General features: G+C 71.4%; 85 protein-coding genes and 1 pseudogene. 28 read left to right on the plus strand and 58 right to left on the minus strand.

Annotation, left to right across the window (positions count from 1 at the left end):
* Positions 1-59: 59 nt before the first annotated feature.
* From ilvC to ACFWYW_RS18555, 5 genes are all read right to left on the minus strand, one after another.
* Positions 60-1043, minus strand: coding sequence for a ketol-acid reductoisomerase (gene ilvC / locus ACFWYW_RS18535; RefSeq protein ID WP_379612253.1), 984 nt, complete (start codon positions 1041-1043; stop codon positions 60-62).
* Positions 1044-1066: 23 nt separating this feature from the next.
* Positions 1067-1591, minus strand: a complete 525-nt coding sequence (ilvN, locus tag ACFWYW_RS18540) for an acetolactate synthase small subunit (protein ID WP_184960445.1) — start codon at positions 1589-1591, stop codon at positions 1067-1069.
* Positions 1591-3324 (minus strand): acetolactate synthase large subunit, encoded by a 1734-nt coding sequence (locus ACFWYW_RS18545; RefSeq protein WP_379612017.1) that lies wholly within the window; start codon positions 3322-3324, stop codon positions 1591-1593. Before ACFWYW_RS18545 ends, ilvN begins: the two co-directional genes overlap by 1 nt.
* 215 nt (positions 3325-3539) lie before the next feature.
* A complete protein-coding gene (locus ACFWYW_RS18550) occupies positions 3540-6173 on the minus strand; it encodes a putative bifunctional diguanylate cyclase/phosphodiesterase (protein ID WP_379612018.1) in 2634 nt (877 codons plus the stop codon).
* Positions 6174-6351: 178 nt separating this feature from the next.
* Positions 6352-7260, minus strand: coding sequence for a 2-hydroxyacid dehydrogenase (locus tag ACFWYW_RS18555; RefSeq protein ID WP_379612019.1), 909 nt, complete (start codon positions 7258-7260; stop codon positions 6352-6354).
* 38 nt (positions 7261-7298) lie between these two features.
* Between ACFWYW_RS18555 and ACFWYW_RS18560 the strand changes: the two genes are divergently transcribed.
* A complete protein-coding gene (locus ACFWYW_RS18560; protein ID WP_379612020.1) occupies positions 7299-8324 on the plus strand; it encodes a PQQ-dependent sugar dehydrogenase in 1026 nt (341 codons plus the stop codon).
* Here the strand turns inward: ACFWYW_RS18560 and ACFWYW_RS18565 are convergent.
* From ACFWYW_RS18565 to ACFWYW_RS18575, 3 genes are all read right to left on the minus strand, one after another.
* Positions 8305-10275, minus strand: a complete 1971-nt coding sequence (locus ACFWYW_RS18565; RefSeq protein WP_379612021.1) for a VanW family protein — start codon at positions 10273-10275, stop codon at positions 8305-8307. The two genes, ACFWYW_RS18560 and ACFWYW_RS18565, sit on opposite strands and share 20 nt — an antisense overlap.
* Before the next feature lie 90 nt (positions 10276-10365).
* Positions 10366-11016: a response regulator gene (locus ACFWYW_RS18570; RefSeq protein ID WP_379612022.1), complete on the minus strand. Its 651-nt coding sequence runs from the start codon at positions 11014-11016 to the stop codon at positions 10366-10368.
* A complete protein-coding gene (locus ACFWYW_RS18575) occupies positions 11013-12572 on the minus strand; it encodes an ATP-binding protein (RefSeq protein ID WP_379612024.1) in 1560 nt (519 codons plus the stop codon). The genes ACFWYW_RS18570 and ACFWYW_RS18575 overlap by 4 nt, the downstream gene beginning before the upstream one ends.
* 136 nt (positions 12573-12708) lie before the next feature.
* Here ACFWYW_RS18575 and ACFWYW_RS18580 point away from each other — a divergent pair, with 136 nt between their 5' ends.
* The 3 genes from ACFWYW_RS18580 to ACFWYW_RS18590 are packed head-to-tail and all read left to right on the plus strand — an operon-like array spanning position 12709 to position 15716.
* Complete coding sequence (locus ACFWYW_RS18580) at positions 12709-13683, plus strand: Bug family tripartite tricarboxylate transporter substrate binding protein (RefSeq protein WP_379612025.1); 975 nt, start codon at positions 12709-12711, stop codon at positions 13681-13683.
* A complete protein-coding gene (locus tag ACFWYW_RS18585) occupies positions 13683-14189 on the plus strand; it encodes a tripartite tricarboxylate transporter TctB family protein (protein WP_379612026.1) in 507 nt (168 codons plus the stop codon). The genes ACFWYW_RS18580 and ACFWYW_RS18585 overlap by 1 nt, the downstream gene beginning before the upstream one ends.
* Positions 14190-14192: 3 nt before the next feature.
* Positions 14193-15716, plus strand: coding sequence for a tripartite tricarboxylate transporter permease (locus ACFWYW_RS18590; RefSeq protein ID WP_379612027.1), 1524 nt, complete (start codon positions 14193-14195; stop codon positions 15714-15716).
* A 366-nt stretch (positions 15717-16082) separates the two neighbouring features.
* Here ACFWYW_RS18590 and ACFWYW_RS18595 read toward each other — a convergent pair whose 3' ends face one another.
* The 12 genes from ACFWYW_RS18595 to ACFWYW_RS18650 all read right to left on the minus strand — a co-directional run bounded on the left by ACFWYW_RS18595 (position 16083) and on the right by ACFWYW_RS18650 (position 32400).
* Positions 16083-16400: a type II toxin-antitoxin system PemK/MazF family toxin gene (locus ACFWYW_RS18595; RefSeq protein WP_379612028.1), complete on the minus strand. Its 318-nt coding sequence runs from the start codon at positions 16398-16400 to the stop codon at positions 16083-16085.
* Positions 16397-16690 (minus strand): hypothetical protein, encoded by a 294-nt coding sequence (locus ACFWYW_RS18600; protein WP_379612029.1) that lies wholly within the window; start codon positions 16688-16690, stop codon positions 16397-16399. The genes ACFWYW_RS18595 and ACFWYW_RS18600 overlap by 4 nt, the downstream gene beginning before the upstream one ends.
* A gap of 562 nt (positions 16691-17252) precedes the next feature.
* Positions 17253-18581, minus strand: a complete 1329-nt coding sequence (locus ACFWYW_RS18605) for an MFS transporter (RefSeq protein ID WP_379612030.1) — start codon at positions 18579-18581, stop codon at positions 17253-17255.
* A gap of 149 nt (positions 18582-18730) precedes the next feature.
* Complete coding sequence (gatB, locus tag ACFWYW_RS18610; protein ID WP_379641022.1) at positions 18731-20218, minus strand: Asp-tRNA(Asn)/Glu-tRNA(Gln) amidotransferase subunit GatB; 1488 nt, start codon at positions 20216-20218, stop codon at positions 18731-18733.
* A gap of 5 nt (positions 20219-20223) precedes the next feature.
* Positions 20224-21714, minus strand: a complete 1491-nt coding sequence (gatA, locus tag ACFWYW_RS18615; RefSeq protein ID WP_379612031.1) for an Asp-tRNA(Asn)/Glu-tRNA(Gln) amidotransferase subunit GatA — start codon at positions 21712-21714, stop codon at positions 20224-20226.
* Positions 21711-22010 (minus strand): Asp-tRNA(Asn)/Glu-tRNA(Gln) amidotransferase subunit GatC, encoded by a 300-nt coding sequence (gatC, locus tag ACFWYW_RS18620; RefSeq protein WP_184960458.1) that lies wholly within the window; start codon positions 22008-22010, stop codon positions 21711-21713. Before gatC ends, gatA begins: the two co-directional genes overlap by 4 nt.
* Before the next feature lie 123 nt (positions 22011-22133).
* Positions 22134-24209: a putative bifunctional diguanylate cyclase/phosphodiesterase gene (locus ACFWYW_RS18625; RefSeq protein WP_379612032.1), complete on the minus strand. Its 2076-nt coding sequence runs from the start codon at positions 24207-24209 to the stop codon at positions 22134-22136.
* A 197-nt stretch (positions 24210-24406) separates the two neighbouring features.
* Entirely contained in the window at positions 24407-26581 is a 2175-nt protein-coding gene (ligA, locus tag ACFWYW_RS18630) for an NAD-dependent DNA ligase LigA (RefSeq protein WP_379612033.1), read from the minus strand.
* Positions 26582-26636: 55 nt separating this feature from the next.
* Complete coding sequence (locus tag ACFWYW_RS18635) at positions 26637-26975, minus strand: hypothetical protein (RefSeq protein WP_379612034.1); 339 nt, start codon at positions 26973-26975, stop codon at positions 26637-26639.
* 12 nt (positions 26976-26987) lie between these two features.
* Positions 26988-30893 carry a hypothetical protein gene (locus ACFWYW_RS18640; RefSeq protein WP_379612035.1) on the minus strand — a complete coding sequence of 1302 codons (3906 nt, stop codon included), beginning with the start codon at positions 30891-30893 and terminating at the stop codon, positions 26988-26990.
* 80 nt (positions 30894-30973) lie between these two features.
* The gene (locus ACFWYW_RS18645; protein WP_379612036.1) at positions 30974-31393 is read right to left on the minus strand and encodes a hypothetical protein; all 420 of its coding nucleotides are present in this window, start codon (positions 31391-31393) and stop codon (positions 30974-30976) included.
* Between the two features lie 14 nt (positions 31394-31407).
* Positions 31408-32400: a methionine synthase gene (locus ACFWYW_RS18650; RefSeq protein ID WP_379612037.1), complete on the minus strand. Its 993-nt coding sequence runs from the start codon at positions 32398-32400 to the stop codon at positions 31408-31410.
* Between the two features lie 28 nt (positions 32401-32428).
* Here ACFWYW_RS18650 and ACFWYW_RS18655 point away from each other — a divergent pair, with 28 nt between their 5' ends.
* Positions 32429-33061 carry an MBL fold metallo-hydrolase gene (locus ACFWYW_RS18655; protein ID WP_379612038.1) on the plus strand — a complete coding sequence of 211 codons (633 nt, stop codon included), beginning with the start codon at positions 32429-32431 and terminating at the stop codon, positions 33059-33061.
* 235 nt (positions 33062-33296) lie between these two features.
* Here the strand turns inward: ACFWYW_RS18655 and mnmA are convergent, their stop codons facing one another.
* A complete protein-coding gene (gene mnmA, locus ACFWYW_RS18660) occupies positions 33297-34355 on the minus strand; it encodes a tRNA 2-thiouridine(34) synthase MnmA (RefSeq protein ID WP_379612039.1) in 1059 nt (352 codons plus the stop codon).
* Between the two features lie 608 nt (positions 34356-34963).
* On the opposite strand from mnmA, the gene ACFWYW_RS18665 reads away from it, so the two are divergent.
* Complete coding sequence (locus tag ACFWYW_RS18665; RefSeq protein ID WP_379612040.1) at positions 34964-36019, plus strand: DUF695 domain-containing protein; 1056 nt, start codon at positions 34964-34966, stop codon at positions 36017-36019.
* Here the strand turns inward: ACFWYW_RS18665 and ACFWYW_RS18670 are convergent.
* Complete coding sequence (locus ACFWYW_RS18670; RefSeq protein ID WP_379612042.1) at positions 35934-37745, minus strand: sensor histidine kinase; 1812 nt, start codon at positions 37743-37745, stop codon at positions 35934-35936. The genes ACFWYW_RS18665 and ACFWYW_RS18670 overlap by 86 nt on opposite strands.
* Entirely contained in the window at positions 37732-38415 is a 684-nt protein-coding gene (locus ACFWYW_RS18675) for a response regulator (protein WP_379612043.1), read from the minus strand. Before ACFWYW_RS18675 ends, ACFWYW_RS18670 begins: the two co-directional genes overlap by 14 nt.
* Positions 38416-38495: 80 nt before the next feature.
* Here ACFWYW_RS18675 and ACFWYW_RS18680 point away from each other — a divergent pair, with 80 nt between their 5' ends.
* Positions 38496-39029 (plus strand): hypothetical protein, encoded by a 534-nt coding sequence (locus tag ACFWYW_RS18680; RefSeq protein WP_379612044.1) that lies wholly within the window; start codon positions 38496-38498, stop codon positions 39027-39029.
* Here ACFWYW_RS18680 and ACFWYW_RS18685 read toward each other — a convergent pair.
* Entirely contained in the window at positions 39026-40150 is a 1125-nt protein-coding gene (locus tag ACFWYW_RS18685; protein ID WP_379612045.1) for an MFS transporter, read from the minus strand. The two genes, ACFWYW_RS18680 and ACFWYW_RS18685, sit on opposite strands and share 4 nt — an antisense overlap.
* A 150-nt stretch (positions 40151-40300) precedes the next feature.
* Positions 40301-40801 carry a TetR/AcrR family transcriptional regulator gene (locus tag ACFWYW_RS18690; RefSeq protein ID WP_379612047.1) on the minus strand — a complete coding sequence of 167 codons (501 nt, stop codon included), beginning with the start codon at positions 40799-40801 and terminating at the stop codon, positions 40301-40303.
* A gap of 54 nt (positions 40802-40855) precedes the next feature.
* On the opposite strand from ACFWYW_RS18690, the gene ACFWYW_RS18695 reads away from it, so the two are divergent.
* Both ACFWYW_RS18695 and ACFWYW_RS18700 read left to right on the plus strand, forming a co-directional pair.
* Positions 40856-42019: a cysteine desulfurase family protein gene (locus ACFWYW_RS18695; RefSeq protein ID WP_379612048.1), complete on the plus strand. Its 1164-nt coding sequence runs from the start codon at positions 40856-40858 to the stop codon at positions 42017-42019.
* Positions 42016-42507 (plus strand): HIT family protein, encoded by a 492-nt coding sequence (locus tag ACFWYW_RS18700; protein ID WP_379612049.1) that lies wholly within the window; start codon positions 42016-42018, stop codon positions 42505-42507. Before ACFWYW_RS18695 ends, ACFWYW_RS18700 begins: the two co-directional genes overlap by 4 nt.
* 48 nt (positions 42508-42555) lie before the next feature.
* On the opposite strand, the gene ACFWYW_RS18705 is transcribed toward ACFWYW_RS18700, so the two are convergent.
* From ACFWYW_RS18705 to ACFWYW_RS18760, 12 genes are all read right to left on the minus strand, one after another.
* Positions 42556-43509, minus strand: a complete 954-nt coding sequence (locus ACFWYW_RS18705) for an electron transfer flavoprotein subunit alpha/FixB family protein (protein WP_379612050.1) — start codon at positions 43507-43509, stop codon at positions 42556-42558.
* A 19-nt stretch (positions 43510-43528) separates the two neighbouring features.
* A complete protein-coding gene (locus tag ACFWYW_RS18710) occupies positions 43529-44308 on the minus strand; it encodes an electron transfer flavoprotein subunit beta/FixA family protein (RefSeq protein WP_379612051.1) in 780 nt (259 codons plus the stop codon).
* Positions 44309-44507: 199 nt separating this feature from the next.
* Positions 44508-45731, minus strand: coding sequence for a serine/threonine-protein kinase (locus ACFWYW_RS18715; RefSeq protein WP_379612053.1), 1224 nt, complete (start codon positions 45729-45731; stop codon positions 44508-44510).
* A 35-nt stretch (positions 45732-45766) separates the two neighbouring features.
* Complete coding sequence (locus tag ACFWYW_RS18720; protein WP_379612054.1) at positions 45767-47542, minus strand: serine/threonine-protein kinase; 1776 nt, start codon at positions 47540-47542, stop codon at positions 45767-45769.
* 16 nt (positions 47543-47558) lie between these two features.
* The gene (locus ACFWYW_RS18725) at positions 47559-49658 is read right to left on the minus strand and encodes a protein kinase (protein WP_379612055.1); all 2100 of its coding nucleotides are present in this window, start codon (positions 49656-49658) and stop codon (positions 47559-47561) included.
* Positions 49659-49764: 106 nt separating this feature from the next.
* Positions 49765-50289 (minus strand): YbaK/EbsC family protein, encoded by a 525-nt coding sequence (locus tag ACFWYW_RS18730; protein ID WP_379612056.1) that lies wholly within the window; start codon positions 50287-50289, stop codon positions 49765-49767.
* Between the two features lie 25 nt (positions 50290-50314).
* Complete coding sequence (locus ACFWYW_RS18735; protein ID WP_379612057.1) at positions 50315-51859, minus strand: flavin monoamine oxidase family protein; 1545 nt, start codon at positions 51857-51859, stop codon at positions 50315-50317.
* The gene (locus ACFWYW_RS18740) at positions 51856-52707 is read right to left on the minus strand and encodes a M55 family metallopeptidase (protein WP_379612058.1); all 852 of its coding nucleotides are present in this window, start codon (positions 52705-52707) and stop codon (positions 51856-51858) included. The genes ACFWYW_RS18735 and ACFWYW_RS18740 overlap by 4 nt, the downstream gene beginning before the upstream one ends.
* Positions 52695-53900, minus strand: coding sequence for a DUF6395 domain-containing protein (locus ACFWYW_RS18745; RefSeq protein ID WP_379612059.1), 1206 nt, complete (start codon positions 53898-53900; stop codon positions 52695-52697). Before ACFWYW_RS18745 ends, ACFWYW_RS18740 begins: the two co-directional genes overlap by 13 nt.
* Positions 53897-54184, minus strand: a complete 288-nt coding sequence (locus ACFWYW_RS18750) for a hypothetical protein (protein ID WP_184972723.1) — start codon at positions 54182-54184, stop codon at positions 53897-53899. Before ACFWYW_RS18750 ends, ACFWYW_RS18745 begins: the two co-directional genes overlap by 4 nt.
* 20 nt (positions 54185-54204) lie before the next feature.
* Positions 54205-54828 carry a class I SAM-dependent methyltransferase gene (locus ACFWYW_RS18755; protein ID WP_379612060.1) on the minus strand — a complete coding sequence of 208 codons (624 nt, stop codon included), beginning with the start codon at positions 54826-54828 and terminating at the stop codon, positions 54205-54207.
* Positions 54829-54842: 14 nt separating this feature from the next.
* Complete coding sequence (locus ACFWYW_RS18760; RefSeq protein WP_379612061.1) at positions 54843-55412, minus strand: TetR/AcrR family transcriptional regulator; 570 nt, start codon at positions 55410-55412, stop codon at positions 54843-54845.
* A gap of 68 nt (positions 55413-55480) precedes the next feature.
* Here ACFWYW_RS18760 and ACFWYW_RS18765 point away from each other — a divergent pair, with 68 nt between their 5' ends.
* Both ACFWYW_RS18765 and ACFWYW_RS18770 read left to right on the plus strand, forming a co-directional pair.
* Positions 55481-56305, plus strand: a complete 825-nt coding sequence (locus ACFWYW_RS18765; RefSeq protein WP_379612063.1) for an alpha/beta fold hydrolase — start codon at positions 55481-55483, stop codon at positions 56303-56305.
* A gap of 72 nt (positions 56306-56377) precedes the next feature.
* Positions 56378-56830, plus strand: a complete 453-nt coding sequence (locus ACFWYW_RS18770) for a hypothetical protein (RefSeq protein ID WP_379612064.1) — start codon at positions 56378-56380, stop codon at positions 56828-56830.
* A 1-nt stretch (position 56831) separates the two neighbouring features.
* Here the strand turns inward: ACFWYW_RS18770 and ACFWYW_RS18775 are convergent, their stop codons facing one another.
* Positions 56832-57428 carry a TetR/AcrR family transcriptional regulator gene (locus tag ACFWYW_RS18775; protein ID WP_379612065.1) on the minus strand — a complete coding sequence of 199 codons (597 nt, stop codon included), beginning with the start codon at positions 57426-57428 and terminating at the stop codon, positions 56832-56834.
* Positions 57429-57521: 93 nt separating this feature from the next.
* On the opposite strand from ACFWYW_RS18775, the gene ACFWYW_RS18780 reads away from it, so the two are divergent.
* The gene (locus ACFWYW_RS18780) at positions 57522-58715 is read left to right on the plus strand and encodes a glycoside hydrolase family 1 protein (protein ID WP_379612066.1); all 1194 of its coding nucleotides are present in this window, start codon (positions 57522-57524) and stop codon (positions 58713-58715) included.
* 102 nt (positions 58716-58817) lie between these two features.
* Here ACFWYW_RS18780 and ACFWYW_RS18785 read toward each other — a convergent pair whose 3' ends face one another.
* Genes ACFWYW_RS18785 through ACFWYW_RS18795 form a run of 3 tightly spaced genes read right to left on the minus strand, consistent with a single transcriptional unit; the run spans position 58818 to position 62552 of the window.
* The gene (locus ACFWYW_RS18785; protein ID WP_379612067.1) at positions 58818-61094 is read right to left on the minus strand and encodes a xanthine dehydrogenase family protein molybdopterin-binding subunit; all 2277 of its coding nucleotides are present in this window, start codon (positions 61092-61094) and stop codon (positions 58818-58820) included.
* A gap of 5 nt (positions 61095-61099) precedes the next feature.
* Positions 61100-62092, minus strand: coding sequence for an FAD binding domain-containing protein (locus ACFWYW_RS18790; protein WP_379612068.1), 993 nt, complete (start codon positions 62090-62092; stop codon positions 61100-61102).
* A complete protein-coding gene (locus ACFWYW_RS18795; RefSeq protein WP_379612069.1) occupies positions 62079-62552 on the minus strand; it encodes a (2Fe-2S)-binding protein in 474 nt (157 codons plus the stop codon). Before ACFWYW_RS18795 ends, ACFWYW_RS18790 begins: the two co-directional genes overlap by 14 nt.
* A 237-nt stretch (positions 62553-62789) precedes the next feature.
* Here ACFWYW_RS18795 and ACFWYW_RS18800 point away from each other — a divergent pair, with 237 nt between their 5' ends.
* The gene (locus tag ACFWYW_RS18800; RefSeq protein WP_379612070.1) at positions 62790-63386 is read left to right on the plus strand and encodes a class I SAM-dependent methyltransferase; all 597 of its coding nucleotides are present in this window, start codon (positions 62790-62792) and stop codon (positions 63384-63386) included.
* On the opposite strand, the gene ACFWYW_RS18805 is transcribed toward ACFWYW_RS18800, so the two are convergent.
* The 6 genes from ACFWYW_RS18805 to ACFWYW_RS18830 are packed head-to-tail and all read right to left on the minus strand — an operon-like array spanning position 63383 to position 70002.
* Positions 63383-64156 (minus strand): enoyl-CoA hydratase/isomerase family protein, encoded by a 774-nt coding sequence (locus tag ACFWYW_RS18805; protein WP_379612071.1) that lies wholly within the window; start codon positions 64154-64156, stop codon positions 63383-63385. The genes ACFWYW_RS18800 and ACFWYW_RS18805 overlap by 4 nt on opposite strands.
* A 19-nt stretch (positions 64157-64175) precedes the next feature.
* Positions 64176-65189, minus strand: coding sequence for an ABC transporter ATP-binding protein (locus ACFWYW_RS18810; protein ID WP_379612072.1), 1014 nt, complete (start codon positions 65187-65189; stop codon positions 64176-64178).
* The gene (locus tag ACFWYW_RS18815; protein WP_379612073.1) at positions 65186-66676 is read right to left on the minus strand and encodes an ABC transporter permease; all 1491 of its coding nucleotides are present in this window, start codon (positions 66674-66676) and stop codon (positions 65186-65188) included. Before ACFWYW_RS18815 ends, ACFWYW_RS18810 begins: the two co-directional genes overlap by 4 nt.
* Positions 66676-67674, minus strand: coding sequence for an iron ABC transporter substrate-binding protein (locus ACFWYW_RS18820; RefSeq protein WP_379612074.1), 999 nt, complete (start codon positions 67672-67674; stop codon positions 66676-66678). Before ACFWYW_RS18820 ends, ACFWYW_RS18815 begins: the two co-directional genes overlap by 1 nt.
* Positions 67661-68971, minus strand: coding sequence for a hypothetical protein (locus ACFWYW_RS18825; protein WP_379612075.1), 1311 nt, complete (start codon positions 68969-68971; stop codon positions 67661-67663). The genes ACFWYW_RS18820 and ACFWYW_RS18825 overlap by 14 nt, the downstream gene beginning before the upstream one ends.
* Positions 68972-69000: 29 nt before the next feature.
* Positions 69001-70002, minus strand: a complete 1002-nt coding sequence (locus tag ACFWYW_RS18830) for an NAD-dependent epimerase/dehydratase family protein (protein WP_379612076.1) — start codon at positions 70000-70002, stop codon at positions 69001-69003.
* A 79-nt stretch (positions 70003-70081) separates the two neighbouring features.
* Between ACFWYW_RS18830 and ACFWYW_RS18835 the strand changes: the two genes are divergently transcribed.
* The gene (locus tag ACFWYW_RS18835) at positions 70082-71665 is read left to right on the plus strand and encodes a lysylphosphatidylglycerol synthase domain-containing protein (RefSeq protein WP_379612077.1); all 1584 of its coding nucleotides are present in this window, start codon (positions 70082-70084) and stop codon (positions 71663-71665) included.
* 25 nt (positions 71666-71690) lie between these two features.
* Positions 71691-73586 (plus strand): histidine kinase, encoded by a 1896-nt coding sequence (locus tag ACFWYW_RS18840; RefSeq protein ID WP_379612078.1) that lies wholly within the window; start codon positions 71691-71693, stop codon positions 73584-73586.
* Here ACFWYW_RS18840 and ACFWYW_RS18845 read toward each other — a convergent pair.
* Positions 73512-74117: a DNA-binding response regulator gene (locus ACFWYW_RS18845; RefSeq protein ID WP_379612079.1), complete on the minus strand. Its 606-nt coding sequence runs from the start codon at positions 74115-74117 to the stop codon at positions 73512-73514. The genes ACFWYW_RS18840 and ACFWYW_RS18845 overlap by 75 nt on opposite strands.
* Positions 74118-74207: 90 nt before the next feature.
* On the opposite strand from ACFWYW_RS18845, the gene ACFWYW_RS18850 reads away from it, so the two are divergent.
* Positions 74208-74645 (plus strand): VOC family protein, encoded by a 438-nt coding sequence (locus tag ACFWYW_RS18850; protein WP_379612080.1) that lies wholly within the window; start codon positions 74208-74210, stop codon positions 74643-74645.
* On the opposite strand, the gene ACFWYW_RS18855 is transcribed toward ACFWYW_RS18850, so the two are convergent.
* Positions 74646-76013: an FAD-dependent oxidoreductase gene (locus ACFWYW_RS18855; protein ID WP_379612081.1), complete on the minus strand. Its 1368-nt coding sequence runs from the start codon at positions 76011-76013 to the stop codon at positions 74646-74648. It abuts the gene before it with no gap.
* A gap of 118 nt (positions 76014-76131) precedes the next feature.
* Between ACFWYW_RS18855 and ACFWYW_RS18860 the strand changes: the two genes are divergently transcribed.
* The gene (locus tag ACFWYW_RS18860) at positions 76132-78039 is read left to right on the plus strand and encodes an N-acetylmuramoyl-L-alanine amidase (protein ID WP_379612082.1); all 1908 of its coding nucleotides are present in this window, start codon (positions 76132-76134) and stop codon (positions 78037-78039) included.
* Positions 78040-78072: 33 nt separating this feature from the next.
* Here the strand turns inward: ACFWYW_RS18860 and ACFWYW_RS18865 are convergent, their stop codons facing one another.
* On the minus strand, positions 78073-79152 hold the full coding sequence (locus ACFWYW_RS18865) for an alkene reductase (RefSeq protein WP_379638311.1): 1080 nt from the start codon (positions 79150-79152) through the stop codon (positions 78073-78075).
* A 102-nt stretch (positions 79153-79254) separates the two neighbouring features.
* On the opposite strand from ACFWYW_RS18865, the gene ACFWYW_RS18870 reads away from it, so the two are divergent.
* Positions 79255-82125, plus strand: a complete 2871-nt coding sequence (locus ACFWYW_RS18870) for an AAA family ATPase (protein WP_379612083.1) — start codon at positions 79255-79257, stop codon at positions 82123-82125.
* Here ACFWYW_RS18870 and ACFWYW_RS18875 read toward each other — a convergent pair.
* Both ACFWYW_RS18875 and glgP read right to left on the minus strand, forming a co-directional pair.
* Entirely contained in the window at positions 82122-82997 is an 876-nt protein-coding gene (locus tag ACFWYW_RS18875; RefSeq protein ID WP_312896764.1) for a MurR/RpiR family transcriptional regulator, read from the minus strand. The genes ACFWYW_RS18870 and ACFWYW_RS18875 overlap by 4 nt on opposite strands.
* A 22-nt stretch (positions 82998-83019) precedes the next feature.
* Positions 83020-85590: an alpha-glucan family phosphorylase gene (gene glgP / locus ACFWYW_RS18880; RefSeq protein ID WP_379612085.1), complete on the minus strand. Its 2571-nt coding sequence runs from the start codon at positions 85588-85590 to the stop codon at positions 83020-83022.
* A 248-nt stretch (positions 85591-85838) separates the two neighbouring features.
* On the opposite strand from glgP, the gene ACFWYW_RS18885 reads away from it, so the two are divergent.
* Genes ACFWYW_RS18885 through ACFWYW_RS18895 form a run of 3 tightly spaced genes read left to right on the plus strand, consistent with a single transcriptional unit; the run spans position 85839 to position 91066 of the window.
* On the plus strand, positions 85839-87986 hold the full coding sequence (locus ACFWYW_RS18885; protein WP_379612086.1) for an alpha-1,4-glucan--maltose-1-phosphate maltosyltransferase: 2148 nt from the start codon (positions 85839-85841) through the stop codon (positions 87984-87986).
* 23 nt (positions 87987-88009) lie between these two features.
* Positions 88010-89722, plus strand: coding sequence for a maltose alpha-D-glucosyltransferase (gene treS, locus ACFWYW_RS18890; protein ID WP_379612088.1), 1713 nt, complete (start codon positions 88010-88012; stop codon positions 89720-89722).
* Positions 89723-89725: 3 nt separating this feature from the next.
* Positions 89726-91066: a phosphotransferase gene (locus tag ACFWYW_RS18895; RefSeq protein WP_379612089.1), complete on the plus strand. Its 1341-nt coding sequence runs from the start codon at positions 89726-89728 to the stop codon at positions 91064-91066.
* Here ACFWYW_RS18895 and ACFWYW_RS18900 read toward each other — a convergent pair.
* Positions 91063-91923 carry an NAD(P)-dependent oxidoreductase gene (locus ACFWYW_RS18900; RefSeq protein ID WP_379612090.1) on the minus strand — a complete coding sequence of 287 codons (861 nt, stop codon included), beginning with the start codon at positions 91921-91923 and terminating at the stop codon, positions 91063-91065. The two genes, ACFWYW_RS18895 and ACFWYW_RS18900, sit on opposite strands and share 4 nt — an antisense overlap.
* 58 nt (positions 91924-91981) lie before the next feature.
* On the opposite strand from ACFWYW_RS18900, the gene ACFWYW_RS18905 reads away from it, so the two are divergent.
* A complete protein-coding gene (locus tag ACFWYW_RS18905) occupies positions 91982-95098 on the plus strand; it encodes a BTAD domain-containing putative transcriptional regulator (RefSeq protein WP_379641018.1) in 3117 nt (1038 codons plus the stop codon).
* On the opposite strand, the pseudogene ACFWYW_RS18910 reads toward ACFWYW_RS18905, so the two are convergent.
* A pseudogene (locus ACFWYW_RS18910) lies at positions 95083-96470 on the minus strand (MFS transporter). The gene ACFWYW_RS18905 and the pseudogene ACFWYW_RS18910 overlap by 16 nt on opposite strands.
* 124 nt (positions 96471-96594) lie before the next feature.
* Between ACFWYW_RS18910 and ACFWYW_RS18915 the strand changes: the two are divergent.
* Positions 96595-97248: a hypothetical protein gene (locus ACFWYW_RS18915; protein ID WP_379612092.1), complete on the plus strand. Its 654-nt coding sequence runs from the start codon at positions 96595-96597 to the stop codon at positions 97246-97248.
* Between the two features lies 1 nt (position 97249).
* A complete protein-coding gene (locus ACFWYW_RS18920) occupies positions 97250-98401 on the plus strand; it encodes a copper amine oxidase (protein ID WP_379612093.1) in 1152 nt (383 codons plus the stop codon).
* Here ACFWYW_RS18920 and ACFWYW_RS18925 read toward each other — a convergent pair.
* Entirely contained in the window at positions 98364-99044 is a 681-nt protein-coding gene (locus ACFWYW_RS18925) for a DUF4328 domain-containing protein (RefSeq protein ID WP_379612094.1), read from the minus strand. The two genes, ACFWYW_RS18920 and ACFWYW_RS18925, sit on opposite strands and share 38 nt — an antisense overlap.
* Before the next feature lie 205 nt (positions 99045-99249).
* Here ACFWYW_RS18925 and glgB point away from each other — a divergent pair, with 205 nt between their 5' ends.
* From glgB to sppA, 4 genes are all read left to right on the plus strand, one after another.
* Positions 99250-101421 (plus strand): 1,4-alpha-glucan branching protein GlgB, encoded by a 2172-nt coding sequence (glgB, locus tag ACFWYW_RS18930; protein ID WP_379612095.1) that lies wholly within the window; start codon positions 99250-99252, stop codon positions 101419-101421.
* Positions 101422-101627: 206 nt separating this feature from the next.
* The gene (locus tag ACFWYW_RS18935) at positions 101628-103475 is read left to right on the plus strand and encodes a S8 family serine peptidase (protein ID WP_379612096.1); all 1848 of its coding nucleotides are present in this window, start codon (positions 101628-101630) and stop codon (positions 103473-103475) included.
* A 254-nt stretch (positions 103476-103729) separates the two neighbouring features.
* On the plus strand, positions 103730-105667 hold the full coding sequence (locus ACFWYW_RS18940; RefSeq protein WP_379612097.1) for a S8 family serine peptidase: 1938 nt from the start codon (positions 103730-103732) through the stop codon (positions 105665-105667).
* A 70-nt stretch (positions 105668-105737) separates the two neighbouring features.
* Positions 105738-107438, plus strand: coding sequence for a signal peptide peptidase SppA (gene sppA, locus ACFWYW_RS18945; protein WP_379612098.1), 1701 nt, complete (start codon positions 105738-105740; stop codon positions 107436-107438).
* A 91-nt stretch (positions 107439-107529) separates the two neighbouring features.
* On the opposite strand, the gene ACFWYW_RS18950 is transcribed toward sppA, so the two are convergent.
* From ACFWYW_RS18950 to ACFWYW_RS18960, 3 genes are all read right to left on the minus strand, one after another.
* Complete coding sequence (locus tag ACFWYW_RS18950; RefSeq protein ID WP_379612099.1) at positions 107530-108900, minus strand: sensor histidine kinase; 1371 nt, start codon at positions 108898-108900, stop codon at positions 107530-107532.
* 148 nt (positions 108901-109048) lie between these two features.
* Positions 109049-109828 (minus strand): alpha/beta fold hydrolase, encoded by a 780-nt coding sequence (locus tag ACFWYW_RS18955; protein WP_379612100.1) that lies wholly within the window; start codon positions 109826-109828, stop codon positions 109049-109051.
* Between the two features lie 124 nt (positions 109829-109952).
* Complete coding sequence (locus tag ACFWYW_RS18960; protein ID WP_379641020.1) at positions 109953-110435, minus strand: flavin reductase family protein; 483 nt, start codon at positions 110433-110435, stop codon at positions 109953-109955.
* Positions 110436-110474: the final 39 nt, after the last annotated feature.

A 110474-nucleotide genomic window follows, 5' to 3' on the forward strand; every position in this document is an offset into this window, starting at 1 on the left:
TCCTTTTCCGCCGCTTGGGGGGGGCCCCCCCCGCGCCCCCACCCCTCAGGAAAGCGCGATCAGGCCTTCAGCCAGCTCATCATCGGCCGCAGCTGAGCGCCCGTCTTCTCGATCGGGTGCTCGGCCAGCTCCTCGCGGTGGCGGGTGAACTCCTTCTGGCCGCTCTCGAACTCCTCGACCAGCTGCCGCGCGAAGGTGCCGTTCTGGACCTCTTCGAGGATGCGCTTCATCTCCTTCTTGGTCTCCTCGGTCACCACGCGCGAGCCGCGGGTGTAGCCGCCGTACTCGGCGGTGTCGGAGACCGACCAGTACATCTTGGAGATGCCGCCCTCGTACATGAGGTCGACGATCAGCTTCATCTCGTGCAGGCACTCGAAGTAGGCGACCTCGGGCTGGTAGCCGGCCTCGATGAGCGTCTCGAAGCCCGCCTTGATCAGCTCGGAGACGCCGCCGCACAGCACGGCCTGCTCGCCGAACAGGTCGGTCTCGGTCTCCTCGGTGAAGGTGGTCTTCAGGGCGCCCGCGCGCGTGCCGCCGATGCCCTTGGCGTACGACAGGGCGAGGTCGAAGGCCTTGCCCGAGGCGTCCTTCTCGACCGCGACGAGACACGGCACACCGCGGCCGGCCTGGTACTGGCGGCGCACGAGGTGGCCGGGGCCCTTCGGGGCGACCATGGCGACGTCGACGCCCTCGGGCGCCTCGATGAGGCCGTAGCGGATGTTGAGGCCGTGGCCGAAGAAGAGCGCGTCGCCCTCCTGCAGGTTCGGCTGGATGTCGTTCTCGTAGATGCCGCGCTGCAGGTGGTCCGGCGCGAGGATCATGATGAGGTCGGCCTCGGCAGCGGCCTCGGCCGGGGTGACGACGCGCAGGCCCTCGGCCTGGGCCAGCTCACGGCTCTTGGAGGTCTCGGGCAGCCCGACGCGGACGTCCACGCCGGAGTCGCGCAGGGACAGGGCGTGCGCGTGGCCCTGGGAGCCGTACCCGATGACGGCCACGACCCTGCCCTGGATGATGGACAGATCGGCGTGGTCGTCGTAGAAGATCTCGGTCACTTGCTGAAAACCTTTCAGGCGGTACGGTCCAGTGCCCTGAGGGACCGGTCGGTGATGGAACGGGCGCCGCGGCCGATGGCCACCATGCCCGACTGAACGAGCTCTTTGATGCCGAACGGCTCAAGCACCTTCACGAAGGCCTCGAGCTTGTCCGGCGTGCCGGTGACCTCGATGGTCACCGCGTCGGCCGCCACGTCGACGCAGCGGGCGCGGAAGAGCTGGACGAGTTCGAGCACGTGCGAGCGGCTGTCGGCGTCGGCCTTGACCTTGATGAGCATGAGCTCGCGCTGCACGGACAGCGAGGTGTCCAGCTCGACGATCTTCAGGACGTTCACCAGCTTGTTGAGCTGCTTGGTGACCTGCTCCAGCGGGAGTTCTTCCACGCTGACCACGATGGTCATCCGGGAGATGTCGTCGTGCTCGGTGGGCCCGACGGCAAGTGAGTCGATGTTGAAGCCTCGCCTGCTGAACAGCGAGGAGACGCGTGCCAGCACGCCGGGCTTGTTCTCCACCAGCACGGAGAGCGTGTGTCTGCTCATCAGTCCTCGCTGTCCCAGACCGGGGCCATGTCCCGGGCGATCTTGATGTCGTCGTTGCTGGTGCCCGCGGCCACCATCGGCCAGACCATCGCGTCCTGGTGGACCACGAAGTCGACCACGACGGGCACGTCGTTGATCTCCATGGCCTTCTTGATGGTCGCGTCCACGTCCTCGGGCCGCTCGCACCGCAGGCCGACACAACCATAGGCCTCGGCGAGCTTCACGAAGTCGGGGATCCGGCGGGTGGTCTGCAGGTCGGTGTTGGAGTAACGCTTGTCATAGAACAGGGTCTGCCACTGGCGGACCATGCCGAGGTTACCGTTGTTGATGACCGCGATCTTGATCGGCACACCCTCGATGGCGCAGGTGGCCAGCTCCTGGTTGGTCATCTGGAAGCAGCCGTCGCCGTCGATCGCCCACACGGTCGCCTCGGGCCGGCCCATCTTGGCGCCCATCGCGGCCGGGACGGCGAAGCCCATCGTGCCGAGCCCGCCGGAGTTGATGAACGTGCCCGGGTTCTCGTAGTCGATGAACTGCGACGCCCACATCTGGTGCTGCCCGACCCCGGCCACGTAGTACGTCTCCGGCCCGGCGATGGCGCTGAGCCGCTTCATCACGTACTGCGGGGCCAGCGAGCCGTCCTCGAACTCGTCGTAGCCCAGCGGGTAGGTCTCCTTGTAGCCGTTGAGCAGCGTCCACCATTCGGCGTAGTCGCCCTTGCCCGCGGTCCCGACGGCGCCGATGAGGTCGGTGATGACCTCCTTGCAGTCGCCCACGATCGGGACGTCCGCGTGGCGGTTCTTGGAGATCTCGGCCGGGTCGATGTCCGCGTGCACGATCTTGGCGTACGGCGCGAACGTGGACAGCTGGCCGGTCACCCGGTCGTCGAAGCGGACGCCGAGGCCGACGATCAGGTCGGCCTTCTGCAGCGCGCCGACCGCAGAGACGCTGCCGTGCATGCCGGGCATGCCCATGTGCTGGGGATGGCCGTCGGGGAAGGTGCCGCGCGCCATCAGCGTGGTGATGACCGGGATCTCGGTCAGCTCGGCCAGTTGCAGCAGCTCGGCGGAGGCGCCCGCCTTGTGCACGCCGCCGCCCACGTAGAGGACGGGGCGCCGCGACTCGGCGATGAGCTTGGCCGCCTCGCGGATCTGCTTGGAGTGCGGCCGCGTCACCGGGCGGTAGCCCGGCAGCTGCATCGTCGGCGGCCAGTGGAACTCGGTCTGGGCCTGCAGCGCGTCCTTGGAGATGTCCACCAGGACCGGACCGGGACGGCCGGTGGAGGCGATGTGGAAGGCCTCCATGATCGTGCGCGGGATCTCCGCGGGATCGGTCACCAGGAAGTTGTGCTTGGTGATCGGCATGGTGATGCCGGAGATGTCGGCTTCCTGGAAGGCGTCCGTGCCGATGGCCGCGCTCGCCACCTGGCCGGTGATGGCCACGATCGGCACCGAGTCCATGTAGGCGTCGGCGATCGGGGTCACCAGGTTGGTCGCGCCGGGGCCGCTGGTGGCCATGCACACGCCGACCTTGCCGGTCGCCTGCGCGTATCCCTCGGCCGCGTGGCCGGCGCCCTGCTCGTGGCGTACGAGCACGTGCCGGACCTTGACCGAGTCGTAGAGGGGATCGTAGGCGGGGAGGATCGCTCCGCCGGGAATCCCGAACACGGTGTCGACTCCCACGTGCTCCAAGGCCCTGACCAGGGCCTGTGCACCTGTCATCCGTTCGGTCATCGGCTCGTTCCTTAAAGGCCAGACACTTAAGGACATAAAAAAGGCCCCTCCCCACCGGGGGGTGGGACTGGGGCGGCGCGCAGGTCGTAGTGCTTCGCTATCGGCCCGCGCGCCGGCGAAGTACTACGAGAATCTCACTGCGAAGCATGCTGCCACCTTAGCCGCTCAATGGCCCACAGTGTCAACTTGCTGGACAGCTATCTCATTATTTGGGATCAGAGGGCGGACTGGAGGCTGGTACGCATCAGGGTGTCGACCCCGCGCGCCGCCATCGGCCGCGCCACCAGGAAGCCCTGGCCTCGCGTGCAGCCCATCTCCCGCAGCTTCTCCAGCTGCTCGGGACGCTCGATGCCCTCGGCCACCACGATCAGGCCCAGGTCGTGTCCCAGGCGGACGATCGTCCTGGTCAGCAGCGTCAGCGTCTCGTCGCGGCCCAGGCCGGAGACGAAGCTGGGGTCGATCTTGATCATGTCGACCGGGAGCTGCCGCAGGAACGCCAGCGAGGCGTAGCCGGTGCCGAAGTCGTCGATGGCCAGCCGTACCCCCAGAGCGCGCAGCTCCGACAGCCGGGAGATCGTCTCCTCGGCGTCCTCCACCAGCATCTCCTCGATCACCTCAAGGGTCAGCGCGGAGGCCGGCAGGCCGCTCTCCTCCAGGGCCTGTGAGACCGTCTCGACGAAGCGCGGCGCGGTGATCTGCCGGGCCGAGAGGTTGAGCGACAGGCCGATGTCCCAGGAGGACGCCCGCCAGGCGGCCACCTCGCGGCAGGCCTCGCGCAGGATCCACTCGCTCAGCGGCACGATCAGCCCGGTGTCCTCGGCGGGGCCGAGGAACTGCTCGGGCGGCACGAACGTCGAGCCGCGCCACCAGCGCACCAGCGCCTCCACCGCGGTCACCCGCGAGGTCGCCAGGTCCACCACGGGCTGGTACTCGATCGCGAACTGGTTCTCGATCAGTGCCCGCTGCAGGTCGGCGGCGAGTTCGAGGCGGCGCACGGCGTCGGCGTGCATCTGCGCGGCGAACACCTCCACCCGCCGGCCGCCCAGGTCCTTCGCCCTGGCCATGGCCACGTCGGCGTTGCGCAGCAGGTCGCCGGCGGGCATCTCCTCCTCGGCGAAGGCCACGCCCACGGACGCGGTCAGCGCCACGTCGCGGTCGGCCACGCGGAAGGGCTCCTGGGAGACCGCGCGCAGCAGGCGCTCGGCCACGTCCACCGCGAGCTGGGCCTCGCCGCCGGTCTCCACCAGCACCGCGAACTCGTCGCCGCCCCAGCGGGCGAGCGTGTCCTCGGGGCGTACGACGCCGCGCAGCCGCCTGGCCGCCTGGCCGAGCAGGGTGTCGCCGCTGGCGTGGCCCACCGAGTCGTTGACCGAGGTGAAGCCGTCGAGGTCGAGGAAGATCGCGGCCTGCCCGTAGACGCGTCCGGCCACCACCTCGCGGGTGCGCTCCTCGAAGTAGGAGCGGTTGGGCAGCCCGGTGACGCCGTCGTGGAAGGTCAGGTGGACGACCTGGTTGCGCAGGGCCTCCTCGTCGCTGATGTCGCGGGTGGTGATCAGCAGCACGTCCTCGCCGCCCACGTGGCGGGTGGCCACCGACTCGGTGGGCCGCCAGGTGCCGTCGGCGGCGCGCACCCGGCAGGCGATCAGGCAGGCGCCGGGTTCCGCCGAGTCCTCGTCGAGGCCCATGGCGCGCAGCGCGATCTGGATGCCGGGCAGGTCCTCGGGGTGGATGTAGTCGAAGATCGAGCCGCCGACGATCTCCTCGGGGCGGTAGCCGTAGGTGACCTCGACGCCCGCGCCGATCTCGCGCACGGTGCCGTCGTAGTCGCACAGCAGCACCACGTCGCCCGAACTCTCGGCCAGCTCGCGCAGCTGCCGGTCGCCGAGCGCGACCAGCCCGCGCAGGCGGGCGTGCGAGGTGGCCAGCACGAACAGGCGCAGCACGAGGATCAGCACCACCGAGGCGGCGACCACCACGACGCCCGTGACCGGGCGGTCGCGGCTGCCGGCCAGGTGGGCGGCGAGCACGACGACCGAGACGGCCACCAGGGCGAGCGGGACCAGCGCGAGCAGGTCGGCCACGGCGGGACCGCTCGCGGGCCGCTCGTCGCCGCCACGGCGCACGCCCCAGGGCGCCGCCGCCAGCAGCAGGAACGCCACCGGCGCCAGCACGAGGCTCCAGGTGGGCGGGGTGCCCTCGCCGAGCCTGGCCACGGCGGAGGCGGTCTCGGCGATCGTGGTCGTGGCCAGGACGCCGATCCCGGCCAGGCCGAGCGGCAGGCCGGAGAGGGTCCCCTTGACCACGACGGGGATGGTCGCGCAGGTCACCAGCAGGCAGACCATGGCCGGCAGCAGCATGAAGGTGAAGCCGGGCGAGCTTTCCGCGTAGACCTGGCGCAGCGCGACGACCCAGCCGATGAGGAAGAGCGCGGCCGTGCACAGATAGGCGTCGATCAGGTAGCGCAGCGCCGCCTTGGCGGTGGTCCTGCGCCCCGAGGCGATGATCGCGCCGCCCGCCATGAGGACGGCGCCGAGCAGCACGAGCAGGTCGGCGAAGCTGAGGATGAAGCCGGAGGCTATCGGCCGCACGCCGACGCCGGCCGACCACACCACCGCGCCCGCGCCCAGCCAGCGCGCCCCGGCCGCGTGCCGTGGGTCGCCCGACCTGAACGCGCTCACCAGCAGGGATACCGCCGCCAGCAGCGCCGCGGTCACTCCCGCGATCGCACCGGTCGCCGGCGCCGGCCCGCCCACCGCCAGCGCCATGGCGAAACCGGCCGCGCCTATGGCGGCGGCGGCCGTAATCGGCGCCCGTGGGTCACGCCAGCGGATCACAGTCCTTGCCCTCACATCGACAGTGTGTGCGGTGCCGGGTACGCGAGTGGTGACAACGCCGATGTCGTCACCGATCTGATAACCACACAGACCGAATTGCTCCCGAGCCCTCCTTGACTGGGAGTCAAGAGGGCCCAGTAGACGACAACCGTACGCACCGAAGGTCACGGACCAGCCACGTTCCGGATTCCTCTCAATACGTGTCGGAAATGACGTTGTTCAACGGCTCGCCGGCCAGATAGCGCAGCAGTTGGGAGCGCACCAGGCGCAGCATGCGCCGGCCGGAGGCGGGGGTGCTGCCGGCGACGTGCGGGGTGATGAGCAGGCCCGGAGCCGACCAGAGCGGGTGCCCATCGGGCAGCGGCTCGGGTGCGGTGACGTCCACGGCCGCCTTGAGCCGGCCGGACTTCAGCTCGGCCACCAGGGCGTCGGTGTCGACCACGCCGCCCCTGGCCGCGTTGACGAGCAGCGCGCCGTCCTTCATCCGGGCCAGGAACGCCGCGTCGACCATGCCCGCGGTGTCGGCGGTGGCCGGCACGAGCAGCACGACCACGTCGGCGAGCGGCAGCAGCTCGGGCAGTTCGTCCATGCCGTGCACGCCCTCGCGCGCGGTGCGTGCCACGCGGACGACGTCCACCTCGAACCCGTCGAGCCGCCGCTCCAGCGCGCCGCCGATGGACCCGTAGCCGACGATCAGCACCGTGGAGTCGGCGAGCACCCCGGTGTGGTGGTAGGTCCAGGCGCCCCTGCGCTGCGCGTCCACGAACTCGGGGAACTCGCGCAGCACCGCGATCATCGCGCCGACCGCCCACTCGGCGGTGCCCGCGTCGTGGACGCCGCGCGCGTTGCAGAGCACCGCGCCCTCGGGCATGTTCGGCCGGTACGGTTCCACCCCCGCCGTGACCGTCTGCACGAGGCGCAGCGAGGGCATCTTGGCCAGCGTCCCCTTGACGTCGGGCGGCGTGATCAGCGGCGGCACCCAGACCTCGACGTCCTCGATCCCGTCCGGCAATCCCCCCTTCCCGTCATAGACCACGCATTGAACGCGAGGCAGGTCGGAAAGGACGTCAATCATGGCTTCTGACGGCACCCAGATCTTCATGCCGAGAACCTTACGACCCGGGGGTCAGTATGGAAGGCATGAGGAAGCTCTGGTTGATCGTCCTGCTCGCGCTGGCCGGGTGTTCCACCGGCGGCGCGGTGACGCCCGCCGCCAACGTGCCCGCCGCCCCGCCGCCGGACGAGCCACGGGTCGTGGCCTCCGGCCTGAGCGTGCCGTGGGGCATCGCGTTCCTGCCCGGCGGAGACGCCCTGGTCACCGAGCGCGACAGCGCGCGGCTGCTGCGCGTGACGCCGCATGGCAAGGTCACCGAGGTGGCGAAGATCTCCGAGGTCAGTCCCGGCGGCGAGGGCGGGCTCATGGGCGTCGCGGTCAAGGACGACTTCGTCTTCCTGTACTACACCGCGGCCGAGGACAACAGGATCGTCCGCTACCGCCTGAACGGTGACACGATCGCGCAGCCGAAGGTCCTGGTCGACGGCATCCCGAAGGCCGGCATCCACAACGGCGGCCGCCTCGCGTTCGGCCCCGACGGCTTCCTGTACGCCTCGACCGGCGAGGCCGGCGAGCGCCCCCTGGCCCAGGACCCGGACTCGCTGGGCGGCAAGATCCTGCGCATGGGCGTGGACGGCGACGCCCGGATCCACACGCTCGGCCATCGCAACGTCCAGGGCATGGCCTGGGACGAGAAGGGCCGCATGTACGCCTCCGAGTTCGGCGCCAGTTCCTTCGACGAGGTCAACCAGATCGTCGAGGGCCGCAACTACGGCTGGCCGCAGGAGGAGGGCCAGGGCGAGGACTCCGCCTTCGCCGACCCGATCGTCACCTGGGGCACCGGCGAGGCCTCGCCGTCCGGCATGGCCTACGCGGCGGGCTCCCTGTGGGTGGGCGCGCTGCGCGGCGCCCGGCTGTGGCAGGTCCCGCTGGACGCCGAGGGCCGGCCGGGCAAGCCGGTCGCCCACTTCGAGGAGACCTACGGCAGGCTGCGCGCGGTCGCCGTGGCCCCCGACGGCTCGCTGTGGGTGGGCACGAGCAACAAGGACGGCAGAGGCTCACCCGCCCAGGACGACGACAGGATCCTCGCCGTCACTCCACGCCGTTCCTAGCGGCGCAGGTGACCTGCGCCTGCGGGCGGTACTCGGTGGTCACCTTCTTGTCCCGCTTGACTTCCTTGCCGTTGTCGTAGAAGACGCGGGTGACGTCTACGGTGAAACCCTGCTGGCCGGCGGTCGGCAGGCAGCCGGCCTCGCTGCTGCTCTGGCGGCGGAACGGGGTGACCTCGCGGCGGTCGGAGACGACGGCCTCGACCTTGTCGTAGCGCCGGGTGCTCCACAGCGTGACCGTGACCGAGGTGGGTGAGAAGGCGGTCTTGATCAGCACGCCGTACTGGGAGTTGTTGACCCAGGTGAAGTCGCGGCGGGGGTAGAGGACGGCCACGTCGCGGCCCTCGGGGTAGCGGGGGGCGTGGTAGTCCATGGGCGTGTGCTCGCCGTTCTCGAAGCCGCCGAGGAAGACCGCGTTGTAGAGCGTGGTGGCGAACTGCGAGCCGCCGCCGCCGACGACGTTGACCATCCGGCCGCCGACGACCTGCGGAGCTTCGAGGTAACCGGCCTCGGCGGTCGGCTGGCCCATGACCTCGTTGAAGGAGAAGGTCTTGCGCGGCAGCACCATCGTGCCGTCGAGCTGCTGGGCCATCTTCTGGATGTTGGTCGCGCGCGCCTGGCAGCAGTCGAACAGCGTGGTGAAGGTCGCGACGCTCTCCTTGATCCCGAGGCCGCTGACCGCCCCGGTGCTGAGCCGCGGCTTGACCGCGCCGAGCGAGACCGCCAGCGTGCGGCCGCCGCCCTGCGTCAGCACGCGGTTCATGTCCTCGGCCAGCTTGCCGGCGTCCACTCCCCTGCCCTGGCGGGCCGGGACGAGCACGGGCCTGTTGTCGATGATCTGGTACGTGGCGTCCGCCGGCCGCTGGGCCAGGTCGACCAGCTTGCCCTCGATGGGCTCCAGTGCCTTCTCCGCGTCGAACTGCGGCTTCAGCGCGCCCTTGCCGTCGGGGACGAAGGTGAGGTGGGCGGCGATGGCGGCGGGGGTGAGCTCGGCCTGCTTGCCGTCCTTGGTCAGGGTGACCGGGGCGGCGACCGCCCGCTTGGCGCGGGCCGCGGCCTGCCGTACCGCTTCCTCGGTGGTTTCGGGCTTGGCCGGGACCATGTTGAGCGCCACGTCGCCCTGGGAGCGCAGGAACGCGGTGCTGATGGCGCGCACGGCGGCGTCGCGGTCGAGGAGCAGGCCGTCCTGCGGCGGTACGGCGCGCGGACGCAGGCCGGAGAAGACGACGCGGCCCTCCTTGGGCGCCTTGTCCACGGATTCGGCGAGGCCCTCGACGGTCCTGGCGAGCTGGGCGGCGTCGATGGAGATCTTCGGCTGGAGGTCGGTGGTGCCGGTCAGGGCCCGCCAGACCTCGGCGGGGGTGGGGAAGCCGCTGGGGGCCTCGCCGATGGTGGCGACCACGTCGAGTTCGAGCCCGGCCTCGTCGGGCTGGATGCTCTCCTCGCGCCCGCCCATGCTGACGGTGACGGGCCGGTCGAGCCGGGCGGCGAGCTCGGCGCGGAGCTTGTCGGCGGCCTGGGTGACGGTCAGCCCGCCGATGTCGATGCCGGCGACGCGGGTGCCACGCAGCACCGAGCCGGACATGACGACCGCGGGCACGAGGTAGGCCAGCAGGCCCAGGACCACGAGGACGAGCAGGAGCGTGGGAAGGATACGGCGGCGGTGCGGCTCGGGGTCGTAGCCGGGCGGCCGGGGCGGCGGCTCGGCGGGCCGGAAGGAGGCGGACGGCTGGGGTTCCTGCATCGGCCAGGGCGTGGGCGGCGGGGCCACGGGCGGCAGTCCGCCGCCGGCGGCCGGTTCCGGCTTGGGTTCGGGCTGGCCGGTGGCGCCGAAAATATCCCGTGAGACGCCAGGCGGCAGTCCTTCGACCTTCGGTGGCTTCTTGCCGGGCATGGGCAAGGGCACCGAGGCGAACGGGTCGGTCGGTGAATCGATCGGTCCGGCGCGCCGCACGCCTCTATCTCCTCCTGCTCCGCAGCCTCTCCTCAGGCAACAGTAAGGCACGGGTATCCCGGTATGTCACGGGAAATGGGTTATCTCGGGTCAACCAATCCAGCGGTAGCGGTGTTCTGGGCGGCCGGCGGTGCCGTACCTCGGACGGAGTTCCGCTTTGCCCACCGCGCACAGGTGCTCCAGGTACCTGCGGGCGGAGACCCGCGACAGGCCGGCCAGAGCGGCCGCCTCGGCGGCCGACAGGTCGCCGGCCGCGGCGCGCAGCGTGTCGGCGACCAGCTCGCACGTGGCCGACGACAGGCCCTTGGGCAGCGGCGTCTTCAGCGCGCCGAACAGCCGGTCGACCTCGTCCTGGCCGACCTCGGGGCCGAGCGCGGTCAGCCGCTTCCTGCTCGCGGCGTACTGCCGCAGGCGGTCGGCCAGCGCGGCGGCGGTGAACGGCTTGATCAGGTAGTTGACCGCGCCGCTGCGCATCGCCTCCCTGACCGTGGGCAGGTCGCGGGCGGCGCTGATCATGAGCACGTCCACGTCGTTGAGCGCCTTGAGCACGTCGAGGCCGGACAGATCGGGGAGATAGATGTCGAGCAGCACCAGGTCCGGACGGAAGCGGCGGACGGCCTCCAGCGCGTCGTTGCCGGTGTGGGCAGCGGCCACGACCTCGAAGCCCGGCATCCGCGCGACGTAGCCGCTGTGGATCCTGGCCACCATGAAGTCGTCGTCGACGACCAGCACCTTGATCATGGCAGCAGCGCGGTGAAGACCGCTCCCCCCTCGTTGCGTACGTTCACCCAGCCGCCCCTCCGCAAACACGCCTGCCTGGTCAGCGCCAGCCCGAGCCCGCGCTGGCCGGCGCGCGCCGCCTTGGTGGTGAAGCCCTCCCTGAAGACCTCCTCGACCAGGCCGGGGGTGATGCCGGGGCCGGAGTCGCCGACGCGCACGTGCAGGCCGTCGGCGGTGGTCCTGACCGACACCTCGATCGTGCCGGGTGCTCCGTCGAGCGCGTCGATGGCGTTGGCCACCAGGTTGCCGACGACCAGAACGGCGTCCTGCGGGTCGCCGAGCACGCCCTCGGGCACCGCGGAGTCCTCGGCCAGCTCAAGCGTCGCGCCGCGCTCGGCGGCCTCGGCCGACTTGGCCAGCAGCAGGGCGGCCAGCGTGGGGTCCTGGACGCGTTCGCGGATGCCGACGGCGTAGGTGCTGCGGGTGGTTCTGGTGATGAAGGAGACCGCCGCCTCCTGCTCGCCCAGTTCGAGCAGGCCGACCACGGTGTGCATGCGGTTGGCGAACTCGTGGGCCTGCGCCCGGAGGGCCTCGGTGGCGCTGCTGGCGTCGTCGAGGTCGCGGGCCAGCCGTACCAGCTCGGTCCTGTCGCGCAGGGTGACCACCCAGCCGCGGTGCTGGCCGCGCACCGAGACCGGGGTGCGGTTGAGCACCAGCACACGCTCGCCGTGCAGGACGATGCGGTCCTCGCCCGGGTCGGCGCCGCCGAGCACGTCGCGCATGCGGTCGGAGACCGGCATCGCGGTGAGGTCCTCGCCGACCTCGCCGAGCAGTTCGCGGGCGGCGTCGTTGACGAGCGTGACGCGTCCGGTGAGATCGAGGGCGAGCACGCCCTCCTTCACGCCGTGCAGCACACCCTCGCGCTGCTCCAGCAGCGCGGCGATCTCGCGCGGCTCCAGGCCGAAGGTCTGCCTGCGTACGCGCGCGGTGATCAGGGCGGCGGCGGCGGAACCGGCGAACAGGACGGCGAGCGCCGTCCACAACAACGGCGGCAGGGTGTCGAACAACTGCTCGCTGACCGTGGCCTCGAGCACGCCGACCGAGGTCAGGCCGATCACGGTGCCGTACTCGTCGAAGACGGGCGCCTTGCCCCTGACGGTGGTGCCGATGGTGCCGGTCTCGGTGCCGACCCAGGTGCGGCCGGTCTCGATGACGCCGCTGCCGTCGGTGGACAGCTTCCGGCCGATCAGGGTGGCGTTGGGGTGCGCGTAGCGGGTCTGCTCGCGGTTGGCGATCACGACGTAGTCGGCTCCGGTGGCCTGTTGGACGCTGACGGCGAGCGGCTGCAACACCTTTTCCGGATTTTTCGCGTTAAAGGCCTCGCGGACCTGCGGCATGCCCGCCACCGACTGGGCGATGGCCAGGGCGCGCTGCTGGTAGCGCGAGTTCAGCTGGGTACGCGTGTGCCCGGCCCACACGACGGCCGTACCACCGACGGCGAGCAAAACGATCACCATCTGGAGCACGAACAGCTGAGTGCCGAGCGAGGCGTTTGTGACCCTCCTCACGCGCTTCATGGAAACAGGCCCAGGTCACAGGCGGGTAGCGACCAATACGAACAAAAAGACGGCAAGTGCGTAAAGGCTCGACCGGGAGGGGTTCTCGGCTCACGATCGCAGTTCACCGAACGTGAGAACCCCCCTTGGAGTGATCATGCGCTTGCGCATATTCGCCGCGCTCGCGGCCCTTTCCGTGGCCGCCCTGTCGGCCTGCGGCAACAGCGGCGGCACGAGCGCCTCCGGCAGCGGCACGCTGAAGATCATGGCGCCCGCCAACGCCGGCGGCGGCTGGGACCAGACCTCGCGCACCGCCGAGCAGGCGATCAAGCAGGCCGACCCCTCACGCAAGGTCGAGGTCTACAACGTGCCCGGCGCCGGCGGCACCATCGGCCTGGCCCAGCTGGCCGGCGAGAAGGGCAACGGCAACCTGCTCATGACGATGGGCCTGGTCATGGTCGGCGCCATCGAGCAGAACAAGTCCAAGGTCACGCTGGCGGACACCACGCCGATCGCCAAGCTGACCGAGGAGTACGAGATCATCGTCGTACCCGCCGAGTCCAAGCTCAAGACCGTCGCCGACCTGGTCGCGGCGTGGAAGGCCGACCCGAAGACCGTCTCGATCGCGGGCGGCTCGGCCGGCGGCACCGACCACATCCTGGCCGGGCTCATGGCCAAGGCCGCGGGCGTCGACCCCAAGCAGATCAACTACGTCGCCAACTCCGGCGGCGGCGAGGCACTCAACCTCCTGCTGGGCAACAAGGCCACGATCGGCATCTCGGGCGTCGGCGAGTTCGCCGAGCAGGTGAAGGCCGGCAAGCTGCGCGCCCTGGCCGTCAGCTCCCCGCAGCGCCTGCCCGACCTCGACGCGCCCACGATCAAGGAGGGCGGCCTGGACGTCGAGATCGCCAACTGGCGCGGCATGGTCGCCCCCGGCGGCCTGTCCGACGCCGACAAGAAGGCGCTGACCGACCTGGTCACCAAGATGCACGCCTCGCAGGCGTGGAAGGACGCGGTCGCCAAGAACGGCTGGATCGACTCGTTCCAGACCGGTGACCAGTTCGCCTCGTACCTCAACGCCGAGCAGACCCGGGTCAAGGCCATCATCGCCGAGATGGGCCTCGTCTCCTGATGGAGCCCACCCAGAGCAAGAAGCGGGGCTGGTGGCGACCCGAACTCGGGTTGGCGCTGGCCCTGCTGGCCGTCGGCGTCTACGTGATCGTCGGCACCCTGAACGTGGAGGCGGCGACCTCCGTCGTCGGCCTGGGCCCGAGGTTCTTCCCCATGCTGGTCGGCGGCGCCATCACCGTCGTGGGCGTGTTCTACGTGATCGACGTCGTGCGCGGCGGCCGCGGCGACCCCGAGGAGAGCGAGGACATCGACGCCGACGCCCCCGCCGACCTCAAGCAGGTCGGGCTGGTCGGCGGCGTCTTCCTCGCCTTCACCGCGCTGCTCGACACGCTCGGCTGGGTCATCGCGGGCAGCCTGCTGTTCTTCGGCCTGTCGCTGGCCCTCGGCGCCGAGCACCGCGTCCGCGCGGCGATCATCGGCGTGGTCCTGGGCCTCGGCACCTACCTCGCCTTCGTCAAGGGCCTCGGCGTGAACCTGCCCGCCGGCCTCCTGGAAGGGGTGATCTGAGCCATGGACTCCCTCCAGCTCCTGCTCGACGGCTTCGCCTCCGCGCTGACGCCGGTCAACCTGCTCTACGCGCTCGTCGGCGTCACCCTCGGCACACTCGTCGGCGTCCTGCCCGGCATCGGCCCGGCCATGACCGTCGCGCTGCTGCTGCCGGTGACGTTCACCGTGCCGCCGGCCAGCGCGTTCATCATGTTCGCCGGCATCTACTACGGCGGCATGTACGGCGGCTCCACCACCTCCATCCTCCTCAACACCCCCGGCGAGTCCTCCTCCATGATCACCGCGCTGGAGGGCAACAAGATGGCCAAGCGGGGCCGCGCCGCCCAAGCGCTGGCCACGGCGGCCATCGGCTCGTTCGTCGCGGGCACCCTGGCCACCGGCCTGCTCGTGGTGGCCGCCCCGGCCGTGGTCGCGTTCGCGATCGCCTTCGGCCCGGAGGACTACTTCGCCCTGGCCATCCTGGCCTTCACCGCCGTCTCCTCGGTGCTGTCCCGTTCGGTCGTACGCGGCCTGGCCTCGCTCGGCTTCGGCCTGGCGATCGGGCTCGTCGGCATCGACCAGCAGACCGGGCAGGCCAGGCTCACGCTGGGCATCCCGCAGTTGTTCGACGGCATCGACGTGGTGATCGTCGCGGTGGGCCTGTTCGCGCTGGGCGAGGCCCTTTACGTGGCCTCCCGGCTACGGCACGTGCCGCCGGAGGTCATCCCCGTCGGCCGCGCGTACCTGGGCCGGGCCGACTGGGCGCGCTCCTGGAAACCGTGGCTGCGCGGCACCGCGCTGGGCTTCCCGTTCGGCGCGCTGCCGGGCGGCGGCGCCGAGATCCCCACCTTCCTGTCGTACGCGACCGAGAAGAAGCTGGCCCGCGGCGTGGCCCGCGAGGAATACGGCAAGGGCGCCATCGAGGGCGTAGCCGGCCCGGAAGCGGCCAACAACGCCTCGGCGGCCGGCACCCTGGTCCCCCTGCTCAGCCTGGGCCTGCCCACCTCGGCCACCGCCGCGATCCTCCTGGCCGCCTTCCAGCAGTACGGCCTGCAACCCGGGCCCCAGCTCTTCGACCACAACCCGGCCCTGGTCTGGGGCATGATCGCATCCCTGTTCGTGGGCAACGCGATGCTGCTGGTGCTCAACCTGCCGCTGGCGCCGCTCTGGGCGAAGGTGCTGCATGTGCCGCGGCCGTACCTTTACGCGGGGATCGTGATGTTCGCCGCGCTGGGCGTCTACGCCCTGAACGCCTCGGCCGTGGACCTGATCGTGCTCTTCATCCTCGGCCTGCTGGGCTGGGCGATGCGGCGCTTCGGCCTGCCGGTGGCGCCCGCGGTGATCGGCATGATCCTGGGCCCGATGGCCGAGATCCAGCTCCGCCGCGCTTTGGCCATCGGGGCGGGCGAGGTGACCGTACTGGTCAAGAGCCCGATCGCGGTGGTGCTGCTCGTGTTGTCGGCGCTAGCGCTGCTGACCCCGCTCTTCAGAAAGCTGATGGCACGGAGGCGCGACAGAGCGGTCACACCTGAGTCACGCCCCGAGTAGGGGAAGGCGAAACGGGGCATCACCCGAGTGGTTCCTGGGGAAAGACGTTGTGGCCCCGCCGGCCTTGTCCACCGGCGGCGCCACAAACACGGTCTTCCACCCTGGCGCGCTCCGCGTGTGCGGCTTCCAGGCGCTTCTCCAGTCGAGCTGAGGCTCGACCCCTGCCGGACCTCGCTGCGCTCGGGCGTTTCACTTTGTGCGCGCCTTCGGCAGGCGGCTTGCGCGCGTGTGGGGCAGGAAAGACCGGGGTGCCTGGTGCACCACGTTCGGTCCATCCCGAGCACCCTGGCGCAGACGCGCTACACGATCACCCGGCGCGACGACGACATCCTGCACCAGCGGCGCAGCACGCCGGTGCGCTGTCCATCAGAGCGCCAGGGCGCGTGCCAGGCCCTTGCCGACTTCAATCATGGTCGCCAGGCTGAGCGCACCCATGTCGCGCTGGATCTCGTCACGGAACATGGCGCTCAGATCGTCGCAGACGACGAATCCGGCCAGCGGGTCGTTGGGCCCGAGAGGAATCCACGACGGAAGGTCTCTTCGCGTGGTCGTGATCCGGGCGACGAGGACGTCGTCGATCGCCTTGTTGCGGGCGTTGTTGGACACCACCAGCCATGGCTTGCGACCTTGCCCGAGATCGGCTTCATAGACACGCCCACGGAGAGGAATGATCAAGTCGTTCACTGGCCGCGATCCCGCCTGCGGTTGCGCATGGCGGCGCGGTAGTCCAGGTCTTCCTCGCTCATGTCGTCCGCCCAAGCCGTGTAGCCGGTGATGGCGACCTTCTCCTCCACTGCGGCGCGTCCCGCGGCAAGCAGCGCGGAGAGCAGTGCGGCCTCCGAGGCGCCTTCGACGAACTCCCGACCGGACAGCTTGCCCAGCGTCGCGCGGTAGGCGTCGCTGTCGCGCAGGTGGGACAAGAACTTGATGTCTTCTGCATCCAGGGGCACGGTCTGGCGCTTGGTGCTCATCATGCATCAGATTCTACATCACATTCTGATGCAGATAGTATGGCGCTTGCTCGTGCACGCCTTGCGTGGAGCCTCCGGCCGCCCACCGACCCACCGCTCGCGGCGACCGGTCCAACCGGCTCACGGGGCGGCGACCGTACCCCAGACCAACCCAACCCCCGCCCGCACGGGTCGCCCTTCACAGAACGCGAGCCGAAGGCGAGGTGCACGGCACGCGACACCCGCTGCGTGGGTCGGTGCGGTGCCTGGCACACGAATCGCCGCACGGCCCGTGCAGCGCGATGCGGCGCACCAGGCAGGGGCACGCGAGTCGGGGCGCGGTCTATGGAGCGAGGCACGCAGCGCACAGCACGCGGCCTGGGGCGCGACCCGCGCTGCTCGACACCCAGCGCGACACCAGCCGCGCGCTGCGCAGCGTGGGTCACACTGCTCGGCGCACGGCACATGGTGCATAGATCGGGATGGCCGGGGGCGGGTGGGCTGGGGCGGGGGGCGAGCTGGGGCGGGGGCGGGACGTGGAGGAGCCGGGCGCCTGGGTGGGCGTCCGGCTCTGGGCTGGGAGGGGTTATGCGGCGGTGGTCACCGCGGTCTTCTGGTGGCCCGGGGTGGTCACGCCGAAGCGGGGGGCCACCCACACGCCTGCCAGCACCATCACCAGCGTCGCCGCGAACACGGTCCAGTAGCCCGAGGCCGCGGCCGTGAACAGGGCGCTGGTGACCGCGACCGCCACCACCGAGAAGACCGCCTCGCCCACCTGCAGCGACGAGCTGTTGGCCCCCTGCTCTCCAGGCGAGGACAGTTCGAGGGTCAGCACCGAGAGGGTCGGGTACACCAGCCCCATCCCGAAGCCCGCGATGATCCACGACGGGTACGCCAGCCAGATCGGCACCGGCTCGAAGGTGACCGCGCCCATCAGCAGGATGCCCAGGGCGATCAGGGCGGTGCCGCCGCGCAGGTTCGTCATCCGGCTGAAGACCTCGCGGCCCTGCAGCCACGAGGCGAGCGACCAGGTCAGGGCGCCGCCGGTCAGGGCGATGCCGGCGACGAAGGTCGACAGTCCGCGCTGGCTGATCAGCATCAGCGGGATGATCACTTCGGCGGCGAAGAAGGCGCCGGTGGCCAGGCCGCGCAGGGCCACGACCGAGGGCAGGCCCCTGGCCGCGCGCAGCGTGCCGGCGGGCAGCAGCCTCGGCAGTGCCAGCGCCAGGACGACCAGGCCGGCGACGAGGAGGAGTACCTGGCCCTGGCTGCCGTACTGCATGAGGCCGGCGCCGACGGCGGTCACCGCGGCCCAGCCGAGCTTGCCGACCATGCCGGGCGCGGTGTCGGCCTGCCCGCCGGAGACCGGCTGGCCCACCAGACCACGGAACAGGACCAGTGCCGCGATCGCGGTCAGGATCGGCACGCCCAGGAAGACCCAGCGCCATCCGGCCGTCTCCACGACGACTCCGACGATCGCCGGCCCCACCATGGACGGCACCACCCATGCCGTCGCGAACAACGAGAAGATCTTCGGGTGCATCGCCTCGGGGTAGGTCCTGGCGACCACGACGTACAGGGCGACCTGGACCAGCGCCCCGCCGAAACCCTGCACGAGGCGTCCGGCGATCAGCATCTCCATGTTCTGCGCGAACCCGGCCAGCCCCAGACCGCCGGCGAACGTCACCGCTCCCACCCAAAGCGGCGCCAGCGGCCCGCGGAGGTCGGCCCATCGGCCGCCCAGGACCGTCCCGATCACACCGGCGGCCATGGCACCGCTGAAGGCCAGGCCGTACAGCTCAAGTCCGCCCAGTTCGCGGGCGACGACGGGCATGGCGACCGCGACCGCCATGTACTCGAAGGCGACGAGCGACACCATCGCCACCAGGCCAATTGTCAATGCTCTGCGCTTCATGCCCATGAAAGTACGGCGACGCCCGGGATCGCACATCGTGCCGTGGTCCTAGGTCCACATGGGCCCATAGTCCTAGAGCTTCTATATCCAGAATGACTGGAATTACTCTCGGAGCAAGGGCCCCGCCGCGACGGCAGGGCCCTTGGGAACTACTCGGAGACGCCCAGCTTCTCCAGGATCAGCTGCCGGGCGCGGCCGGCGTCGGCCTTGCCTCGGCTGGCCTTCATGACGCCGCCGACCAGCGCGCCCACCGCGGCGATCTTGCCGGAGCGGACCTTGTCGGCCACGTCGGCGTTGCCGGCCAGGACCTCGTCGATGATGGCCGACAGCTCGCCCTCGTCGTTGACGACCTCCAGGCCGCGCGCGGCCACGACCGCGTCGGGCGTGCCCTCGCCGGCCAGGACGCCCTCAAGCACCTGGCGGGCCAGCTTGTCGTTGAGCGAGCCCGAGGCGACCAGCACTGTCACGCGGGCGATGTCGGCCGGGGTGATGGGCAGGTCGGCCAGGGTGGTGCCGCTCTCGTTGGCGCGGCGGGCCAGTTCGCCCATCCACCACTTGCGCGCGTCGGCCGCCGGGGCGCCCGCCGCGACCGTCGCCTCGACCAGGTCGATGGCGTCGGCGTTGTGCATGGCCTGCATGTCGAGGTCGGACACGCCCCACTCGGCCTGCAGCCGCCTGCGCTTGACCAGCGGCAGCTCGGGCAGCTCCGCCTTCAGCCTGGCCACCCACGCCGCGTCGGGCGCGATGGGGACCAGGTCGGGCTCGGGGAAGTAGCGGTAGTCCTGCGCCTCTTCCTTGGAACGGCCGGGCGTGGTGGTGCCGGTGTCCTCGTGGAAGTGCCTGGTCTCCTGGATGATCTTGCCACCCTCGGCCAGGATGTGGGCCTGCCGTTCGATCTCGGAACGGACCGCCCGCTCGACGCTGCGCAGCGAGTTGACGTTCTTGGTCTCGGTGCGGGTGCCCCACTCGGAGGAGCCGCGCGGCATCAGCGAGACGTTCACGTCGCAGCGCATGGAGCCTTCCTCCATGCGTACGTCGGAGACGCCCAGCGACCGCATGATCTCGCGCAGCTCGGTGGCGTAGGCCTTGGCCACCTCGGGCGCCATCCGGTCGGTGCCCGGGATCGGCTTGGTGACGATCTCGACCAGCGGAATGCCGGCGCGGTTGTAGTCGACGATCGAGTAGTCGGCGCCCTGGATGCGGCCGGTGGCGCCGCCCACGTGGGTGGACTTGCCGGTGTCCTCCTCCAGGTGCACACGCTCGATCTCGACGCGCACGGTCGCGCCGTCGACCTCGACGTCGAGGTAGCCGTCGAAGCAGAGCGGCTCGTCGTACTGCGAGATCTGGTAGTTCTTCGGCATGTCCGGATAGAAGTAGTTCTTCCGGGCGAAGCGGCACCACTCGGCGATGGAGCAGTTGAGCGCCAGGCCGATGCGGATCGTGGACTCGATCGCCGCCTCGTTGGCCACCGGCAGCGCGCCGGGGAAGGCCAGGCAGGTCGGGCAGGTCTGCGTGTTGGGCGCGGCGCCGAACGTGGTCTTGCAGCCGCAGAACATCTTGGAGGCGGTACCGAGCTCGACATGGGTCTCCAGGCCGAGAACGGGCTCGAACCGGCCCAGCGCCTCGTCGAAAGCCATCACGGTCATAGCGCGGGCGCCTCCTTCAGCAGCGGGCCGCCCCAGCGGCTCTCCAGGGCCTTCTCGACCGCGGCGGCGACCCGGTAGCAGCGGTCGTCGCCCAGCACCGGAGCCATGATCTGCAGGCCGACCGGCAGGTCGTCCTCGTCGGCCAGGCCGCAGGGCACCGAGATGGCCGCGTTGCCCGTCAGGTTCGACGGGATCGTGCACAGGTCGGCGAGGTACATCGCCATCGGGTCGCCGGTGCGCTCGCCGAGCTTGAACGCCGTGGTCGGCGTGGTCGGCGAGATCAGCACGTCCACCTGCTGGTAGGCGGCCTCGAAGTCGCGCGCGATGAGCGTGCGGACCTTCTGGGCCTGGCCGTAGTAGGCGTCGTAGTAGCCGCTCGACAGGGCGTAGGTGCCGAGCATGATGCGCCGCTTGACCTCGGGGCCGAAGCCGGCGGCCCTGGTCAGCGCCATGACCTCCTCGGCGCTTCTGGTGCCGTCGTCGCCGACGCGCAGGCCGTACCGCATGGCGTCGAAGCGCGCCAGGTTGGACGAGCACTCCGACGGCGCGATGAGGTAGTAGGCGGGCAGCGCGGTGGTGAAGGTCGGGCAGGAGACCTCGACGACCTTGGCGCCGAGCGACTCCAGCAGCTCGACGGCGTCGTGGAAGCGGTTGAGCACGCCCTGCTGGTAGCCCTCGCCGCCGAACTCCTTGACGACGCCGATGCGCATGCCCTGGACGTCGCCGTGGCGGGCGGCCTCGACGACGGCGGGCACCGGGGCGTCGATGGAGGTGGAGTCCATCGGGTCGTGCCCGGAGAAGACCTCGTGCAGCAGCGCCGTGTCGAGCACGTTGCGGGCGAACGGGCCCGGCGTGTCGAGCGAGCTGGCGAAGGCGATGACGCCGTAGCGGGAGGAGCCGCCGTAGGTGGGCTTCATGCCGACGATGCCGGTGACCGAGGCGGGCTGGCGGATGGAGCCGCCGGTGTCGGTGCCGGTGGACAGCGGCGCCTCGTAGGCCGCGACCGCCGCCGACGAGCCGCCGGAGGAGCCGCCAGGGGTGCGGGTGAGGTCCCACGGGTTGTGCGAGTCGCCGTAGGCGGAGTTCTCCGTGGAGGAGCCCATCGCGAACTCGTCGAGGTTGGTCTTGCCGAGGATGACCAGACCGGCCGCGCGCAGCCGCGCGGTCACGGTCGCGTCGTACGGCGGCCGCCACCCCTCCAGGATCTTGGACGCGGCGGTCGTCGGCATGTCATGCGTGGAGAAGATGTCCTTGTGCGCGATCGGCACACCGGCCAGCGGCCCGAGCTTCTCCCCCGCGGCCAGCCGGGCGTCGACCGCCCGCGCCTGGGCCAGCGTGACCTCGCGGTCGACGTGGAGGAAGGCCTTGACCTTGGGCTCGACCTCGGCCATCCGGTCGAGGTGCGCCTCTGCCACCTCGGCGGAGGAGGTCTCGCCGGCGGCGATGAGCGCGCCCAGCTCGGCAGCCGTCTTATGGATGAGACTCATGCTTCCTCCCCCAGGATGCGCGGAACCCGGAAGCGGTCGTCCTCGACAGCCGGCGCCCCGGCCAGGGCTTGCTCAGGCGTCAGGGACTGTCGCACCTCGTCGGCGCGGAACACGTTGGTCAGCGGAAGCGCGTGCGACGAAGGCGGCACGTCCTCGGCGGCGACCTCGGCGACCTTCGCGACAGCTTCGATGATCGCATCGAGCTGCGTGGCGTAGTGGTCGAGCTCGTCGTCGGACAGCGCCATCCTGGACAGCCGGGCCAGGTGGGCGACCTCGTCGCGGGTTATGGCGGACATGAGTCGTTGAACCCGTTTCTGGATGGAGTTTGGACACTGTCATCCTAGGGGGCCCGGGCAAGCGAGGCCGAACGGATAACGGGGCCGGCCACGCACGCGCCGGTTCTGAAGGCCCCGGGGGGCTCAGGCGGTTCTGGTGACCTCGGCGGGGCGGTAGCCGTAACCGAGCGCGGGTTCGGCGTCGAGGTGGTCGCGCAGCCAGAGGGTGGCGTCGGCGGCGACCATCGGCTCGCGGAACAGCCAGCCCTGGCCCACGTCGCACCCCATCTCGGCCAGCCGATGCGCGGCCTCGTCGGACTCGACGCCCTCGGCCACCGAGCGCAGCCCGAGCGAGCGGACGAGGTCGACGATGGAGCGGACGATCCGCTCGTCGTCCTCGGACTCGGTGATGCGCCGCACGAACGACGAGTCGATCTTGACCTCGGCGACCGCGAGGCGCTGGAGGCGGATGAGCGAGGAGTAGCCGGTGCCGAAGTCGTCCAGGGAAAGGGGCACGCCGAGCGTGGCCAACGCCTTGATCGTGTCGTGCGTGTACGCCTGGTCGCCCATGAGGATGCGCTCGGTGACCTCGAGCTGGATGGCGTCCGGCGGCAGGCTGTAGCGGGCCAGCCCGACCTCCAGTTGCTCGGGCAGCGCCGAGTCGAGCAGGTCACGGGCCGAGACGTTGACCGAGATCTGCACCTTGAGCCCCATGTGCCACCACCGGGCGGCCTGTTCCAGCGCCTCCTCGATGACGTACTCGGTGAGCTGCCGCATCAGGTACGACTGCTCGGCCAGCGGGATGAACTCGGCCGGAGGGATCGTCCCGTGCACCGGGTGCCGCCAGCGCACCAGCGCCTCCACCCCATGGACGGCGCCGGTGGTGAGGCCGACCTTGGGCTGGTAGTGCAGGCGCAGCTCACGGTTGTCGACCGCGCGGCGCAGGTCGCCGAGCAGGTGGAGGCGCTCGGGCGAGTTGCGGTCCTTGTCCGGCTGGTAGAGCTCGACGCCGGTACGCGCCTCCTTGGCCATGTACATGGCGACGTCGGCGCGCTGCATGAGGAGCTCGAAGTCGGGCGCGTGGTCGGGGAAGAGCGCGATGCCGACCGATCCGTCGAGGTCGAAGGTCATGCCTTCGAGGCGCACCGGCTCGGTGAGGGCGGCGCGCAGCCTGGCCGCCACCTCGCGGGCGGCGTGGGCGTCGCGGATGGACGGCAGCAGCACGGCGAACTCGTCGCCGCCGAGCCTGGCCACGACGTCGCCGGGCCGTACCGAATGGAGGAGGCGGTGGGCCACCATCTGCAGCAGGCGGTCGCCCACCGGGTGGCCCATGGTGTCGTTGACCTCCTTGAACCGGTCGAGGTCGAGGAGGAACAGGCCCACGCGCTCGCCTTCGCGCGCCTCGGCCAGCGCCTCCTCGGTGCTGACGATGAGCATCTTGCGGTTGGGCAGGCCGGTGAGCTCGTCGTGCAGCGCCTGGTGGTCGCGGCGCATCGAGAGCGTGGCGGTGAAGTACACGGCCGCCAGCGGGGCGACGAAGAGCGGCACGAGGCCCGGCGAGTGGCTCATGACGACCACGACCAGGGGGGCCAGGCCCAGCAGCGCGGTGTAGACGAGGGCCTGCGGTCCGGCGGTGCCGCGCAGGACGCGGATCACCGAGCGGCGCTCGTGCAGGGCGACGGCGCCGCAGACGAGCATGGCGCGGGTGATGAAGTAGGCGACGCCGGACAGTGCGATCGGCACGAGGTCGGCCCCGCTCGGCACCCAGGGCACCGCGGGGGTGGGCACGATCGCGAAGACGCCGAGCACGACGGCGGCGGCGGTGAGCGCGAGCGTGGACTGGCCCACGTTGAACAACACCCGATGCCAGGCCTTGCGGGTGACGACCCCGTTCATGACGACGCCGACGACCTGCATGAGCACGGCCGTGGGCAGCCCGAAGTGCAGCAGCACCGCGAAGGTGAACATCGTCGAGGGGTAGGTGCCGCCCACGGAGGCCGCGGACGAGACCATGACGGGCCTGAGCTCGCCCAGCACGACCAGCACCGCGAGCACCCAGAACAGCGGGGTCCTGGCGAGCTCCGCCAGGCCGACGGGGTCGAGCCTGAGGATGGCCGCGACCAGCGCGGTGCCGCCGATCGCGGAGATGGCCGCGAGGAAGGCCCACAGCGGAGTGCCCATGCGCGGGCCGGTGTCGCGGGTGTCGGTTGGGTCAGTCATGAGTAACAGAACCCCCATTAGGTCACTATGGGAGGGTACGACCTTAACCCCACTTCGCGAAACCGAGCGCGTACGTTCCGTCACTTCGCCTTTCCGACATTCCTTCACATTCTGACCGGCCCAGAACCTACTTCTAGAACCCCATACGGCCCCCGACCTCGCGCGATGCCCGCCGCGACCAAGGGCTCCAGGATCTTTTACGGCTCAGGCTCGACCGCGACCGCCGCGGCCGCCTCCGGCCCCTGCTCCAGCAGCACGCCGAAGCCCCGCTCGTCGAGGATGGGCACGCCGAGTGACACCGCCTTGTCGTACTTCGACCCGGCGTTCTCCCCCACCACCACGAACGCGGTCTTCTTGGAGACCGAACCGGCCACCTTGCCGCCGCGCGACTCGATCTCCTGCGCGGCCGAGTCGCGGGTGTGGCCCTCCAGCGTGCCGGTGACCACGAGCGTCAGCCCCTCCAGGGTCTTCGGGCCGGTCGCCTGCGCGGGCTCGTCGTCCTCCATGCGCACGCCCGCCGCCCGCCACCGCTCGATGATCTCGCGGTGCCAGCCGACCTCGAACCACTCCTTGATCGTGGCGGCCATGTTGGGCCCGATGTCCTTGATCGCGGCCAGCTCCTCCACCGAGGCGTTCATGATGGCGTCGACCGAGCGCATCGCCGAGGCCAGCGCGCGTGCCGTCGGCGGCCCCACGTGCCGGATCGACAACGCCACCAGCACCCGCCACAGCTCCTTGTCCTTGGCCGCCTCCAGCTGCTCGCGCAGGCTGAGCGCGGCCATCGACGGCTCGCCGTTGGCGTTGGAGAACAGCGAGACGACCTTGGGCTCGCCGGTCTTCTCGTCGATCTTGGGCGCGCCGGTGTCCTGGTCGCGGACGATCGAGCGGATCGGGATCAGCTTGTCGAGCGTGAGGTCGAACAGGTCGGCCTCGGTACGCAGCACCGGCTCCTGCCCGGCCACCGGCTGGGTGAGCGCGGTCGCGGCCACGTAGCCCAGGCCGCCGATGTCGAGGGCGTTGCGGCGGGCGGCGAAGAAGACCCGCTCGCGCAGCTGCGCCGGGCAGTGCTGGGCGTTCGGGCAGCGCAGGTCGGCGTCGCCCTCCTTCTCGTAGGCCAGCGCGGTGCCGCAGGCCGGGCAGTGGGTCGGCATCGTGAACTCGCGCTCGCCGCCGTCGCGCAGGGCGAGCACCGGCCCGACGATCTCGGGGATGACGTCTCCGGCCTTGCGCAGCACCACGGTGTCGCCGATGAGCACGCCCTTGGCCTTCACCACCGCCGCGTTGTGCAGCGTGGCCCGTTCCACCGTCGAACCGGCCACCACGATCGGCTCCATGACCGCGAACGGCGTGACCCGCCCGGTCCTGCCGACGCCCACGTGGATGTCGAGCAGCTTGGTGTTGACCTCCTCGGGCGGATACTTGAAGGCGATCGCCCAGCGCGGCGCCCGCGAGGTCGAGCCCAGCTCACGCTGGGTGCGGAAGTTGTCGACCTTCACCACGACACCGTCGATCTCGTACGCCGGGTCGTGCCGGTGCACCCGGTAGTGCTCGATGAAGGCGTTGACCTCGGTGAGACCCGCCACCACCCGGAACAGGTCGGAGACCGGCAGCCCGAAGGCCCGCAGCCGGTCGTAGACGTCCGACTGCGCCTTCGGCTCCTCGGCGCCCTCCCAGACGCCGATCCCGTGCACGATCATGCGCAGCGGGCGCTGGGCGGTGACGCGCGGGTCCTTCTGCCGCAGCGTGCCCGCCGCCGCGTTGCGCGGGTTGGCGAACAGCGGCTTTCCCTCGGCGCCCAGTTGCTCGTTGAGCTTGGCGAAGTCGGCCACCGGGATGTACACCTCGCCGCGTACCTCCACCAGCGACGGGATGTCGTCGCCCCGGAGCCGGTGCGGCACCCCCTGGATCGTGCGCACGTTCGGGGTCACGTCGTCGCCCGTGCGCCCGTCGCCGCGGGTCGCGCCGCGCTCCAGCTTCCCGTCCCGGTAGACCAGCGCGATCGCCAGCCCGTCGATCTTCAGCTCGCACAGGTACGGCCCCGCGTCCCCCTCGGCCAGCCGTTCCGCCCGCGCGCTCCACGCGGCCATGTCGGCCTCGTTGAAGGCGTTGTCCAGGCTCTCCATCCGCGCCACGTGCTGCACCTTGGCGAAATCACCGGACGGCGGCGCGCCCACCTTCTGCGTAGGCGAGTCGGGCGTGCGCAGCGTGGGGTCGATCTCCTCCAGCGAGAGCAGTTCGCGAAACCACTGGTCGAACTGGGCGTCGCTCACCGTCGGATCGTCGAGCACGTAATACCGCCAGCGAGCTTCTTCGACCAGTTCGCTTACTTCCGCGTGCCTCTTACGGGCATCGCCCGGCGCTTCGGCGGTCATCCCCGTACTCCCCTCGTTCAACGTTCAGAGAGAACGCTATCCAAGGGAACGGCGGTCAGGAAAAGACATTGGGGTCCCTGCCGCGCACCCCTGTCTCGTGCGAATTGATCCGCTCGACTTTGGCGCCCATCTCGGTGATCTTCCGGCTGGTGTTGATGACGATCGTGCCGGTGTCCGTACCGGGCCCGGGATTGTAGATCTCACGGCTGCCCCGGCCGCCGCCCTCGGTCCTGTAGTAGATGGTCAGCCGCGTGTCCCAGCCCGGCCCGCCGTCCTCCAGGGAGAAGCGGATGCGATACCTCTTGAACCCTTTTCTCCGGGGGCTGATCTTCAGTGTCGCGTCGGCCCGGTGAGAAGGCGACGGAAGGGACACCTTGCTACCGCTCTCCACCATTTCCCGCCTCTCCTAACACGTGGTCAGTGCGCAGGCCGCGATCAACGGCTGGTCGATCACATCGGCCAAATAGCGGAAATCCCATTCGACAACCCCGCTTTGGACGTTACTTGCGACCATCGCGTACGTGCCAGGCCCAAAGGCGACCCCTTCCCCGGCCCTGGACAACGTGTGCACGCGGCGCGGCCCGGAACGGTCCCGGATGAGCCAGACGGCGACCGTCTCGTCCAGGGCGGCCGTCGCGGCGACCCGGCCGTCGGGGCTGATCGCCACCTCGTGGACCGGGCCGCCGTGCCCGCCCATCGAGCCCGCCGCGGCCAGCCGCGTGCCCCCGCTCACCTCCCACAGCACCGCCTTCCTGTCCTCGCCGCCGCTCACCACCAGCTCCCCGCGTACGGCCAGCGCCCGCACGTCACCGGAGTGCCCGTCACCCGTGGCGGTACGGCGGGGCCGTACGGGATCACGCAGATCCCACAGCGCCAGCCGCCCGTCCGCCCCGCCCACGACCCCGAACCCGTCGCCCAGCGCGACCACGGAGGCGGCGCCCGTCCCGGGCAGGCGGCTCTCCAGCCCGGTCGCCGCCGACCACAGGACCACTCCGCCGGGCCCGCTCATCAGGGCCAGGCGGCCGTCCGGGCTGAGCGCGACCGAACGCAGCCGCATCCCCTCGGCCAGCGTCAGCGATCCGGCCGGGCGGCGCAGCGTCGCGCCGGACTCGCCGCCGGCCAGGGCCGAGGTACCGTCCGCGCTCAGCGCCACCGCCGTCGCCTCGGGAAAGCGCGCCACCTCGCCCTCCGGACCCCAGAGGGTGGCGCCTTCGCGGTCGTGGGTCAGCTTCATCGCCCCGCCGACCGCGATCTGGTCCGCCGCGCCGGGCAGGACCTTCCTGCCGGGCGGGTCGGCGTAGCGCCAGAGGATGGCGCTGGTGTCGCCGCTGCCCGTGAGCAGCCGTCCGCCGGGCCCGAACCCGACCGCGGTCGCCTCGGCGGTGTGCCCGGCCAGCCGGGTCCTGACCTGCGGGAAGCGCGGGTCGGCCAGGTCCCAGACGATGACCGAGTAGTCGTCGCCGGCCGAGGCCAGCATGGTGCCGCCCGGCGCGAAGGCCACGTCGCCGATGAAGCCCTCGTGCCCGGTCAGGTAGCCGACCAGCTCGGGCCGGCCGCTTACGTCCCAGACGCGTTCGCCCACCACGGCCAGGGCGCCGTCCGCGCGCAGCGCGACGCCGAGGCTCGGGTTGCTCTCCGTCTCCGGCACGGGCAGCGGCTCGGAGGTTCCGGCGCCCAGGCGCCATACGCGCCCCGCGCCTGACCCGTCGGCCGCCACCAGCACCTCACCGGCCACGGCCAGGTCGGTGACGGGCGGGCCGAAGCGGGAGAGCATCTTCGGCGTCCCGCGCACGTCCCACAGCTCCACGCCGCGGTCCGTGGCCACGGCCACCCGGTCGCCGCCCGCGTAGAACTCCGCGTGATGGCCGGGATCGCCCAGGACCGCCGCCAGCCGGGGCGACGGGCCGGTCAGGTCCCAGATCTCCGGCGCCGTCTCGCGCCAGGACACCACCGCCCGGCCGTCCGGGCCGAAGCGGGCCGCGTAGACCGAGCCCTTGCCGGTGGCGGGCAGGGTGGCGAGTTTGGTGCGTTTCTCCAGGTCCCAGAGGTGGAGCGTGCCCTGGAAGTCGCCGGTCAGGGCTCTGGCGCCGTCCGGGCTGACGGCGACCGCGTTGACCGAGGCGCTGAACCCGGTCAGGCGGGCGCGGTAGGCCATGCTGAGCGCGTCGGCGGCCAGGGCGGACTCCGTCACGGTTCCGGCGTCGGTTCTGACCGCCTCGATGCCGAGGCGGAGGGCGGCGGGTGGGTCGGCCTGCCGTACGACGTCGGCCTGGAAGACCTTCGCGCGCGCGGCGGCCGTGCGGCGCTCGCGCTCGGCGTCCTGATATTTCAGTACGGCCACCGCGGAAGCGATCAGCGACACCACGAGCAGCCCGCTCAGCACGGACACCAGCGCCACCCGTAGCCGGGCCCGCCGCCTGGCCAGCGCCTGCGAGGCGGCCAGGAACCGGGCCACCAGCGGTCCCGGCCGCCGCCCCGCCGCCCATTCGCGGGCCAGCTCCAGCCGCGAGCCCTGATACAGCCCCGCCGCGTCGCCCTCCCACGCGCGGGCCGCCTCGACCAGGCGCTGCTCGACCAGGAGCGCTGCCCGGTCGTTCTCGATCCAGCCGCGCAACGCCGGCCAGGCGGTCAGCAGCGCCTCGTGGGTGATCGTGACGTGCTCGCCGTCCAGCGTGAGCAGGCGGGCGTCGTCGGCGGCGAACGCGGCGATCGCCTCCTCGGCGGGCAGCTCCGCGGCGGGCAGCTCCAGGGCGAGCTGGTCGCGGGTGAGGCGGCGGCGGGTGTCGTCGGTGCCGTCGCCGACGTGCACCAGCCGCAGGAACAGCGCCTTCGCGCGGCCGGGGTCGGGCAGCGAGGCCAGCACGTCGTCGGCGGTGGCGGCGAGCGCGCCGTGGATGCCGCCGGTCTGGCGGTATCCGGCCACGGTCAGGACGGTTCTGCGGCGCTGCTGCCAGGTGGCCAGCAGCGCGTGCGAGAGCAGCGGCAGCCGTCCCGGCTCCTGGCCGAGGTCGCGCAGGAGCAGCTCGGCCAGGCCAGGCTCCAGTGTCAGCCCGGCCGATGTCGCGGGGCGTTCGATGGCGGCGCGTAACTCGTCCTCGGTCATCGCGCCGACCACGACCTGGCCGCGTTCCAGCGCGGTGCGCAGGGCCGGGTGCTCGGCGCAGCGGCCGAGGAAGTCGGCGCGGACCGCCAGCACGGTCAGGCCGGGACGAGCGCAGACGCGCGCGGCGGCGTCCAGGTCCTCCTCGAACTGGTCGACGATCAGCACGTCCACGTCATCGGGCAGGGGGTCGCCCGGCCTGATCACCGCGGCGGTGCGCGGGCCGCCCATCGCGCCCTGGCGCAGCGCCGGGACCAGTCCCGCGCGCAGCAGCGAGGACTTGCCCGACCCCGACGGCCCGGTGACGATCAGCGGCGCCGGGTCGGCCTCGCGTTCGGCCAGCCGCCTGACCAGCTCGGCGACCAGCCGGTCCCGGCCGAAGAACAGCGCCGCGTCCGTCTCGCCGAACGCGGCCAGGCCCTTGTAGGGGGCGCCCTCCGGCAGGCCGGACGGCGACAGCCGTACACCCTCGGGAGAAAGCCCGTGGGCGGGGTTGCGGGCGAGCGCGAGCTCGCCCACGCGGCCGGTGGAGCGGGCGCGCGGGCGCGGGAACCCGGCCGCGGGCAGCGTGCGGCTCAGATGCCGGTGGACGTGCTGCAGCGTCAGGTACGGCGGGCCGCCCGGATCCCCCTCCCGCAGCAGGCGCAGCAGGGCCCCGGAGAAGGCCGTGTACCTGGCGCCCTCCGGGGCGAAGGAGGGCTCGCTGCGCCCGGCGGAGGTCAGCACGTACGCGCCGGTGATCTCGGTGAGCCCGGCCACCTCGTCGAGCGCGGACATGCCCTCGATGGCCCGGCCGGAGAAGCAGCAGTCGAGGACCACCGCGACCGGCGCGTCCACGTTGTCGAGGAGGTAGCGCCGCACGGTGTCATACGGCAGAGCCGTGTGTTCCAGGTGGAGCGGCCCGGAACGGGTGACACCGGCGGCCAGATGAAGCGAGCCACGACGGCTGACAAGGCCGTGGCCCACGTAATACACGATCAGCGGGCCGCCCGCGGAAGCCGCCGCCTGGGAGACGGCGGCGCCCAGCTCCAGCGGACTCGCCAGATCGAGCCCGACCCGGACGTCGGCCAGCCCGCACGTCTCCAGCAACACCGCACGCAGGTCGTGGAGGGTACGAGCGACCGCGGGGAGGTCCGGCAGGTCGGATTCTGGACGATGCGTGCCCGTGCCGATCAGCAGCGCGCTGGCGCCCGCGAAGTCACCGGCTCTCACGCATCGAGTTCAGCACAATCTCGCGATCGCGCTATGGGTAGGTCCCTACTCAGCCACCTGGGGCCCCCTGGCCCCGAGCTTCAGCCGCCTTGGGCCCAGACGCCGTCCCAGCCGGAGCACTTTCCGGTGATCTTGGTGGCGGTGCCGCGGCAGACCTTGCCCTCGATGGAGAGCATGTAGCCGGTGCCGAGGGAGAACGCCAGCGGCTTGGTGCCCGAGCAGTTCTTGTAGGTCTTCTTGCCCTGGCCGCCGCTCTCCTTGGTCCAGCGGAACTTCAGCCAGGAACATCCCTTCTTGCCGGGGAAGTCGTAGAGCTTGCCGGAGACGGTGAAGCCGGGCCGGTCGAGGACGACCTTGCCCTTGGCCTTGCCCGCGCGGTCGGCGGAATAGATGGAGCCCCAGCTCCAGGTCTCGGGGTTGGCCGAGGCCATGGCGGGGGCCGCAAACGTCGCGGACGCGAAGAGGAGGGTCGCGCCCACGGCTATGCTGCGAAAAATCATGATTCCGAGGCTAGTCAGGCGCCTTGCATCCCGCTTGCAGGATCATCCCGCAGCACCTCCGCCGCCTTGTGACAGGCACGCAGCGCCGCCCGCGCGTACTGGGGAGAGGCCCCCGCCAGCCCGCACGAGGGCGTGAGCGTGACCCGGTCGGCCAGGTCACCCGGCGCGAACCCGAGCCGCCGCCACATCTCCACCGCCGGTCGGGCCACGTCCCCGGCGTCCGGCAGCCGCGCGTCCGTGCCCGGCACCACGCCCAGCAGGAACACCAGCCCGGCTTCGACGGCCTCGCCGATCGCGTCGTCGTCGCGCCGCCGTAGCAGCGAGGCGTCCATGGAGACCCCGCGCACCCCGGCCCGCCGCAGCAGCCCGAAAGGCACGCCGGGCGCGCAACAGTGCACCAGCGGCGCCTCGAACCCCTTCAGCGACTCCTCCACCCGCCACTCCTCGACCGCGGCCAGCCGCCCGAACCCCGAGGCCGTCGGCACCGTGCCCCTCAGCACGCCGGGCAGTCCGGGCTCGTCGAGCTGGAGCACCACCTCGCTCACCCCGGGCAGCCGCTTCCTGACCTCGGCCAGATGCTCCTGAACCCCCTGGGCGAGAGAAGCGGTCAGATCCCGCACCGCCCCCGCGTCGGACAACATCTTGTCGCCGTGGCGCAACTCGATCGCGGCGGCCAGCGTCCACGGCCCGCACACCTGCACCTTGAACGGCCCCTCGAACCCCTGCCCCAGTTCCTCCAGCCCGTCGAGATCACGGCGCAGGTGGTCGGCCGCGCGGTGGTGATCACGTCCGGGCCGGTCCGTCAGCCGCCATCCCGACGGCTGCACCTCGACGGCCAGATCGACGAGCATCGAGGCCGTCCGCCCGACCATGTCCGCACCCACGCCCCTGCCCGGAAGCTCCGGCAGATAGGGCAAACCGGGCACCTCACCGAACACCACACGCAGCGCCTCCAGGTGATCTTCACCCGGATGCGAACCAACCCCGGTAGCCTCCCACGCAGTCATGGCCCCCAGCCTAGTTATCGTGGGGACCATGGAGCTCACCAAGTACGGACACGCGTGCGTGCGGCTGGAGAAGGACGGAAAGGTCCTGATCATCGACCCGGGCGTCTTCACCGAGGACCCGGTCCTGGACGACGCCGACGCCGTGCTCATCACCCACGCCCACTTCGACCACCTCGACACCGAGCGCCTCAAGGCCGCCTCCCCCGACATCGAGGTCTGGACCTGCGCCGAAGTGGCCGCCGCCTTGACCGACGCCCCGATGAAGGTCCAGACGGTGAAGCACGGCGACACCTTCACCACGGCCGGATTCACCGTGAGCACCCACGGCGAATGGCACGCGGCCAACCACCCCGACATGCCGATCGCCAACAACGTCGGTTTCCTGGTGGACGAAGAGCTCTTCTACCCCGGAGACGCCCTGACAGTGCCCGAGGCGCGGGTGGGCACACTGCTGGTCCCAACAGGCGCGCCGTGGCTGAAGCTGTCGGAGATGGTGGAATACCTCCGCACGATCCGCCCCGCCAGGGCGTACTCGACGCACGACGCGTTGTACAGCGAGGTGGGCCTGACCTTGGTCGACAACTGGCTCAAAATGGAAGCCGACCGCCAAAACGCCGACATCCGCCGCCTCCCCCTCCGCACCCCCGTATCTCTCTCCTAACCCGCCACTTCCCTGACGCGCCTTTCCGTCGCGTTGCTTTCTTAAGGGCGCCTATCCGTTACGGCAAGCCGCCCCACCGCCACCCGCCGTCGTGGGCGGGCGCCGATCGTGGGGATCGCTTCTCACGTCGGACGTGGTCCCCACCGCAACGGCCCCCTTGACCAGCTCCCGTGGTCAATCACCGTCTCGAAGGCACGCTTCCGGGGGCCACGCGGCTGAGAGCGCAGGGCGGAGGCTAGGAGGAGGAGGCGATGGTGGCGGAGCCTATTACTGTGTCGCCCGAGTACAGGACGGCGGCCTGGCCGGCGGCTACGCCTGTGGCCGGGCGGGTCAGCGTGATGTGGAGGTCGTCGCCGGCCTGCTCGTAGTGGCAGTCGTAGACCTCGCCGTGGGCGCGTAGCTGGACCGTGACCGGGCCGGTGGCGGCGGGGCCGTTCCACAGGGGGCGGACGCAGTGGATCGACATGACCTCGAGCGCCGCGCGCGGGCCCACCGTCACGGTGTTGGAGACCGGCTCGATCGACAGTACGTAGCGGGGGCGGCCGTCGGGGGCGGGGCGGTCGATGTGCAGGCCCTTGCGCTGGCCGACCGTGAACCCGTGCGCCCCCTGGTGGGCGCCCACCACCTCGCCGTCCTGGTCGAGGATGTTGCCCGGCTCGGAGCCGAGGCGCTTGGCCAGGAAGCCGCGGGTGTCGCCGTCGGCGATGAAGCAGATGTCGTGGCTGTCAGGCTTGTCGGCCACGGTCAGGCCACGGCGGGCGGCCTCCTCGCGTACCTGCGCCTTGGTGGAGTCGCCGAGCGGGAAGATCGCGTGGCTGAGCTGCTCGCGGGTGAGCACGCCGAGCACGTACGACTGGTCCTTGGCCAGGTCCGGGCTCCTGGACAGCACCCCGTCGGCCAGCTTCGCGTGATGCCCGGTGGCCACCGCGTCGAACCCCAGCGCCAGCGCCCGATCCAGCACCGCCTCGAACTTGATCTTCTCATTGCACCGCAGGCACGGGTTCGGCGTGCGCCCCGCGGCGTACTCGGCCACGAAGTCCTCGACCACGTCCCGCTGGAAACGCTCGGCCATGTCCCAGATGTAGAACGGAATCCCGATCACGTCCGCGGCCCGGCGGGCGTCGCGGGAGTCCTCGATCGTGCAACACCCACGCGCGCCGGTGCGGTGCGATTGAGGGTTGGCCGACAGCGCCAGATGCACACCGGTGACATCATGACCGGCCTCGGCGATCCGGGCAGCGGCCACGGCAGAGTCGACGCCGCCCGACATGGCGGCAAGCACACGAAGTCCCATGACCCAACCAGCGTACCCGCTCAACCACGCCACCCTTTTCCCCTCCCACCCCAAGCGCAGCCACCCAAGAGCCAAGCCCAAACCCACCACCCCACGAAGCCCCCGCCAACAGCAGCACCGAACAAGCCCCGCCAGACAAAGCAGCGGGCGCAAGCGGGCCAACCAGCGGGATCCGGCTGGCGAAGCAGCCATGCAAGCGGGCCGACCGTGCCAACAGACGAGCGCTGGCGGGCAAAGGCAGGCGAGCCCACTGCCCGCTGCCCGCTGCCGACTGCCGGCTGCCGGCCGCTGACAGCGGTGGCTTTTCGGGCGCCGGGGCGGCGGGGTGTTGGGCGGTGGGGTCGGCGCCTTTGGCAGGGGGCCAGGTAGGGGCATGGTGGCTGGTCAAAGGGGGCCGTTGCGGTGGGGACCACGTCCGACGTGAGAAGCGATCCCCACGATCGGCGCCCGCCCACGACGGCGGGTGGCGGTGGGGCGGCTTGCCGTAACGGATAGGCGCCCTTAAGAAAGCAGCGCAACGGAAGGCGCCCGTAAGAGGGCAGCGCAACGGGGCGGCGGGACGAAGAGGTGGGGAAAAACGTGCGGGGGCTCTGAGACAATGACGGGTTATGCGACTGTTCGGGCGCAAGGACGACGAGGACCAGGAGCCGGTCATGCCCGGTGATCTCATTGCCGACTTCTGGGTGTGGTGGGAGCGGACGCGGCCACAGCTCGATGGCATGGTGGCGGCCGAGGAGCCGGAGCGGCTGGCCGAGGCGCTGGAGCCGGCCGTCGCGGCGGTGCATCCGGGGCTCGTGTACGAGATCGCGCCGGGCCGGGGGGCGGCTCACGCGCTGGTCGTGACCGCTGCCGGGGACGCCGAGCTGCGGTCGCTGGCGCATCGGTGGGCCAAGGCGGCGCCGCCGGCGGATCTGCTGTGGGAGTTCCATCCGTCGCGGCAGGCCAATCCCCTGGCGCTGGAGCTGACGCTGGATGTGGGCGGCAAGGAGTTCGCGCTGGAGGAGCTGATGCTCGGGCTGCGCGTGCCGCGCGGGTCGGCACGGATCGACGTGGCCGCCCACCACCCCGTGTTCAGCGATCTTGATGACGAGACGCGCATGGAGGCGGCGCTGCTGGCGCTCGACTGGCTGCTCGGCGAGGACGACGTGGCCCGCTGGATCGGTGAGATCACCGCGGCCACGTTCCAGCCCATCGACGCCGTCTCGGCCGCTCATCTGCGGGCCGTGGTCGACGACGTGGCCTCGGGGTATGACGAGGAGCAGTGGGCGCTGCTGGAAGGGCAGACCGCGGGTGGCGCGCCGCTGGTCGCGACGACGCGGTATCCGCTGCGGCCGGTCGACTATCCGCTGTTCGACCAGCACATCCAGATCACGCTCCCCTACTCCCACCGCGACGAGAACGGCCTGCCGGTCGGCGACTCGCTCATCGCGCTGCGCGACTTCGAGGAACGGCTGGCCGCCCGCCTGACCAAGCTCCACGCCGACGCGATCCTGGCGGCGCACCTGAGCGCCGAGGGCCACCGGGTGATCCACCTGTACGCGGACCCGACGGGCGAGGCGGCCATCCACGCCAAGGAGCTCATCGTCGGCTGGCAGGAGGGCGATCCGGTGGTGGACGTCGACTCCGATCCCGCCTGGGTGTCGGTGGCGCCGTTCCTGTCCTGAGCGGCAGGGTGATGGTGAAGACGGTGCCCTCTCCCGGGGTGCCGGCGGCGGTCACCGTTCCGCCGTGGGCGGTGACGATGCTGCGGACGATGGCCAGGCCGAGCCCGCTGCCGCCGCCCTTCCTGCTGCGGGAGCGGTCGGCCCGCCAGAAGCGGTCGAAGACGTGGGGCAGGTCTTCGGGGGCGATGCCGGTGCCGGTGTCGGCGACTTCGATCGCCACCTGATCACCGAGCGGGCGGCCGGTCAGTGCGATGTGGCCGCCGGGCGGGGTGTGGCGGATGGCGTTGGTGACGAGGTTGCCCACGGCTTGGCGCAGCCGTACCGGGTCGGCTTCGAGGGTGAGGCCGGGGGCGGCGGTGACGGTCAGGGTGAGGCCGGGCGCGGGGTGGGCGGCGGCCACCTGGTCGAGGAGGTCGCGCAGGCCGGCGGGCTCGGGGTGGAGGCGGAGCTTGCCCGCGTCGGCGATCGACAGGTCCTGCAGGTCGTCGATGATGTGTTGCAGCAGCAGCGACTCCTTGAGCAGGCGCCGCGTGTCCAGGGGGGCGACGCCGTCTTCCACCGCCTCCAGCCAGCCGCGGATGTTGCTGAGCGGGGTGCGCAGTTCGTGGGCGACGTCGCTGACCATGTCCTTGCGCAGCGCCTCAAGGCGGAGCCGGTGCTCGGCCATCTCGTTGAAGGCCGCGGCGAGGTCGCCGAGTTCGCCGCCGGCCGACACGCTGACCTTGGCGGCGCCGTCCTCGCGCATGCGGTGGACGGCGGCGGTCAGGGCGCGTAGCGGGTGGATGACGCGGGTGGCCAGGTAGAAGCTGATGGCGGCGCTCAGCACCAGGATGGCGGCGGCCACGGCGGCGATGCGGGCGGTGTTTCCCGGCGAGAGGTTCAGGGCGGGGGCGGTGGGCGCCGACTCGATGAACAGCCAGGCCGCGGGGGCCACGTGGGAGCGCAGTTGCTCGCGGCGGCTGGTGTCGAGGCAGCCGTTGACGCCTTCGGCGACGGGGCCGCCGACCACCGCGGGGCGGGTCCAGGTCCAGGTGAGGTCGCGGGAGAGCTTGACGGGGTCGCGGCCCTCGCGGTTCAGGCAGGCGTTGACCAGGGAGTTGAGCTGGCGCAGGGCCTTGGCCTCGGTGCGGGTGGAGCGGGTGAGGTCGTACTTGGTGCACGCGTCCCGGACCGGGGTGGGTTCTGTGCCCTCCACCTCGACGTCGGGACGGCCGGACGGGCTGGTGACCGCCTTGGCGTCGAACCCGGTGCGGCGCAGGCACTCCACGCGCAGCTGGGCGAGCCGGCGCAGCGCGCGTACCTCGGCGGTGCGCAGGGTGAACGGGCCGGTGGCTCTGGGGTCGATGCGGTCGGGGCCGACCGAGGGCAGCAGCGCGGTGTCCACCGCCAGCGGGTCGACCACGGCGGAAGGGGTCGCGGGCGGGGTGCCCGGGGCGGAGGCGGCGATCGGGCGGCGGTCGTGGGTGGTCAGCGTGATCTTGCGGCCGGTCTTGGCGGCGAGGTCGGCGACGATCCGGTCCACGCCGTTCCACGCGGGGTGGCGGGCGGCGTAGGCGAGGAGGGTGTCGTAGACGCGGGTGTCCTCGGCGAGTGCCTGGCCGCGCTGCTGCTGGATGGCGCCCGAGGTCAGGGTGCCGACGACCCAGGCGGTCGCGGCGACGGAGCAGACGGCCACGAGCACGGAGGCGGCGAGCAGCTTGACCCGCAGCCCGCTACGGCGCCGCATCGACGAGCTTGTAACCGACGCCGTAGACGGTCAGCAGGGTGACGGGGCGGCGGGGGTCGGGTTCGAGCTTCTTGCGGAGGTTCATCACGTGCATGTCGACCGTGCGTTCGGTGATGTAGCGGTCGAAGCCGTGGATGTGCTCCAGGAGCTGGCGGCGGGTGAAGACCCGTTCCGGTTCCGCCGCCATGGCCGCCAGGAGCTGGAACTCGCCGGGGGTGCACTCGACGGGCCGTCCGCCCTGCCGTACCTCGTGGCGGAGGGGGTCGATGAGCAGGTCGCCGATGGCGTGCACCGGGGCGGCGGCGCGCACGCGGCGGCGCAGGAGCGCGCGGGCGCGCGCCATCAGCTCGCGCGGGCTGAACGGCTTGGTCATGTAGTCGTCGGCGCCCAGGTCGAGGCCGAGCAGCAGGTCGTCCTCGGTGCTGCGGGCGGTCAGCATGAGCAGGGGCACGTCGGACTCGGCGCGCAGCACGCGGCAGACGTCCAGGCCGTCGACCCGGGGCAGCATGAGGTCGAGGATGACCAGGTCGGGCTCGGCGGCGCGGGCCGCGTCGATGGCGGCGCGGCCGTCGTGCACGGCGGTGACCCGGTGGCCCTCGTGTTCGAGGTAGCGGCGGATCAGCTCCGCCTGGCCCTCGTCGTCCTCGGCGATCAAGACATGTGCCCCCATGCGCTTCACGGTATGTGACAAGACAGGTTCCCCATGTCATCCTGACAAGTCCCTTAAAAGCGGGCGGCAGGGTGAGGCCCATGAAGCTCACCAAAGCACTCGCCGTCGCCGGTCTCACCGCCGTCACGCTGGGCGGCGGCATGGTCGCGGCGCACGCCGCGACCCCCACCCCGGCACCCGCGCCTGTCAAGACCCCCGCGCCCGCGCCTGTCGCGGACAAAGCGGAGAAGGGGGTACGGCTCCCGCTCGACTACACCGAGGCCCGGCTCCTCCGCCTCAGGGAGGCCTACAACCGCTGCCTCAAGGCGCAGGGCGTGAAGTTCACCTCGGCCCCCGCGGTCATGGGACAGGGCGGCATCGGCGTCCCGGCCAAGGGCCAGGAGGCCAAGGTGAAGCGCTGCGCGGACAAGCGGGTGCTGATGCCCAAGGCGATGGACCCCAGGTACAACCGGAACTACGACGCCGACCTCCGCGAGTGGGTACGCCTGCTCAACGCCGCCGGGGTCAAGGTGAAGGCCGTGAAGGGCGGCTGGAACTACACCGAGACCCCGAAGATGGGCAAGGCGGAGCGCCTGGAGATCGAGCGGCGCACCCGCGTCGAGGCCTTCTCCTAACCGGCCTTCGCCAGCTCGCGCTCCTCGCCCCGCTCCGGCATCCTCACGGGGGCGAGGAGGCGCGGGCGCGGCAGGAAGCGGGCGGCCAGCGCGATCAGCAGGCCGAGCACCACGGCCAGGCCCAGCGCGGTGCGCAGTGAGGTCACGTCGGACAGGAACCCGATCACCACGGGGCCGAGCAGCAGTCCGGCGTACCCCATCGCGCCCGCCTGGGCGATCGCGCGCCCGGGGGTGTCCGTGGCGGTTCCCGCCAGGGACATCGTCACCGGTGCGATCGTGGCGACGCCGAGGCCGACGAAGAACATCGCGGCCAAGGCCATGATCGGCGTCGCCGCGGTCAGCACGATGGCGAAGAAGGCGGCCGTGGCCAGCCCGGAGGCGGTCATCAGGCCCTTCACCCCGAAGCGGGACCGCAGGCGGTCACCGGTGAGCCTGGCCAGCAGCATGCCGGCCTCGAAGATCGGGTAGCCGAGCGCGGCCAGCGCCTCGGGGGCGCCGAGCGAGTCGCGCATGAACAGGCCGTTCCAGTCGGCCACGGTGCCCTCGACCATGAAGGCGAAGAACATGATGGCGCCGAGCAGGTAGACGACCGGGGGCAGGCGCTTCTTGCCGGTCTCGGTCACCGAACCCGCGACGGGCTTGTCGGCCAGGTACGAACGGCTCACCCACACCATGACGGGCAGCGAGACGAGGGCGATGAGCGCCAGGTTGGCGGTCAGCGACAGCCCCGAAGCGATCGACAGGGAGCCGATCACACCCGCGCCGATGGCGCCGACGCACCAGCCCGCGTGCATGCTGTTCATGAGCGGCCGGCCGTACGCCTGCTCGACCGCCGAGCCCTGGGCGTTCATGGCGATGTCGACCGCGCCGAACGCCATGCCGAACAGCACCGCGGTCACCAGCAGCACCGGCAGGTTGGGCGCGAAGGCCAGTCCGAGCAGGGAGAGCGCGGTCATGGGACCGCCGACCCGCAGGACCGCCCTGCTGCCCGCGCGGCTCATGACGCCGCGCATCGCCTGCATGCTGACGAGCGCGCCGAGACCCCAGGCGAGCAGGACGCCGCCCACCTCCGCCGCGGACAGACCGAGTTTGTCGGTCAGCGCGGGGATGCGCACGGTCATGGTGCCCACCATCAAGCCGGCAAGGACAAAGGTGAGGATTGCCCCGAAACGGGCAGTCCTCAGGTCGCGGGTCATCACAGGTTCCTTTCACACGCACAAAGAAGAGGGGCACGGCCGCCGGGCCGTACCCCCTGTCAGGAAGGGTTTCGCTCAGAGGAGCGCGAGCAGTCGCCGCTCGAGCGCGGCGAGCTCCTCCTCCGAATGCAGGCTCGGGTCGTGGCTGGCTACGTCCCACAGGCCCTCACAGGCCAGGCGGACGATCTGGGCGGCGACCGGGTCGGGCTCGTCCTTGACGCCCTCGGAATGCCAGCGGCTCATGGCCTCACGCAGCGGCGTGAGCAGGAACATGTTCCCGGAGGCTCCGGTCACCACGGCCCATCGTCGGAGCCGGCCGGAGCGGATCGCCGCCATCGTGGCGCCCAGGTAGCGTTTGCTGTAGGTGTCGTACGGCTGCGCCGCCATCAGCTCGTCGAAGTCGCCGATGAGGCGTTCGGCCATCGCTTTGATCAGCGCTTCCTTGGTGCTGAAGTGATAGAGCAGCCCGCCCTTGCTCACTCCCGCACGGTCGGCCACGGCGGCCAGCGTGAGCGCGTCGGAGCCATGGTCACAGAGGAGTCCCTCCGCGGCATCCAGCAACTCGTCTCTACGCATACCTGACACTGTACCGTCCGGACGGTACAGTAGCAAGCGAGATACCCTGGACGGGTGACCAGACCGTCGGCCTACCTTGATCACGCGGCGACCACCCCCATGCTCCCCGAGGCGATCGAGGCCATGACGGAGCAACTCGGCCGCGTGGGCAACGCCTCCTCCCTGCACGCCGCCGGCCGCCAGACGCGCCGGATCGTCGAGGAGTCACGCGAGTCCATCGCCGACGCCCTCGGCGCCCGCCCCAGCGAGGTCGTCTTCACCTCCGGCGGCACCGAAGCCGACAACCTCGCCATCAAGGGCCTGTACTGGTCGCGCCGCCCCGCCGACCGCATCCTCATCAGCTCCGTCGAGCACCACGCCGCGCTCGACCCGGCCCAGTGGCTCGAACGCAGCCAGGGCGCCCGCGTCACCCTCCTGCCCGTCGACCCGGTGGGCCGCGTCGACCCGTCGGAGCTGCGCGCGGCCATCGCCGACGATCCGTCCGGCGTGGCCGTGGTCAGCGTCATGTGGGCCAACAACGAGGTCGGCACCGTCCAGCCCGTGCGCGAACTGGCCGCCGTCGCCCACGAGCACGGCATCCCCTTCCACACCGACGCCGTGCAGGCCATCGGCCAGTTGCCCGTCTCCTTCGCCGAGTCCACGGCCGACGCGCTCACGCTGACCGGGCACAAGATCGGCGGCCCGATGGGCGTCGGCGTCCTGCTGCTGGCCAGGGGGCTGACCCCGGTCTCCGTCCTCCACGGCGGCGGCCAGGAGCGCGACGTACGCTCCGGCACCCTCGACGCCCCCGCCATCGCCGGGCTCGCCGCCGCGGTGCGCGTGGCCGTACGCGATCAGGAGCACGAGCACGCCCGCCTGACCGCCCTGCGCGACACCCTCATCCAGCGGGTACGGCAGGCCGTCCCCGACGTCGTGCTCAACGGCGACCCCGTCGACCGGCTGCCCGGCAACGCCCACTTCTCCTTCCCCGGCTGCGAGGGCGACGCCCTGCTCATGCTCCTGGACGCCAAGGGCGTGGAGTGCTCGACCGGCTCCGCCTGCTCGGCGGGGGTCGCCCAGCCCTCTCACGTCCTGCTGGCCATGGGCGCCGACGCGGCCGCCGCCCGCGGCTCACTGCGCTTCACGCTGGGCCACACCTCCACCCAGGAGGACGTGGACCGCCTGGTCGACGTCCTCCCCGCCGCCGTCGAACGCGCCCGCCGGGCGGGCCTGTCGTGACCGGCAAGATCCCCTTCGACGTCGCCGCCTACCACGAACGCGTCCAGCGCAACCCGTGCTTCATCTGCGCGATCGTGGCCGGTGACCCCGCCTACGACGTGGAGAAGGTCTTCTACGAGGACGAGCACCATCTGGCCTTCCTCGCCCGCTACGCGACCCTGCCCGGGTACGTGCTGGTCTGCCCGAAGGCGCACGTCGAGCACGTGGTCCGCGACCTCGACGAGGACGCCTACCTGGCGCTCATGGGCGTCGTGCGCCGGGTGGCGCTGGCCGTGGAGGCGGTGGTCCCGTCCGAGCGGACCTACGTGCTCTCGCTCGGCAGCCGGCAGGGCAACTCCCACCTGCACTGGCACGTGGCGCCGCTGCCGCCGGGCGTTCCGTACGAGCGGCAGCAGTACCACGCGCTGATGGCCGAGAACGGCGTGCTGGAGTGGAGCCCCGAGGAGGGCGAACTCCTGGCCGCACGGCTCAGGCGGGCGCTCGGGTGAAAGCGGACGGCGCCGGAGCCCGCGAAGGGTCCGGCGCCGCCCGTGTGACTACTTGCGCTTGTTGACCTCTTCGGTCAGCTGCGGCACGACCTGGTGGAGGTCGCCCACCACGCCGTAGTCCGCGAGCTCGAAGATCGGCGCCTCGGGGTCCTTGTTGATCGCGACGATGGTCTTCGCGGTCTGCATGCCGGCCCGGTGCTGGATGGCGCCGGAGATGCCCGCCGCCACGTAGAGCTGCGGCGAGACCGTCTTGCCGGTCTGGCCCACCTGGAACTGGTGCGGGTACCACCCGGCGTCCGTCGCGGCGCGGGAGGCGCCGACGGCGGCGCCGAGCGCGTCGGCCAGGCCCTCGATGACCGAGAAGTTCTCGGCCGAGCCCACACCTCGGCCGCCGGAGACCACGATGGCGGCCTCGGTCAGCTCGGGTCGCGCGCCCTTCTCCTGCTTGACCCGGTCGACCACCTTGGCCGCGCGGGCGGCGTCGGACAGCGCGACCGCGACCTCCTCGACGGCGCCGGCGCCCGCCGCGGCCACGGGGGCCGTGGAGTTGGGGCGTACGGCGACGATCGGGGTGCCCTTGGCCACCTTCGACTTGACGTTGACGCCACCGCCGAAGATCGACTGGTCGGCCACGAAACCGTCGCCGAGGCCGACGGCGTCGGTGATGACTCCGGAGTCGGTCTTGACGGCGAGGCGGCCGGCGATCTCCTTGCCCTCGGCCGTGGCGGCGACCAGGACGGCGGCCGGCGCGGCCGAAGAAACCAGCTGCGCGAGCAGCTCGGCCTTCGGGGCCACGACGTAGTCCACGATCTCCTGGGCGGAGGCGTTGTAGACCTTGTCGGCGCCGTACTCGGCGAGCTTGGCCGTGGCGGCGTCGCTCAGGCCGGGACCCGCCCAGACGGCCGACGGGGAGCCGAGGGACTTGGCCAGGGTCAGCAGCTCAAGCGTGACCTTCTTGACCTCGCCGTCGACGTGTTCGACCAGAACGAGAATTTCCGACATATCAGCAAAACCCCCGTTCTCAGATGAACTTCTTGGACGCGAGGAAGTCGGCGGCCTTCGCGCCACCGTCGCCCTCGTCCTTGACGATCGTGCCGGCCGCGCGGGGCGGGGCCGCGGCGAAGTCCACGACCTCCGACCAGGCGGCGCCGAGGCCGACCTGACCCGCGTCGGCGGAGATGTCGGCCACGCCGAGCGTCTCGACCGGCTTCTTCTTGGCCGCCATGATGCCCTTGAAGGACGGGTAGCGCGGCTCGTTGATCTTCTCGACCACGGAGACGACCGCCGGCAGCGACGCCTCGACCTTGTCGTAGCCGTAGTCGGTCAGGCGCTGGATCGTGATCGAGGAGCCCTCGACGTCGACCTTGTTGGCCAGCGTGAGCTGCGGCGCGCCCAGGCGCTCCGCCAGCATCGCGGGCAGCACGCCGGTACGCGCGTCGGTGGACTCGGAGCCGAGGATGACCAGGTCGAACCCGATCTTCTTCAGCGCCTGGGCCATCGCGTAGGAGGTCGAGAGCGCGTCCGAGCCCCGCAGGGCGTCGTCGGTCAGGTGGACCGCCTTGTCGGCGCCCATGGCCAGGGCCTTGCGGATGGTCTCGGTGGCCTTGCCGGGGCCCATGGTGAGAACGGTGACCTCACCGCCATGGGCCTCCTTGAGTTTCAGCGCCTCCTCGACCGCATACTCGTCAAGCTCGTTCACCACGCCGTCGACGGCGTCACGGTCGAGCGTCTTGTCATCGGACCGCAGCTTGCGCTCGGTCGCCGTGTCGGGAACCTGCTTCACGCAGACGACGATGTTCATGGCCGGTGGCCGACCTCCCGTTTTCGCCGGATAGCTCGGTAGAAAGCTCGTGCGGTGTCCAGAGTGCCAGGTGCCAGGGGTGGACCGCGTCGGCGGGTCACCCCTCGCTCCTGAGTCGCTATGTTACCCATGAGTAGCTTGAGGGCAAACTCGCAGGTGGCCCCAGCTTACCGAACTTTGTTCCAGAGTCGGGGTGTGATCAGGCCGACATGAGGAAGACCACACCGGCCACCAGCGCGGTCCCGGCGAACACGGCCAGAGTGAGCGGGCTGAAGAACGTGCTCAGCCCGAACCACAACGCACCCGTCCCCGCCATCGTCGCCAGGTCCGCCACGATCCTGCGCCTCCTGAACGGCCGCCGCGAGGCCAGCGCCACCCCCGCGTCGGCCACGATCGCCAGCGCGAAGGCCGACAGCAGGAACAGCGACACCTCGGGCAGATGCACACGGGCCGCCGCGGCCAGCAGCGACACGAACAGCCCCGACCCGATCACCCACCGCCTGCGCACCTTCTCCCGGTGCAGCGCGCGCTCCAGATCCACGTCCCGCCGGACGCCGGGCCGCCATTCGCGGGTGGGCTCGGCGTGCGGATCGGCCACCAGGACCCGCGGCTGCGCCGTACCGGAGGAAGGTCCGCGGGTGTGACCGCCGCGCGGGGCCGGTGTGGCGCCCAGCACGGCACAGATGCGCGCGGCCGTCGGCCGCGCGGCGGGCTCGCGCGCCAGGCACTCGCGCAGGAGCGGGGCCAGCCACTCCGGCACGCCGTCGAGGTCGGGCTCGTGATGGACCACCCGGTAGGCGACCGCGGAGGCGGGCCCCTTCCCGTACGGCTCCCGCCCCGTGGCGGCATAGGCCATGGTGGCGCCGAAGGAGAACACGTCGGCCTCGATCCCCGCCTCCCGCCCTTCCAGCAGTTCCGGCGCGAGATAGCCGGGCGTCCCGATCACCGCGCCCGAGGCGGTCACCGACAGGGAGTCGAGCGCGAGCGCGATCCCGAAGTCGATCACCACCGGCTCGCCGTCGGCCATCATCACGTTGGCCGGTTTGAGGTCTCGATGGGTCACGCCCGCCTCGTGCATGGCCGACAGCGCCTCGGCCAGCCCGGAAGCCAGCAGTCGCAGATCGGCGACCGGCACCGTGACGGCGGACAGCGGCTTCCCCTGCACATACCTGGTCACCAGGTAGGGCCGCTCGCCGTCCAAGGAGGCGTCCAGCACCTCCGCCACCCGCGCCCCGCGCACCCGCCGCATCGTCTCGACCTCACGCGCCAGCCTGGTCAGAGCGGCATCGTCGGCGGCCACGTGCGGATGCAGAATCTTGACCGCCACCGTCCGGCCCTCGGCGTCGAGCGCGAGATGCACCTCGCCGAACCCGCCCGCGCCGAGCCGGGACAGCAACCGGTACGGCCCCAGTTGCTCGCTCATACCCATCCTTTCCCCCGGTGGCAGGGACGGGACACTCAGGACCAGGGTGACAAGAATCCCAGCCCTGTCTTCTTGAGCAGGTCGTCGGCCAGACCGGTGAGGAGGCTGACGGCGCCGTCCTGGGCTTGGGCGGTCAGGCGGTCGATGACTTCGGAGGGAGGCTCCCAGGGGGTCCAGACGGTCTTCTGGCTGAAGGCGAACAACACCGCCAGCAGGGTCAGGGTGCCGACGGCCACCGTAGCGACCAGGGCGGCGCCAGGAGTGCGCAGCACGCTCGTCAGGCTGCGGGTCACGGCCTTGCGCGGAGCGCCGCCGCCGGGCAGGACGAACAGGCCGAGCGTGAAGGCCCCGGCGGCGTAGGCGGCGGCGCCGTTGATGCTCATGCCGCCGCCCCAGCGCAGGATGCCCCAGACGATCGCGCCGAAGGCCAGGGCGAGCGGCACGTGCACGAGGGTCATCAGAGCGGCCTTCACCAGCGCCCACGGGGTGCCGACGATCGCCAGCAACGCGTCGGCCGAGCTGCCTCCGCCGCGGGCCCGCCGCCGGTTCACCATCTCGCCGAACAGGTACTCGCCGACGCGCAGCACGACCGCGAGCGCGATGGCGACCGCGCCGACGGTGACCGGGACCATGACCGTCATCGCGGTCAGCCCGACGAGCAGCAAGAACCCGACGAGCTGGCTGCCGACGACGAAGCGCTTGCGCTCCCCCGGCGGCGTGTACGGCCTGGCCTGCGTCTGCGGCGCGGGCGGCGGCGTATAGGGACGCACCTGGGGCGGCGCCGGATAACCGGCGACCCGCTGGTCGGTACGCGGCAACGGCGCCGGCACGTAGGGCGGCGGCGTGGGGTTGCGCGGCGCGGGCGGCGGCTTCTCCACCCGCTGCTTCTCCACCCGCGGCGGCTTGGCGTACTCGACCGGCGGCAGCAGATCGGAGTAGTTGTCACCGGCGGGCAGCACGCGCGTGCCCGACGAGGGCGGCGGCGCGGTGGGCACCTCGTGGAAGGCGGTCCTGGTCGGGTCGAGCTGCCTGGCCATCCGCAGGAGTTCCTGGGCGCCGGGCCGCGAGCGGGCGTCGACCTGCAGGGCACGGCTCAGCCAGCCGCGCAGCCACATCGGCGCCTTGTCGAGCTGGGCCCGGCCTTCCATGATGTTGAAGCAGACCGCCTCGAACGTGCCCGTGCCGAACGGCGGCGCGCCCGTGGCGGCGAAGAAGACGGTGGAGGCCAGCGCGTGCACATCGGCCGCCTGGGTGATCTCCGAGTCGCGGATGATCTCGGGCGCCAGATAGCCGGGCGTGCCGACGAACATCCCGGTCTGGGTCAGCCGCGTGGCGTTGACCAGGTGCGCGATGCCGAAGTCGATGACCAGCGGCTCCCCGCCCACGAGCATGACGTTGGAGGGCTTGAAGTCGCGGTGGATCACGTCGGCCGCGTGGATGGCCACGAGCGCCTGACAGAGCCCGCGCGCCAGCCGGACCAGCTCGTAGTCACGCAGCGCCCCGTCGGCGAGGACGGTGTCCTCCAGCGTACGGCCCGGCGCGAACCGGGTCACGACGTACGGCTGCCCGCCCACGAGCTCGGCGTCGAGCACCTCGGCCACGTGCGAACTGCGCACGCGCCGCATGGTCTCGACCTCGCGGGTGAGCCGGTCGCGCGCCTTGAGGTCGGCGGCGACATGCGGGTGCAGGACTTTGATGGCCACCTGGCCGCCGTCGGCGTCCATGCCCAGGTGGACCACGCCCATGCCGCCCTCGCCGATCTTCCTGACCAGCCGGTACGGCCCGAGCCGCTCTGGAACCTGCGTGTTCATCGCCTGGCTCCCTGCATCATCCCCCCGACTTCGACAGTTTCCCGAGCTGATCTTCCAGCTGCGAGACGTTCGCTGGTGTCCATACTGCGCGCAAATTCGGCGACGTGCCGAACGTACCGATGGCGAGCACCAGTGAAAGCGCGGCGCCCGCCGCGAGCACCCCGGCCATCACCATGGCCGCTGTCCTTGAGGGTACGAGGGATGAGAGGGTCCTGCGCATCTGGCGGCCAGGTCCCTCGACGCCGGGACCGGCGCAAATGGTCCAGATGGCGACGGCCGCGCCCCAGGCCAGGGCGTTCTCCGGCTCGCTCCTGCCCAGCACCGTGAGCAGGAGGGTGACCGGCAGCCCGAGGATGGCGGCGTACAGGACCAGCGCCAGCGTGATCCCCGCCGACTTGACCAGCGCCTTCGGGTGGCCGAAGACACGCAGCACGTCGAGCGCGGCGGCGCCGGTGGAGCGGCGCGCGCTCAGCTCGGGCTGGGCCAGGTCCGCGGCGCGCAGGAGCAGGGCGACCGGGAGCGCCACCAGGGCCACGAGGACCGGGGCGAGCGCAGCCAGGACGATCATGATGATCAGGAGCATCGCGCCGGCCACGCCGTACGCGCGGGACCGCTGCAGGAGCTGTCCCGGACGTACTCCCGGGATGTACGGCTCGCGGCGCGTGGCCGGGTCCTGCGGGTACTGCTGCTGATGCGGCGGCGCCTGCACCGGAACGTAGGGCGGCGGCTCGGAGCGCACCCGCGCGGTCGGCACGTCGCCCTCGCGCGGAGGGGGCGGGTAGCTGTTGTGCCAGCCCTGCTGACCCGGCCACGGCACGCTGGGGGCGCCGCCGCCGTCCTGCATCTGACGCAGCTCTTCCGGCGTGACCCTGCGGGTGGGCCACGGGTCGCCCTGGGCGGGAGCCGGCTGGTAACCGGGCGGCCGGGCGTGCTGGTCGGAATGCGCGGGGCCGGGCGGGGGCGCGCCGTGCTGAGGTGGCGCCTGCGCTCCCGACGCGGCGTGCGGGGGCTGCTGGCCGTGCGGGGGATACGTGCTGACGTGCGGGCCCTGACCGCCGTGTCCCCGACCGCCCTGACCGCCCTGATCGCCCTGGCCGCTTTGGCCGCTTTGGCCCTGGCGTGGGTCCGAGGGGGCCGGCGGGGTCTGGCCCTGCTGCGGACCTGAGGTGGCGGGCGGGGCCTGGCCGCCGTTCTGGGGGCCGTTGGGGAGCAGGGAGACGTACTGCTGGGGAGGCAGGGCCGGGGCCTGGGAGTCGCCGGTACGGTCCGTGCGGGGGACGGTGGAGATCTCGTCCGGGACGGTTCTGGCCGACTTGGGCAGCAGCCGCGCGGTCTGCTCCGCCAGTTCGGCCGCCTTGGGCCGCCTGGCGGGGTTGCGCTGGAAGGCCGCCTTCAGCAGCGGCTGCAGCACCGCCGGGGCCGCGCTCACGTCGGCCTTGCCCGCGGTGATGTTGTAGAAGATCATCTCCAGTGTGCCCTTGCCGAAGGGCGGCAGGCCGGTGCCGGCGAAGAGCAACGTGCCCGCCCAGGCGTGCACGTCGACCTCCGGCCCCGCCTCCTGGCCCTCGATGATCTCGGGCGCGAGGTAGCCGGGCGTGCCGATGAACATGCCGGTCTGGGTCAGCCGGGTGGCGTCGACCGCCTGGGCGATGCCGAAGTCGATCAGCACCGGCTGGCCGTCGAGGATGAGCACGTTGCCCGGCTTGAGGTCGCGGTGGATCACGCCCACGGAGTGGACGGCGGACAGCGCGGAGGCCACGCCGTGCGCGACCGCGAGCAGCGCGGGCAGCTCCAGCGGGCCGTCGTCCCTGACGATCTCGTCGAGGGCGCGCCCGGCCACGTACCGGGTGACGATGTACGGCCGATGACCCGTGACGTCGGCGTCGACCACCTCGGCGATGTACTTGCTGCGCACCCGCCGCATCGTCTCGACCTCGCGCGAGAGCCGCCGCCTGGCGACCTCGTCGCCGGCGACCTCGGCACGCAGGACCTTGACCGCCACCTGCCGACCATGCTGATCGACAGCGAGGTGGACAACGCCCATTCCGCCTTCACCGAGCCGCCTGAGCAGCCGGTAAGGGCCAAGTCGGTCATCGTTCATGGCATGAAGCACCATACCGGCTTAATCCCCGCCCACGAGATGAACCATGGGGCCACATTCCCACTCGTACAACGTCCGGATCAGCCCCATCGGTTTCCCATCCAACGGTCTCGAATACGTCTCAATTGGCCAGATCGAGCACCTCGGCGCCCTTCAACCCGGCCAGCAGCGCCCCGGAGACGGCGAGCTTGGACCTGCGCACGCCGCTGCCGATGACGACCCTGTTATGCGATGCCACGTTCGAATCAACCAGGATAGGCCAGTCCGCAGGCAGTCCGAGCGGGGTGATGCCGCCGTACTCCATGCCGGTCAGCTCGACCGCCTCGGCCATCGGCGCGAAGCTGGACTTGCGGACGTCGAGATGCTTGCGGATGACGCCGTTGACGTCGGCCCGCATGGTCGCCAGCACCATGCACGCCGCGTACCGCACCTCACCGCCCCGCTTTCCGGCCACGATCACGCAGTTGGCCGACTCGTCGAGTGCCACGCCGTACCTCTCACAGAACGCGGCGGTGTCGGCCAGGCCGGGGTCGATCGCGGCCACGTGGACGTCGTCGTCGGCGAGCGCGCGCACCGCCTCGGCCACCGGGCCGGCGAGGAGCTCGGTGTGTGTCGCCGCGGGCTGCCAGTGCAAAGTCTCTTCCATCCTCAGGACCTTACGCCCGCCGTCGTTACGGTGACTGCAGCACTCGTTGATGCAGCTGCGTGACGGCGTTGCGCGCGGACTCCATGGCCCCCGCCTGCCAGGCGATCAGGTGGGTGAGCCAGTCACCCGCGAAGTAAACCCTTCCGCTGGGGCGTTGCAGAAGAGTGAAGGACGAATCAAAGGCGGGCCAGCGGGCCCATCCGCCCTGGATGTGCGGCTGGCGTTCCCAGGCGACGGAGACGTCGGACAGCAGCTCGGCCCGGTACTTCTCGCCGTGGATCTTCTTACCCTGGGTGAGTGCCCGGCGGCGGCGGTCCTCGGGGGTCAGGGCGCCGTACAGCTCGGCGTGCTCGTCGCTGGTGTAGTAGCCGACGATGAGGCCGCGCCGGGAGTGGTAGCCGTGGGAGGGGTACCAGATGTGGGTGATGTCGAGGTCGGTCTCGGTGATGCCGCCGTAGATCCGGTCGTCGATCTCCCACCAGCGCCGGCCGTACTCCAGGCCGATCTTGCCGGCGGCGACCGGGATGGGCCGTTTCAGGGCGGCCGTGACGTCGGCGCCGAGGTTGTGCGTCATCCTGGCGAGGATGTGCGGCGGGAGCGTGGCCAGGCAGTAGTCGGCGGTGAGGGCGCCGCCGTTCCAGGTGACCTGGACGTCCTTCTCGCGGGTGGTGACTTCGGTGACCTGGACGCCGGTCCTGATGCGTTCGGGGCCGACGGCGGCGGTCAGGGCCTTGACGATGGCGTCCATGCCGCCGACCGGCTGGAACATGGGAGTGGCCTGTTCGTAGCCGAAGTCGTTGGTGATGGCGCGGCCGGTGGCGGCGGCGAGGACCTGGTGGAGCGAGCCGGGCGGGTCGAGCTGGATGCCGTTCTGGGTGGCCGGATATTTCACGAATCCGCGGCGGGCGGAGCCGTTGTAGTCGTAGGCCGGGCCGAGGTCGCCGAAGCGGCGCAGGAACTCCAGCAGCCGTTCCTTGTCGTCCTTGGTGAGCTTGCGGTTGAGCTGGCCGACATTTGTGGCTTTGGCGAGGAGTTCGGCGATATATCCGTACATGTCGGCTCGGGCGGCCTTCGCCCGGACCGTCTGCCCGTTGGTGTGCACGAACGCGTTGGCGTTGTTGTTGATGAACGCCTCGATCGGAATGCCCAGCTCGCGGCAGTAGTCCATGGTGACCATCCACGGCGCGATCCGCCCGGGTCCGGCGTTGAAGTACACGCCCTCCCCGAACCGCACATCCTGCGCGGGCCCGCTCATCTCGGTCAGCCGGTCGCCGCCGCGCAGCGTCAGGTTCCGCCCGCCCGCCTGCGCCCGCGCCTCCAGCAGCGTGCAGTCGTAACCGGCCTTGCCCAGCTCGTACGCGGCCGTCAGCCCCGCGACCCCCGCCCCGATGATCACCACCTTGGCCGCGGCCCTGCCGCGCAGCGTGAAGTCGCCCGGTGACGGCGGCGTGAACGCCTTCTCCTGTTCGCCGGGCGCCAGCCCCAGCGCCCCCATCGCCGCGTACATCGCCCCCGCACCCCCGGCCGCGCCGATCCCGACCAGGAGCCCACGCCGGGTGACCGTGTTCATCCGTAAGGGCCACTTCCGCAGGCGACCTGACCGCCGATGGTCGCGAACAGCCCGAACAGCGCCATGATCTGGGTGAAGTCGTCGGTCGTGAACTCGATGTGGCGCGTCCCCGCCGTCTTCACACCCGGGATCAGCGCCACCGCCGCCGCGATGGCGGTGGAGTTCCACTCCACTCCCAGCGTGTACGGCGCCGCCACCGCATAGGGCGTGAAGTCCGCGACCCGGTTCAGCGCCCGCTCCGTCGCCTCCCGGATCCTGGCCTGGGCCACGCTCGGCGGCAGCAGTTCGGCGGAGAACTTGTCGATGCCCTTCTTGACCGCGACCGTCTCGACGTCGCCGAGCAGCTCGCGCGCCTCCTCGCCGACCGCCTCGTCCCCGGCGACCAGCACCACCGGCACCCCGTGAAACCCGGCGCACGCGGCCACGATCCTGGTCTCGCCGCAGACCTCGCCGTTGAGGTAGACGTTCTGGATCTCCTTGCCCATCCACGTGTGGTTGAGCACCCCGTGCGGCACCCCGGCCATGGCGTGGTAGCCGACGAAGCAGGCGGCCTGGAAGGAGGCGTCGAGTCCCTGGGCCATCCGCTGCGACTTGCCCGGCCCTCTGATGAGGGTGGCGCGCGGGTCGAGCAGGTCGATCCGCAGGTTCTTCGTGGAGCCGTGCGCGTCGTTGACCAGCACGTTCGTCGCACCGGCGGCGAACGCTCCCTCGATCGCCGCGTTGGCGTCGGCCGTCATGAGCTCGCAGCCGCGTTCGTAGCCGCGCTTGCCCGCGTGCATCTCCTCCGGGTCGGTCAGCCCGGTCACGCCTTCCATGTCGACCGACAGGTAGACCTTCACGATCCCCATTCCTCCACACGCCGTGCCTCGCCGGGCGTCATCAGCCCGGCGTTGTCCGCCATGAACGCACTCGCCGGCTCGCGCCACGGCTCGGGGATCTCCGCCAGGGCGGGCGGGTAGCAGCGCTCCAGCCAGCTCGTGGACTCCTCCGTGGCGTCGAAGTAGTCGAGGGCTCCGGCAAGTATGGAGCTTTCCACACCGGGGATGCGGGCCAGGCCGTACTCGATCATCTCCATGCCGCCGTAAGGCGGCTTGCGCAGCCACTTGCGCACCACGGCGCGGTCGGCGGTGAGCGGCGTGTCGAGGGGCCGCCGCTCCACGGCGGCCTGGATGATCTCCTTGTAGAAACACTTCCCGCAGGTACGGCAGGGCCCGTCGCCGCCCTGGAGACACCAGCGGACCTGGGCCCTGAGCGCGGAGCCGAGCGCCAGCCGCATCGTCACGGCCTCGCTGACCCCGCCGACCGGCAGCACGATGGGCACGCCCGCTGCGGCGAACAACCGGCCCCACGCCCCGTGCGGCGCCCACATCGGGTTGTCCGGCGTGAACCGCAGCAGGTACCGGTCACCGCCCAGCCACCGTGAGCCGAGCTCGTAGCCGAACGCCAGCCCGCCGAGGTCCATCCGGTCGGCGAGCAGCAGCGCGCCCGCCGCGACGGCGTGGTGCTCGGGGTAGCCGGGGCGCGGCTCGGCGAGCGTGAACTCCAGGTCGGAGGTGACCGTGGTCAGCTCGCGGCCCGTCTTCTTCGCCAGTTCGGCCAGCACGTCGGAGCGGTAGTGGGTCCACCGGTTGGGCACCCTCGGGTGCGGCACTCGTCTGAAGTGCACGAACGGCGCCTCGGGGAAGATCGCCGCGGCCGCGACGGAGTCGGCGCCGCCGCTGTAGGAGATCGCCAGCGTCCGGCCCTGGCTCCTGGGCGGCCCGCCGACGGGGCCCGCCTCGATCCGCCACCCGTCGTGCAACGCCCGCGCCACCTCGGCGGAGACGGGCCGGTCGAACGTGATCCGCCTGCGTGTCCAGGGCGCGACGACCGACCAGGCGGCCACGGCGAACAGGTCGGGGTGCGCGTCGTCCGGCACGCCGCCGAACGCACACGAGCTGGTCCTGAGCTTGACCGGGTGCTCGTCGGCCGCCCTGCCGGTGATCTCGTCCTCGGGGTCGAGGCGGAAGGTCAGCCCGGCGCCGTCCCAGACGACCCTCACGAGCGCTCCTTGAGCCCGTCTATCGCCTGCCAGACCAGCACCTCGTTCTGCAGGACGTGGTCGAGCGCGTCCGCCGTCTCCTTGGACAGCCGCTGCGCGTCACCGGTCCTGGAGGTGAGCTGCCTGACCTCCTGCTGGAGGGTGACGACCTCGCGCCGGAGCGTCTGGACCTCCCAGAGGGCGTCCTTGATGTCCTGGCGATGATCCGCGACCGAGATGTACCGGGAGTCGAACCAGCCACGTACCGCCCTACGCAGCCGTACAGGAACCAGGACGCGCATCATGAACCGTCACCATACCGGCATCAGCCCCCATATTCGGCTGTTCTCCCGGGCTTCTCCCAGATCACCGAATACCGGCGCAGCAGGTGGCGGCGGTACCGCGATCCGGGCAGCAGTCGCCGGGCCTTCTGCCGTACCTGCCCGTATCCCATCTGGACGTCGGCGGCGGGCATGCCCGGCGGCCCGGCGGCCCGGCGCACCTTCTTGATCAGCCATACGACGGCCAGCCCCGGGACCCTGACCAGCCAGTCCGCCAGGGTGACGTCGCGGGCCAGCCCGACCACCACCAGCCTGCCGCCGGGACGCAGCAGCTCGCGCATCCTGACCAGACCCGCCTCGAAGTCCATGTGGTGGATCGTGGACACCGAGCAGATGAAGTCGAACCCCTCTCGCGGCAGGTCGGCGACGAGGAAGTCGCACTCCAGGAGAACGACGTCCCGGCTTCCTCCGGTCCGCTCCCGGGCGCGCGCGATCATCTCCGGCGAGGTGTCCACGCCGGTGACCCGCCCGGCCTTCCCTGCCAGCTTCGCAACGAGCAGGCCGTCCCCGCAGCCCACGTCCAGCGCCTCCGCGCACCCCTGCGGCACCTCGCGCAGAATCCCGGAGTGGCGGGCGACATTGGTGTTCCAGTACGTCTCGTCTGGCACGGGGTGGCCGTCTCCTATCGGGATGCGCACAGGCCGTTCAAGGTGATGGCGACAAGGCGATGGACCGCGGCCTCCGACGGCATCCCGGTGGCCGCGGTGAGCGCGTGCAGGCAGTACGCGGCCAGCTCGTCCGGGGCGGCGTCGGCGCGGACGACGCCGGACTCGGCGGCATCGGCGATCAGGTCGCGGACCATGGTGTGGACACGATGGTAGGCGCCGGCCACGTCCTGGTCGCGGTGCAATTGGGCGGCCAGACCGGTGTCCGGGCGGTGGTGGGCCAGCTCGGCGCAGGCGGTCAGCACGGCTTCGAGGCGTTCACCCGGATCGGTGGCCAGCGCACGGACCTGCTCCAGCCGCTGGAGATGGTGCTCGACGTGGCGCTGGTGCCACGCGTGCAGAATCGCCTCGATATCGGAGAAGTACTTGTACAGGGTGGCGCGTCCGATTCCGGCCTCGGCGGCGATGCTCGACATCGTCACCCCGGTAAGTCCTCGTTCGGCGACCAGGGTCGCCGTGGCGTCGAGGATCGTCTCGCGGGCGTCGCGGCGGTGCGCCTCGACGATCTCCTTCCACTGCGCGGCCATCCTCGTAGCGTACAGGCTGTAGACAAAGTGTCTTGTCTACCAACAATGTGTCTCTTAGAGTGTCGCGCATGCCGAAACTTCAGGTGCCCGGCGCCGTGCTCTCGTACACGACGACCGGGGCCGGGCGGACGCTGCTGCTGATACCCGGCGCGGGCGGCACCGGCCTCGCGTTCGCGCGGGTCGCGCGACGGCTGGCGGCCGAGTACACCGTGGTTCGTTACGCGCGTCGCGGGTTCTCCGGCAGCCGCGCCCAGGAGCAGCCCGGCGAATCCCTGCTGGCCGTCGACGCGGATGACGCCGCTCGGCTGATCGAACACGTCGGCGCCCGGCCCGCCGCCGTGTTCGGCGAGAGCTCGGGCGCGCTGGTGGCATTGGAACTCCTCACCCGGCATCCCGGCCACGTGGACGCCGTCGTACCGTTCGAACCACCCGCGATGCGCCTGCTGCCCGACGGGCAGCGCTGGATCGACCTGTTCCACGACGCGTACGCCACCTACCGCCGGCACGGTATGCGGCCCGCGCTGAAGTTGTTCCGCGAGAACACGTTCGCCGAGCCCGACCGCAAGGCCATGAACGCCGGCAGGGGACTCCACCTGCTCATCCCACCGATACGGGCGAATGTGGCGCACTGGTTCGAGCATGAGCTCCGGTCGTATCCCGCGGGCACGCTCGATCTGACCGCCCTGGCCGCGCGGCGCACCAAGATCATCCCAGCGGTGGGCCGGGCCTCGCGCGGGTATCCCTGCTACCGGGCGACCATGGAACTCGCCGACCGGCTCGGCCTCCAGGTCGCGGAGTTCCCCGGCGGCCACCTGGCCCACCTCACTGAACCGGCGGCGTTCTGCCGAGAGCTCGGGCGACTGCTCACCAACCGGGTCGATGACCCCGGATAGCCCCTCGACGCGGTTTCACCGGTCTGGTAAGCCTGAGAAAGGACCCTGGACAAGCTGTCGAGGTGATCTTCGATGGGTCATGGGCGATTACGCGTACTGGCCACGGGGGCGGTCGTTCTCGTTTCCGGGCTGAGTCTGTGCGCGGCTCCCGCCGACGCCGCCGGCCCCGTCGGGGGCAGTTCGCGTGCGGCGAGCGCCTTCGGCTGCACGGTGAAGGCCGTGGTCAGCTGGAACAGGAACGCGAACAGGTACACCTACCGGGGCTTTGGATCCTGCGCCAAGACCCGAAAAATGCGCATCTGGTGCTTCCCTGTTCACCGCCACTGGAACGGCATCTCGGCGACCTGGCATTCGCACACCGGATACGAGATTCGTCAGGGACCGAACGTCACGAGGCGTGTGGACACCGGCGGCTCGACGATCAGCGGCGGGAATGAGAACACCTACAAAATCAACTGCAAGCTCGAACTCGACGACAGGTTCTGGCTGCGCGTGAAGGTGGAAACCGCGCCCTTCCATCTGTAGTTCAGGGCGAGCGCAGGGCCGCCAGGAGCGTGCGGTGCAGGGCGGCGAGGTCGGCCGCCATGTCGATCTCCGGCTCCAGCAACCACTGGATCTGCAGCCCGTCCAGGGCGGCGATCAGGATCCGCGCGGCCCACTCGCTGTCGATCCGACCGGGGCCGGGGTCGGGGTCGGGAGCGAGGACGGGGTCGGCCAGGGCGGCGGCGCCCTCGCGGCGGAAACGGGCGTAGCGCTCGGCGAAGAAGTCGTGCGCCGGATGCTCGGGCTCGGCGGCGGCCGCAGCCACGTCGAGGAAGAGCTTGACCAGGCCCGGCGTGGAGACGTTGTCGGCCAGCATCTTCACCCCGGCCGGAGGGTCGGTGAGGGCGCTGCCGTACATCTCGGCGCTGATCTCGTCCCTGGCCTCGAGTACGGCGGTCAGCAGGGCTTCGCGGCTGCCGAAGTGGTGCAGGACTCCGGTGTCGGTCATGCCGACCCGTTTGGCGATGTCGCGCACCGACACCTTGCGGCTTCCGGCCTCGGCGTAGATCTCCAGGGCGGCGCGGAGGATCTGCTCTCGTTTGGCCGAGGTCTTGGCGTAGGGGCCCCGTGGTGCGCTCACGCGGAGGATTCTAGCGACACGAAACTATTGAGGTTCAAGGTTTTCGTGGCTACGCTGAGGCGCCATCCACCCCCCACCTGGAAGGACCCGTTCGTGCCTCTTCCTGATGGTTTCCTCTGGGGAGCCTCCACCTCCGCCCACCAGACCGAAGGCGGCAACACCAACAGCGACTGGTGGGCCATGGAGCACAGTTCCACCGGCACCGGCCACATCAAGGAGCCCAGCGGCGACGCCTGCGACAGCTACCACCGCTGGCGCGAGGACATGGACCTGCTGGCCGGCCTCGGCTTCACCGACTACCGCTTCAGCATCGAGTGGGCCCGCATCGAACCGGCGCCGGGCGAGTTCTCCCGTGCCGCCCTCGACCACTACCGCCGCATGGTCGACGGCGCCCGCGAACGCGGGCTGCGGCCCATGCTCACCTTGCACCACTTCAGCACCCCGGCCTGGTTCAGCCGGCGCGGAGGTTGGGACGCGGCCGAGTCCGCCGAGTTGTTCGCCCGTTATGTCGCAGCGGCCGCCCCCGTGTACGCCGAAGGCGTCGAGCACGTGTGCACCATCAACGAACCCAACATGCTCGCCACCATGGCCGGATTCATCCAGCTCCTCACCACCGGCGCCGCCATGCCCGAGGCGGGCCTGCCCGAGCCCGACCAGGCCGTCTCCCAGACCCTCATCGACGCCCACCGCCGCGCGGTCGAGGCGGTCAAGGCCCACGCGCCCCACGTGCGTACCGGCTGGACCGTCGCCAACCAGGTCTACCAGCCGCTGCCCGGCGCCGAACACGTCGCCGCCGCCTACTCCCACCCCCGCGAGGACCTCTTCCTCCAGGCCGCGGCGGACGACGACTGGCTCGGCGTGCAGTCCTACACCCGAACCCGCATCGGCCCCGACGGCCCGCTGCCCGTGCCCCCGGACGCCGAACGCACCCTGACCGGCTGGGAGTACTACCCCGCCGCGCTCGGTCACGCCCTGCGCCACACCGCCGCCGTCGTCCCCGGCGTCCCGCTGATCGTCACCGAGAACGGCATCGCCACCGCCGACGACACCCGCCGCGTCGCATACACCGGCGCCGCCCTCACCGGCATGGCGGAGGCGATGGCCGACGGCGTCGACGTGCGCGGCTACTTCCACTGGAGCGCCCTGGACAACTACGAGTGGGGCACCTACGCGCCCACGTTCGGCCTCATCCAAGTCGACCGGGAAACGTTCGCCCGCACCCCCAAGCCGTCGGCCGCCTGGCTGGGCGCGATCGGCCGCACCCGCGCTCTGCCGTACCTGCCGTGAAGGCCGCACGCGTCACGGTCGCCGACCCGTCGCTCCAGCCCGTCGCCGACGTCGTCGCCGCACTCGCCGTCCTTCCGATCAGGTCGGTGCGCTGAACCCGTACTAGAGCATCTTCTCCATCAGGATCGGCAGGTCGCGGACGCGTTTGCCGGTGGCGTGGTGGACGGCGTTGGCGATGGCGGCGATGGTGCCGGTCATGCTCATCTCGCCGATGCCTCGGGAGCCGAGCGGGTTGGAGTACGGGTCGGGTTCGTTGACGAACAGGACCTCGATGTCGGGGATGTCGGCGTTCACCGGCAGCATGTACTCGGCCAGGTTGGGATTGGCCAGGCGGCCCAGGCGGGCGTCCACGACACCGGCCTCCAGTAGGGCCGCGCCGGTGGCCATGATCATGCCGCCGATCATCTGGCTGCGGGCGGTGGTGGGGTTGAGCACGCGGCCGCAGTCGAAGGCGCCGAGCAGCCGCCGGAGCCGGATGGTGCCGAGGTCTTCGTCGACGGCGACCTCGGCGAAGACCGCGCTCCACGAGTGCACCGAGTGGGTGCCGGCGGCCGGGAGCCTGTTGAGCGCCAAGGTGCCGTACTTGTCGTGTCGTTCCTGGGCGGGGATGCCGGCGAAGTCGTCGTGCGTGGCTTCGACGACCGTGCGGCCGGCGGCGCCGAGCAGTTCGGCGAAGCTCAGCCCCTGCTCGGGCCGGCCGGTCGGGTGCACGCGGCCGCCGCTGACCTGAAGGTCACCCGCGTCCTGTCCGATCAAGGCCGAGGCCAGCCGGATGAGCTCGTCGCGGACGGCGGCCGCGGCCCGGTGGGCGACCGGTGTCACGGATCCGGCCAACGTCGAACCGCCGCTCACCGCGGCGTCCGGGTAGCCGCTGTCGCCGAGCCGTACCGTCACCGTGTCCGCGGGGACCCCGAAGATGTCGGCGGCCGCTTGGGCGAGCAGGGTGTAAGTGCCCGTGCCCAGGTCGGTGGCGCCGCTGAGGACTTCGATGGTGGCGTCGGCGTGGACCCTCACGGTGGCGGCGGAAGGATGGCTGTAGGTGGGGAAGATCCCTCCGGCCATGCCCCAGCCGATCAGCTCGTGGCCGTCGCGCATGCTGCGTGGCCTGGGGTCGCGCTCCGCCCAGCCGAACGCCCGCGCGCCCATCTCGTAGGTCGTGCGCAGGTTCTTGCCCGACCACGGCTTGCCAGCGACCTGGTCGTGGTCGGAGTAGTTGCGCAGCCGCAGTTCGATCGGGTCCAGGTTCAGGGCGACGGCGAGTTCGTCCATGGCCGATTCCAGGGCGAAGCTGCCGATCGCCTCCCCGGGGGCGCGCATGGTGGCGGGGGTGACCGCGTTGACGCGGGTGAAGCGGTAGTCGACCCGCACGTTCTGGACCTGGTAGGTGAGGGCGCTGAGGGATCCGGACGGCTCGATGAACAGGTCGTCGAAGGAGATCTCGTTGACGGCGTCGTAGATGATCGCGGTCAGCCTGCCGTCACGGTCGGCGCCCACGCGCAGCCGGTTGCTTGTCGCCGGGCGCGGCGAGACGCAGGTGAACTGCTGCGGCCGGGTCAGCACGAGCCTGACCGGCCGTCCAGCCTCGCGGGCGGCCATGATGGCCAGCGCGGCGTGCGGGTGCGGCCCGCCCTTGGAACCGAAGCCGCCGCCGAGGTAGGGCGAGATGACGCGCACCTGCTCCAGCGGCAGCTTGAACCACTGGCTGAAGGTGGCCCGCGCTCCGGCGGTCCACTGGGTGGGCTCCCACACGGTCAGCTCGCCGTCCTCGCTCCAGCTCGCCGTCGTGGAGTGCAGTTCCATCGCGCAGTGATACTGGCGCGGGCTGGTATAGGTGACATCCAGCTTCACCTGGGCCGCCTCCAGCGCCGCGTCGGCGTCCCCTCGGGCGTAGTCGGGAACGACCTCGGCCATCTGGCCGCACACTTCGGCCCCGAAGGTGGTGGCTTCGGGGGCGGTGAAGTCCGGGACGAACGGGGCGGTGTCGTAATCGGCCTGGACCCGGGCGGCGGCGTCAGTGGCCTGCTCGAAGGTGTCGGCCACCACCACCGCGATCGCCTGGCCGAAGAAGCGGACCCTGGCGTCCTGCAGCGGCAGCAGGCTCTGGAACGCCGCGCCGAAGGGGAACATCAGGGCGGGTGACAGCGGGGCGGCGTTGTGATGGGTGAGCACCAGATGAACGCCGGGCATGGCCTCGGCCTGCGTGGTGTCGATGGCGGTGATCGTGCCGGCGGGCACCGTGCTCGTCACCAGGACGGCGTGCAGCATGCCCTCCGGCTGAAACTCCGCCGCGTAGCGGGCCGCTCCGGTGACCTTGGCCGGCCCGTCACGGCGGGTGGTCGCGCTGCCGATCGGGGAGCCGGGTGCCAGTTCGATGGTCATCGTCCTCACCTCTGTCCGGCCAGTTCGGCAAGCGCCCTGGCGACGGTACGGCGGGCCAGCTCGACCTTGTAACCGTTGTGCTCAAGCGGCCGGGCACCGGCGGCGGCCAGCGCGGCGGCCCGCCGGAAGACCTCCGGGTCGGCCGGTTGGCCGATCAGCGCGGCCTCCACCGAACGTTCACGCCACGGCTTGGTGGCCACCCCGCCCAGCGCCACCCGGGCGTCGGCGATGCCGCCGTCGGAGGCGATGGCCAGCCCGACGGCGGCCGAGGCGGCGGCGAACTCGTAGCTGACCCGGTCGCGCACCTTCAGGTAGTGGGAAAAAGCAGCGGCGGGCGAGGCGGGCACCTCCACGGCGGTGATCAGCTCATCCGGCCGCAGCGGGTGCTCGCGCCACGGGGTGTCGCCCGGCAGGAGGTAGAACTCCTCGATCGGGATGACGTGGGGACCGTCCGGCCCGATCACGTGGACGACGGCGTCGAAGGCGGTCAGCGCCACCGGCAGGTCGCCGGGGAAGGTGGCGACGCACTGCTCGCCGGCGCCGAGGACGGCGTGGCCGCGGTTCTCCCCGTGGATGGCCGCGCAGCCGGAGCCGGGGTCGCGCTTGTTGCACTCGGCGAACGTCGGGTCGCGGAAGTAGCCGCAGCGGGTGCGCTGCATCAGGTTGCCGCCGATCCTCGCCATGTTGCGCAGTTGCTGGGAGGCGCCCTTCAGCAGCGACTCGGATAGGGCGGGCCAGCGCCGCCGTACCTGCGGATGGACCGCCACCTCGCTCATCGTGGCCAGCGCGCCCACCCGCAGCGCCGACGCGTCCGCGTCGATGCCGTCGTGGCCGGACAGGTGCGTGAGGTCGACCAGCAGGCCGGGCGCCGTCACCCCGCACTTCATCAGGTCCACCAGCGTGGTCCCGCCGCCCAGCACCGCCGCCGAGGGATCGTCGTGCAGGGTGGCGACGGCCGACTCGAACGACTCCGCCCGCGTGTAGTCAAAGGGCCGCATGATCGGCCTCCTCCAGCGCCGCTTCGCGGACCGCGGCGACGATGTTCGGGTACGCCCCGCACCGGCAGATGTTGCCGCTCATGAACTCCCGGATGTCGGCGTCGGAACCCGCGTTTCCCTCCCGGATACAGGCCACGGCCGACATGATCTGACCGGGTGTGCAATAGCCGCACTGAAACCCGTCGTGCTTGACGAACGCCGCCTGCACCGGATGCAGACCGCCGTCCGGCCCGGCCAGTCCCTCGACAGTGGTGACCTCTTCACCCGCCGCCTGGCAGGCCAGCATGAGGCAGGCCAGCACGCGCCGCCCGTCCACGTGCACCGTGCAGGCGCCGCACTGCCCCTGGTCACAGCCCTTTTTGGTGCCCGCGAGATCGAGATGTTCCCGGAGGGCGTCCAGCAGCGTGACGCGTGGATCGACCGACAGCTCGTGCCGGACACCGTTGACCCGCAACTCCATGTTCTCAACCCCCGGAAAAGCCATAGAATGCCAAAAACATTTTTGGCTTTGTGTACCAATTCTCCCCACGTCAGAATTCCCGACCTACTGGGAAATACTCCCCTTATTCCGTTTTGCCGGATTGGGGAGCCTGAACCCATCCATCGTCACCCCGCCGGGCGCTCCAGCAAGGACACGTTCTTCCTGGGAAAATCATGTCTTCCCAGGTCATCGCCTGTTTTCTGGCACAGTGGAAAGGTGAGCCACGGCCGCATCTCGTTTCTGCTGGAGTTCGCCCGGCACCCGATGTCGGTCGGCGCCGTGACACCGAGCAGTGCCGCCCTGGCGCACGCCATCACCGCACCGATCCCGCACACCGGCGACCCGGTCGTCGTCGAGCTCGGCGCGGGAACCGGCGCGTTCACCCAGGTGATCCAGCGGTTGCTCGACGGCCGCGGCCACCACATCGCGGTGGAGAGCAACGAACAGTTCGCCCGCCGGCTGGCCGCCCGGTTCCCCGGCGTGGTCGTCGCGGCCGTCAGCGCCCAGCAGCTGCCCGAGGTGCTGGCCCAGCGCGGTCACCTGCCCGCTGACGTGATCGTCAGCGGGCTGCCGTGGGCCGCGTTCCCCCCGGCCAAGCAGCGCGACGTCCTCGCCGCCGTGGTCGGCTCACTCTCCCGGGAGGGCGCTTTCACCACGTTCGCGTACGCACACCTGCGCTGGGCCACCCCGGCACGCAGACTGCGCCGATCCCTGGAGGCGTCCTTCGAAGAAGTGGTGGTGGGCCGGACCATCTGGGCCAACCTGCCCCCGGCCTTCGTCTACCACTGCCGCCGCCCCACCGAGACGTCCTAGCTGCCGGTGAACTTGGGTTTGGTTTTCTCGGCGAAGGCGCGCATGCCGACCTTGGCGTCCTCGGTCGCGAACAGGCCGGAGAACTGCAGGCGTTCGATCTCCAGGCCGGTGTCCAGGTCTACTTCCAGGCCCTGGTCGACGGCCTGTTTCGCGGCTCGCAGGGCTATGGTCGGGCCGGCCGCGAAGGTGGACGCCCATTCCAGTGCCGCCGTGTACACCTGATCGTCGGCGACCACCTTGTCCACCAGGCCGATCGACAACGCCTCCTCGGCGGTCACGTGGCGGCCGCTGAAGATCAGGTCCTTGGCCTTCGACGGGCCTACCAGCCTCGGCAGGCGCTGGGTGCCGCCCGCGCCGGGGATGATGCCGAGCAGGATCTCGGGCTGGCCCAGTTTCGCGCCTTCTCCGGCCACTCTGAAGTCCGCGCACAAGGCCAGCTCGCATCCGCCGCCCAGCGCGTAGCCCGTGATCGCGGCGATCACCGGCTTGCCGATCCTGGCCACGGCGGTGAAGCAATCCTGGAGGGTGCGGGAGTGGGCGGACATGTCGGCGTAGGACATGTCGGCCATTTCTTTGATGTCGGCTCCGGCGGCGAAGACGCGCTCGCCGCCGTAAAGGATCACGGCCTGCACCACGGGGTCGGCGTCGACCAGGCGGGCGGCTTCACCGATCTCCTGTTGTACCTGCCCGTTGAGGGCGTTCATCTTTGGACGATCGAGTCTGATCGTCGCGATCCGGTCGGCCACCTCGACACGCACGAACTCACCCATGCCAGGCACGCTACCGGAATCACTCTCCGAAGAAGAGGACGGGCCCTTCCACGCGCACCTCCACGCTGTCGCCGACGCGGTAGGCCGCCTCTCCCCTCGCCCGGGCGCGCACCACCCCGCCGTCCGGCAGCACCACCGTGACGGCGGCGTCGTGGCCGAAGAACTCCACCCGTTCCACCCGGGCCGCGCCGCCGCGTTCCAGCACAAGCTGCTCGGGTCGCAACGCCACCCGGCCGGTTCCTGACGCGCCGTCGGCCTGTAGCGAGCCCAGGGCGCAGGTCACCGTTCCGTTCGCGACGACGGCCTCCAGGACCACCGCCTCGCCGACGAACGTCGCCACGCCCAGGTCGGCGGGGCGGGCGTAGAGCTCCTCCGGGGTGCCCTGCTGGACGATCACGCCGTCCCGCATCACGGCCACGGTGTCGGCCATCGACAGCGCCTCCTCCTGGTCGTGGGTGACCAGGACCGCGGTCGCGCCCGCCTTCTTGAGCGCCGCGCGCACGTCGTCGCGGACGGTCCCGCGCAGCGACCGGTCCAGCGCGTTGAACGGCTCGTCGAGCAGCACCACCCCCGGCCGCGGGGCCAGCGCGCGGGCGAGCGCGACCCGCTGCTGCTGTCCCCCACTCAGCTGGTACGGCATCCGCGAGCCGTATCCCCCAAGCCCGACCAGCTCCAAACACTCCTCAACCCGCTCCAGAACCCCACCCCCAGCCCGCCGGAAAAGCCCGCGAACCAGCCCGAACCCCACATTCCCCGCCACCGACAGGTGCGGGAACAACGCGGCGTCCTGCGGCACGATCCCCACCCGCCGCTTCTCCGGCGCCAGCCCGCCCACCTCGGCCCCGCCGATCCGCACCGACCCGGTCTCGGCCCGTTCGAACCCGGCCACGATCCGCAGCAACGTCGTCTTCCCGCACCCGGACGGCCCCAGCACCGCCGCCAGATCCCCGTCGGCCACCTCCAGCGCGGCGCCACGCAACACCGCCGTGCCACCGAACGCCTTCGTCACCCCGGAAACGGCAAGCCCGCTCATGTCCACCGCCTTCCCAGCAGGAATCCCGGCACGGCGGCCAGCGCCATCAGCAGCGCCGCGTACGGCGCCGCCGCCGCGTAGGCCCCCGCCCCCGTCTCCGTCCACAGCCGCGTGGCCAGCGTCTCCATGCCGGTGGGCCGCAGCAGGATCGTGGCGGGCAGTTCCTTCATGGCGGTGAGGAACACCAGCGCCGCCCCAGCCAGCACCCCCGGCAGCGCGAGCGGCAGCGTCACCTGCCGCACCGCTCCGAGCGGACTGCGCCCCAGCGACCGCGCCACCTCTTCCAGCACCGGCGGCGACTGCAGAACAGAGGCCCGAACCGCCCCCACCGCAGCGGGCAGGAACAACACCGCATAGGCCAGCACCAGCAACGGCCACTGCTGATAGATCGGATAGGCGTACCGCACGGCGAAGAACACCAGCGACAACGCGATCACCACACCAGGCAGCGCATGCCCGACATAAACCGACTGCTCTACGCCCCGGGAAAACCGCCCCCGGTACCGAGCAGCGACAATCCCCACGGGAACGGCCAACGCCACGGTCAACACCGCCCCCGCAGCGGAGACACCCACCGTGGCCCCGGTAGCAGAGAACAGCACCCCCAGATCGAGCCCGCGCGAAGACCCCTTCACCAGCCAGTAGAGGATGCTGACCAGCGGAAACCCGACCGCCAGCGACGCCACGAGCGCGGCCCAGGCCAGCGCGGGCGCCTTCCAGGTCCGTACGACGACCCGCCGCCGGGCCGGGCTGCCCCGCAGGGCGTAGGCGGCCCGCCCCCGCGTACGCCCCTCGGCCAGCACGATCAGCAGAGTGATCACCACCAGCGCCAGACCGAGCACCGCGGCCGGAGTGCGATCGAAGCCCGCCCGGTAGGACGTGTAGATCTGCGTGGTGAACACGTCGAAGCGCATGATCGACACAGCGCCGAACTCGGCCAGCACGTACATGGCCACCAGCAGCCCGCCCGCCGCCGCGGCCGGCCGGAGCTGCCGTACCACGACGGCCATGCGCCCGCGGCCGAGGGACAGCGCGACCTCTTCGAGCGCAGGATCCATCCGGCCGAGCGCCGCCGCCACGGGCAGGTACACGTACGGGTAGGTGCACAGCGTGAGCACCAGCGCCGACCCCCAGAACCCCGAGACACCGGGGAAGGCGGCCACCCACGTGTACGCGGCCACGTACGACGGCACCGCCAGCGGCAACGCGGCCAGCGCGCCCCACACCCCGCGCCCCGGCAGGTCGGTCCTGACCACCAGCCACGCCAGCGACACCCCCACGACCAGGCAGGCGGCCGTCACCACCGCCGCCAGCCCGAGGCTCCGAACGGCCAGCTCCGCCGTACGGACGCGAAGGAGCACTCCGGCGAACGCGGCGGGACCGCCCTCGGCCGCCCGCACCACGAGATAGGCGACGGGCGCGAGCGAGAGCGCGGCCGCCAGCAGGGCGGGCACCAGCAGCGCCGCGGGGACGCGGCCGCGCGGCATCAGACGAGGCCCGTGTCCTGGAGCAGTTTGAGCGTCTGCTCCAGCGAGTCGAGCTCGGCCAGGTCGATCCGCGGGCCCTTGAGGGCGTCGAGCTTGGGCAGGGCGGGATCCGGTTCGACCCCGGCGACCAGCGGGTACTCCTTCGTGGTCTGCGCGAAGTACTTCTGGGCGTCGGGGCTGAGCAGGTAGCCGACGGCCTTCTGGGCGGCGGGCGCGTGCTCGGACGCCTTGAGCGTGCCGGCGCCGGCCACGTTGATGAGCGCGCCGGGGTCGCCGCCCGGCAGGTAGGCCAGCTTGGAGGGGATCTGGCCCTGTTCCGCGGTCTTCTCGTACCAGTAGTAATGGTTGATCAGGCCGAGCTGGAGTTGCCCGGCGTCGACGGCGTTGAGGATCTTGATGTTGTCGCCGAAGCTCTGGACGCCGTTGGCCTTCATGCCGGTCAGCCACTTCCTGGCGGCGTCCTCGCCTTTGAGCACCCGTAGCGCGGTCACGAACGCCTGGAAGGAGGCGTTCGTCGGCGCCCAGCCGACCTTGCCCTTCCACTGGGGGCCGGTCAGCTCGAAGACGCTCTTGGGCGGCGCGGTCACCGTGCGCGGGTCGTAGACGATCACCCGGGAGCGGCCGGAGACGCCCACCCAGTCGGCGCCGCGGTACTGCGGCGGCACCTTCGCCAGCGTCTCCGGCGGCACCGGCGCGAGGACGCCCTGCTTGGACAGCGCGCCGAGCGCGCCCGCGTCCTGGGAGAAGAAGACGTCGGCGCGGGTGCGCTCGCCCTCTTCCATGATCTGGGCGGCCAGCTCGGCGCTGTCGCCGTATCTGACCTGGACGTTCAGGCCGGTGGCCGACTTCAGGCGGGCCAGCAGCGGGCCGACGAGCTTCTCGTTGCGGCCGGAGTAGATCACCAGGGAGTCGTCGGCGAAGCCCTCGGCCCCGCCGGACCCGCATGCGCTCGCGGCCAGCAGGACCAGAGCCGCGGCGATCAGCCTACGCACGGACATGGGACTTCCTCAGGTTGATCGTGAACAACAGGACGAGCACCGCCGCCCACGCCAGATGCGCGGGCCAGAAGCCGGGCCGCCGGTAGTCGGGCAGGACGCTCGCGACCGCCCGGTAGACGGGCGAGGCGACCTCCTGGAAGCCGGACACCCAGGTGAGCCGCCCGGCCAGGCCGTCGGCGGCCAGCCAGGCGTAGGTGAGCACGCCCGACAGGCCGAGCGCCGCCGCCGCGACGCGTTTCCAGGTGCGGTCCAGCCAGCACAGGATGAGGATCAGGGCCAGCGGGAGCACCACGACGAGCTGGCGGCCGGGCCACCAGAAGCCGTGCATGGTCACCGCCGCGAACGTGGCCGTCAGCCAGCCCGCCGCCAGCGGCAGCACGAGGCTCACGCGCCTGATCCCCAGGGCGAGCGCCGGGACCAGCAGGAGCCAGGCGGGCTGCCAGGCGGCCAGGCCGTACCCCTGGTCGACCAGCAGGCCGGTCAGCCGCAGCGCGCGTCCGGCGAGGTCGGGGGCGAAGCCCATCACGCCCCACTCGCCGGAGTTCTGGAAGTGGTCGCCGCTGGCGTAGACGGTCCAGCCGCCCCAGATCACGCGGTGAACGACCAGGTACAGCGCGCCCATGACGGCGAAACCCGCCAGCAGCGCCTTCGACCGGGTACGCCAAAGGCCGAGCGCGGCCAGCGCCAGCGCCACGGGCACGTACTTGACCGACAACCACGGCAGCGCCGACACCACCGCGGCGAAGGCCCAGATCCTCGGGGTGCCCAGGAGCGCGACGGCGCCGACCGCGGCCAGCGCCGCGGGCACCTCGGGGTAGACCTGCTGTCCGTAGACGGCCAGCGGCGCGCTCGCCGCCGCGATCGCCACCCCCGCCGTCGCGATCTTCAGGGGTACGGCGAAGCGGCGCACCGCCGTCCACAGGGTGAGGACGGCCAGGGCCCCGGCCATCAGCGCCATGACCGCCTTGGCCGCCACCCAGCCGCCGAGACGCATCGGGATCGCGAGCACGATGGGCAGCAGCGGGTCGTGCGGGCTGATCTGGGCGCCGCCGTCGAGGACCTCGGTCTGGACGGGCAGCTCCGCGCCACCCCACGGGACCCAGCGGCGTCCGGCCAGTTCGTCGGAGATGTCCAGCGAGCGGTCCTCGGCCAGGGAGAGGGCGGTGAGCAGGTACTGGGGTTCGTCCACGGCCACGTGCGCGCCGAACGTGGACGGCACCCCGATCCCCAGCGCCGCCGCCACGACGGCCACCACCCCGGCCAGCGCCATACCGCGGTAGAGCCCACCGGAGCCCACACGGGCGACTGTGACACCCGGCCCCGCGATCACGACGTCGCCGCCAAACCAGGAGCCGCCCAACCAGGAGCCGCCAGACCAGGAGCCACCAGACCAGGAGCCGCCAGACCGGTCGCCGCCAGACCGGTCACGGCCAATCCGGTCGCGGCCAGGACGTCGGTGGTCGTGGTCCGGACATGGGCGTACTGGCGGCGGACCACGTCGAGCAGGTCGGTCTCCGGTGTCCAGCCGGTCAGCGCGCGCAACCGGCGGGTGTCGGCCAGCGAGTCGCCCGGCTCCACCGGCGGGGCGGGCTCGATCGCGTAGCGCACCTCCGCCCCGGTCACCTCGGCCACGGCCCCGGCCAGCTCCCGCAGCGTGCGTCCCCGGCCCGTGCCGATGTTGACCACGCCGGGCACCCCGGTCAGCGCGATCATGGCCTGCGCGGCCTGCCGTACGTCGGTCACGTCGCGGGTGCGCTCCAGCGAGCCGAGCACCCGCAGCGGGCGGCCGCGCGCGGCGGCCTCCAGCCAGAGCGACAGCGCCATGTCCGGCCGCTGGCCCTCCCCCGCGACGGTGAACGGGCGGACCACGGTCACCGGCCGCCCGGCGCACAGGTGTTCCAGGGCGAGCTTGCTGCGGGCGTAGCCTCCGGCCGGGCGGGGCTGGTCGGCCTCGTGGCTGGGACGGCCGTGGCGGGCGCCGCCGTACACGGAGCTGGAGGAGGTGATCATGAGCGGGACGCCGCGCGGGACCGCGGCCAGCACCCGCGCGCCCGCGAGCACGTTGTCGCGGTGCCTGCGGCGGGCGAGGCCGCGGTCGTCGCCGCGCACGCCGGGGCAGCCGGCCAGGTGGTAGACGGCGTCGGCGGCGGCCAGGGCGGCGCCGACCAGGTCGTCGTCGTCGAGCAGGTCGGCGGTGAGCGCGGTCAGCCCGGGGCGGGCGGCTTGCGTCCGGCGGTCGACGCCGATCACCCGCCGGCCCGCGGCGAGCAGCGCCTCCGTCAGGGCCCGGCCGATGAAGCCCGCGGACCCGGTCACGACGACTGTCACCCGCGTCCCTTTCGCTGGAGCGCCAAAGAGCTAGGTAAAGGTAGCCTAACCTCACTCCTTCCAGCCACAAAGGTGCCTCATGGGGAACGTCACCAGGGCGGCCCGGCGGATCGCCGGCGTGGTGCTGCTGGCCGTCGCGTGCTGGTACCTGACGCGGGTGGTCTCCGGCCCCGACCTCGCCACGGCCGCCCGCGCGCTGCTGTCCGACCCGCCCGGCCTCGCACTCGCCCTCATCCTGTACGGCGCCGCCTTCGCCCTGCGCTCGTGGTCCTGGACCCGCGTGCTGCCCGGACTGCCCGGCGGCCAGGCCTGGGCGGCGGTCCACGTGTCGCTGCTGGGCAACCACGTGCTGCCGTTCCGCCTGGGCGAGGCCCTGCGCGCCACCTCGGTCCTGCGCCGGACCCGCCTGACCGACGCCAAGACGGTGGTGGCCTCCGTGGTGGCGGTGCGGGCGGCGGACCTGTTCGCGGTGCTCGCACTGGCCCTGGTGGCGGCCCCGGCGCTGGTCGACGGGCTGGCGGGCTGGTGGGTGTGGCCGCTCGCGGCCGTCCTGGCGCTGGTGACGGCGGCGGCGTTCCGTTTCCTTCCACAGGCCAAGGTGCCGCTGGTGACGGTGTGCGCGCTGGTGGCGTGGGTGCTGGAGGCGGCCGTGGTGTACGAGGTGGCCAGGATGAGCGGCGTCGCGCTGAGCCCGGCCGACGCGGTGGCGGTGACGGCCGTGACCATCGCCGCCCAGACGGTCGCGGTGACCCCGGGCGGCATCGGCTCCTACGAGGCCGCGGCGACCGCGGCTCTCACCGCGCTGGGCGTCGCGCCGGGCCCGGCGTTCGCGGTGGCCCTGCTCACCCATGCGGTCAAGACCGCGTACTCGCTGGCCGTCGGCGTCCCCGCCCTCTTCGTCCCGGCTCCCGGCTACTTCGGCAGGTTCCGCCTGCCCCGCCGCCTGCCGCCCCGCCCGCCGTACGAGGAGCCCGCGCCCGGCGCCCCGGTCGTGGTGTTCATCCCCGTCCACAACGAGGAGGCCACGATCGGCGAGGTGGTGGCCCGCCTGCCCCGCACGGTCTCCGGCCGCCCCGTCGTCACGCTGGTGATCGACGACGGCTCCGCCGACGCCTCCGCCGACCGGGCGCGGGCCGCGGGCGCCATGGTGCTCCCCCAGCCGCGCAACCTGGGGCTGGGCGCCGCCGTCCGGCGCGGCCTGGCCGAGGCGAGCGCCAGGAGCCCGGCCGTCGCCGTCTACCTGGACGCCGACCTCGAGTACTTCCCCGAGGACCTGGAGTCCCTGGCCGCGCCCGTCCTGAGCGGCGCGGCCGACTACGTCGTCGGCTCCCGCTTCTCCGGCACCATCGAGCGCATGCTCCCCCACCGCCGCTTCGGCAACCGGGTGCTCACACTCTGGGTCCGCTGGCTGACCCGCCGCCGCGACCTCACCGACGGCCAGAGCGGCTACCGCGCCTTCTCCCCCGAGGCGGCGCGCGCGGCCGAGGTCATCCACGACTACAACTACGCCCAGGTCCTCACCCTCGACCTGCTCGCCAAGGGCTTCGCCTACCAGGAGGTCCCGATCCGCTACGCCTTCCGGCAGAGCGGCGAGTCCTTCGTCAAACTCGGCCGCTACCTTCGCAAGGTGATCCCGGCCGTGCATCGCGAGCTCAATACGTGACCTGAGGCCTCTACCCTGCGGCCCCATGAACGCACCGGCGCTACGCCTGGCCCGGCTCGTCGCGGCCGGGGTCAGCGCGGGCTTCGCCTTCGGCGGGGTCATCGGCATCGTGTACTCCAAGGACCCCGCGCCGATGAAGGCGCTGGCCTACGCCCTGCTCGCCGTCCTGTTCGCGCTGCACCTGCGCAACTGCGTACGGCGCGCCGACGGCCGCAGACCCGGCGGCTGGCCCTGGACGCTGGCCGTCCAGGTGGTGCTGACCGGCGCCGGTCTGCTGCTGTTCCCCGCCACCTGGTACGGCAACACCGGTTTCCTGGCCGCCGCCATGCTGCTGCTGTTCCGGCGGCCGTGGCCGAAGTGGGGCGGGTTCGCGCTGGTGCTGGCGGCCCAGTTCGCCTCCACCCTGACCGTGCGCCCGATGGTGACCGAGGGCCTGTACGTGGCGCTCGGCCAGACCGCGTTCGTGGGCATCGCCCTGTACGGCGTGGTCCGGCTGACCGACCTGATCGCCGACCTGCGCGGCACCCAGGCGGGGCTGGCCGCGGCCGTGGTGGCCAGGGAACGGCTGGCCTTCGCCGAGGAGCTCAACGAACGGGTGGGCGCCGGGCTGGAGCGCGTGGTCGGGCACGGCGAGGCCGTACTCGCCGCCGAGGACCGGGAGCGCGCCCGGCACGAGCTCGACACGGGGCTGAGCACGGCCAGGCTGGCCCTGACCGAGGTCAGGTCGGTCTCGCACACCACCCGCGAGGCGGCGCGCAGCCGTCCGGTGGCCGCGGACCTGACCACCAGGGTGGCGTCGGTGCTGGTGGTGGCGACGATCCTGCTCATGATCGTGCCGCGGGAGCTGCGGCAGGTGGCGCTGGCGCCGCCGCCGCCCGGCCTGCTGGCGTTGTTCGGGGCGTCGCTGGTGCTGATGGTCGGGCTGCATCTGCGGGCGTGCCTGTGTACCGACCGGTACTGGCCGTGGGTGCTGGCGGCGCTGGTGCTGGTCACCTATCTGCCGAGCCTGGCTCTGGGGCCGAAGCTCTGGTATGTGGCGGCGTACCTGCCGGGGGCGGCGCTGGCGCTGGTGCCGGGGCGCCCGCGGTGGGCGGTCGCGGCGGCGGCGATGCTCGGCGACCTCTACTACCACGCGGCGGTCACCGGCTGGGCCGACAACGCGCTCGACACCGCCTACGGCCTGGTCTACATCGCCGAGCGGGCGCTGATCGTCTACGCGCTGTGGCGCATGGCGCGGCTGGCCGCCAAGATTCACGAGGCCAGGATGGAGCTGGCCAGGGTGGAGGTGGCGCGCGAGCGGCTGCGCTTCGCCCGTGACCTGCACGACCTGCTCGGCTACGGCCTGTCCGTGGTGGTGCTGAAGGCCGAGCTGGCCGTGCGGCTGCTGGACCGCGACCCCGCGGCAGCCAGGCGGGAGCTGTCCGACGGTCTTGACGCCGCCCGCCAGGTGCTGTCCGACATCGACTCGGTCGCCTCCGGCTACGGCACGATCGCGCTGGCCGACGAGATCGCCTCCGCCCGCGCGGTGCTGGCCGCCGCGGGCGTCGAGCTGATCGCGGACGTCTCCGACGAGCGCCTGCCGGACACGCACGACGCCGTGCTGGCGACCGTGCTGCGCGAGGCGGTCACGAACGTGCTGCGGCACAGCGACGCCCGCCACGGCACGCTCGTGCTCGCGGTGGACGACGAGACGGTGGGGCTGCGCCTGGCCAACGACGGGGTACGCGCCCCCGTCCACGAGCCGGGATCGGGACTCGGCAACCTGCGCGAACGGGTCGAGATCCTGGGCGGGCAGCTGTCGATCGAGACCGGGCCGGACACGTTCGCGCTGGCGGCGGCGCTGCCGCTAGATCCAGCCCTCGTCGGCGGCGATTCTGATCGCGTCCACCCGGTTACGCGCGTTGAGCTTCATGACCGCTGACGACAGGTAGTTGCGTACCGTGCCGCGGCTGAGCGACAGCCGTACCGCGATCTCGTCGGGCTCGGCGCCGGTGGCGGCCTGGCGCAGCACGTCGACCTCCCGCGCGGCCAGGGGGCTTTCGACCCTGCGCAGCGCGGCAATGGCGAGTTGCGGGTCGACCACCTGCTCGCCCGCCCGCACCTTGCGGATCGCGTCGATGAGGTCGCCGGTGGGCGAGTGCTTGAGCAGGAAGCCGCTGACGCCCGAGGCCATCGCGCGGCGCAGGTATCCGGGCTTGGCCAGCCCGGTCAGAACCAGCGTGGCGCAGGAGGGCAGCTTCTCGCGCAGCTCGGCGGCGGCCGTGAGGCCGTCCAGTTCCGGCAGGTCGATGTCGATGACCGCGACGTCGGGGGCGTAGGTCACGGCCGCGGGGACGATCTGGTCGCCGCGTTCCACGGCGGCCACCACCTCGAGGTCGTCCTCCAGCGCGAGGACGGCGGTGAGCGTCTCCCTGAGGATGCGGACGTCCTCTGCGATCAGCACACGGATCACTGTGAATCCTTCACACGGGATCGGTGAATGCGGCACTACCTGGAGTTACTTCCGATTGGCGACTATACAGACACACGAGAGGAGCACGTCATGCAGAAGATCACCCCTTACCTCTGGTTCCACGACCAGGCCGAGGAAGCCGCCAACCACTACGTCTCGATCTTCAAGAACTCCCAGGTCGTCGACGTCACGCCGATGATCGTCACCTTCGAGCTGGAAGGCCAGCGCTTCCTGGCGCTCAACGGCGGCCCGCAGTTCACGTTCAACGAGGCGATCTCGCTCTACGTCGACTGCGAGAGCCAGGAGGAGGTCGACGAGCTCTGGGGCAAGCTGCTGGAGGGCGGCGGCGAGGAGGGCCGGTGCGGCTGGCTCAAGGACAAGTTCGGGGTCTCGTGGCAGATCATCCCGAAGGCGCTGCCGCGCCTGCTCAGCGACCCCGACCCGGCCAGGGCCGAGCGCGCGATGCAGGCCATGTTCACGATGGGGAAGATCGACGTGAAGGGCCTGGAGGCGGCGGTGGAGGGCTGATCAGTCCTCCACGACATGCCGGGTGAAACGGGTGCGCGCCGCCGACCAGGCGGCGTCGTCCCAGCCCCCGGCGGTCAGCGCGGCGACCGCGTCGTAGGCCATGGCCATGGCGTGGTGGGTGTTGTCGTGGGCGAACAGCCCGAGCCGCCCGAACGTGGTGACCCCTTCCACGCCGCCCGCCCAGGCGTCGAGACCGGCCAGGTGCTCGGCGTAACCGGTGCGGTAGACCGGGTAGACGTGCGGCAGGCGGCGTACCTCGATCCCGGCGAGGTTGACCGGCGGCAGTCCCGAGCGGGCCAGGCACTCGGCGACCAGCCCCGAGAAGTCATCACATGTCCAGATCTCGTCGCCCACCTGGCAGGGGATCTCGAAGCACAGCACGCTGCGATCGGCCGGATCGGCGGCGCTGACGCGGTAGTTGGCGGGCTCGGAGACGCGGGTGACAGGGGTGCCCGCGTCCGGGAGGTAGTGGGCGTCGTACGGGGTCCACCTGCCGCCCTCGTGCACCGCGTAGACCAGCACCATCGCCCGGAACTCCAGCCGGGCCGCCGCGCTCAGCACCCCCGGCCCCGGTCCGGGTTCGACCAGCCTGGCCAGCAGCGGCATCGGGATCGTCGAGAACACGTGCCCGGCACGGATCTCCCGCCCCGCGTGCACGACGCCGCCGGACACCCGGGTGCAGGCGGTCCCGAGCCGGATGTCGGCTCCGGCCGCGCTCGCCGCGTCGGCCAGCGCCTCCACGATCTGGCCGAAACCGCGCCTGGGGTAGTGGAAGACCCTGCCCTGGCCGTTCGGGGCGCCGCGCAGGACTCGGCGGGCGATCTTCCACGGGCTGTCGGCGGTGACCCGCCTGCGCGCCTGGTCGCCGTCGATCTCCTCGCCGGGCAGGCCCCAGAGCTTGCGGGCGTAGGGCTCGTAGAGCGCGCCGTACAGCGCCGGTCCCAGGCTCGCGCGCAGGACTTCGGCGTAGGTGCCCCCGGCCGGCCGTACACGCAGCGGGGAGGTGAGGGCGTCGCGGGCGACACCCCCCACCAGCCGGTACGGCAGCCGCCGCACCAGTTCCCCCGCCCGGAGCGGAAACCCGACGAACCGCCCCGCCACCCGCAGCCGCCCGTTGCGCGGCCGGAGCTGCAGGTCCGTGCCGAGCAGCCCGCGCAGGGCGGCCAGCAGGTGCGGCGGCGTGGCAGGGTGCAGGCGGTGGCTGCCGTGGTCCACGCGCACCCCCGCGACCTCGAACCCGGCCGACAACCCGCCGACGTGGTCCGCGCGCTCCAGCACGACGACCGACAGGCCGCGCGCGGCGGCCCGCCAGGCGGCAGTCAGCCCCGCCGGACCAGCTCCGAGGATCACCAGATCCGCACTCGTCACAGCGGATCAGCCTATGAGACCTTAACTAGTGAAAAATTCCTTCGCAAAACTCTCGCCCGAGAAGGAAAATGTTGAGACGCTGACTCCACCTGAAGCCCCCCAGTCCAAGGAGCAGTGAATGCGCAGAGCCTTGGCGATCGTCGCCTTGCTCCCGTTACTCAACATTCCGGCGGCCCACGCCGACGAACCCGCCGACCGGCAGCAGGCCTTCGCCGCGGCGGCCAAGGAGTTCCAGGTGCCGGCGAGCGTGCTGCTCGGCGTCTCGTACCTGGAGTCGCGCTGGGACGCCAACACCGGCCGGCCCAGCAGCGACGCCGGATTCGGCCCCATGCACCTGACGGACGCCGCCGCCTACACCGGCTCCAACCACCATGAGGAGGGCGAGGAGGACCCGCGCGGCGACGACAGCCGGCCCCTTCCCCCGCGCGAGGAGGCTCCGCCGGCCCCGGCCGAGATCCCCGAGTCGCTGCGGACCATGGAGAAGGCCGCCGAGCTGACCGGCGAGACCCACGAGAAGCTGCGCACCGACCCGGCCGCCAACATCCGCGGCGGCGCGGCGCTGCTGGCCTCCTACCAGAAGGCGCTCGGGGCCCCGCTCAGCGACGACCCGGCCCAGTGGTACGGCGCGGTCGCCCGTTACTCGGGCGCGGAGGAGAAGGAAGCCGCCCAGTTCTTCGCCGACGAGGTCTACACCACGATCAAGCAGGGCGCCGAGCGCACCACCGACGACGGCCAGCAGGTCAGGCTGACCGGCGTACCCGGGCTCGGGGCGATCAAGGAGTGGCTGGACAAGCTCGGGCTCAAGCCCCCGCGCCGCGACGGCGTCGAGTGCCCGTCCACGATCTCCTGTGAGTGGATCCCGGCCAAGCAGGCCGAACTGCCCAACGGCAACTACGGCAACTTCGACACCTCGAACCGGCCCTTCAACCAGAAGGTCGACTACATCATCATCCACGACATGGAGGGGTACTGGCGGCCCTCCATCGACCTGCTGCTGAACCCGGCCCGCGCGGCCAGCTGGCACTACTCGCTGCGCTCCAACGACGGGCACATCGCCCAGCACATCAAGACCAAGGACGTCGGCTGGCAGGCCGGAAACTGGTACGTCAACGCCAAGTCCATCGGCCTGGAGCACGAGGGCTTCCTCGCCGAGCGCGGCTCCTGGTACACCGAGGCCATGTACCGCACCTCCGCCAAACTGGTCCGGTACCTCGCGCTCAGGCACGGCGTCCCGCTCGACCGCGCGCACATCCTCGGCCACGACAACGTCCCCGGCACCCTGCCGACGACCGTGCGCGGCATGCACGAGGACCCCGGGCCCTTCTGGGACTGGGACCGCTACTTCAAGCTGCTCGGCGCGCCGTTCCACCCCTTCGGCGGCCCGAACGCGGGCACGGTCATGATCAAGCCGGACTTCGCCACCAACAAGCCGTACTTCTACGGCTGCGACCGCAAGCAGCCCGAGCTCGACTGCCCGCCCACCAGCGCCGCCACCGTCTGGCTGCGCAAGGAACCGCGCCCCGACGGCCCGCTCGTGGACGACATCGGCAAGCGTGGCGCGGGAAGGTCCATCTACAGCGTCTACGACCACAGCGCCCGCGCCGTCACCGGACAGCGCTATGCCGTCGCCGATCGCCAGGGCGAGTGGACCGCCATCTGGTACCTCGGGCAGAAGGCCTGGTTCCACAACCCCGCCTCGGCCCCGACCGCGATCCCGTCCATGGGGCTCGTCGTCACCCCCAAGAAGGGCCTCGCGACCGTCCCCGTGTACGGCAGGGCCTACCCGGAGCAGGAGGCCTACCCGGCCGACATCCCGTACCAGCCGATCACACCGCTGATGTACACGTTCTCCGCGGGCGAGAAGTACAGCTTCGGCGGCGCCCGGTTCGGCGAGTACTACCGCGCGGTCACCATCGACCCGTCCACCCACAAGGTGGTACGCGGCAAGACGCTCTACTACCAGATCCAGTTCGGGCATCGCGTGATGTTCGTCAAGGCCAGTGACGTGACCCTGTCCTGGGCCTGATCACCGGGCGGGGCGGCCGGGCCGCCCCGCCTCTCACCTGCTCCCGACCAGGACGGGATAGTCGGTGTAGCCGCGGTGGTCGCCGCCGTAGAACGTGGCCGGGTCGGCCAGGTTGTACGGCCCGCCCGCCTTGATCCGGGCCGGAAGGTCGGGGTTGGCCAGCCAGTACGCCCCGAGCGTGACGGCGTCGGCCAGCCCCTCGCGCAGCGCGGCGGCCGCCTGCTCGGGAGTGCCCGACTGGGCGCCCGGCTCGGCCTTCGGGTTCAGGATCAGCGTCCCCGGCCACGTGGCCCTGATGACCTTGGTCAGTTCCCTGTCCCACTCCATGATGTGCAGGTAGGCCAGGCCGTACCGGGAAAGGGCGCGCGCCAGCGCCGGGTAGAGCTCGTCGGAGTCCCGCTCCCTGATGCCGTTGCTGGGGTTGCGCGGGGAGATGCGGAAGCCGACCCGCTCCGGCCCGATGGCGTCGCCGACCGCCTGCGCGACCTCGACGGCCAGGCGGATGCGGTTGTCCACGCTGCCGCCGTAGGCGTCGGTGCGGGCGTTGGCGCTGCCGCACAGGAACTGGTGGATGAGGTAGCCGTTGGCCCCGTGCAGCTCGACCCCGTCGAACCCGGCGGCGAGGGCGTTCCCGGCCGCGGCGACGAAGTCGTCCACGGTGGCGGCGATGTCGGCGAGCGTCATCTCCTTGGGCGCCGGGTGCTCCAGCAGGCCCTCGGGGGTATAGAGCCGCTCACCCGACGCGATGGCCGACGGGCCGTGCGGCAGCGCGCCGTCGGGGTAGAGCCACGGGTGCCCGACCCGGCCGGAGTGCATCAGCTGGGCGAACATCCGGCCGCCGCGGGCGTGCACGGCGTCGGTGACCTTGCGCCAGCCCGCGATCTGCTCCTCGGAGTGCAGCCCGGGAGTGTCGATGTAGCCCTGGCCGATCACCGAGGGCTGCGTACCCTCCGAGATGATCAATCCGGCGGCGGCGCGCTGGGCGTAGTACTCGACGGCCAGCTCGGTCGGCACCGCGCCCTCGGCGGCACGGCTGCGGGTCATCGGGGACATGAAGAGCCGGTTGGGCAGTTCCAGTCTTCCCACGGTCACCGGCTCGAACAACTCGTTCATCACAACCTCTTCCTGCGTCAACGGGGCTGGCCACGAAGGTACGAGCGGCGGAATCACCGACGAATCCGTACGGTTTACTGGTCCGTGTACTTAGGAGGACGCGTGCTCTACGGCAGGACCACCGAGCAGGCCGGGCTCGCGGATCTCATCGCGCGGGCACGCGACGGACGCAGCGGCGCGCTGGTGATCCGCGGCGAGCCCGGCATCGGCAAGACCGCGCTCCTCGCCTGGGCGGAACGGCAGGCGGCCGGGGTCCGCGTGCTGCGCGTGACCGGGATCGAGCAGGAGGCCGACCTGGCGCTGGCCGGGCTGGCCCGCCTGGTGTGGCCGGTACGCGAACGCCTCGACCGGCTGCCGGACCCGCAGGCGGACGTGCTGAAGGCCGTGCTCAACGGCGGCGGCGCGCCGTCCTCCGACCGGTTCCTGACCGGGCTGGCGACCCTGAGCCTGCTGGCCGACCTGGCCGAGGACGAGCCGCTGCTGTGCCTGGTGGACGACGCCCAGTGGCTCGACCAGGCCAGTGCGGAGGCGCTGCTGTTCGCGGCCAGGCGCCTGGCCGCCGAGGGCGTGGCCCTGGTGTTCGCCACACGGGAGGACGGCTTCGCCGCCGCGGGACTGGCCGAGGTGCGGCCCTCCCGGCTCGACGCGGCCAGCGCGGCCGGGCTGCTCACCGAGCACGGCCTGGCCGCCGCGATGCGCCGGCACGTGATCGACGAGTCGGCGGGCAACCCGCTGGCGCTGATCGAGTTCGCCGCCGCCCAGCGCGACAGGCCGGCCGCATCGGTCCACCTGCACGTGGCCGACCGGGTGCTCGGCTCCTTCCGCGCCCAGATCGTGAACCTGCCGGAGCGTACGCGGCGCATGATGCTCATCGCCGCCGCCGAGGGACGCGGCGACCTGCCGATGCTGGTGAACGCCGGAAAGGTCCTGGGCGTCGGCCTCGATGACCTGGAGGCGGCCGAGCGGGCCGGGCTGGTGCAGGTGATCGACGACACGCTCGCCTTCCGGCACCCGCTGATCGCCACCGCCGCCTACCAGGGCGCGCCGATGGCCCGCCGGGTCGAGGTCCACCGCGCGCTGGCCCAGGCGAGCGTCACCGCCGACTGCCGCGTCCACCACCTGTCGGCCGCCACCACCGCGCCCGACGAGGACGTCGCCGCCGAGGTGGCCGACGCCGCCGGACGGGCGCTCGGGCGCGGCGCGTACTCCGCCGCCGTACGCCTCTACCGCCAGGCCGCCCGCCTGTCCCCCGGCGACGCAGCCCAGGTCGCGCACCTGGGCCACGCCGCCGGCGCCGCGCTCAGCGCCGGGCATCCCGCCCAGGCGGCCGAGCTGTCCGAGCAGGCAGAGGAGCTGGCCAGGACCGCGCACGGGTCTGGGCTGGCCGAGCTGGCCCAGGTGCGCGCGGCCGCGTTGTTCGAGCTGGGTGAGCGGGGGCGGGCCGTACACCTGCTGATGGAGCGGGCCGGGCAGGCCGAGACGGACCGCGCGGCCGAGATGCTGCGCGCGGGCGCGACGTACGCGTGGTTCTCGTGCGAGTCCGCCGCGGTGCGCACCGCCGCCGCGAGCCTGCACGAGATCGGCCGGCCCGACCCCATGGTGTACGGGCTGGCGCGGCTCATGGACGAGGACTACGCCGGCGGGCTGCCGCAGCTGGCCGGGTTCCTCGCCGAGCCGGAGGCGGGCAGGACCGCCGAGGCCATGTACACCGGCGTGATCGTCGGCGACGACGCCGCCACGCTGGCGCTGGCCGCCGCCGAGGTCGCCCGCTGCCGTGAGCGCGGCCTCGTGGGCGCGCTTCCCGAGGCGCTGCGGGTGCTCGCCCAGACGCAGGTACGCGCCGGGCTGCACCGCGAGGCCGAGATGGCCGTGGCCGAGGCGGCGGAGATCGTCAGGGACACCGGGCTGCCCCAGGACCTGCCCTGGCTGAAGGCCGTGCCCGCGCGCATCGCCGCCATCGAGGGCGACGCCGGCACCTGCCGTGAGCTCACCGCCCAGGCGCCCGACGAGGAACACGCCGGCACCGCCATCACCCTCAGCCTCCTCGACCTGGGCCTGGGCGACTACGAGTCGGCCCTGTCCCGCGTGGAGACCGCCTGGCGCGGGCCGGGCGCGAACGGCCTCGACCTCATCACCGCCGCCGCCGACCAGGTCGAGGCCGCGGTACGGCTCGGCCGCCCCGACCGCGCCCAGGCCCCGTTGCGCCGCTTCACCGCCTGGGCCGAGGCCACCGGCCAGCCCTGGGCCCTGGCAGTGGCCGCCAGAAGCCAAGCCCTGACCACCGACCCCACCCTCCCCACCTCCCCAGCAACCCCGCCCACCTCCGGGGTGACCACCTCCGAGATCGCCACCTCAGGGGTGGCCGGATCAGGGATGACCGGATCGGGGACGACCGACTCCGGACCCGGAGCGGGGTCCGGAGGCGGGGCGAGAGACGGCGCGGGAGCCGGACCCGGGAAGGGTGTCGGGTCTGGGGACCGGGAGGGTGCCGGGGCCCCTGGGGAGGTGGGTGCCGGGTCTGGGGTTGAGGAGTTGTTCTTGCGGGCCGTACAGCTGCATCGGGAAGGGCCGGGGCGGCCGTTCGAGCGGGCGCGGACCGAGTTGCTCTACGGCGAGTGGCTGCGGCGGGCCAGGCGGCGCAGCGACGCCCGCACGCCCCTCCGCTCCGCACTGGAGATCTTCGAGCGGCTCCGCGCCACCCCCTGGGCCGAGCGGGCCCGCGCCGAACTCCGGGCGACCGGCGACAGCGTCCCGGTGGCCGAGGCGACCGCGGCCAACCCGCGCGACCGGCTGACCGCCCAAGAGCTCCAGGTGGTACGGCTGGCCGCCGAGGGCCACAGCAGCCGGGAGATCGCCGCCCTGCTGTTCCTGAGCAAGCGCACGGTGGAGCACCACCTGTACAAGGCCTATCCGAAGCTGGGCGTCGGCAACCGCCGCGAGCTGGCCCGCCTCGACCTCACCGGCGCCGGCTAACGCTTCTTGACGAACTCCGCGACCGCCTGCCGGGTGCTCTGCAACGCCTCCTGCGAGGAGTCGAACGTGCGCTGGGCCACGCCCACGAACACGCAGTCGACCATGACGAGCTGGCTGATGCGGCTGGCCATGGCGGCGGGGCGGAACTCGGTCTCCCGCCCGGCGGAGATCAGCACGTGCTCGGCCAGCTCGGCGATGGACGAGCGCGGGTTGTTGGTGATCGCGACCGTGGTGGCCCCGGCCTCGCCCGCCCGTCCCAGCGGCTCCAGCACGTCGGGCGTCTCCCCCGAGGTGCTGATGCCGATCGCCACGTCGCCGGGCTTGAGCAGCACGGCACTGGTCAGCGCGAGGTGGGCGTCCTGGAAGGCGTGGCTGGACATGCCGATGCGCAGCAGCTTCTGCGCCATGTCCATGGCCACCAGGCCGGAGGCGCCGACCCCGTAGGCGTCCACCCGGCGGGCGCCGACGATCGCGTCGACGACCAGGCCCAGCCGCTCGGAGGTCAGCTGCGCCACGGTGTCGTTGATCGCCTCGGACTCGGCCCTGGCGACCTTGTGGATGACCTCCGACAGCGGATCGTCGGGGGCCAGGTCGCCGGGCACCAGCCGGTCCGGCTGGGCCGCGGCGGCGGCCAGAGCCAGGCGCAGCTGCGGGTAACCGGCGAACCCGAGCAGCCGGGCGGTCCGCACGATCGTGGCCTCGCTGGTGCCGGAAGCGGCCGACAGCTCGGTGATCGTGCTGCGCGCCACGGTCGCGGGATCCTCCAGGATCAGCCGGGCCACGGTCTGGGCGGCGGGCGTCAGGGACGGCAGCACACCTCGGACCGTGGCCACCAGGGTGTCGGCACGCATGCCGTCGCGACTGTCGTCCACAAAAACGATTATGGGGCCAATGTCAGCGCAGTGTGCCGTTCGTCATACCCGCGGGTTCCTCGGGTACGGCGATGAGCCCGAGCTCGGCCCGCGCCACCGCCAGCGGATGCGAGGGCACCACGCGGACGGTGTAGCCGAAGGCGCCGGTGTTGTCGAGCGGGATCGTGCCCGTGTAGTGGGCGCGGCCGTCGTCGCCGGGGTGCCCGTCGAGCGTGAGCTCCAGGTAGCCGGGGTGGATCAGCTCGTCGTGCGGGCCGACCCTGCCGTAGGCCGCCTCCACCATGACATCGGAGGGGTCGAGGTCGCCCAGCGCGATCGTGGCGCGCAGTTCCAGGGCGGCGCCCACCTCGGGCGTGTCGCCGACGCCCGACGCCTCCACGTGCTCGACCCGTACCCCCGGCCAGGCCCGTGTCACCCGCAGCCGCCAGGCGGCGAACGACTTGGCGGGGGCGTACCCGTCGGCGGACAGGGCGCGGGCCGAGGCGGCGGCGGGCGCGTAGAGGCCGACCACGTAGTCGCGCAGCATGCGGCCGGCCAGCACCTTCGGGCCCAGCGAGGCGAGCGTGTGCTTGACCATCTCCAGCCAGCGCCTGGGCAGGCCCTCGGGCGAGCGGTCGTAGAAGCGGTCGGCGACCTGGTGCTCGATGAGGTCGTAGAGGCCGGCGGCCTCCAGTTCGTCGCGGCGGTCGGGGTCGGTGACGCCGTCGGCGGTGGGGATGGCCCAGCCGTTGGTGCCGTCGTACCACTCGTCCCACCAGCCGTCGCGGATCGACAGGTTGAGCCCGCCGTTCAGCGCCGACTTCATGCCCGAGGTGCCGCTGGCCTCCAGCGGGCGCAGCGGGTTGTTCAGCCAGACGTCGCAGCCCTGGACGAGCAGCTGGCCGAGTGCCATGTCGTAGTCGGGCAGGAAGACGATGCGGTGGCGTACGTCCTCGGAATCGGCGAAGGTCACGATCTGCTGGATGAGCTTCTTGCCGCCCTCGTCGGCCGGGTGGGCCTTGCCCGCGATGAGGATCTGCACGGGCTTGTCCGGGTCGAGCAGCAGGGTCTTCAGCCGCTCGATGTCGGAGAGCATGAGCGTCAGCCGCTTGTAGGACGGCACGCGGCGGGCGAAGCCGATGGTCAGCACGTCGGGGTCGAGCGCCTCGTCGATCCAGCCGAGCTCGGCGTCGGAGGAGCCGCGGGCCCGCCAGGAGGCGCGCAGCCGTTCGCGGGCGCCCTCGACCAGGCGGCGGCGCAGGATGCCGCGGATCGACCAGATCTCGGAGTCCGGGATCTTCTGTACGCCCTCCCAGCCCTGTGCCCGCTCGATCAGGGCGGGCAGCTCGCGGCCGGCCAGTTCCATGAGCTCGCGGCCCACCCAGGTCGGCGCGTGCACGCCGTTGGTGATCGAGCCGATCGGGATCTCGTCGAGGTCGAAGCCCGGCCACAGGGTGTGGAACATCTCCCTGCTGACCTCGCCGTGCAGCTCGGAGACGCCGTTGACCCGCTGGGCCAGCCGCATGCCCATGATCGCCATGTTGAAGCGGTCGGGTTCGGCCTCCTCGCCGAGCGCCAGGATGCGGTCGACCGGGACCGTGGGCCAGGCGTTGTCGCCGCCGAACTGCCGCTCGATCATCTCGACGGGGAAGCGGTCGATGCCCGCGGGGACCGGGGTGTGGGTGGTGAAGACGGTGCCGGCGCGTACCGCCTCCAGGGCCTCGTCGAAGCTCAGCCGGGCCTCGGTCAGCTCGCGGATGCGCTCCAGGCCGAGGAATCCGGCGTGGCCCTCGTTGGTGTGGAAGACCTCGGGCTCGGGGTGGCCGGTGCTCTCGCAGTAGGCGCGGATGGCGCGTACGCCGCCGATGCCGAGCAGGAGTTCCTGCATGAGGCGGTGGTCGGTGCCGCCGCCGTAGAGGCGGTCGGTGACGTCGCGGGCGGCGGCGTCGTTCTCGGCCACGTCGGAGTCGAGCAGCAGCAGCGGAACCCGGCCCACCTGGGCGGCCCAGACCTGGGCGTGCAGGGTGCGGCCGCCGGGCAGGCCGACGCGGACGTGTACGTCCTTGAGCAGGGTCAGCGGCAGGCCGCCCGGGTCGAGTGAGGGGTAGTGCTCCAGCTGCCAGCCCTCGGGGGACAGCGACTGGGTGAAGTAGCCGTGGCGGTAGAGCAGGCCGACGGCCAGGATGGGCACGCCCAGGTCGCTGGCGGCCTTCAGGTGGTCGCCGGCCAGGATGCCGAGGCCGCCGGAGTACTGGGGCAGGGCGGCGGCTATGCCGTACTCGGGAGAAAAGTAGGCGACGGCGCTCGGCGCGTCGGAGAGCGTCTGGTACCACCGAGGCGCGGTCATGTACTCGCGCAGGTCGTCGGCGGCGTCGGCGAGACGACGCAGGAAACGGCGGTCGGCGGCCAGCTCGCGCAGTCTGGCGGGGTCGACGGCGCCCAGCAGGGCGACGGGATCGTGCCCGACCTGACGCCACAGCTCTGGGTCGACCTCTGCGAACAGGTCCGTCGTCTCCGGGTGCCATGACCAGCGGAGATTGTGGACGAGCTCGCCGAGTGCGGCCAGCTCCGCGGGCAGGACGGTGCGGACGGTGAACCTGCGGATAGCTCTCACGTTGGGAACCCTAGGGCGTCGAAGGGGCTTGCACGAGGTGATCGGGACCTCTGAGTCCCTCACCATGCGCATACCCCTTCAAACCCCCTTCCGACCAGAAGCATGAAGCGGGACTATTGGGGCAACTCCCCCATATGGCCGTCCCAGGGACACACTTGGGTGGCTTCCGCCGCCTCCCGCATCGAGATGCAAGGATCGTTCCTGCCACGTATCTGCTCTACGCGGACCGAGCCATGAGAACGGAAGCGATGATCGGACGAATTCCCATCACGGACATCCAGCCTGTCGTCGGATGCGGGCAGTGGCCCGCGAAGTCGGTAGCTGGTGAAACCTTCGAGATCTCCGCCACCGTGTTCCGTGAGGGACACGACGCCGTGGCGGCCGGGGTCGTGCTCACCTCGCCCGACGGCCGGCGCGGGCGGCTGAGACCCATGCTCGAACAGGGCAAGGGGACCGATCGCTGGGCGGTGCCCGTCACCTTGGCCGACGAGGGCGACTGGCAGTTCCGCGTGGAGGCGTGGAGCGACCCGATCGCCACGTGGCTGCACGACGCGGGGATCAAGATCCCGCGCGGGATGGACAGCGACCTGATGTGCGAGGAGGGCGCGCGCCTGTTCGAGCGCGCCGCCCGCGCCGTACGGCCGGCCGACTGTCCCCACCCACTACGCCCCGCCCGCACCACCGCTACCACAGCTACCACCGCCACCACCACCGCCCCCACCAGCCCTGCCACGGCCGACGACACGCCGGCGGACGCGCCCGGCGAGAGCCCGTGCGGGCACCGGGTGGCGTTGCTGTCGGTCTCGGCGACCCTGCGCGACGAGGACCTCGACCCCCGGGCGCGGCTGTCGATCGCCCAGTTGCCGGACACGGCCGCGCTCCTGGCCGCCCACCCGCTGCGCGACCTGGTGACGCGGTCCAAGCAGCAACGGATCAGGGTGGAGCGGCGCCGGGCCCTGTACGGCTCGTGGTACGAGTTCTTCCCCCGCTCCGAGGGCGCGATCGTGGACGCCGCCGGCATCAGCAAGTCCGGAAATTTCCAGACCGCTGCCAAGCGCCTGCCCGCCGTCGCCCGCATGGGCTTCGACGTCGTCTACCTGCCCCCGATCCACCCGATCGGCCACGCCTACCGCAAGGGCCGCAACAACACGCTCACCCCCGAGCCCGACGACCCGGGCTCCCCCTGGGCCATCGGCTCCGAGGACGGCGGCCACGACGCGATCCACCCCGACCTCGGCACCATCGAGGACTTCGACGAGTTCGTCGGACGCACCCGCGAGCTGGGGATGGAGGTGGCGCTCGACTTCGCGCTGCAGTGCGCCCCCGACCACCCGTGGGTCAAGGAGCACCCGGAGTGGTTCACGATCCGGGCGGACGGCACGATCGCGTACGCGGAGAACCCGCCCAAGAAGTACCAGGACATCTACCCGCTCAACTTCGACAGGGACCCCGAGGGCATCTACACCGAGGTCAAGCGGGTGCTGCGGCACTGGATGGACCACGGGGTGCGGATCTTCCGGGTGGACAACCCGCACACCAAGCCGGTGGCGTTCTGGGAGCGGCTGCTGGCCGACATCCACACGACCGATCCCGACGTGGTCTTCCTGGCCGAGGCGTTCACCAGGCCGCCCATGCTCCAGACACTGGCGAAGATCGGGTACCACCAGTCGTACACGTACTTCACCTGGAAGAACTCCAAGCAGGACGTGGAGAGCTACCTGTCGGAGCTGTCCGGCGAGACCTCGCACTATCTGCGGCCGAACCTGTTCGTGAACACTCCGGACATCCTGCACGAGTACCTGCAGCACGGGGGCGTGCCCGCGTTCAAGATCCGCGCCGTCCTCGCCGCGCTGTGCTCGCCCACGTGGGGTGTCTACTCGGGGTACGAACTCGCTGAGAACATCCCAGTACGGCCAGGCAGCGAGGAATACCTAGATAGCGAGAAATATCAGTACAGACCACGCGATTGGGTGGCAGCAGAGCGAGAAGGCCGCAGTCTCGCCCCCTTCATCACCCATCTGAATTTGTTCCGAAGAGCTCACCCAGCACTTCAGGAATTGCGTAACCTACAGTTCCACAGGGTTGACCACCCGGACATGGTCTGCTTCTCCAAGCGGCTCCCCGGCGCCTACGACACGAGCCTTCGCGACATGGCCACACGATGGCAGAGTTTGGGCGACGTCGTTCTGGCGGTCATCAACCTGGATCCGCACAACACCCATGAGGCGACGGTCGAACTCGACCTGCCCGCCCTCGGACTCGACTGGAACGCCGAGTTCGTCGTGGACGACGAGCTCACAGGTGAGTCGTACCGGTGGCGGCAGCAGAACTACGTGCGCCTCGACCCCCATATCCACCCGGCGCACATCTTCACCGTGCGAGCGGCTCACAGGTAACGAAGCCTTTCGGGGAGTCCAACTTGTCAGACACCGTGAACTCCGCTGCCATCCCCAACACCTTCGACGAGGAAAAGCCCCGCGACCCCCACTGGTACAAACGCGCGGTCTTCTACGAGGTGCTCATCCGGGGTTTCGCCGACTCCAACGGAGACGGTACCGGCGACATCAAGGGCCTCATCCAGCGCCTTGACTACCTTCAGTGGCTGGGTGTCGACTGTCTGTGGCTGTTGCCCTTGTACGAGTCGCCGCTGCGCGACGGCGGCTACGACATCGCCGACTTCATGAAGATCCTCCCGGAGTTCGGGGACCTCGGGGACTTCGTGAAGCTGGTCGACGAGGCGCACAAGCGCGGCATGCGGGTCGTCGCCGACCTGGTGATGAACCACACCAGCGACGCCCACCCCTGGTTCCAGGCCTCCCGGCACGACCCCGAGGGCCCGTTCGGCGACTTCTACGTCTGGAACGACAACGATGAGAAGTACCAGGACGCCCGGATCATCTTCATCGACACCGAGACGTCCAACTGGACCTACGACCCCGTGCGCGGCCAGTACTACTGGCACCGCTTCTTCCACCACCAGCCGGACCTCAACTATGAGAACCCGGCCGTGCAGGAGGCGATGCTGGAGGTCCTGAGGTTCTGGCTCGACCTCGGCATCGACGGGTTCCGCATGGACGCCATCCCCTACCTGTTCGAGGAGGACGGCACCAACTGCGAGAACCTGCCGAAGACCCACGCCTACCTCAAGCGGGTGCGGGCCGAGGTCGACCGCCTCTACCCCGACCGCGTCCTGCTGGCCGAGGCCAACCAGTGGCCGTCGGACGTCGTGGAGTACTTCGGCGACCCGGTGGGCGGCGGCGACGAGTGCCACATGGCCTTCCACTTCCCGCTGATGCCGCGCATCTTCATGGCGGTACGACGGGAGTCGCGCTACCCGATCTCCGAGATCCTGGCCCAGACGCCGAAGATCCCGGAGAACTGCCAGTGGGGCATCTTCCTCCGCAACCACGACGAGCTGACGCTCGAGATGGTCACGGACGAGGAACGCGACTACATGTACTCCGAGTACGCCAAGGACCCGCGCATGCGCGCCAACGTCGGCATCCGGCGGCGCCTGGCACCGCTGCTGGAGAACGACCGCAACCAGATCGAGCTGTTCACGGCGTTGCTGCTGTCACTGCCCGGCTCGCCCGTGTTGTACTACGGCGACGAGATCGGCATGGGGGACAACATCTGGCTCGGCGACCGCGACGGCGTGCGCACCCCGATGCAGTGGGACCCCGACCGCAACGCGGGATTCTCCGACTGCGACCCGGGGCGGCTCTACCTGCCGGTCATCATGGACCCGATCTACGGCTACCAGGCCATCAACGTCGAGGCCCAGCAGAAGAACGGCGGCTCGCTGCTGCACTGGACCAAGCGCATGATCGAGATCCGCAAGCGGCACCCGGTCTTCGGCCTGGGCGAGTTCATCGAGCTGAACTCCTCCAACCCGAGCGTGCTGGCCTTCGTGCGCGAACTGGGCGACGACCGCATGTTGTGCGTCAACAACCTCTCGCGCTTCCCCCAGCCGGTCGAGCTCGACCTGCGCAGATTCACCGGCGTCTCACCGGTCGAGACCATGGGCGGGGTACCTTTCCCACCGATTGGCGAACTTCCGTATCTTTTGACGCTTCCTGGGCATGGGTTCTACTGGTTCACTCTCCCACCGGCCAGAGCCCAGGAGGAGTAAGACGTGCTGGAGCAGCTCCTTGCCGCATGGCTTCCACAGCAGCGCTGGTTCGGCGGCAAGGGGCGCCCGATCGACTCGGTGTCGGTCGACTCGGACGTCGAGCTGGAGCCCGGACTCCAGCACGTGATCTTCGCGGTCTGGCAGGACGGCTCCCGCGAGCGCTACCAGCTCCTGCTCGGCATCCGTGACGAACTACCGGAAAGGCTGTCGCACGCCCTGATCGGCGTCATCGGCGAGCAGTACCACTACGACGCGGCCCACGACGCCGACCGCACCGGCTGGCTGCTGGACGGCATGGCCCGCGACGCCTCCACCGGCGGCCTGCGCCTGCGCCACATCCCCGGCGTCGCCGTCGACACCTCACCGCGCAGCCTCGTGCTGGGCGCCGAACAGTCCAACACCTCTCTGGTGTACGGCGACGCGTACATCTGCAAGCTCTTCCGGCGGCTCATCCCCGGCGTGAACCCGGAGCTGGAGATCGTCCGGGCCCTGGCGGCCAGGAACGCGCCGCACATCGCGCAGCCGTACGGGTGGATCGAAGGGGAGCTCGACGGGACCGCGACCACGTTCGCGATCATGCAGGAGTTTCTCTCCACCGCCAACGACGGCTGGGACCTGGCCCTCGCCAGCGTCCGCGACCTGTACGCCATGCCCGAGCCCGTGGCCGAGTCCGGTGAGCGTGTGCTGGCCGCGGAGGCGGGCGGCGACTTCGCCGCCGAGGCGGAACGGCTGGGCGCCGCCACCGCGCGCATCCACGGGGAACTGGCCGCCGCGTTCCCGACCTCGACCGTGGAGCCGCACGAGATCAAGCGCATGGCCGAGGACTTCCGCCGCCGCCTGGGCCGGGCCATCGCCGAGGTGCCGGTGCTGCGTGAGCACGCCGGGCCGATCGAGGCCGCCTTCCAGGACCTGGACGAGGTGGCCGTCGAGGTGCCCATCCAGCGTGTGCACGGCGACTACCACCTCGGCCAGGTCATGCGCACGACCACCGAGTGGATCATCCTGGACTTCGAGGGCGAGCCCGGCCAGCCGCTGGGCGAGCGCACGGCCCTGTCCTCGCCGCTGCGGGACGTGGCAGGGATGCTGCGCTCCTTCGACTACGCCGCCCGCCACCTGCTGGCCGGCCACCCCGAGGCGGACCGCCTGGAGCCCCGGGCGGCCGACTGGTCCGCGCACAACCGGGCGGCGTTCCTGACCGGCTACCGGAGCGGCGGCGGCAACCTGGACACGGCCCAGGTGCCGCTGCTGCGCGCCTTCGAGCTGGGCAAGGCCGTCTACGAGGTGGTCTACGAGGCGCGTAACCGCCCCTCCTGGATCTCCATCCCGCTGGCCGCCTTCGGCTAACGGCCGGGGTGCAGTTCCTCGACGAGGCTCTGCAGGCCGTCGTCCGGGTGCCCGTCGGCGACCCGCTTGTCCACCAGGTGCTTCAACGGGGCCAGCAGGTTGCCTTCGATGCCCTGCTCACGCATGGCCAGCGCGATGCTGTCGAGGCCGACCTGGTTCACGCCCAGGTTGGCCACGTCCGTACCCCATTGCCCGGCGTCGACCTCCTCCGCCCAGCGGTGCGCCAGTTCGCCCATCGCGCGCAACCACGGCACCAGCAGCGTCGAGGCGAAGTCGCCCACCGGCAGCCCGGCCGAGCGCACCAGCGCGAACGCCTGCGTGATGCCCGCGATCTGCCCGTACATGCCGGTCAGCATGGCCATGTCCAGCAGCGGCGCGAGCCCCGGGTCCGCGTCCACGAACCGCGCCTCGGCGAGCTGCCCCAGCGGCTCGGCGAAGCGGTCGAACACCTCCCTGGAGCCGCTGTAAAGGATCAGCGCGCCGGGCGCGCCGATCATCTGGGGAACCGCCATCACGCCGCCGTCGAGGTAGTCGGCGCCGCGCGCTCCGGCCCAATCCGAGGTACGGCGGGCCTCCTCGGGCCGCCCACTGGTCAGGTTGACCAGCGTCACACCCCGCAGATCCGTCTCCCCGAGCAGCCCGTGGACGGTGTCGTAGTCGAGGACGCACACGATCACCAGCGCCCCGGGCCGCACCGCCTCCGCGAGGTTCCCGGCGCGCTTGGCACCCATCGCGACCAGGGGTTCCGTCTTACTGTCGGTGCGGTTCCATACGGTTACCTCATGCCCGGCCTTGAGCAGGGTCTCGGCGAGTGCGGTGCCCATGAGGCCCAGGCCGACGATCGAAATCTCAGTCATGGCTCCAGCGTGCTGGCGTGGGGTTATGGTCGGCTTCTGAGCGAGTTATGGGGGGATTATGCGGTTCGGGGTGCTAGGGCCCCTGGAGGTGTGGGCGGCCACCGGGGAGCCGCTCACCGTGCGGGAGGCGAAGGTCAGGCTGCTGCTGGCGGGGCTGCTGGTGCACCGCGGGCGGCCGGTCTCCGCCGACCGGCTGGTCGAGGAGCTGTGGGGCGAGCGGCCGCCGCGTGACGCCCTCGCCGCGCTACGGGTCAAGGTGTCCCAGCTGCGCGGGGCGCTGGCCGACCGCGACGCGATCAAGTTCCGCGCCGCCGGATACGTGCTCGACGTGCCCGCCGAGGCCGTCGACGCCGAACGTTTCCAGGCGCTGCTCACCGCGCCCGCCCCCGACGCGCGGGCACGGGCCGACGCGCTGGTCCAGGCGCTCGGCCTGTGGCGCGGGCCCGCCTTCGCCGGGCAGTCCGACCACGACGTGGTGCGCCCGGCGGCGGCCAAACTGGAGGAGCAGCGCCTGTCCGCCCTGGAGGAGCTGGCCGAGGTGCGGCTGACCCTGGGCGAGCCGGTCGAGGTCGCCGACCTGGTGGCCGAGCACCCCCTGCGCGAGCGGCTGCGCGCCGCGCACATACGCTCCCTCTACCGGCAGGGCCGCCAGAGCGAGGCCCTGGCCGCCTACGCCGACCTGCGCGAACGCCTGGCCGAAGACCTGGGCCTCGACCCGTCGCCCGAACTCGCCGACCTGCACGCCCGGATCCTGCGCCAGGACCCGGCCCTGCAGGCGCCCACGCGTGCCCAGAGCAACCTGCCCGCCCCGCTCACCGACCTCATCGGCCGCGACGAGGCGGTGGCCGAGGTGAGCGCGCTCCTGGCCGACAACCGCCTGGTCACGCTGACCGGCCCCGGCGGCGTCGGCAAGACCCGGCTGGCCCTGGCCGCTGCCGCCGCCTCGGCCCAGGCCTTCCCAGACGGCACCTGGCTGGTCGAGCTGGCGCCCGTGCGCCCTCGGCGCGACGACCGGTGCGTGGCGGCGATCGTAGGCGAGGTGCTCGGGCTGCCCGACCACGGGCAGGGGTCCGTCGCCGAGCGGGTCGCCGCCGCCCTGTCCGGCAAGCGCGCCCTCCTCGTCCTGGACAACTGCGAGCACGTGGTCGAGCAGGTCGCGCCGCTGACCCGCCACCTGTTGCAGGCCGCGCCCGAGCTGCGCGTGCTGGCCACCAGCCAGGAGACGCTGCGGGTCAGCGGCGAGAGCGCCTGGAGCGTGCCGCCGCTCGCGCCGGAGGCGGCGATCGAGCTGTTCAGCGTGCGCGCGGGCGGCGGGCTGGTCGGCGACGCGGCCGTGGCGGAGATCTGCGCCCGCCTCGACGGGATTCCGCTGGCGGTCGAGCTGGCCGCCGCGCGGGCGCGCGCCCTGTCACCGCGCCAGCTCGCCGACCGGCTGGACGACCGGTTCCGGCTGCTCAGCACCGGCATGCGGGACGCGCCGGCACGGCAGCGGACGCTCCGGGCGATGATCGACTGGAGCTGGGATCTGCTGAGCGAGCCGGAGCGGCTGGTGTTGCGGCGGCTGGCCGTACACGCTGACGGGTGCACGCTGGAGGCGGCGGAGCAGGTGTGCGCGGAGCCGGGCCACGACGTGCTCGACCTGCTGGCCAGGCTGGTCGACCGCTCGCTCGTGGTGGGCGGGGCGCGCTTCCGGCTGCTGGAGTCCGTCGCCGCCTACTCGGCCGAACGGCTGGCGGAGGCGGGCGAGTCCGACCTGGTACGCCGGCGCCATCTCGACCACCACGTCGCGCTGGCCGAGCGGGCCGAGCCGTACCTGCGCGGGCATGACCAGCAGCGCTGGCTCGACACGCTCGACACCGAGGCGGCCAACCTGCGCGCGGCGCTCGACACCGCGGCCGCGATGGGGCTGGCCGAGCAGGCGCACCGCCTGGTGCGGGCGCTGGCCTGGTACTGGGTGCTGCGCGGCAGGCTGGGCGAGGCGCGCCGGTCGCTGGAGACGGCGCTGTCGCTGGCCGAGGATCCGCAGACGCGGATGTGGTGGGCCGGGGTGGCGATGTCGATGGGCGATCCCGTCGACCTCGATCCCGCCGAGCTGGACAAGGTCGACGATCCCGGACGGCGGGCCAGGCTGGGGTGGTTCCTGGGGATGGCGCTGTTCGGGTTCGAGAGCCCGGAGTGCAGCGACTCGCTGATCGGCCCGGCGCTGGAGACGTTCGTGGAGCTCGGCGACATGTGGGGCGAGGCCGCGGCGCTCAGCGTGCGGGCCAAGCGGGCCATGATGCGCGGCGAGCTGGCCGAGCTTCGGGCCGACGCCGGGCGGAGCCTGGAGTTGTTCAAGCTCGCCGGTGACCGGTGGGGGCAGACGCGGGCCACGGAGGTGCTCAGTTCGCTGGCCGAGATCGTCGGCGACTACGCGCGGGCGGCGGAGCTGCGCCGCGAGGGGCTGAAGGTGGCCGAGGAGCTCGGGTTGTGGAGCGACGTCACCTCGATCCTGTCCAAGCTCGGGCGGATCGCGCTGCTGGAGGGCGACTACGCGCTGGCCGACGACTACCACGAACGCTCCCGCAGGCGCGCGGTCGAGCAGGCCAACCGGCCGGCGGAGGAGGACGCCGAGGTCGGTCTCGCGCTGTCGGCCCGGCGGCAGGGGCGGCTGGACGACGCCGAGCGGCACCTGCGGCGCTGGCTGGGCTGGGTGCGCGAGGTGGCCGGCGAGCCGGGGGCGGCGCTGATCCTGGCCGAGCTCGGCTTCATCGCCGAACTACGCGGCCACGCCGTCCTGACCGCCGCGACGGGCCAGGACAACGCGGGGTTCGGCGCTGATCCGCCCGCCGCCGTGCTGGTGCACGCGGACGTCGCGGTCGCCTCGCATCTCGACGGGCTGGCGGCGGCGCGGGCCGTGGGCGATCCCCGGGCGATCGCGCTGTCCCTGGAGGGGGTGGCGGGGGCCAGGACGCTCCAGGGACGTCATGAGCAGGCGGCGGTGCTGCTGGGGCAGGCGACCGCGCTGCGGGAGGGGTCCGGGGCGCCGCTGCCGCCGGGCGAGCGGGGCGACGTGGACCGGATCGCCGCCCATGCGCTGGCGGGGCTGGGCGAGCAGCCGTACATGTCGGCCCGCGCCCGTGGCGCCGCCCTGCCCCTGTCCGACGTTCTCGACCTGGCCTACCGGGCCACCTGATCGGGAACGGGCAGCGCCTCCGGCTCCTCGCTCCCCTGGGCGCTCGTCGGCGGGACCATGCGCAGGGCCACGGCCGACAGCAGGGCGGCGGCCAGCAGGACCACGGCCCCGGCACCTGCGGCGACGTTGATGCTGGTGGTGAACGCCTCGCGGGCGGCGCTCGCCAGCGCGGCCCCCGTGGCCTCGGGGAGTTCCTGCGCGGCTGACAGGGCCCCGCCCAGCGTGTCGAGTGCCGCCCCCGGGGACACGCCGTCGGGCAGTTCCAGGCTGCCCCGGTAGACGGCGGCGGCGATGCTGCCGAAGACGGCCAGCCCCAGCGCGCCGCCGAACTCCTGGCCGGTCTCCGACAGCGCGGCGGCCGAGCCTGAGCGCTCCGGCGGCGCGGCGCCCACGACCAGGTCGGTGCCGACGACCAGGAGCGGCGAGGCGCCCAGGAAGAACAGCACCTGGCCGCCGACCAGGAGCGCGACGCCGCCGCCCGCGTCCACCTGGGTGAGCAGGGCGACGCCCGCCGCGCCGACGACCAGCCCGGCACCGGCCGGATGACGAGCATCAGCGTTCCGAGCGCGGCGCTGAACCGGCGCTCGGCGAACAGCTTCATGTCCAGGAGCGGGTCGGCGAGCCTGCGCTGCCTGCGGATGAACACGACGGCCAGGGCCAGGCCGGCGACGAGGGTGGCGGCGGCCGGCCAGGAAGGGCCGTACGTGGCGATCTCCTTGACCCCGTAGATGGCCAGCAGCGCGGCGGCGACGGAGAGCACCACGCTGGCCGCGTCGACGCGGCCGCTGCTCGGCGCGCGGTACTCGGGCAGCAGCAACGGCCCGGCGACCAGCAGGATCGCCATGACCGGCACACCCAGCAGGAACGCAGAACCCCACCAGAAGTTCTCCAGCAACGCCCCGCCGACGACGGGCCCGAGCACCATGCCCGCGGTGAAGCCGGTCATCCACAGGCTGATCGCGGTCGTGCGCTGGGCCGGATCGTGGAACATGTTCCTGATCAGCGACAACGTCGAGGGCATCAGTGTGGCGCCGGCGACGCCGAGCAGGGCGCGCGCGGCGATGAGCAACTCGGCGCTGGGCGCGTAGGCGGCCAGCACGGAGGCGGCGGCGAAGGCGGCCCCGCCGATCAGCAGCAGCTTGCGGCGGCCGATCCGGTCGCCGATGTTGCCCATCGTGATCAGAAAGCCGGCGATGAGAAAGCCGTAGATGTCGTTGATCCACAGGAGCTGCGCGGCGCTGGGCCGCAGGTCCTCGGTCAGCGCGGGAACGGCCAGGTGCAAGACGGAGACGTCAATGGAGATCAACAGGGTCGGGAGGATCAGGACCGCCAGACCGGTCCACTCGCGACGACCGGCACGTTTCATGTTCATGCAAATAAACGATAAAAGCTCAACTCGACTTGAGGTCAACCTGATATCGGCGATTGCCGGCCGGAACAACCCCGCCAACCACTACTCTTCGTAGGCATTGTCTAACGAAGGGTAAGGAGGCGGCATGCGGCGCGTTGTTGTGGTGGCGGCCGCGGCCACCGGAATCTCGCTTTTCGCCGGCGCGGCCGTACTACTGACCGGCGAGGACGCCCCGGAGGCCGCGCGGACCGCGCGGACGACGCCCTCGCCGGGCGACCCGCTGACGCCCGGCGAGGTCAGCCGCGCGGGCGCGATCGCGACCGGGCCCTCCCACGAGCACATGAAGGCCGGCCGCGTCGAACTGCTCTACGTCGAGCGCGACGACGACAAGGCCGAGGACGACCGGCGCGCGGAGGCCTACCTCTACGACTACGCCGACGACTCGCTCATCGTGCGCACGGTCGACCTCGGCGACAACAAGATCGTCAGGGAGACCCGGGGCAAGGGCGTGCAGCCGCCGCCCTCCCGCCGCGAGGAGACGGCCGCCGCCGAACTGCTGCTGGCCCACCCCAAGCTCGGCAGGGGCGTGCGGCGTGCCTACGCCAAGGCCGCGGGCCGCGAGCTGCGCTCCGCCGCCGACCTGGGGCTGCGCGGGCTCATCTACTCCCAGCCCGGCGGGCCGTGCGCCACCCACCGGTGCGTGCGGCTGTTCGTCCGGCTGCCCGACGGCAAGCACCTCGACACCAGCCGCATCGTCATCGACCTGTCCGCCAAGAAGGTTCACACCCTGGAGTGGTGACTTGTTCCTGCAACTCGCTCTGGCGGTCTTCGTGGCCGCCGCCGGTTCCGTCACACCCCTCGCCTCCGGTACGGCTCCCGCGGAGCGTCCGTGCGGCTCGCCGTACCTGATCGACCGGGAGCTTCCCGGCGGCGCGCGCTGGCGGCTGTGCTGGGAGATGCGCACGATCGAGGGGCTGACGCTCAACCGGGTCACGTACGTGCCCAAGGGCTCGCCGGGCGTGAGCGTGCTGCGGAGCGCGGCGCTGGCGCAGATCCACGTGCCGTACGACTCGGGCGAGCCGCGCTACCACGACATCGGCTCGCTCGGCTCGGCGGCGATCCCGCTCACCGACGCCGACTGTCCGGGCGGCGAGCGGCGCAAGCAGGTGGTGTGCGTGACGACCAGGCCGCGCGGCCACGCCTACCTCAAGGACGGCTTCGGCGACCCGGCGCTGCGCAGGTCGAAGCAGGGACGCGAGCTCGTGGTGCTGTCGGCCTACCAGGTGGGCTGGTACACCTACATCGCCGAGTTCGTCTTCGGCGACGACGGCTCGATCACGCCGCGCGTGGGCGCGACCGGGTCACTGGCGGGCACCACGACCGCGCCCAAGCACGGCTGGCCGATCGGGGTGGGCGGCAGGCATTTCGAGGAGTCCCACAGCCACAACGTGTTCTGGCGGATGGACTTCGACATCCAGGGCGCCTCCCGCGATGTCGTGGAGCAGTACGACTTCGCCGGTGACAGGACGAAGAAGCGGGCGTTGAAGCGGACCGTCCTACGCCGCGAGACCAAGGCGGTCAACCGGCGGATGCGCTGGTGGCGCGTGGTCGATCCGAAGGTGCGCAACACCGATCTCCACCCGGTCAGCTGGGAGATCAACAACTCCGACAGCGCGCAGTACCGCGGCCCGTCGGACGAGGCGTTCACCCGCGCCGACCTCTACGTGACCCAGTACCGCTCCTGCGAACGCCTGGCCACCTACAACGTGGCTCCCAAATGCGGCAAGTCCGTCGACCAGTACGCCGGCCGCGAGCGCGTCAAGGACCCGGTGATCTGGGTGAACGTCGGCTACCACCACGTCGCCAGGGACGAGGACGCCGACCCGATGCCGGTCCACTGGCAGGGCTTCCGCATCACTCCGCGGGATGTGACGGCGAAGAACCCGCACTAGCCGCGGTACGGCCGGCCTCCTGCATCGCCGTGATCCTCAGGATGACCGCGATGGCCAGCGCGGCGGCGATCCAGTACAGCGCGATGCTGAACACGTCGAACCGGGCGGCGCGGGCGAGCTCCTCCGGTTCTTCCCCGGCGAACAGCAGCCGCGCGCCCACGTTCGAGACGAGTCCGGCGCAGAGCCACATCAGCCACCAGGCCCAGACCAGGCCGGGACGGCGGCCGAGGCCGAGGCCGACGCCCGGGACCCTGCCGGGCGTGGAGGCGACCCAGATGTCGTCCACGATCTGCTTGGGGAACCAGAAGTTGACGATGGGCACGACCCATCCGAACGTCAGCCACCTGCGCGAGCGCCGGTGAGGCTCGGGACTGAGCTCCTCGGAGTTGTCGCGTACGCGAAAGAGCCAGAACAGGAATCCGGCGATGGCGGCCAGGCGGGCGGCCATCTCGACCAGGCCCGACCCGGCGAAGATCACGTCCGCGCCGTTCAGCTCGGCGTCGGTGACCGAGTCGGGGTCGGCGACGACCCGGTCCATGAGCGAGGCGACCCACAGGTCGACGCCGGCCGCGGCCAGGCCGACCACGGAGTCGACGACGAGCAGGGCGACGGCGAGCCCGGCCGCTCCACGGACGGGCTTCACGGGTGAGATCGGGCGCTCTTGATGTAAGGGATGCATGGCGGGTCCTCGTGCGTCTGGATGGGGGTTGCGACAGTATGTCGAGTATCTGGGCACCAGGTCATCTGTATTGCGATGCCGTGATTTCGCACTTTCGGGGATTCCCATCGTGAAAGCGGGCAGGGGCTGAGGCAGACGGCCGTCGTAGGGCACTGTGGGGAGCATGCCGATGAGGACAGAGCTCGACCGCCTCGCGGGCGGGGCACATCATGATCCGCATTCCATCCTCGGCGCCCACCCCGGCGGCGGCGGGGTCACCTTCCGTACGCTGCGCCCGCTGGCCGAGCGGGTGGAGGTGGTGCTCGACGACGGCGGTTCGCATGTCATGGAGCACGTGGCGCACGGGGTATTCGAGGTCATGGTGCCCGGCCTGGACAAGGTCCCCGGGTACTCGTTGCGGATCCGCTATGGGGGCGGCGAGCCGTACGAGACGAAGGACCCCTATCGCTACTGGCCCACGCTGGGCGAGATCGACCTGCACCTGATCGGCGAGGGCCGCCACGAGCGGCTCTGGGAGGCGCTGGGCGCGAGGGTGATGACGCACGAGGAGGCGGAGGGCACCGCCTTCTCCGTCTGGGCGCCCAACGCGCGCGGCATCAGGGTGGTGGGCGACTTCAACCACTGGGACGGCGCCGGGCATCCGATGCGCTCGCTGGGGCGGTCGGGGGTGTGGGAGCTGTTCGTGCCGGGTGTGGGGGCGGGGCAGCGCTACAAGTTCCAGATCCTCGGGGCGGACGGGGTGTGGCGCGACAAGGCCGACCCGATGGCCAGGCGGACCGAGACGCCGCCGCAGACCGCCTCGGTGGTCGAGCAGTCGCGCTACACCTGGGACGACGCGCGGTGGATGGACGAGCGCGCCGCCGAACCGGCGCAACAGCGGCCGATGAGCGTGTACGAGGTGCATCTCGGTTCGTGGAAACCCGGGCTTGGTTATCGCGAGCTGGCCGAACAGCTGACGGATTATGTCAGCGAGATGGGCTTCACGCATGTCGAGTTCATGCCGGTGGCCGAACATCCCTTCGGCGGCTCCTGGGGTTATCAGGTCACCTCCTACTACGCGCCGACCGCGCGCTTCGGGACGCCGGACGAGTTCCGGCACCTCGTCGACCGGCTGCACCAGGCCGGGATCGGCGTGCTGCTCGACTGGGTGCCCGCGCACTTCCCCATGGACGAGTGGGCGCTGGCCCGCTTCGACGGCACCCCGCTGTACGAGCACGCCGACCCGGCCCGCGGCGAGCACCCCGACTGGGGCACCTACGTCTTCGACTTCGGCCGCGCCGAGGTCCGCAACTTCCTGGTGGCCAACGCGGTGTACTGGCTCAAGGAGTTCCACATCGACGGGCTGCGCGTGGACGCGGTGGCCTCGATGCTCTACCTCGACTACTCGCGCCGCGAGGGCGAGTGGACGCCCAACGTGTTCGGCGGCCGGGAGAACCTCGACGCGGTGGAGTTCCTGAAGGAGATGAACGCCGTCGCCTACCGGGAGGCGCCGGGCATCTCGACCGTGGCCGAGGAGTCGACCGCCTGGCCCGGGGTCTCCCGGCCGGTTCACCTGGGCGGCCTCGGCTTCGGCTTCAAGTGGAACATGGGCTGGATGCACGACACGCTCGCCTACCTCCGGCACGAGCCGATCTTCCGCCAGTACCACCACCATCAGATGACGTTCTCGCTCATGTACGCCTACAGCGAGAACTTCGTGCTCCCGCTCTCCCACGACGAGGTCGTGCACGGCAAGGGTTCGCTGCTCGGCAAGATGCCCGGCGACGAGTGGCAGCGCTTCGCGCAGTTGCGGGCGCTGCTGGCGTTCATGTGGGCGCATCCGGGCAAGCAGCTGCTGTTCATGGGCGGTGAGTTCGGCCAGGGCTCGGAGTGGTCGGAGGAACGCGGCCTCGACTGGTGGGTGCTGGAGTTCGACGGGCACAAGGGCGTGCAGAAGCTGGTGCGCGACCTCAACGAGGTCTACCGGCGGACGCCGCCGCTGTGGGAGCAGGACTGCTCGCCCGAGGGGTTCCGGTGGATCGACGCCGACGACGCCTCCGGCAACACCTTCTCCTTCGTCCGCTACGCGGCCGGCGGGGCGGCGGTGGCGTGCGTGGTCAACTTCAGCGGGTCGCCGCACGAGGACTACCGGCTCGGCCTGCCGTACGGCGGGCGGTGGGAAGAGGTCGTCAACACCGATGCCTACGAGTACGCGGGCAGCGGGGTGGGCAACCTCGGCGGGGTGGAGGCGGTTGAGGAGTCGCGGCACGGCCTGCCGTACTCGACGGTGCTGCGGGTGCCGCCGCTGGGCGCGGTGTGGCTCCACAGCGAGGGCCCGCCCGCCGTGGAACCCGAGCCTTAACGGAAGCTCAAGCGAGGCTTAAAAGGGATCTTCACCCATTGCCCCGACAAGCCGGTCATCCTTACGCTTCCCCCCAGCAATCTGAGGCCCCCTCAGCCCCCTGCCAGGCGAGGGGGCCTCAGATTGCGCGCACCACCTCAGGGCTGCCTCTGGGCTTGCGGGGCAATTCCCCCTAAACTCCGAGATCATCCCCCATCGGAGGACGAGTGCGACTTCGACGCCTGATCGCGGCAGCGGCCCTGCTCGCCGTACTCCCGGCCACCCCCGCTTTCGCCGACGACCCGCCCCCGGTCTCCGACAAGCTCGAAGAGGGCATCGCCGTCGGCACCGGCCCGGTACGCGCCATCGTCGAGCTGACCGACCCGGCCCAGAACGCCCCGATCGCCGGCGCCGCCGCGCAGAGCGACGTGGAAGTCGTTCTCCAGCCGGCGATGCAGCCGTTCGTGGTCGTGAACGGCACCGCGGAAGAGCTCGCGAAGTTAGCCGAGGACCCGAGGGTCACCGCCGTCCGCCGCGACCGCGCCTACCCGCCCACGCTCTCCTCCAGCCTCAAGCAGATCGGCGCCGACCAGGCCCACGCGCAGGGCTTCACCGGCGCCGGCCAGACGATCGCCGTCCTGGACACCGGCATCGACCGCGACCACCCGTTCTTCCTGAACCGCATCGTCGACGAAGCCTGCTTCTCCGCCGTCGACCAGGGCGTGGAGTCGCTGTGCCCGAACGGGTCGACGACCCAGGTGGGCCCCGGCGCCGCCGACGTCGAGATCGACAAGTGCATGCTCGGCGGCACGAACATCTGCGACCACGGCACCCACGTGGCCGGCATCGCCGCGGGCAACGGCGGCGTGGCGCCCGGGGCCGGGATCATCGCCGTCCAGGTGTTCAGCCGCATCAACGACGCGGAGGCCTGCGGCGAGCCGTCGTGCCTGGCCGCGTACGAGTCCTCGCTGCGCCTGGCCATGGACCACGTCGCCACGCTCGCCGCCACCCGCCCGATAGCCGCGGTCAACCTCAGCCTGGGCGGCTGGCCGACGATGACCTCCTGCGACGACAGCGAGGAGGGCGCCGCGTTCAAGCCCAAGGTCGACGACCTGCTGGCGAAGGGCGTGGCCACGGTGGTCGCCGCGGGCAACGAGTCCTTCACCGGCGCCTCCTTCCCGGCCTGTGTCTCCTCGACCGTGGCCGTCGGCGCCAACGACGACGGCGACCGGATCGCCGACTTCTCCAACAGCGGGGCTTTGCTGGACCTGTTCGCGCCGGGCGTGGACATCGACTCGTCGGTCCCCGACGACCAGATGACGTCCTACAGCGGCACCTCGATGGCCGCGCCGCATGTGGCGGGGGCGCTGGCCGTACTGAAGGCGCAGAACCCGCAGACGCCGATGCCGGAGCTGATCGAGAAGCTGAGGACGACCGGCCGCCCCTACAGCTACGGCGGTGTCACCACGCCGCGCCTCGACCTCCAGGCCGCGCTGACCGGCGCCACCCCCGGCCCGCCGATCGAGCAGACCCCCACACCGGGCAACCCGGAGAACCCGGACCCAGAGAACCCGGGCCCGGACCCGGAGAACCCCGACCCGGACCCCAGCGGCCCCTCCCCCGAGCCCCAGCCGGACAACCCCCAGCCCAGCCCCGTCCCGCTGCCCACCGTGACGGTGACCGTGACCGTGAAGGCCACCCCGCCCGCGGCCATCTGCAAGCGCGGTACGGCGAGCAAGAAGCTGACCGGCAAGCAGTGGGCCGTGGAGATCCACCGCAGCAGCGGCACGATCCCGGACACCACGCTCAACTGCTACCTGCGCATGGCCGGCAAGGCCAGCAAGGTGTTCCCCGAGGTGACCAAGGCCTCGTCGCTGGGAACGGCGTACCGGGTGCTGAAGGGCACTTCAGGGGCGCGGGCCAAGCTGGACGCGGCGTTGCTGAGGGGCTGGCTGAACTGGTCGAACGGCACCGGCACCCTCCAGGCCCTCCAGTCCGCGGAAAAGGTCCGCCTGAGCGCCAAGTCCTCGGCAGCCCAGCTTACAAAATCGACAAAAACCCTAAAGGGCAGCTAATCATCTGGAACTGCCGATATCCGCATAACGGAGCCATCTCAAACTCCCAAACGTCCCAGGCTCCTCAGTAAGCTCATGCCTCACGACCATCACATGTGGGGATTTTTCCGGCTGTCATCAGTCAAATCGGCGCATGAGCTATTGGGGGGCTTTCCAATATCAGAGCTCTGCTTCGGCGCGCCACGCCACTGACGGCGTCCCACTGCCTCACGCCCGCCCGTGTGTCCGGGTGGGCGCCTACCCTCGGAGGAACAGTGAGACTACGGTCTCTGCTCGCCGGCGCGGTCGCGCTGGCAGCGACCTCGGCCGCGCTCGTGGTGGCCCCGGCCGCCCAGGCGGCCACCGCTGACCCGGTCGTCAGCTCGGAGTTAAGGCAGGAAGCGAAGACGGAGGCCGTCCGCGCGATCATCGAGCTGGTGCCCGGCGCCAGCGTCAAGGACGTCGCGGCCACCGCCGAGAAGGCGTCCGCCAAGACCGACGTGATCGAGGATGACGCCTCGGCGAAGTTCTTCGTCGCGGAGGTGGACACGGCGACGCTCACGGCGCTGAAGAACGACAAGCGCATCAAGTCCATCCAGAAGGACGAGCTCAGCGCGGCCACGCTCGACGCCAGCACCAAGCTGATCGGCTCGGACAAGGCGAACGAGGCCGGCTGGACCGGCAAGGGCTACACCGTCGCCGTCCTGGACACCGGCGTCGACAGCGACCACCCGTTCCTCGCGGGCCGGCTGGTCGGCGACGCCTGCTTCTCCTCGAACTTCCAGAACAGCGAGTACAAGTCCGAGTCGCTCTGCCCGAACAAGCAGAACGAGCAGATCGGGCCGGGCGCGGCCAACGCCGAGACCGAGCGGTGCATCGCCGGCGGCGCCAACCAGTGCTCCCACGGCAGCCACGTGGCCGGCATCGCGGCCGGCAAGAAGACCGAGGGCGCTCCGGCCAACGGCGTGGCCCCCGAGGCAAAGATCCTGCCGATCCAGGTCTTCAGCCGCATCGTCACCGCGAGCGTCTGCCAGGGCTTCGGCATCCCGGCGCCCTGCTACCTCAGCTTCAACTCCGACCAGAAGCTGGCGCTGGAGTACCTGGCGACGGTCGCGACGGCGAACAACGTCGTCGCGGTCAACATGAGCCTGGGCGGCAACCAGAAGTTCACCGCACACTGTGACACGGGCACCGCCGCCGCCATCAAGCCGAACATCGACGCGCTCGCGGCGCTCGGTGTGGCCACGGTCATCGCCTCGGGCAACTCCGCCTTCCAGGACGGCGTCAGCAGCCCCGCCTGCATCTCCACCGCCGTCACCGTGGGCGCCACCGACGACGGCGACGCCGTCGCGCCGTTCAGCAACCGCGGCGCGCTGCTGGACCTGTTCGCGCCGGGCGTCGGCATCAACTCCTCGGTGCCGAACAACGCCTACGCCAACATGAACGGCACCTCGATGGCCGCCCCGCACGTCGCGGGCGCCTACGCCGTGGTGAAGCAGGCCTACCCGGCCTACAGCCCGGCGCAGATCCTGGCCAAGCTCCGCACCACCGGCAAGCCGATCGCCTACTCGGCCGGCGGCCCCCGGGTCACCACGCCGCGGATCGACCTGGCCAAGGCCACCCCGCCGAAGCCGACCCAGTCGCCGACGCCGACGCCGACTCCCACGGTGACGCCGACCGTGACGCCCACGCCGACCCCCACGGCCACGGTTACGCCGACGCCCACCCCCACGCCGACCAAGACGCCGACCTCGCAGCCGGACCCGGACCCGATCTCGATCGACCCGAACCCGGAGCCGGTCCCCGACACCTGCGAGCGCGGCAAGGGCACCAAGCCGCTCAGCTCCAAGGCGTGGGCCACGGAGATGCTGAAGACCAAGGGCTCTCTGTCGGACAAGACGCTGATCTGCTACCTGTCCATCGCGCAGAACGGCAGCAAGGTCTTCCCCGAGGCGACCAAGGCCGACACCCTGGCCCGTGCGTACAAGGTGCTGAACACGAAGTCGAAGGCGGGCAAGGCGCTGCTCGACCGGGAGCTGCTGGCCGCGTGGCTGAACTACGCGCACGGCGTGTACAACTCCTCGGCCAAGGTGCACGGCACGACCACGCTGAAGAAGGCGATCACGATCGCTGAGAAGCACCGGACCGGCAAGGCGACGACGGCGCAGCTGAAGAAGTCGGCCGTCTTCCTCTACCGGCACGTCAACAAGTAAGGAACGACTGATCGCCGTCCCTCTCCGGGGTGCCGCCCCGGAGAGGGACATGTCGCTTAGGGTGTGAAATATGGACCCAGGCAAGGCGATCTTCGAAACCGTCGACAAGCTTCGCCAGCGGCGCACCGCCCCGCTCGTGCTGGAGCTCGATCTCACCGAGGGGCTCACCGAAGGCCCTCCGGCGGATCCGCTCTCCGCGCTGCTGTCCATGCGCAAGCCCCGCCTGGCCGACGTGCTCGGCGGGCTCAGGCGGGCCAGGCACGACTCGCGGGTCAAGGCGCTGATCGTGAAGATCGGCGGGCAGCCGCTGGGCCTGGCCATGGTGCAGGAACTGCGGCAGGCGGTCATCCACTTCCGCAGCTCGGGGAAGCTGACCGTCGCCTTCTCCGAGACGTTCGGCGAGTTCGGGAACGGCACCGTCCCCTACTACCTCGCCTCCGCCTTCGAGCGGGTCTACCTCCAGCCCAGCGGCGACGTGGGGCTCACCGGCGTCGCGCTGGAGGCGCGCTTCATCAAGAACGCCCTGGGCAAGCTGGGCATCTCCTACGAAGGCGCGCAGCGGCACGAGTACAAGACCGCGGCCAACATGTTCACCCAGGACCACATGACCGAGCCGCACCGCGAGTCGCTGACCCGGATCGCCGAGTCGGTCACCGAGCAGGTCGTGGCCGGGATCGCGGACGGCCGGCGGCTGGATCCCGAGAAGGTCAGGGAACTGGTCGACCGGGGGCCGTTCATCGGGAACGAGGCGGTCGAGGCCGGGCTGGTCGACCGGCTGGCCTACCGGGACGAGGTCTACGACGAGGTCAAGAAGGCCGCGGGCGCCGACTCGATGCTGCTGTTCGTGTCGCGGTACGCGAAGGCGCCGGCCGTACGGAAGCTGCCGCATCCCGGGGCCGACACGGTCGCGCTCGTGCACGGCAGCGGCCCGATCAGGATGGGCCGCAGCGGGCGCAGCCCGCTCGGCGGCGGCGGTGGCGCGATGGGGTCGGACACGATCGCCGCGGCGCTGCGGGCGGCGCGCAGGGACGAGCACGTGAAGGCCGTGGTGTTCCGCGTCGACAGCCCCGGCGGGTCGTATGTCGCCTCTGACACGGTCTGGCGCGAGGTTGTGCTGACCTGCAAGACCAAGCCGGTGATCGTGTCGATGGGTGACGTGGCGGCGTCGGGCGGGTACTTCGTCGCGATGGCGGCCGACGTCATCGTCGCGCAGCCGGGGACGCTGACCGGGTCGATCGGGGTGTTCGGCGGCAAGCCGGTCCTGTCGGAACTGCTGGACAAGGTCGGGGTCAACTCCGAGCTGATCTCCCAGGGGGCCAACGCGGGGATGTTCTCGACGTCCCGGGCGTTCTCCCCGGAGCAGTGGGACCGGGTCAACACCTGGCTGGACCGTATTTACGATGACTTCGTGGGCAAGGTGGCCACGGGGCGCAAGCTCACCCGCGAACGTGCGCACGAACTCGCCCGCGGCCGCGTCTGGACCGGCGCCGACGCCCTCGAAGGCGGGCTGGTCGACGAGCTCGGCGGGCTGGAGGACGCCCTGGTGCTGGCCCGCAAGCGCGCCGGGCTGGCCGACGACGCGCCCGTGCGCACCTACCCGCGCCTGAACCCGCTGGAGCGCCTGCGCGGGCCGGACTCCAGCGAGGACCGCGCCGCGGCCCTGACGCGCATGCGCCTGGAGGCCTGGGGTCCGCTCGCCCGGCTCTCCGCCGAACTCGGCCTCCCGCCGCAGGGCCCGCTCGCCCTGCCCTCCTGGTACGAGATCCGCTGACCTGGTACGAGATCCGCTGATCTTCTGAGTAGTTACGGCAAGCCGCCCCCACACCCCCCGCCGACGCCGGCGGGCGGGTCGGGAGGTGTCGTCAGGCAGTCTGACGGGGTTGCTCGCCGTGACGGCCGGCGGACACCGCCGAGCGGGTCAGAAGCGGCAGCCGCAGGACGAACCGGGAACGATCCTCGACCTGGAGCGTCCCGCCGTGCCGGGTGGCGATCTCCCGCGCGATCGGCAGCCCGAGCCCGCTGCCGCCCGGATCCCTGGTCCGTCCTTCGGCGAGCCGGGTGAAGCGCTGGAACACCCGTTCCCGGTCGTCCGGCGCGAGCCCGTCGCCGTCGTCGCTGACCTCCAGCACGGCCTGCTCGGCGCAGGTGTCGCCGCGCACCACGAGCCGGACGGTGCTGTCGGCGTGCCGGATCGCGTTGTCCAGCAGGTTGACCAGCACGCGGGTGAGCTGCAGCCGGTCGCCCTCGACGACGACGCCGTTCTCCAGCTCGGTCAGCAGCTTCTTGGCCGGGTGCCGCCTGGCCAGCTCGTCGCGGGTCAGCTCGGCCAGGTCCACGGGCTCGGGCCGCGGCTCCATCCCGGCGTCCAGCCTGGCGACGGCGAGCAGGTCCTCGACGAGGAGCTGCAGCCGGTCGGCCGCGCGGTCCACGGCTTCGAGCGCGGCGTGCTCGGGACCGTCGTCGCGGGTCTCCATGAGCGCCAGGTCCACCTCGGCGCGCAGCCCGGTGATGGGGCTGCGCAGTTCGTGGGAGGCGTCGGCGACGAAGCTGCGCTGCTGGCTGAGGGCGCCGTCGAGCCGGTCGAGGGTCTGGTTCACGGTGATGGCGAGGGCGGCTATCTCGTCGTGGCGGCCGGTTTCCGGCACGCGGCGGTGGGGGTGGCTGCCGGTGATCTCCTCCAGCTCGGCCGTGATCGCCTCGACGGGCTTGAGCGCGCGCGAGACCAGTATCCACGTCAGCACCATCATCCCGGCGACGCCGACGGCGGCTGCGACGAGCAGGCCGAGCAGGGTGGGCCAGTCGTAGAGGTAGCCGGGTTTGGGGGTGGCGACATAGACGGACAGGTCGGAGGCGGCGCCCGCGGGGCTGATCGTGAAGCCGACCACGATGAGCTCGCGGCCGTCGTGCCGGACGACGCCGTCCCATCGGAAGTCGTCCCGGGGCGGGAGCTGCGTGGTCAGTGGTGGCTGCCCGGCCAGGTCGGGGGTGCTGGCGAGCACCTTCCCGCCCTCGGCGACCACCTGGACGCTCTGGCCGCTGACCGACGGGACCTGGTCCGGCAGCGCGTTCTCGCTCGCCAGTATGGACAGCCGCCGGGCCGCGGTCGCCAGTTGGTCAGTCACGTCGTCGACTTCCGAGTGATATCCCTGGACGGCCAGACCGGTACACAACACCAGCGCAAGAACCGTGGACACCAGCCCGGCGATGACGCAGCTGCGCGCGCGAAGGCTCACGCGTTACCCCCCTTTGTGCGTTTTGGGGGAACGCCTACTGGCGAGTAAAGCTTCCGGATATTTCAGTATTTACCCAGGTCAGGATGGGCCCGGCCGTGCCGATCCTTCGCCCTGCCCGCTCGATCCGACATCGGGTAAAAACTCGAAGTCAGGCCGCGAAGAAGGCGCGCAGCGCCGGGGCGAGGGCGGCGGCGTCGACGTTGTGCGGCTGCCCGGCCAGCGTCTCGCGACGCGCGGCGGGAAGGGCGGCGGCGAGGGCCTCGGCGGAGTTCGTGGCCCACGGCATGGTGCCGCCGTCGAGCACCAGGGCGGGGATCGCCACCCCTGCCATACGCTCGGCGGCCAGGGAGAAGTCACCGACGACCATGGCGTCGTAGATCAGGGTGTGGGCGGCCTTCTCCATGCCGGGCCACATCGGCATGCCGCGCATCGGGGTGACGAACTCGGCCGGCAGCCCGACCGCGGCGGTCAGGAACAGCTCCACCATGTCGCCCCTGCGGCCCTGCTCGCGCAGCGCCACGAGCCGGTCGAGGTAGTCGGCGGGCACCGGCGGGCGGGAGTCGTCCACGATGTACGGGGCCTCCCAGATGGCCAGCTTGGTGATGGGAAGCCCGTTCAGGACCGCCTCCAGCCCGATGATGCCGCCGCCGGAGGAGCCGAAGACGTACGCCTGGCCGCCGGCCTCCCGGATGACGGCGCCGAGGTCCTGGTAGACGCGCTCGACGGTGAACGGCTCGGTGTCGCCGCTCTCGCCGGAGCCGCGCCGGTCGTAGTTGTACACCGTGAACGAGTCGGCCAGCAGCCCGGCCAGCGGCGCGTTGACGGAGCGGTCGGTGGCGCCGCCGCCGCCGATGATGACCAGCGCGGGCCCCTCGCCGATCCGGTCGTAGGCGATGGTGGTGCCGTCCTGGGAACGAACGGTGCTCATGGTCTTCTCCCTGTCTGGGGGGTCGCTTGCCTCCAGTGTTCTACCGACAAAAGAACTTGTCAAGAACAAAAATTCTTTCGGTGAACGGCATGCGGCCTCCCAGCCGGGGATCGGAGAACAGGGGTCAGACCGGTCGGTAGCGGCCGCGCAGCCGTACCAGAGGGTCGACAGTGGGGGTCACGTAGTCGACGGCGAGCACCCCAGCCACGAACAACGTGTGGTCGCCCGCCGGAATCACCCGGACGGTCTCCAGCTCCAGCGCGGCCACCCCGCCCCCGACGATCAGCGCGGAGGTACGCGGTCCGCGGTGGTGCGGCACACCGGCCACCAGATGCCGCGCCGACGGACGCCCGGCGGTGGCGAACCGGCTGGCGACGGCCGCCTGCCCCGACGACAGCAGGGAGGCGGCCCAGAGGTCCTGGCGCAGCAGTACCTCGGCCAGGTAGCCGCGACTCGTCAGCGAGACCAGCACCAGCGGCGGATCCGCGGAGACCGACATGAGGGCGGAGACCGTGACCCCGAGGTCGTGGCGGGGGGGGACGAAAGGGTAGAGACCCCCCCCCCCCGGCCCCCGGGGCCCACGCCCGGGGGAAAACCCGAACACCACCCCCCCCCCGTGGGCCCCAACCCCCCCCAGGGCCCCCGG

This window comes from Nonomuraea sp. NPDC059023 (assembly GCF_042740095.1).
In the GTDB taxonomy this organism is placed as follows: Bacteria; Actinomycetota; Actinomycetes; order Streptosporangiales; family Streptosporangiaceae; genus Nonomuraea.

Bases quoted from the DNA above. Each gene is read 5' to 3' on its own strand.
- ACFWYW_RS18690 (WP_379612047.1), bottom strand. From the start codon at position 40,801: ATGCGTAGAGACGAGTTGCTGGATGCCGCGGAGGGACTCCTCTGTGAC.
- ACFWYW_RS18760 (WP_379612061.1), bottom strand. From the start codon at position 55,412: ATGGCCGCGCAGTGGAAGGAGATCGTCGAGGCGCACCGCCGCGACGCC.
- ACFWYW_RS18680 (WP_379612044.1), top strand. From the start codon at position 38,496: ATGAAGCTCACCAAAGCACTCGCCGTCGCCGGTCTCACCGCCGTCACG.
- ACFWYW_RS18705 (WP_379612050.1), bottom strand. From the start codon at position 43,509: ATGTCGGAAATTCTCGTTCTGGTCGAACACGTCGACGGCGAGGTCAAG.
- ACFWYW_RS18885 (WP_379612086.1), top strand. From the start codon at position 85,839: ATGATCGGACGAATTCCCATCACGGACATCCAGCCTGTCGTCGGATGC.
- ACFWYW_RS18715 (WP_379612053.1), bottom strand. From the start codon at position 45,731: ATGAGCGAGCAACTGGGGCCGTACCGGTTGCTGTCCCGGCTCGGCGCG.
- mnmA (WP_379612039.1), bottom strand. From the start codon at position 34,355: ATGGGACTTCGTGTGCTTGCCGCCATGTCGGGCGGCGTCGACTCTGCC.
- ACFWYW_RS18575 (WP_379612024.1), bottom strand. From the start codon at position 12,572: ATGAAGCGCGTGAGGAGGGTCACAAACGCCTCGCTCGGCACTCAGCTG.
- ilvN (WP_184960445.1), bottom strand. From the start codon at position 1,591: ATGAGCAGACACACGCTCTCCGTGCTGGTGGAGAACAAGCCCGGCGTG.
- ACFWYW_RS18810 (WP_379612072.1), bottom strand. From the start codon at position 65,189: ATGAGCGGGCTTGCCGTTTCCGGGGTGACGAAGGCGTTCGGTGGCACG.
- ACFWYW_RS18840 (WP_379612078.1), top strand. From the start codon at position 71,691: ATGAACGCACCGGCGCTACGCCTGGCCCGGCTCGTCGCGGCCGGGGTC.
- ACFWYW_RS18860 (WP_379612082.1), top strand. From the start codon at position 76,132: ATGCGCAGAGCCTTGGCGATCGTCGCCTTGCTCCCGTTACTCAACATT.
- ACFWYW_RS18785 (WP_379612067.1), bottom strand. From the start codon at position 61,094: ATGACCATCGAACTGGCACCCGGCTCCCCGATCGGCAGCGCGACCACC.
- ACFWYW_RS18555 (WP_379612019.1), bottom strand. From the start codon at position 7,260: ATGAAGATCTGGGTGCCGTCAGAAGCCATGATTGACGTCCTTTCCGAC.
- ACFWYW_RS18900 (WP_379612090.1), bottom strand. From the start codon at position 91,923: ATGACTGAGATTTCGATCGTCGGCCTGGGCCTCATGGGCACCGCACTC.
- ACFWYW_RS18765 (WP_379612063.1), top strand. From the start codon at position 55,481: ATGCCGAAACTTCAGGTGCCCGGCGCCGTGCTCTCGTACACGACGACC.
- ACFWYW_RS18560 (WP_379612020.1), top strand. From the start codon at position 7,299: ATGAGGAAGCTCTGGTTGATCGTCCTGCTCGCGCTGGCCGGGTGTTCC.
- ACFWYW_RS18820 (WP_379612074.1), bottom strand. From the start codon at position 67,674: ATGTCCGTGCGTAGGCTGATCGCCGCGGCTCTGGTCCTGCTGGCCGCG.
- ACFWYW_RS18815 (WP_379612073.1), bottom strand. From the start codon at position 66,676: ATGCCGCGCGGCCGCGTCCCCGCGGCGCTGCTGGTGCCCGCCCTGCTG.
- ACFWYW_RS18735 (WP_379612057.1), bottom strand. From the start codon at position 51,859: ATGAACACGGTCACCCGGCGTGGGCTCCTGGTCGGGATCGGCGCGGCC.
- ligA (WP_379612033.1), bottom strand. From the start codon at position 26,581: ATGACCGCCGAAGCGCCGGGCGATGCCCGTAAGAGGCACGCGGAAGTA.
- ACFWYW_RS18720 (WP_379612054.1), bottom strand. From the start codon at position 47,542: ATGAACACGCAGGTTCCAGAGCGGCTCGGGCCGTACCGGCTGGTCAGG.
- ACFWYW_RS18580 (WP_379612025.1), top strand. From the start codon at position 12,709: ATGCGCTTGCGCATATTCGCCGCGCTCGCGGCCCTTTCCGTGGCCGCC.
- ACFWYW_RS18655 (WP_379612038.1), top strand. From the start codon at position 32,429: ATGGAGCTCACCAAGTACGGACACGCGTGCGTGCGGCTGGAGAAGGAC.
- ACFWYW_RS18790 (WP_379612068.1), bottom strand. From the start codon at position 62,092: ATGCGGCCCTTTGACTACACGCGGGCGGAGTCGTTCGAGTCGGCCGTC.
- ACFWYW_RS18605 (WP_379612030.1), bottom strand. From the start codon at position 18,581: ATGAAGCGCAGAGCATTGACAATTGGCCTGGTGGCGATGGTGTCGCTC.
- ACFWYW_RS18795 (WP_379612069.1), bottom strand. From the start codon at position 62,552: ATGGAGTTGCGGGTCAACGGTGTCCGGCACGAGCTGTCGGTCGATCCA.
- glgB (WP_379612095.1), top strand. From the start codon at position 99,250: ATGAGGACAGAGCTCGACCGCCTCGCGGGCGGGGCACATCATGATCCG.
- ACFWYW_RS18545 (WP_379612017.1), bottom strand. From the start codon at position 3,324: ATGACCGAACGGATGACAGGTGCACAGGCCCTGGTCAGGGCCTTGGAG.
- gatA (WP_379612031.1), bottom strand. From the start codon at position 21,714: ATGAGTCTCATCCATAAGACGGCTGCCGAGCTGGGCGCGCTCATCGCC.
- ACFWYW_RS18585 (WP_379612026.1), top strand. From the start codon at position 13,683: ATGGAGCCCACCCAGAGCAAGAAGCGGGGCTGGTGGCGACCCGAACTC.
- ACFWYW_RS18645 (WP_379612036.1), bottom strand. From the start codon at position 31,393: ATGATTTTTCGCAGCATAGCCGTGGGCGCGACCCTCCTCTTCGCGTCC.
- ACFWYW_RS18670 (WP_379612042.1), bottom strand. From the start codon at position 37,745: ATGCGGCGCCGTAGCGGGCTGCGGGTCAAGCTGCTCGCCGCCTCCGTG.
- ACFWYW_RS18570 (WP_379612022.1), bottom strand. From the start codon at position 11,016: ATGATCAAGGTGCTGGTCGTCGACGACGACTTCATGGTGGCCAGGATC.
- ACFWYW_RS18590 (WP_379612027.1), top strand. From the start codon at position 14,193: ATGGACTCCCTCCAGCTCCTGCTCGACGGCTTCGCCTCCGCGCTGACG.
- ACFWYW_RS18710 (WP_379612051.1), bottom strand. From the start codon at position 44,308: ATGAACATCGTCGTCTGCGTGAAGCAGGTTCCCGACACGGCGACCGAG.
- ACFWYW_RS18850 (WP_379612080.1), top strand. From the start codon at position 74,208: ATGCAGAAGATCACCCCTTACCTCTGGTTCCACGACCAGGCCGAGGAA.
- ACFWYW_RS18730 (WP_379612056.1), bottom strand. From the start codon at position 50,289: ATGGAAGAGACTTTGCACTGGCAGCCCGCGGCGACACACACCGAGCTC.
- ACFWYW_RS18905 (WP_379641018.1), top strand. From the start codon at position 91,982: ATGCGGTTCGGGGTGCTAGGGCCCCTGGAGGTGTGGGCGGCCACCGGG.
- ACFWYW_RS18955 (WP_379612100.1), bottom strand. From the start codon at position 109,828: ATGAGCACCGTTCGTTCCCAGGACGGCACCACCATCGCCTACGACCGG.
- ACFWYW_RS18835 (WP_379612077.1), top strand. From the start codon at position 70,082: ATGGGGAACGTCACCAGGGCGGCCCGGCGGATCGCCGGCGTGGTGCTG.
- ACFWYW_RS18665 (WP_379612040.1), top strand. From the start codon at position 34,964: ATGCGACTGTTCGGGCGCAAGGACGACGAGGACCAGGAGCCGGTCATG.
- ACFWYW_RS18740 (WP_379612058.1), bottom strand. From the start codon at position 52,707: ATGGGGATCGTGAAGGTCTACCTGTCGGTCGACATGGAAGGCGTGACC.
- ACFWYW_RS18635 (WP_379612034.1), bottom strand. From the start codon at position 26,975: ATGGTGGAGAGCGGTAGCAAGGTGTCCCTTCCGTCGCCTTCTCACCGG.
- ACFWYW_RS18675 (WP_379612043.1), bottom strand. From the start codon at position 38,415: ATGGGGGCACATGTCTTGATCGCCGAGGACGACGAGGGCCAGGCGGAG.
- ACFWYW_RS18650 (WP_379612037.1), bottom strand. From the start codon at position 32,400: ATGACTGCGTGGGAGGCTACCGGGGTTGGTTCGCATCCGGGTGAAGAT.
- sppA (WP_379612098.1), top strand. From the start codon at position 105,738: ATGGACCCAGGCAAGGCGATCTTCGAAACCGTCGACAAGCTTCGCCAG.
- ACFWYW_RS18770 (WP_379612064.1), top strand. From the start codon at position 56,378: ATGGGTCATGGGCGATTACGCGTACTGGCCACGGGGGCGGTCGTTCTC.
- ACFWYW_RS18805 (WP_379612071.1), bottom strand. From the start codon at position 64,156: ATGGGTGAGTTCGTGCGTGTCGAGGTGGCCGACCGGATCGCGACGATC.
- ACFWYW_RS18865 (WP_379638311.1), bottom strand. From the start codon at position 79,152: ATGAACGAGTTGTTCGAGCCGGTGACCGTGGGAAGACTGGAACTGCCC.
- ACFWYW_RS18725 (WP_379612055.1), bottom strand. From the start codon at position 49,658: ATGGTGCTTCATGCCATGAACGATGACCGACTTGGCCCTTACCGGCTG.
- ACFWYW_RS18625 (WP_379612032.1), bottom strand. From the start codon at position 24,209: ATGACTGACCCAACCGACACCCGCGACACCGGCCCGCGCATGGGCACT.
- ACFWYW_RS18600 (WP_379612029.1), bottom strand. From the start codon at position 16,690: ATGATGAGCACCAAGCGCCAGACCGTGCCCCTGGATGCAGAAGACATC.
- ACFWYW_RS18915 (WP_379612092.1), top strand. From the start codon at position 96,595: ATGCGGCGCGTTGTTGTGGTGGCGGCCGCGGCCACCGGAATCTCGCTT.
- ACFWYW_RS18685 (WP_379612045.1), bottom strand. From the start codon at position 40,150: ATGACCGTGCGCATCCCCGCGCTGACCGACAAACTCGGTCTGTCCGCG.
- gatC (WP_184960458.1), bottom strand. From the start codon at position 22,010: ATGTCCGCCATAACCCGCGACGAGGTCGCCCACCTGGCCCGGCTGTCC.
- gatB (WP_379641022.1), bottom strand. From the start codon at position 20,218: ATGGCTTTCGACGAGGCGCTGGGCCGGTTCGAGCCCGTTCTCGGCCTG.
- ACFWYW_RS18750 (WP_184972723.1), bottom strand. From the start codon at position 54,184: ATGATGCGCGTCCTGGTTCCTGTACGGCTGCGTAGGGCGGTACGTGGC.